This is a genomic window from Alphaproteobacteria bacterium HT1-32, from assembly GCA_009649675.1.
In the GTDB taxonomy this organism is placed as follows: domain Bacteria; phylum Pseudomonadota; class Alphaproteobacteria; order Rhodospirillales; family HT1-32; genus HT1-32.
On sequence record WJPL01000003.1, the window covers coordinates 1 to 115,343 of the forward strand.

Here is a 115,343-nt window from a genome sequence, read left to right on the forward strand (position 1 = left end):
GCTGCATCATCTGGCGACGACGGGTCAGCTGGATGGTGGTCTGAAGATCCGGCCGATGGTGCTGCCCGATGTATTCATCGATCAGGACAAGCCGGATGCGATGTATGATCAGGCGGGGCTGAGCGCGCAGCATATCGCGGCGACGGCAATGCAGGCTCTCGGTCTCGACAGCGCCAGCCTCATTGAGCCGGCACGGGCCTGATATAGCCGTCGGGCCGGAATATGAACATGCTGGCCGTTCTGACAGCTATTCCTCTGCTGGCCTGGTTGTATCTGCTGCTGGCACATGGCCGGTTCTGGCGGGCTGACCAGATACTCCCCCATGAACAGGATGCCCTGAGCAGCTATCCGCCGGTGGCTGTGGTGATCCCGGCGCGTAATGAAGCTGACGGGATTGCCCGGACGATTCAGGGTCTGCTGTCACAGGATTACCCCGGCCAGATCAGTGTATGGCTGGTCGATGATTCTTCTGACGATGGCACGGTTGATATCGCCCGTGACGCAGCACAAGGCGATCAGAGACTGACGGTGATTGAAAACCAGCCGCTGGTGCCGGGATGGGCTGGTAAAATGTGGGCTGTAAATACCGGGCTGAAGGCTGTCCCGGCTGATAATGTTTATGTGCTGCTGACAGATGCCGACATCATTCATGAACCCGGTCTGCTGCGGCGGCTGGTCACTAAATCGGAACATGAAGGCCTTGTTCTGACCTCGCTGATGGTCCGGCTGAATTGCGAGACGGTCTGGGAAAAGCTGCTGATTCCAGCCTTCGTTTTTTTCTTCCAGAAACTGTATCCGTTTCCCCGGGTAAACAACCCGAAGCAACAGATCGCCGCGGCTGCCGGTGGCTGTATGCTGATCCGTAAATCAGCACTGGATGCCGTTGGCGGCGTGACCAGGATTCGGGATGCAATTATCGACGATTGCGCCCTGGCCCGGCTGCTGAAAAAGCAAGGGCAGATCTGGCTGGGGCTGGCTGAACAGACCCGGTCCTTGCGGCAATATACATATCTGCACGAAATATGGGACATGGTGGCCCGTACGGCCTACACACAACTCAACCATTCACCGGTTTTGCTGATCGGCTCGGTGTTCGGCATGATAGTGCTTTATCTGCTGCCGGTCGTGAGCCTTGTTACCGGGCTGTTGATCGGAGATTCCGCCATTGCCTTGTCCGCCGCATTCACAGTTTCGCTGATGACAATCTGCTTTCTGCCGACGGTCCAGCTTTACCGGCTTCCACTGACCTGGGCTTTGACCTTGCCTGTCGCCGGATTGCTTTACGGCTTGATGACATGGACCTCCGGCTATAGGCACTGGCGGGGGCGTGGTGCTGGCTGGAAAGGTCGCACCTACAGCCGGACAGGGGACATAGGGCAACAATCACATGACTGAGATGCAGTCAGACCAGACAATTGCGGAAGAGACGACACGGGCATCCGGATCTTCATTTTTCGTTGCCATGCGTCTGCTGCCGCCAGAAAAGCGGGCAGCGATGTATGCGGTCTATGCTTTCTGTCGCGATGTTGATGATATTGCCGATGAGCCTGGCGAACTGGCAGATAAGAAAGCCGCTCTGACGGCATGGCGGGGATGGATTGAAGACCTCTATCAGGGACGTACCCCCGGCCACCCGGTCGCCCGGGCGCTTCGGCAACCGATTGCAGAATTTGACCTGAAGCAGGCAGACTTTCTTGCCGTGATTGAGGGCATGGAACTGGATGCCCGGCCAGATATCCGGATCGCTGACCGTGATGCCCTGATTGATTATTGCGACAAGGTTGCCTGCGCTGTCGGGCGTCTGTCGGTACGTGTGTTCGGGATGGCAGAGGAAGACGGGCTGGCTCTCGCCCGTGCAGAAGGGCTGGCCCTGCAACTGACCAATATTCTGCGTGATGTGGCGGAAGATGCGGATATTGACCGGATCTATCTTCCGCAGGACATGCTGAGAGAAAGCGGGCTGACCACAACTGACCCGCAGAAGATGCTGCACAGCCCTTCCGTTGAGCCGGTTTGTCGCGAATTGTCTGACCTTGCGGGAGAGCGCTTTGCAGAAGCGCAGACCATTCTTGACCGCTCTGACCGTCGGGCAACACGACCGGCCCGTATCATGCTGGCGGTCTACCGGGAAATTCACCGGCGCCTTGTCCGGCGTGGGTGGCAGCCGGAGGTCATCGGACAACCTGTCGGCCCCGGCAAACTCGGCAAGCTCTGGATTGCCGTGCGAAGCGGATATCTGTGACCCGGCATCTGCATATTGTAGGCGCCGGCGTTGCCGGCCTTGCCGCGGCCTGCCGGGCGCTCGCCCGGGGCGCGTCCGTCAGCCTTTATGAAATGGCTGGTCATGCCGGTGGACGCTGCCGGTCATTTCATGATGATCAGCTGGGTGCCGAAATTGATAACGGCAATCACCTGATTCTCTCCGGCAACCGGTCCATTCAGGCCTTCATGACCGATGCCGGTGCCGATCCCGAAGGATTTTCTACTGCCGCCGCAGCCGGTTTTGATTTCTTTGACCTTCAGGATGGCCGGGAATGGCGCATTGCCATGAATGATGGTTGCCTGCCGACCTGGATATTTGATCCGGATTGCCGTGCGGCCGACACCGGACCAGCTGATTATCTCGCAGCGCTGAAACTGTTGTTCGCGGGAGAACGGACTGTCAGCGAGGTTTTTGGCGGCGGCGCAGCATTCCGGAATTTCTGGGAGCCGTTGTCTGTGGCAATCCTGAACACGGAGCCGGACATTGCATCAGCCGGCCTGCTCTGGCCGGTCCTGCGGGAGACGGTTGGACGGGGCGGGAAGGCCTGTCGCCCGATGATAGCCCGGAAAGGTCTTGGACCGGCGCTTATTGATCCGGCTGTGCGAAAGCTTGAACAGAACGGTGCGACTGTCAGGTTTGGGACACGTCTGCGAAAGCTGGAGGTAGCAGGAAACAGGCTTGGATCCCTGAGTTTTGATCACTCATCTGTTGAATTCGGTCCGGATGATGCCGTGATTCTGGCTGTCTCCGCGGGACATATGGCACGTCTGACGTCAGAGGTGGTGGCACCAGACAGCCATCGTGGCATCACAAACCTGCATTTCCGGATGGCTGAACCACTTGCTGAACCCGGGCAGCCCTGGATGCGGGGGATTGTCGGCGGTATTTCCCAATGGGTCTTCATCCGGGATAATATCCTGTCCGTTACTGTCAGTGTTGCCGAGGTTTACGAATCGGCCGCCGCAGAGAATCTGGCAACCGTGGTTTTTGAGGAACTGAGAAAGGCTCTGGACCTGAAAGCATCGTCATATGAAAGTTTTCGCATCATCCGCGAAAAACGGGCGACTTTCACTCAATCTGCGGAGCAGCTGAAACGCCGGAGTGGGCCAGAAACCGCGTACAGCAACATGTTTCTGGCCGGAGACTGGACGGCAACCGGCCTCCCGGCAACCATTGAAGGGGCCGTTCGGTCCGGACATATTGCAGTTGCGAAGGCAATGGAAAGTCCCTGACAACCTTGACAAAATAGTTACATCGCGTAGATAGCGGGGTCTGCGGCCCGCAGCCGCTTCTTGCGCTTGCGAATACGGTCGGACATAGCCGGAAACCTCATGAACATTATCTCTGACGTAACAGCATCGTCACAGACGCCATCAATTTCAGACCCTTCGCTTGTCGACCAGACAATCAGCGAGGCTCTGGCTGATCTTGAACGTATGCAGGGCGACGATGGTCACTGGGTGTTCGAGCTTGAGGCTGATGTCACGATTCCAGCCGAATATATTTTCCTGAATCACTTCCTCGATACCATTGATGATGAGGTCGAGCAGAAGCTGGCAAACTATATCCGTCGGCAGCAGTCCGTGGTTCATGGTGGCTGGCCGCTTTATCACGATGGCGAGTTCAATATTTCCGCCAGTGTTAAGGGCTACTTTGCCCTGAAGCTTGTTGGCGATGACCCGGATGAGCCGCATATGCAGCGGGCACGTCAGGCGATTCTGGATTATGGCGGGGCAGAGCGGGCGAATGTTTTTACCCGCTTCGCACTGGCGCTGTTCAATCAGGCGCCGTGGCATGCGGTACCGGTTATGCGGCCGGAGGCGATGTTGCTGCCACGCTGGTCGCCGTTCCATATCGAGAAGGTCAGTTACTGGTCACGTACCGTAATGATCCCGATGTTTGTGCTGTATTCATTACGGGCACAGGCGGCGAACCCGCGCGGTGTGAAGATTGACGAGCTGTTTACACGTCCGCCATTCGAAATTAACGATTACAACTCCAATCCAACCGGTTCCGGCTGGGGTGAGTTTTTCCTGAAGCTGGACAAGGTGGTGCGTTTCGCCGAACCCATGTTCCCGAAGTTGCTTGAACGGCGGGGCGTGCAGAAATGCCTGAATTTCGTCAAGGAACGTCTGAATGGCGAAGATGGTCTTGGCGCTATCTTCCCGGCAATGGCCAATACAGTGATGATGTATCACACCCTGGGCTATCCGGCAGACCATCCGGATTTTGTCATTGCCCGGAAGTCCATCGATAACCTCCTGATTCTCAAGGAAGATGAAGGCTATTGCCAGCCCTGTGTGTCTCCGATCTGGGATACGGCACTGGCCGCACATGCGGTTGCTGAGGCATCGGCTGCGACGGACGGATCCGGTGATCCGGATCTGTCCACGGCCCGTTCGGCCTGCGACTGGCTGGTGAAGCGCCAGATCACGGAAGTATTCGGAGATTACGCCTGGAAGAAACCTGACCTGAAACCGGGTGGCTGGGCATTTCAGTATAACAATGATCATTACCCTGATGTGGATGACACAGCTGTTGTTGCCATGGCAATGGACCGGGTCGATCCGGAACGCTATGCCGATGCAATCAGCAAGGCGACGGACTGGATCATCGGCATGCAGTCTGAAAACGGTGGCTGGGGTGCCTTTGATATCGATAACACCCACTATGTCCTGAACAATATTCCATTTGCAGATCACGGTGCCTTGCTTGACCCGCCGACGTCCGACGTAACGGCGCGCTGTATCAGCATGCTGGCCCAGCTTGGCTATGACCGCTCGCATGAGGTCGTCGCACGCGGTGTTGACTATCTGAAAAGTGAGCAGGAGCCGGATGGTTCCTGGTTTGGCCGCTGGGGTACTAATTACATTTATGGCACTTGGTCTGTCCTCTGCGCTATCAATGCAGCCGGCGAAGACATGCAGAGCGATTATGTGCGCAGATCTGTTGCCTGGCTGGAATCGAAGCAGCGGGAAGACGGCGGCTGGGGCGAAGACGGCGCGACCTATTTTGATGAGCAGCGTGGGCTTGCGAAGGCCAGCACGGCATCGCAGACGGCCTGGGCCGTGCTTGGCCTGATGGCTGCCGGCGAAGTTGATTCCCCGGCTGTTGACCGTGGTATTGCCTTTCTGTTGAGAGCCGATCGTGAGGGGACCAACTGGAAAGAAGAGTGGTTTACCGCCGTCGGCTTTCCAAAGATATTTTATCTTCGCTATCACGGTTATCCGAAGTTCTTCCCGCTCTGGGCGCTGGCCCGCTACCGGAATCTGAAAACCGGTAATGCCAAGCTTCCGCTGACCGGAATGTGAGCCCGGATCTTTCCAACTTTGGCTTTGTCTGCGGCATGCAGAGCGAGGTGGCGATTTTGCGCCGCGCGCTCAAAGGCACGGTCGTGGAACAACGGATACTCTGCTTTGGTCCGGGACAGCTGAAAGCCCGTGAAACGGCGGAAGAACTGGTAGCCCGGGGATGCAGCAGCCTCGTTTCATTCGGCCTTGCCGGCGGACTTCAGCCTTCAGTCAAATCCGGGGATCTGGTTGTCGCGACGGAAGTCCGGACCGAAGACAACAAACTGTATGCCTGCGAGTCCGGTTTGTCTGACTGGCTGGCAGGGCAGACTGCCGCAAATCGAAAAGGCCCCGTACTTTCTGTTGCCGCCGCAATTTCCGAACCTGATGCGAAACAGTCAGCCGGGCTGTCCGGTTGTCTTGCCGTTGATATGGAAAGCGCAGCGGTCGCGGAGGTAGCGGAATGCGAAAACCTGCCTTTTGCCTGTATCCGGGCCATTGCGGATGAAAGTGATGACAGCATTCCGTCCATTGCACTGGATGGCCTCGACGAAGAAGGTAATCGTCGTATCATCCCGGTGATAAAAGGTCTTTTGCGTCATCCCCGTCAGTTCGGAGCCATCCTGGCACTTGGCCGGCGTAGTCAGTCCGCGCATGCGAGATTGCTTGGCGCCGGTCTGGCCTTATCATCGGGGTAGAAAATCCGCAGGTAAGGCATATGGACGATGGCCCTGAAACAATTTGAATTTTCCGGCAGTCATTATGATATCGGCGTCGCCCTGGGGCGATTATCGGCTGACAGCATCCGAAACGTCATCCCCGGAATGGAGCGGGTGATTGCCCTGCGGAAGCTCTGGCTTGGCTCTGACCGGCTGAAGCAGATTGAATCAGCAGCCCGCAACGTCTTTCCGGATTACATGCGGGAGATGGAAGGCATCGCTGACGGGGCGGATGTTCCGTTTCAGGATATTCTGATCTGGAACTGCCGGGGCGACCTGCCGACAGAGTCTGAGCCGGCCTCAGAAGGTGCTCTTGGATGTACGACGGTGATGTCCGGCAGGGAAACCGGTGACATCGAGATCGCCCATAACGAAGATGGCCATAAATGGCTGAAGGGGCTTTGTCATCTGGTGACGCTGGTGCCAGAGAATGCACCGCGTGTGACCAGTTTCTATTACCCCGGCCTGATCTCCGGACATAACTTCGGCTTTAATGAGTTCGGACTGGTTCAGACGGTCAACAATATCCGCCCCGGTGATCAGAAAGTTGGCTTGCCCCGACATATCATCAGCCGTGCCTCACTGGCCTGCCGGTCGATGGATGAGGCGCTTACGCTGTTTGCCAGAACCGACCGTGCCAGCGGGTTTCATTACGCCCTGGCGCAACGTGGCGATGACCGGCTGCTGTCGGTTGAGGCACCGGCATCCGGTTGCGTCATTCGTGAAGTGACGGGGCGTTCAGCCCATGCCAATCATCTGGTGTTCAGTGAATTTGATACTCTGCCACAGGACGTGACGCCATCTTCCCGGTTCCGTCAGGAGAAAGCAGAACAGATTTTGTCAGCAAACGGGGCAGGGGATTGCACCGGGCTCGCGATTCTGGGGAATACGGAAAATTCCGATTATCCGATCTGTCTGAAAAGAACGGATACGGAAGAGACAAGCTACACGCTTGCCACGGCCCGGTTCGGCATCGGCAAAACCGCTGTCACATGGGAAGTCTATGACCACCCATGTGACGATGCGGTGCTTTCCGGGAGAATATGATCCCGGTCTGATTCAGGCTGAATTATTCGGCAGCAGCGACCGGCGGTTCCTTGCGGCTGCGACGTGGTGCCGGGGCTTCATGTTCGGTTTCCTTGAGGAAAGACTGAACGGTGTTGTCGAAGACAAACTCGGCCTTGCGGGCATTGTCGAGTTTGATTTCAGGCGCCATCGGACCATCAGTACGCACGCCGTTCAGGGCAACTTTCAGGGCTGCCAGCGGGTTTGAGATGGTGTGGTTGACGGCAGTGGCTTCATAACCGCAATGCACCATGCAATTCGAACATTTTTCGTAATTTCCGGTGCCGTAGGTTTCCCAGTCCGTTTCGTCCATCAGTTCGCGGAAGGAGGAGACATAGCCCTCATTCAGCAGATAGCACGGACGCTGCCAGCCAAAGACGTTACGCGTCGGGTTGCCCCAGGGCGTGCATTCGTAGGACTGGTTGCCAGCAAGGAAATCAAGGAACAGTGAGGACTGCGAGAAACGCCAGCCCTTGCCCTTGCCGAGACGGAACAGGTCACGGAACAGGTTCTTGGTTTTCTCTCGGGTCAGGAAATGTTCCTGGTCCGGGGCGCGTTCATAGGCGTAGCCCGGGGAAATGGTGATGCCTTCAACTCCCAGATCGTCACAAACGAAGCTGAAGAATTTCGCCATTGCATCAATATCAACGCCATCAAACAGGGTGCAGTTGATATTGACCCGGAAACCCCGGTCACGGGCAATCTTGATCGCTTCAAGCGCTTTGTCGAACACGCCTTCCTGATCGACAGCCTTGTCATGATGTTCACGGTCACCATCAAGGTGAATCGAGAAGGTCAGATAGGGCGACGGTTTGAACTGATCGATCTTCTTCTTCAGCAACAGGGCGTTGGTGCAGAGATAGACGAACTTCTTGCGGGCGACGATGCCTTCAACGACTTCGACGATCTCCCGGTGCAGCAACGGCTCGCCACCCGGAATGGAGACAATCGGAGCGCCGCATTCATCAACCGCATCCAGGCATTCCTTGACGCTGAGGCGACGATTGAGGATTTCATCCGGATAATCGATCTTGCCACAGCCAGGGCAGGCGAGGTTACAGCGAAACAGCGGCTCCAGCATGAGCACGAGCGGGTATTTGTTCTGACCGGTGATACGGTTTTTCAGAATGTAGGCGCCTACACGCGCCTGCTGGATCAATGGAACGGCCAATTATCTGCCCTCTTTGTATCGCTCGGTATGTATGGAAATCCGGCGGATGGTGATCAGGATACCGCCGCAGCAGCTGCCGCGTCAGTCAGTTTTTTCGGAAGCTTGAAGACGACGTTTTCCTCAACGCCCGACAGTGTGGTGACCGTGACATCCCGTACGGCTGCCAGATGGTCCAGCAGGTCCTGAACCAGCTTCTCGGGTGCCGATGCGCCCGCGGAAACACCAACTGTCTCAACTCCGTCAAGCCAGCTGTCGTCAAATGACTTTGCGTCATCAATGAGATGGCTCTGAATGCCCATCTCGTTACCGATTTCAGCCAGCCGGTTTGAATTGGAACTGTTTTGCGCACCAATGACCAGGATCAGGTCAACCTGACGGGCCAACTCGCGGACGGCTGTTTGCCGGTTCTGGGTTGCGTAGCAGATATCGCGAACATCCGGACCGATGATATTCGGAAATCGTTTCTGCAGGGCAGTGATGACGGCACGCGTATCATCGACACTGAGCGTCGTCTGGGTGACATAGCCAAGCTGGTCAGGATCCCGGACTGTGATCTTGTCGACATCATCGGGTGTTGAGACCAGCAACACGCCCCCGGGAATCTGGCCGCGTGTGCCTTCAACTTCCGGATGCCCGTCATGACCGATCAGAATGACTTCACGTCCCATATTGGCGTAACGCTGACCTTCCTTGTGGACTTTGGTGACAAGGGGGCAGGTTGCATCAATGACCGGCAGATCACGATTTTCAGCTTCGCTGACAACCATCTGGGGCACGCCATGTGCGCTGAAAACAGTGACCGCACCATCGGGAACTTCATCAAGCTCTTCAACAAAGACAGCGCCCTTGTTGCGGAGAGACTCAACAACGAACTTGTTATGCACGATCTCGTGGCGGACATAGACCGGCGGCCCATAGATTTCGAGAGCTTTCTCAACGATATCAATGGCCCGCTCGACGCCGGCGCAAAAACCGCGCGGCTGGGCCAGAACAACTCTCAGGGGCGACATGTTGGTCATCGAAATTCCTCTGGTTGAAGCCGGAAATTATCTCGCACAGCTAAGAGATGCTTCCCAGACTTCAAGTAGCTTATCGTGATGCGTTCTGAATGTGCCGCTTATACGCGGAGACAGGAAATATTGCAACGCAGCGACGTCGTTTCGAACAACCTGCTGGCAGCGGGGGATGGTTGCTGCCTTTCATTTGCCGTTTTGAGATAGCAATATCGCCCGCAACAGAAATCGATGGAGAGTCCTCATGCTGCGCCGACAGTTTGGCAAAGCGCTGATTACCTTAGGCTTTATGGCTGGTTTGACTACCGGAACAGCATTCGGAGCCGGGCCAGCACCAGCCGAGGCAACGGCAGTGGTCGAAACACTGCATAAGGCATTACTCTCAGCAATGAAGTCAGCGGAGACGACACCTGTCGCTGATCGTGCAGCAAGACTCGGCCCGGTAATATCATCCAGCTTTGCCCTCAACCGGATGTCACAATTTGCTGCCGGGTCGGGTTGGCGAAAAATGACAGATCAGCAGAAGTCTTCCTATCTCAGTGCTTTTACGGACATCACCATTGCGACCTATGCGAATCGTTTTGACGGCTTCTCGGGAGAATCCTTTGCCACGCTTGGCACTGAAGAAGCACTGAACGATTCGCTGCTGGTCAGGACAGAATTGCGGCGCCCGAAAAAAGACCCGGTACGTCTGACTTACGTTATTCTTGGTTCGGAAGATGGCCCGAAAATCGTTGATATCTATCTTGATGGCTCAATCAGCGAACTGGCACGGCAGCGATCAGAGTATCAATCAGTCTTGCGAAGTTCAGGCGCTGATGCCCTGATATCCGGGCTACAGGATCAGGCGGAGCGGATGTTGAAAACGAATGGCTGAGATGATGAGCGCGGCAAGAGAAGATTATGATGCGATTGTTGTCGGCGGCGGACTGGTCGGTGCGGCCATTGCATACGGACTGACCCGCAATCTGACCAGGGTTCTGCTATTGGACGAAGGTGATATCGCTTTCCGGGCGTCGCGGGGCAATTTTGCCCTGGTCTGGGTTCAGAGCAAGGGACTGGGGGCGCCTGCCTATGCCGACTGGACACGGGACAGCGCTGCAAACTGGGCTGCGCTGGCTAAAGACCTGAAATCCCGAACCGGTGTCGATGTGTACCATGATCAGGCTGGTGGCGTGCATATCTGTCTGTCCGAGGAAGAATTTCAGACGCGCGCCGAACAGGTTGAACTATTCCGGACACAGCCCGGAGCAAACCGAAGCTCCATCGAGATGGTAGACCGCGACGAACTGGCCAAGATGTTGCCGGGCATCGGCCCTGACGTGGCTGGTGGTTCTTACTGCCCGGATGATGGTCATTGCAGCTCTCTGTTTCTGTTCCGCGCCCTTCACGAAGCCTTTACGGCGCAGGGTGGCCGATACGTTTCGAATGCCCCGGCGCAACAGATCATCCCGTCTTCTGACGGCTTTCAGGTCTCTACCGGGGGGCGGGTTTTTGCGGCGCCCAAACTAGTTCTGGCCGCAGGTCTCGGGAATGCGGCCCTGGCGGAACAGGTGGGCTTGCGGGCGCCACTGGAGCCCATGCGGGGACAGGTGCTTGTCACTGAACGAGTTGACCCTTTCATGAGCATGCCGACGACATTCGTTCGCCAGACGGCTGAAGGCAGTGTGCTGTTCGGCGATAGTCACGAACATGTCGGGTTTGATACGGGCACGACAGCCCCGGTGCTCGGCGATATTGCCACCCGGGCAATTCGTACTTTCCCGTTTCTGGGAACCACCCGGATCGTCCGGACCTGGGGGGCGTTGCGTGTGATGACGCCGGATGGCCTGCCGCTCTATGAGCAAAGCCGGGAATATCCCGGTGCTTTTGTTGCCAACTGCCATAGTGGCGTAACCCTGGCGGCATCGCATGCCGGTCCGCTGGCCGATGCCATTGTCGCCGGAGCATTGCCGGAACGACTGACAGCATTTTCAAGTGCGAGGTTTGATGTTTGACGCGCGACTGAACAAGGCGAAGGACCGCGTGGCCTTTCGCATAGATGGCAAGGAAATGACCGCGCCGGAAGGTGTGACGGTTGCTGAAGCAATGATGCTGACCGGTGTGGAGCATACCCGCCTCAGCCCGATCGGTAAGACACCGCGCATGCCCTATTGCATGATGGGCGTCTGTTTTGAATGTCTGGTGACGATCAACGGCGTTGCCGGGCGTCAGGGCTGCATGGTGCCGCTGGAAGAGGGAATGGAAATTCAGCGACCCGCCGGCAAAGTGAAGGTGTCCCCATGAGCGGACATAGCTATGATGTTGCTGTCATCGGGGCAGGGCCTGCAGGCCTTGCTGCCGCCTCGGCCGCCTCGGATGCCGGTCTCACTGTCTGCCTGCTTGACGAGCAGCGCAGCCCCGGCGGCCAGATTTATCGGGCGATTGAAAGCAGCGGGCTCAAAACTCCGGCCATTCTGGGGCCGGATTACGCAGATGGCGCGGATATCGTCCGTCGTTTCCGTGCTTCCGGGGCAACCTATCAGGAACAGGCAACGGTCTGGATGGTAGACCGAACAGACGCAGGATTTGATATCGCCTTCAGTCTTCCGGGTGGTCAGAAACAGATATCGGCAAAGCGACTGGTCGTTGCCACCGGAGCAATGGAACGACCGGTCCCGGTTCCGGGATGGACCTTGCCCGGCGTCATGTCGGCCGGGGCCGCACAGATTCTGCTGAAGCAATCAGGGATCACCCCGTCCGGTGAAATCGTGCTGGCGGGCAATGGGCCTCTGTTGTTTCTGCTGGCGTCGCAATATGTGAAGGCCGGTGTGAAGATCACTGCGATTCTTGAGACCACTACTTTGCGGGATCGCATTTATGCGCTTCAGCATTTGCCGAAAGCGCTTCGCGGAAGCGCCTATCTGCGTAAAGGGCTGGCGATGTTGTCAGAGCTGCGGCGGGCCGGTGTTCCGATCCTCTCAGGTGTTGATGGTCTGGCTATTCTGGGCCGTAAATCGGCGGAGCAGGTTCGCTTCACTCATCGCGGGGCAAGCCGCCAGATGGTTGCTGATACGATCGTCCTGCATGAAGGCGTCATTCCCAATACACAGCTCCCAATGGCGCTCGGCTGCCGGATGGTATGGGACAAGTCCCAGCTTTGCTGGCGACCCGAGCTTGCCCGGTTCGGTCTGACATCAGAACCCGGTATCTATATCGCGGGTGATGGCGGTGGCATCAACGGGGCAAAAAGTGCGGCGCTTTCCGGCGAACTTGCCGGACTGGGTGTGGTGCAGGACCTCGATGGGTCAAAGATGTCAGGAAAGACATCGCACGCAGCCGATCTGGAAAAGAAACTTCAAGATGACGGGGCTGTCCGGCCTTTTCTGGAACGGCTTTATCGTCCGCATCTTTCACTTCCGTCCGACGAGGCGATAGTCTGTCGGTGCGAAGAGATAACGGCAGGAGAAATTCGCCGGATTGCGGCAACTGGCTGTCCCGGTCCGAACCAGATGAAAAGTTTCTGCCGGGCCGGAATGGGACCCTGTCAGGGAAGGATGTGCAGCCTGACGGTGACCCGGCTGATGGCAGATGTTCAGCAGACAGACCCGTCAGAAATCGGGCATTACCGCCTTCGCATGCCGATAAAGCCGGTCACCGTCGCCGAGATGGCACAACTGGCTGGCCCAACGGAATAGCGTTGCATGGTCAGGTCGGCTGGCTACAGTGCCGGTTCGTACAGATCAGGAGGAACACCATGTCATTTCGCACGCCCTATCTCATGTTTCTGGCGGATGCGCCTGATCAGCTTGCCGCGAAAACCGCTGCTGGTGTCGCACATTGGCGTCCGGACTGGTGCATTGGCCAGCTCCGTCTTGATGGCTGCAAGGCTGACCTGAAACTTCCGGACATGACGGTCGACGAAGCCGCCGCCGCGGGTGTTGGTACTGTCATCGTCGGCGTTGCGAACCGGGGCGGGCGTTTGTCACCGGCATCAATTGCTCCGCTTAAACGCGCTCTTGAACTGGGCATGGACCTGGCCAGTGGTCTGCATATCAAACTGGCGGATGTGCCGGAACTGAAAGCTGCGGCTGCTGCACATGGCCGGACAATCTCTGATGTTCGCCATCCGAAAGAAGATTTTGATACGGGCAGCGGCGAGGACAGATCCGGCAAACGCCTGCTGGCCGTCGGGACTGACTGCTCTGTCGGCAAGATGTACACGACGCTGGCGATTGAGAAGGAAATGCTGTCGCGTGGAATGAAGGCGACGTTCCGGGCAACCGGTCAGACCGGCATTTTTATTGCCGGATCAGGTGTCTCTGTCGATGCCGTTGTCTCTGACTTTATTTCCGGTGCAGTTGAGAAAATCAGCCCGGCCAATGATGCCGATCACTGGGACATCATCGAAGGACAGGGCAGTCTGTTCCATGCCTCCTTTGCCGGGGTGAGCCTGGGGCTGCTGCATGGAGCGCAGGCCGATGCGTTGATCATGTGTCACGAGCCGACACGCACGCATATGCGGGGTCTGCCGAAATCACCCATTCCCGATATCGCGGATTGTATTGCCCTGAATGAAAGCTGCGCCCGTCTGACCAACCCGGCGGCGAAAGTCGTTGGTTTCGCCATTAACTGCGCGGCTCTGGATGCAGCAGCAACCGACCGCACCCTCAAGGAATTCGAGGACAAGTTCGGAATGCCCGCCGTTGACCCGGTCAAGACCGGCGTCGGTGCCCTGGTTGATATCGTCGCAGGCATCTGATGCAGCTTACCGCAAGGTCTGAAACCTGGCCGCTTGCCCGGACGTTTCGTATTTCGCGGGGGGCGAGAACAGAAGCTGTCGTTGTTGTGGCTGAAGTCAGTGACGGCGTTACCACTGGTCTTGGCGAGTCCGTTCCCTACGCTCGCTATGGCGAGACGGTGGAACGTGTCATCGCTGATATCGAGGCCATGCGTAATGACGTCGAAAATGGACTGACCCGTAAAGCGCTGCAACAGTTTATGCCAGCCGGGGCCGCCCGGAATGCACTGGATTGCGCTCTCTGGGATTTTGAAGCCAAGCGTTCCGGCAAACGGCACTGGGAGCTTGCCGGTTTGCCTGCACCCTCACGCATTGTGACGGTCGAGACCGTCAGCCTTGATGATGTTGACGTCATGCGGCGCGAAGCAGCAAAGATCAGCCACAAGCCCCTGCTCAAGATGAAACTTGCCGATGAAGGTGCGCTGGACCGTATCCGGGCCGTGCATGAGGGGGCACCGAACAGTCGTATCATTGTCGATGCCAATGAAGGCATGGATCTTTCCACCCTGCTTGCCATTGCACCGGAACTGAAAGCCCTGAATGTGGCCATGCTGGAACAGCCCTTCCGGGTTGGCGAAGATGCCGCCCTGAACGATATCAGTTGCGATGTTCCGCTCTGTGCCGATGAAAGCTGCCATACCACGGCAGACCTTGCCGGCCTGAAAGGCCGCTATGACTTCGTCAATATCAAGCTCGACAAAACGGGGGGACTGACCGAAGCACTGCGCCTCCGGGATGCTGCTCTGGCAGAAGGCTTCGGCATCATGGTCGGTTGCATGATGGGCACGTCTCTTGGAATGGCTCCTGCCGTTCTGGTGGCCCAGGGGGCTGAGTTTGTCGATCTCGACGGGCCGCTCTGGATGGCCCGTGATCGCGACCCCGGACTTCATTATGAGGCTGAGTTTGTCAGTCCGCCGGACGCTGCTTTCTGGGGGTAGTCATCGGGACAGGCAGAGAACGCTGTGCCATTCTGGTTCTGGGAGCCAAAGTCCATTCGGATGGCACGCCATCCAGAAGTCTTCATCGCCGGGTGCTTCATGCTGTTGCGTTGTGGCGGCGCAATCCAGATGCTCTCATGGTTATGTGTGGGGCAGGGCAGGAAAATGCTCCCTCTGAAGCAGGCTTGATGGCTTCGGTGGCTGTTGCGAATGGCGTGCCTGCTGCAGGAATCATCCTTGATGATCGCTCAATCAACACATTTGAGAACATTGCTTTCGGAACGGCTTTGATTTCTGAACGGTCGATTGACCAGTTGATGGTTGTCACGGACGGATGGCATATGCCCCGTACGTTGATGTGTTGCCGGGCACTTTGCATATCAGTTGAGCCGCACCCGGTGCCGGTCGGCGACATAACATTCTCCACCATTTTGCATATCTGCCGCGAAATACCGGCGCTGTTAAAGTACCGGTTCTGGCTGCCGGGCAGGGTCCGGTCCTTTAAGTCCGGTTGTACCTGATCTTAGGAGAACAGGATGTGTGTTGACTCAGATAATTATATCAAATAATCATGATATATGGATTCTACGCAAGCGATCGACGCCTTCTCTGCACTCAGCCAGCAAACCCGTCTGGATGTCTTCCGTCTTCTGGTAAAGGCCGGCACAGATGGTCTGCTTTCAGGAGAGATCGGGGAGCGTCTTGAGGTCAGGCAGAACACAATGTCAGCCAATCTCGCCGTTCTTCTTCGGGCCGGGCTGATACGCAATGAACGGCAGGGCCGGACCATCCGGTATTTTGCAAATTTCGAGACGATGAACGGTCTGCTCGCCTTCCTGATGGAAGACTGCTGCGGCGGACGGCCTGATCTTTGCCAGCCGGTCATCGACCAGATTACCAGCACCTGATCTGCTGCCAGTGACGGTTACTCTCTCTGAAAGGAAAGCCCTTAAATCATGACGACGGTTATTCATCACAATCCCGACTGCGGCACCTCCCGCAATGTTCTTGAGATCATCCGTGCCTTTGAAGGAGAGCCGGTTGTCATTGACTATCTGAAAACAGGCTGGACCCGTGAGCAATTACAGGGACTGTTCGCTGCGGCTGGTCTCACCCCACGGACAGCCTTGCGAATATCCAAGTCTCCGGCAGAAGAACTCGGATTGACCGACCCTTCGGTTACAGAAGATGAAATATTGTCGGCCATGCTGGAGCACCCGGTTCTGGTCAATCGTCCGATTGTTTGTACAGGAAAGGGGGTCGCGCTCTGTCGACCGTCAGAGGCGGTTTTCAACCTGCTCGATGTCACATCCGGAGCGACCTACACAAAAGAAGACGGCGACGTGATCACAGCGCCATGAAGGATGAACTCATCAATATCGAACAGGAACATTTCCATAAGCCCGATGCACATCTGCTGGCACCTCACGGGCAGACAGATCATCCGCCACGGGTTCTGATGCTTTTTGGATCGCTTCGGGAGCGGTCTTATTCACGTTTGATGACCGAAGAGGCAGCCCGGGTTCTTCGGGCTCTTGGTGCCGAGGTTCGTATTTTCGATCCGGCAGGATTGCCGCTGGTTGATGAAGTATCAGAAAACCATGAGAAAGTTCAGGAACTGCGTCAGCTTTCATTATGGTCGGAAGCCCATGTCTGGTGTTCACCTGAACGCCACGGGGCGATGACTTCAGTTATGAAAACCCAGATCGACTGGTTACCCCTGGCGCCGATCGGTGGTGTCCGGCCGACGCAGGGGCGGACACTGGCCGTAATGCAGGTCTGTGGCGGGTCGCAAAGCTTCAATACCGTCAACCAGCTTCGCATTCTCGGGCGCTGGATGCGGATGATCACCATTCCGAATCAGTCGTCCGTACCGAAAGCCTTTCTGGAGTTCGAAGATAACGGTCGCATGAAGCCATCTCCTTTTTACAATCGCATGGTCGATGTGATGGAAGAACTCATGAAGTTTACCCTTCTGACCCGTGGCCATGCAGCCTACCTCGTCGACCGTTATTCCGAACGGGTCGAAAGTGCCGAGGAACTGTCGAAGCGGGTAAATCTGAAATCCATATGATTCGTATGGATAAGGCAGAATCTGTACCCTCTTGTGAAATTGCGATATCAACAGGCGCAACTGTTTGCTGTCCGGTCTGTCGGACTGTCGTAAACTGATTCCGGTTGTCGGATCAGATTGATGACATTAATTTGTCCGGTCAAAATATGGCAGATGACAGATTCACCGCCCAAAGCAATGAGAAGAGGACGCAGAAAAGATGGATTTTGATCTCAATGAAGAACAGCGCATGTTTCAGGATGCCGTGCGCGGGTTGGGGGAGCGTCACCTTGCCGACGGGGCACTGAAGCGGGCCCATGCCGGGCCGTTTCCTAAAGATGTCTCCCGGATGCTGGCGGAAAACGGTCTGCTCGGGATCACCATTGCTGAAGCAGATGGCGGGCAGGGCGGCAGCCTCATGGATGCGGTCATTGCCATTGAAACGATGGCACAGATCTGTCCGCGCAGTGCCGATGTCATTCAGGCCGGGAGCTTTGGTGCTATTCGTGTGCTCGCTGAATATGGCTCGGAAGATCAGAAGCAGCGTTACCTAACACGCCTGCTGGCGGGTGAAGCCCTGATCTCTGTTGGTATGACAGAACCGGAAGCGGGATCTGCCGTCACTGATCTGCAGACCACAGCAACACCCGATGGCGACGGATACCGCATCAACGGCACAAAGGTTTTTACCAGTCACGGCACAGAGGCCGATGTCATTCTGGCCTATGTACGCTTTGGTCCCGGCGTCGGCGGGATCGGTTCCGTACTGATTGAACCGGGCATGAAAGGCTTCAGCATGGGTCAGCCGGTCAAGTATCTGGGCGGGGATGACTGGGCGCAGCTCTATTTTGAAGATGTTTATGTCGGCCCGGAAAATGTTCTGCTCGGCCCTGGCGGTTTCAAGAAACAGATTGCCGGTTTTAATGTGGAGCGGATCGGCAATACGGCCCGCTCACTGGCGCTTGGCCGTCTTGCCTTCAATATCGCCCGTGAACATGCCTTGACCCGCAAGCAGTTTGGCCGGGAAATTTGCGAGTTCCAGGGCCTTCAGTGGAAGTTTGCGGATATGCAGATCAAACTTGATGCTGCACAACTGCTGCTTTATCGCGCAGCCACCAATGCCGACAGCGGTATTCCCTCGGCGCAGGAAACCGCCATTGCGAAGGCCTATTGCAATCAGGTCGGTTTCGAAATCTCATCAGAAGCAATGCAGGTGATGGGTGCTGCCGGTTACAGTCAGGACTGTCTGGTTGAATATTGCCTGCGCCGGACGCGGGGCTGGATGATTGCCGGTGGCTCCATCGAAATTCTGAAAAACCGGATTGCGGAAGGCGTTTTTGAGCGCCGCTTCAATCAGCGTCCTCCGAAAGCGGTTTGACCAGATGTCTCTCGCAAAAGCTATCTTCTCACCGGAAACGGTGGGTCTGATCGGGGCGTCCGCAGACCCGGCAAAGAACACCGCCCGCCCGCAGCGTTATATGCGGATGCACGGCTTTCAGGGACAGATCGTTCCGGTCAACCCGAACCGGGATGAAGTGCTGGGAGAGCGCGCTTATCCCAGTCTGGCCGCTTATGGTGCACCTGTTGACCATGCCTTCATTATGGTGCCGGCCCGGTTTGTCCCGTCAGCACTTGAAGACTGCGCGGCAGCCGGTGTTAAGGTCGCTACGATTTATTCTGACGGCTTTGCCGAGGCAGGAGCCGAAGGTCAGGCGCTTCAGGACAAGATCGTCGCCATGGGGCGTGATCTCGGTATCCGGATCATTGGTCCGAATTCAATGGGTATGATCGCAACTGACATTGCTGCCCTGATGACTGTCAACGCGGTCCTTGAGGCGGGTGAACTGGTGCGTGGCCGACTGGGACTGGTGTCGCAGAGCGGAACCATTCTGGGGACGATGATTTCCCGGGGAACCCCCCGTGGTATCGGTTTCTCCAAACTGGTCTCGGTTGGAAACGAATGTGACCTGGGTGTTGGTGAACTGACAGGGTTTCTGGCGGAAGATCCGTCAACTGATGCAATTCTGCTGTTTCTGGAAACACTCAGGGATGCTGACAAACTCGCTGCGGCAGCGCGCCGTGCCTATGATCTCGGCAAGCCAGTGCTGGTCTATAAACTTGGCCGGTCATCTGCCGGACAGCAGGTTGCGCTGTCCCACACCGGGGCGATTGCCGGAACAGATAAGGCCATTGATGCCTTCTTCCGTCATAACGGCATGATCCGGGTTGATAATCTGGAGACATTATTTGAAGCACCGTCGCTGTTTATCGGGCGGCGTCCGCCGACTGTCCGCAAAGCAGCTGTCATGACGACAACCGGCGGTGGAGCAGCAACCGTTGTCGACCGGCTGGGGACGCTGGGTGTTGATCTGGCTGTTCCACCGATGGCTCTGCGGGAACGTATGGCCGGTTATGGAATACGGGTTTCTGATTCACCGCTGATCGATGTGACAATGGCTGGTGCAAATGCTGAGGTTTACGGTGCCGGCCTGGAAGAGCTGATCAGGTCAGACAATTGCGGTATCGCCGTGGGTGTTGTCGGCTCAAGCGGCCAGTTCAAACCGGATATTGCCGTGAAACCAATTGTTGCACAGTCAAAGGCAGACAAACCAATCGCCGCCTTCATCGCACCGCAGGCCGATCGCTCACTCAGTCTGCTCAATGAGGCCGGTGTTGCGGGTTTCCGAACGCCGGAATCCTGTGCCGATGCAGTACGTGCTTTTCTTTCGTGGTGCCCGCCGACAGAAACTGAAACCAGTGATTTTCCGGACATCAGTGATATCAGCCTCCCGGAATCCGGCCCCCTGACCGAGATTGAGGGAAGGGACCTGTTTGAACGTATGGGTATTCCGATGGTTGCCGCGGAACTTGTTCAGCCGGGAGCGTCACCACAGGTTAAGGACTATCCCGTTGCTGCAAAAATTGTCTCGCGTCAGATCGGCCATAAAAGTGATGTTGGCGGGGTTCAACTGGGCCTGAATAATGCGGCCGACCTTACGACCGCGATCAGCGACATGTTTAAAACAGTCGGTGCTGCCGAACCGGAAGCCGTCCTTGACGGTGTACTGGTTTCTCCGATGCGCAAGGGGCTGGCTGAGGCAATTCTCGGTTTCCGGCGTGATCCGCAGGTCGGCCCGATTGTTGTGCTCGGTGCCGGCGGCGTGATGGCGGAGATTTATCGTGACGTGTCGATTCGTCTGGCACCGGTTACAGTCGATGAGGCGCTGAGCATGATCGACGAAGTCCGGGGGCTGGCAGTTGTCCGGGGATTCCGGGGCAAAAAAGGGGATGCTGCGGCGCTGGCAGCGGCTGTCAGTGCTTTTTCAAAACTGGCGATGAAAAAAGCACCGATTCTCGATGAGGCAGAAATAAACCCCCTCCTTATACTGGATGAGGGAGAAGGAGTGCTTGGCCTCGATGCGTTTGCAGTGCGGTAAATGGCTATTTGTTGAGCAAACTTCACACAAAGCTTCAAATAAGTTCCATCAGGCGAAACTTAGGAGACGAAATCTGCCTTAACTGTCGGAAATACCAACTGTAATCGTTGACAGCGTTATGCGCGGTTCGTACCGTCATTTTGCCCCAGTAACCAAAAAAATGAAAAGGGAGGATTGTGGGCACTCTGTTAGATATCAAGAATCTGCAGACGCATTTCTTTACGTCTGCAGGTACCGTGAAAGCCGTTGATGGTGTGTCATACACTGTTGACGAAGGTGAAACTGTTGCTGTTGTCGGTGAGTCCGGCAGTGGCAAGTCCGTCACCGCTTTGTCAATTCTGCAACTCGTCGCCAAGCCGCCGGGAGAAATCGTCGGCGGAGAGATATTCTTTGAGGGCAGGGACCTTCTGAAGCTCAGCGACGCCGAGGTACGCGATATTCGTGGCCAGGAAATCTCCATGATTTTCCAGGAACCGATGACATCGCTGAATCCTGTTTTGTCGATCGGACAGCAGCTTACAGAAACGATGCTGGCCCATCTCGACATAACCGAGGAAGAAGCCAACTCGCGTGCTGTCGCCTATCTCGACAAGGTCGGCATTTCAGAGCCTGAACGGCGCCTGAAACAATATCCTCATCATCTGTCAGGTGGCATGCGTCAGCGTGTCATGATTGCGATGGCTCTCAGTTGCGAGCCAAAGCTGATCATCGCTGATGAGCCGACAACCGCGCTCGACGTGACAATTCAGGCCCAGATTCTGGAACTGATGAAAAACCTCACGCGGGAACTGGGCGTCGCCCAGATCATCATCACTCACAACCTTGGTGTTGTGGCCCGTTATGCGGATCGTGTGAACGTCATGTATGCGGGAAAGGTGATTGAGTCAGGGACAGCCGAGGATATTTATCACAAGCCCCAGCATCCCTATACGCTGGCGCTGCTGAAATCGGTGCCGAGACTGGATCTCGTCCGGGCCGCAAAGCTTGACCCGGTCGACGGACAGCCACCTGATCTGAGCAAACTCGACGGCGGCTGTTCATTCCGTCCGCGGTGCCGGTTTGCCACGGAGGAATGTGGCAAATCCTATCCGGCCCTTGAAAAAGTCAGTGATAGTCAGACGGTTGCCTGTTTCAACAAGGGCAATCTGGTTCCGACCATGAAGGAGGCGTCATGAGCCCCGACGGATCCACGCCTTCAAGTCCCGTTCGCCGGGACGTATCCGGCAATGATGTGCTGGTTGAAGTGAATGAACTCAAGATGTACTTCCCGATTACGGAAGGCATCCTGATTCCCCGCGTTGTTGCCCAGGTCAAAGCGGTCAACAATGTCAGCTTCAAGATTTTACGCGGCGAGACACTTGGTCTCGTCGGAGAATCCGGTTGCGGCAAGACGACGACCGGTCGTTGTATCCTGCAGCTTGAAAAACCGACTGCCGGACAGATCATGTTCGACGGTGTTGATCTGGCAACGCTGGATGCGAAGGCGATGCGACCTTATCGCCAGCGTATTCAGGTTGTTTTTCAGGACCCCTACAGTTCCCTGAATCCACGCATGAAGGTTGGCGATATTATTGCTGAGCCGATGCGGGTACATGGCATCATGTCAGATGCCAATGAAATCAAGGAACGGATTTCCGAGTTGCTGTCGACCTGCGGTCTGAACCCGAACTTTGCGGATCGTTATCCGCATGAAATGAGCGGGGGACAACGCCAGCGTGTTGGTATTGCACGGGCACTGGCACTGAATCCTGAATTCATCATCTGTGACGAGGCGGTCTCGGCTCTGGATGTGTCAATTCAGGCTCAGGTGATCAACCTGCTCGAAGACCTCCGGGACAAGTTCAACCTGACCTATCTGTTCATCTCGCATGACCTCAGCGTTATCCGGCATCTTTGTGACCGGGTTGCGGTGATGTATCTCGGGAATCTGGTCGAACTGGCCCCCTGTGACGAACTGTTCGACAACCCCATGCATCCGTATACGCGGGCATTGCTGAATGCGGTCCCGATTCCGGATCCGACGATCGAGAAATCACGGCCATTCAATCCGGTGGCCGGCGAAATTCCGAGTCCAATCAACCCGCCAAGTGGTTGTGTATTCCATCCGCGCTGTCCCCTCGCTGTCGACAGTTGCAGTAAAGAAATTCCTCCCTTGCGGGAGGTTGTTCCAGGCCATTGGGTGGCCTGCACAGAAGTCTGACACCCTTGGTGTCATTCATGCCGTTCCGGGAGGCGGTCAATAGGACGATATCAGTTCTCCGAAGAGTATCTGAAGCTGATGTCGAAACATTAAAGAAGTAAGGGAGAGACCAAATGAATAGCGTCCTTCTACGCAAGGTTGTTGGTATTGGCATCGGCGCTATCGCCGCTGTCGGTCTGGCAGCTACAGCTTCGGCGCAGACGCCGAAGAAAGGTGGGATTCTTGAATTTGTGGTGCCAGGTGGGATTCCATCCTTTGATGCGCATCGCGAAACGACCTATGCAATGGTGCATCCGACACGTCCGTTTTACAGCCTGTTGATTCGTGTCGATCCGGACAATCCTTCATCACCGGACTTTGTCTGTGACCTGTGTGTTGGCGATGTTCCGGAAGCCAGTGGTGACGGTACCGAGTATGTCTTCAAACTCGTTCAGGGTGTGAAGTTTCACGACGGCACGCCCCTGACCTCTGCGGACGTCAAAGCGTCTTTCGACAAGATTATCTTCCCGCCGGAAGGGACGCCAAGCGCACGTAAGTCACAGTTCAGTCAGGTTGAGTCGATTACGACTCCTGATGAGAACACCATTGTTTTCAAACTGAAATATCCGTCAGGTGCGTTCCTGCCGGCACTCGCGGCCCCCTTCAACTACATCTATTCAAAGAAGGACCTCGATACGCACGGCTATGACTGGCACACCAAAAACATCAACGGTACCGGTGCCTTCAAGTTTGTGGAATATCAGGCTGGTGCATTCGTCCGCGGCGAGCGTTATGCGGACTATCACCACAAAGGCAAACCGTACCTCGATGGTTTCCGTTCAACCATTTCCGCAAAGCTTGCGGTCAGTGTTGCGGCCATCCGTGGTGACCGTGCAGCCATCGAATTCCGCGGCTTCCCGCCGAAGCATCGTGATGACCTGGTAAAGGCACTGGGCGACAAGATCACGGTTCAGGAAAGCGACTGGAACTGTGTGCTGCTGGCAACGCCGAACCAGAAGGTAAAGCCGTTTGATGACCCCCGGGTCCGTCAGGCTCTGACCCTTGCTGTCGACCGTTGGGGCGGCTCCAAATATCTGTCCCGGATTGCTATCGTGAAGACGGTTGGCGGGGTTGCTTTCCCGAACCATCCGCTTTCCGCAACCCAGGAAGAACTGGAGCAGATGCGTGGTTACTGGACGGACCTCGACAAGAGCCGTGCAGAAGCCAAACGCCTGCTGGCAGATGCCGGTCAGTCAAACCTGTCTTTCGTCCTCAACAACCGTGGTGTCGATCAGCCGTACAAGATCGTTGGTACCTGGCTGCTTGATCAGTGGAAGAAAGTCGGCATGAACGTTACCCAGCGGGTACAGCCGACGGCACCGTTCTATGACACCCTGCGCAAGAAAAAAGACTTCGACGTTTCCGTCGAGTTCAACTGCCAGTCTGTCGTGAACCCGCTTGCTGACACCACGAAGTTCCGTGGCGCCTCAAGTGACAACTACGGTCAGTATGAAGATGCCGTGCTGGAAGACCTGTTCGCCAAGATGAACCGGTCCAGCGACAAGGCTGAACAGCGCAAGATCATGCGTGAGTACGAGCGTCGTGCGATCGACGAAATGGCCCATATCGGTGTCACCCTCTGGTGGTACAAGATCAACCCGCACCGTTCCTATGTGAAGGGCTGGAAGATCTCGCCGAGTCACTACCTGAACCAGCACCTCGATAACGTGTGGCTGGATAAATAACGCCGGAAAATAACCTGCTGCCCGTGGTCACAGGCCACGGGCAGCGTCTTCCGACGGACGAGGGAAAATGTACAAGTATATTGTAAAGCGGCTGCTTCTGATGATCCCGACGCTTCTCGGCGCGGCGATCTTTGTCTTCCTGCTGCTGCGTGCAGTGCCAGGTGATGTCTGTGAAACCCGGTTTGCGGGGACGGGGGCATTTGTTGATCAGGAGCAGATCAATATTTGTCGCGCTGATCTCGGGATTGATCAGCCACTGGTTATTCAATTTTTTGATTTTGTCGCCGGCTACGCGACATTCGATCTGGGCGATTCGTTCTGGACCGGGCGACCGGTTGTCGACGAAATCGCACTGCGTTTCGAACTGTCTCTACAGATTGCAGTCATGGCGACCCTTGTTGCCATTGTGATTGCCATACCGCTCGGCACAATCTCTGCCATCCGGCAGAACACCTGGATCGACCTGGTGGTGCGCTTGTTCAGCATCGCCGGCATCGCCATCCCATCCTTCTGGTTGGGTATCATGATCATCCTTGGCCTTCTGATCTTTTCTCAGGAGGTATTCGGGGATCCATGGATGCCACCGATCCGGTTCAAGTCTTTCTTTGAAGATCCCATGCACAATCTCAGCCAGCTGATCTGGCCGGCGGTAGCGACGGGCTACAGATATTCAGCCGTCGCCACGCGTATGACCCGGTCAGCTTTGCTCGAAGTTCTGCGGGAGGATTATGTCCGGACGGCCCGGGCAAAGGGATTGATCGAGAAGGTTATTATCCGCCGCCACGCACTGAAAAATGCGATGCTGCCGGTCGTGACCATTATCGCGATCGAATTTGCATTCCTGATGGGCGGACTGGTTGTGACCGAACAGGTCTTCAATCTGAACGGCCTTGGAAAACTCTTTGTCGATTCAGTCCTGCAGCTTGATTTCAATATGACACAGCAACTTGTGATGCTGGTCGTGCTGATCTTCCTGATGACGAATCTGGTCGTCGACATTCTGTATGCGTGGCTCGATCCGCGCATCCGTTACAGTTAAGGGGAGCCGTATAATGGTTGCCGTAAGTGAAGTACCGGCGAGCGCAAAGCTCGCCGGCGACGCCCGGAAAAAGTCGATTTTCTCATCGACAATCAAGATTTTCCGCAAACAGCCGATTGGTATGCTTGGGGGGATCATTGTCGTCCTGATGGTCTTCATGGGATTGTTTGCCGATATCCTGGCCCCGCATGACCCGACGGAAATTTTCTATCAGTACGATTTCCCGGCACCGTCGAGTGCGGAATTCTGGCTCGGGACAGACATGTTTGGCCGGGATCTGCTGTCCCGGATTATCTACGGCGCACGGACCGCGCTGTTCGTTGGCTTCACCGCCGCGTTCATCGGTGCATTCTCCGGTCTGATCCTGGGCGTCATGAGCGCCTATTTCGGCGGTATTTTCGACCTTCTGCTCCAGCGTGTAATGGATGTCTTCATGGCATTCCCGCTCATCATTCTGGCTCTGGCGGTTGTGTCGATTCTGGGTTCGGGTACACATAATGTGATTATCGCCATCACGATCCCGTTCATCCCTCAATGTGCCCGTGTCGTGCGCTCCAGTGCACTGGCACTCAGGGAAATCCCCTATGTCGATGCGGCAAGGGCCTGCGGGTTCAGTCATACGCGGATTATTGTCCGTCATATGGCTCCGAACGTGATGGCACCGTTCCTCATCATGCTGACCTCCTTTCTGGGGCAGGCAATCCTGCTGGAAGCATCGCTGTCCTATCTGGGGCTTGGTGTGCAGGAGCCGACACCGGCCTGGGGCCTGATGTTGCAGGGTGGCGCTGAAGAATTTGCGGAAAGCGCGCCCTGGGTTGCAATCTGGCCTGGCGTTGCGATCAGTCTCGCTGTCTTTGGCTTCAACCTGTTTGGTGATGCCTTGCGTGACACACTGGACCCGCGGTTGCGCTCTCAGTAAGCAAGCCGGATCAACAAAACAACGGCCGTCTCCTTTGGAGGCGGCCGTTTTGCGTTTCAGAACAAGTCTTTGGGTTGCACCCGACCGGTTATTACAGGCAGACTGCTGCAACTTAACCAACAGCAGGAAAATATGCATGGTTGATCTTGCAAGCCTGCCGGATGCGGAACGTATTCATCTCGAGAAAATTCCTTGTCCGGATCACGAGCCGACACCACTGGTGTCAGGCCCGCCCTTAAACGAACGACGCGTCGCCCTGATTACAACAGCGGCTCTTGTCCGCCGTGAAGACCCGCCCTTTACAGCAAAAGGGGAATATCGCGTTCTTCCGTCATCGACACCGTCCGGCGACATGGTCATGAGCCACTCCTCGGTCAATTTTGACCGGACCGGTTTTCAGCAGGATCTGAATACCGTTCACCCTGTTGACCGGCTGAACGAACTTGCCGAAGACGGGACGATTGGCTCCGTCGCCGACTTTCATTACTCCTTCATGGGCTCAACACCGGTCGACAAGGTTTTTACCGCTGCTCAGGGCATTGTTGATGCGCTGAAAGGTGACAAGGTCAACGCCGTCTGCCTCGCCCCTGTGTGACCAGCCTGTACTCGCGCCGTGAGCGTGATTGCACATGTGCTGGAAGCCGCCGGTATTGCGACGACAAGTATAAGCCTTATCCGCCCGCATTCTGAGAAGATGAATACGCCACGGGCACTCTGGACAACATTTGAACTGGGCCGGCCTTTCGGTTTGCCCAATGATCCTGACTTCCAGCGGGAGGTTCTGCTTGAATCTCTTCGATTGCTGGAGCGTGTTGACGGTCCGGTGCTCGTCGATTTCCCGAAAGATGCTCCCGTTGTCGAAGAAAATGATGAGGAAGCAGGGGACTGGGCCTGTCCGGTATCGTTTGAAGTGCCGGTAATTGACGACCGCAGCGAACTTGTGAAAGCCGTTGAAGTCGAAATCAGGAGTCTCGATCCCTGGTACCGGATGTCCCTTGATAACCGGGGACGCACCACCTTTGGTTTGTCGGGTCTCGAAATTGCAGACTGTATTGCTGTTCTGACAAGCCTAATCGAAACCGGCACTGCGCCAGTGGCAGGGCGGGGGCGAAACGGGGCTGAAACGCTGCGGTTTGCAATTGAAGATATCAAGACATGGTATCAGGAAGCTGCGACAGCCAAGCCCGGCTCTCCGGCTGCGAGAACCCTGATGAACTGGTTCTGGCGAGAGACTGCGGTAGCGCAGTTGATGGAGCAGGTTCGTCTGAAAACGGCAGAAAGCGATGATGCCGCAGTCAGGATGGCAGGTGAACGCCAGCTGGTACCGACGGCAGTTTCACACGCATAGAACGCTCTGCTGATTATCCTGCTCCCCCGGCCCACCAACAGATAGCCGGGGGAGCAGGAGATCATGAATGTGTGCCGTCATACAGCCGGTAAAGAGCGGCATGGTCGAGATCGCCGTCACCAAGATCCATCAGTTTGAGGTAAAGGTCCCGGACAAGTTCTGTGACGGGCAAGTCCCGGCCACAGGATTCAGCAAACTCCAGGGCCTGCCGAAGATCCTTTTCCTGTACTGTGCAGCGACCGCCGGGAACGAAATCACCTTCAGCCATGCGTTTTCCGTGGACGTCAAGAATCCGGCTTTCGGCAAACCCGCCACGAATCGCATCACGAACCCGACCGGGGTCAACCCCGGCTGCTTTCGCAAATCCCATGGCCTCGGATACAGCACCGATCGTCAGCCCGACAATAATCTGGTTTGCCGCCTTGGCGATCTGTCCGGCACCACTGTCGCCCACAAGGGTGATATGTGCTCCCATGGCCTGAAGAACGGGCAGGGCGGAAGCAAAACCATCAGCATCACCACCGGCCATGATGGTTAGCGATCCGGCCTCTGCGCCTTGCTGTCCGCCGGAAACCGGGGCATCCAGCACAATAACACCGTTTGCCGCACCGGATGTGGCAAATCGCCGCGCCGCAGTGACAGTGGTCGTCCCCATATCAATGAGTATTTTACCGCTACTCAGACCGGACAAGGCGCCATCCGGCCCTTCAATAACAGCTTCTGCCGCCGGCGTGTTGGTCACACAGACAATGACGATGTCTGCTGCTTCGGCAACAGCCCGGGGAGAACCGGGGGCTGTCATGCCTTCGGCTGTCAGTTCTTCGACGGCAGCCTGACTGCGATTATGGATGAAAAGCTCTGCTCCTGCCTTGTGCAGGTTACGGGCCATTCCCTTGCCCATCAGCCCGAGACCGATGAAGCCGACCTTGCGTCCCGCCAGGGAAGTATTCTCAGTCATGTGATGAGGCTATCGCATATTTGGCGCTGACGCCTTTTTCAATCGCAGCTGCGGTCAGCCTTTCGACATCAAGCTCGTGGCGCATCATTTCAAGCAGCCGGAGTTCCGACTGATCCACCTTGCGATCTGCTGCGGCAACTTCACAGGACAAGGCATAGGCCGTTTCACGCAAATTCTGGGGCAGGGCTGCCTTGATCAGACCAATCGCCGCATCCAGTCCGTCCTCCTGATCAAGCAGGGACAGGCAATCCTCTGCAACACGCGGCAAACGGGCCTTGTCAAAGTCTTTGAAGACCGGAAGGTACTGCACGACATGACCGATAAGGTTGAATTCAGACGCTCTGATTTTCTCATCTGCAGCCGATGTGATGACCATCGCGTAAATGAGCGCGCCTTGTACGTCGAGCATAGATTATCTCCTTGAATTATTTCACCCAACTCTAGTTTTAGCGAAAGCCTGATGCAAATCATCCGAATGCATGAAAGATAATCAAAAGGGGTGTGACGGTGATTACTTCTGAATCTGTAGTCTTTTTGCTATAGTGGCAAAATCGGGGAAGAGTGAAGAAGATGAATGTCTATTCCGGCTACGAGGCTTAGTCCGTCGATCGACAGCGATAACGCGACTTTTCTGCGCACCGTTCTGGATGCGGCAGATGTTGGTACCGTTATCTTTGACAGTAGCGGTACCATACTGCTCTGGAGCGCAGGACTTGAGCGGCTGACCGGTCGTTCGTCGTCGGCCATGCAGGGCAAACCACTTGCTGCAATACTCAGTGGCAAGGATTCTCCTCTGGTACAGGCGCTGAATGGCATTTTGTCTGATGGTCAGTCCAGGACGCTGCCGTCATCCGCCTTACGCCCCCTGCTTACCAGCGACGGGGTGTCCACACTCCATGGTTTGCTGCGATTAACGGAAGATACCGGGATGGGGCAGGCCTGCATGTTGCAGGTTGTCGATCTGGATGATGCACATCCTTCTGACGGAGACTGGGTGAGCACCATGATGGATGCTGTTCCTGATGGTGTCTGTCTGCTGGATGGTGAAGGACACTGGCTGTTTGCCAACCGGCGCTTTCGTGAATTGTTCAACCTGAGTGAAGAACAGTTATCCGGCCGCGGGATTGAGGAGATCATCAGATCATCCACATCAAACCGAAGTCTGCTCAGTGCCGCCTTTACCTACACGCGGTCTGTCTGGGCTGTGGGCAAGCAGTTTTCCCGCGAAGAGACACTGACACTCGACGCAGAAAATGAGCGTCTTTACCAGTTTGTGCAGATACCGCTGTTTCGCCGGCAGGGCGGCAGGAAAGGGCTGGTGACGATTATCCGGGATCTCACCGATTCCAGGGATACAGCCGCTCGTATAGACTTTCTTGCGCATCATGATGGCCTTACAAGGCTGCCAAACCGTGTTCTGTTCAGAGACCGGCTGAAAAGTGCCATTGCCCTTGCCCGGCGTACCGGAGATCAGATTGGTTTGCTGACGGTTGATCTGGCCAAATTTCGTGAGATCAATGAGACGCTCGGGCATCATGTCGGTGATGAACTGTTGCGCCAGGTTGGTGACAGGCTTTGTGAACGGGTTCGTGAATCCGACACTGTTGCGCGACTGAGTGCGGATGAATTCGGCGTTATTCTGACACAACTAAAGGCCGCTGACGGGGCCGCAACCGCGGCTGAAGGGCTGCTGAACACGATCGAACAGCCCTATATCATTGATGGTCAGGAAATCGTCCTGTCGAGTTGCATTGGCATGTCGATGTTTCCCGAAGATTCTTCCGATCCGGACGAACTTCTGAAACATGCAGATCTGGCGCTTTCCCGCGCAAAATCGGAAGGACCAAACCGGTTCAGCTTCTTTGTTGCTGGCATGAATGAGGAAGTCCAGGTCCGGAAAATGCTGGAAAATGACCTGCGCCGGGCGCTCGCTGACCGCCAGCTGGAGCTTTACTACCAGCCGCAGATCGATCTGAAATCAGGCCGGATCTGCGGGGTTGAATCACTGCTGCGCTGGCGCCACCCGCAACGCGGCATTCTGGCGCCGGGCCTGTTTATTCCGATTGCTGAAAGCAGCGGACTGATTATGCCGATTGGCGACTGGGTGCTGGATGAAGCTGCGATTCAGGCGAAGGCATGGGCCAGTGCGGGCATCTTTGACGGTACGATGGCCGTGAATCTGTCGCCTGCGCAGTTCAATAACAAAGATGTCATGCCGATCATTCTCGGGTCACTGGAGAGGTCGGGTGTCGATCCACGGATGATGCAGATTGAAATCGTTGAAAGCATGGCGATGACTGATATCGAAGCTACGATATCGGTTCTCGAAAAGCTGCGGGAGGTCGGCCTGACCATCTCTATTGATGATTTCGGAACGGGCTATTCCTCATTGAATTATCTGAAGAAAATGCCTGTCGACAAAATGAAGATTGACCGCTCATTCGTTGTCGATATTGGTGTTCATCAGGGTAATGAATCCATCATCAATGCCATTGTCGACCTTGGACACAGCCTCGACATGAAGGTGAATGTCGAAGGTGTCGAGACCGAGAGCCAGCTTGAATTTCTGCGTGCCGCGGGTGTCGATGAAGTGCAGGGATATCTTGTCGGACGGCCCATGCCGTCAGCAGAGATGACCGAACTACTGGCCGTTAACAAACGACGGTCAGACTGACGGACTTTTATTTTTCCGGTTCAGCAAAGAATTCACGAACAGCCGCCACGGTCTCTGCCAGCCCACCTTTGGAAACCTGAACACCTTCCGGAAATGCCCCTAACAGCCGACTGGGCGTCATCGGATCCAGCAGAACAAATATCCCCCGGTCATCCTGTCGTCTTGTCAGTCGCCCGAACGCCTGTTTCATCCGGAACCGGGTGATCATGTCATCGTAGTTTCGTTTTCCGAACAGCTCCCGGCGGGCGCGGTGCAGGATGTCCGGTCGCGGCCAGGGAACCCGGTCAAAGACAAGCAGGCGCAAGGACCGTCCCGGCACATCGACACCATCACGCACCGCATCCGTTCCCAGCAGGCAGGCATCATCATCCTCGCGGAACATGTCGATCAGTGTCGAGACATCAACCCCATCGGTATGCTGTGACAGCAGTGGAATGCCGGCAGATTGCAATGGCGACGCTATTCTCTTCTGAACATCCCTCAGTCGCGATATCGCGGTAAACAGGCCAATGCCACCACCACCAGAGGCCAGAAATAATTCCCGGTAAGCCGCAGCGACCTGATCCATACGGTCCTTGCGGACATCACTGACAATCAGCACCCGGGTATTGCGGACATAATCGAAAGGTGAATCGACCTGAACCCTGATCGGGGATGAGGCCAGCCAGGGCATCCCGGTACGCTGTTCGGCCGCGATCCAGTTACCATCGGCTTCTGCGCCGCCATCCCGCAAACTGGCTGACGTGATGAGAACCCCATGCGATGGCCGCAGAACGGTTGCTGCCAGCGGGGCAGTCGGGTCGATCCAGTGGCGACGCATCCCGACATCACTGTCCTGACCAAAAGCCCGATCAACCGCGAACCAGTCGACAAATTCTGCGGGTGGCAACTCGCCGACAGAATTGCACATGGCAGCCCAGGCGAGAATCTGATCGCGCCGCCGCTGAATACCACGGGAGACCGCTTCAACACGGTTCTTGGAGGCTGTATCCAGATCCGCTGCCTCATCATCTATCAGATCTGCCAGGGCGTTCAGCATCTTCCCCATGGGGCGGGCGAGGCGTGCCAGTGCTTCTGCGGCTTCTCTGGCAACCTCGACCAGGCCGTCGATCGGGCTTCCGGTCTCTGTTTCCAGCCCGTAGGGTGACTGACTGTCCGCCGTCCGTGCATAAACCTGATCCCGGACGCGATTGAGAAAGGTTTCGACAGGTCCGTTGGGCTGTCCGCGCTGCATCCGGTTTCGCCATCCGGGGCCGGGCAATGTCCGTGCTGCCTGCAACATCTCGTCCAGATGTTCCCAGAGATCCGTTTCTCCGGCAGGCAGGTCTTCGATCCGCCGGCGTAACCCCCGGGCCCGTGACCGCCCACGGTCTTCTGACCCCAGCAGCCAGCGACGCAGTTCTGCGGCCTCGCCGCCGGACAGATGGGCCGCAAAGGTGCTGTCTGCTGCATCGAACAGATGATGCCCTTCATCGAAGACATAGCGTGTCGGCATCTGACCATCCGCACCACCACCCATCGATGCCTGAATCATGACCAGAGCATGATTGGCCACCACGATCTCTGCACGGCGGGAACGCCGGACAGAGCGTTCGATAAAACATTTCCCGTAATGAGGACAGGCGGCGTAAACGCATTCTCCACGGCTGTCTGTGAGGTCGAGGGTTCGCCCGCGCCCCAGCAGATCAGCCAGCCATGTGGGGAAATCACTGCCAAAGACAGCACCATCCCGGGTTGCCAGTGTCCACCGTGCCATCAGGCCGAGGGCAACGCCGGAGTCCGGGTTGGCTGGCAATCCCTGAACTGCTTCCTCAAGATTGAGCAGGCAAAGATAGTTCTCCCGACCTTTGCGGATGACAACCTTGCGGGCCTTTTCTGCCGGGTCCGGGAACAGGCGATCCAGTTCCCCGTCGATCTGGCGTTGCAGGTTCTTCGTGTAGGTACTGATCCACACCGCGGCTTCATTCTTTTCTGCCCAGACTGACGCCGGAGCGATATAGCCCAGCGTTTTGCCGACACCGGTTCCGGCTTCAGCCAGAACAACATTCGGGCAATCAACCTGATCGCGTGGCTGAAACGCCGCAGACACCGCAGAGGTATAATCGGCCTGCTGCGGCCGGTCCTCTGCGCCACGCCCGATCAGCTCGGTCAGGCGATTACGTGCTTCTGCTGAGGTTACAGGCTTGCTGCCCGGCTGCCCTTCGGGGGCGTGGTCTGACCAGTCGGGCAGGGCGGTCCAGACACGTAATCCGGCTGCGACATTGGCAGAATGAGGTTCTGCGGCCGTTTCTCCAAGTGCGCGCAAGGCCGTGTGCCCCCAGTTCCAGCCACTGCGGGTCATGGCCCAGGCAATCCTGCGGGCACGTTCTGCCTCGCCACCGGATGCCAGGCTCAGTTCATCCAGACAATGAGCGACAGCCAGCAGCAGGGTTTCGGCTTCGTCTTCGAGCGACTTTGGTAGGGGGTGATCCATGAACCGGGCGAGACCGGCGGCGGTCGGCACCACAAATTTCGCCGGAAAGGCAAAACAGAACAGCTCCAGAATATCAAAACAGGGGAAGGGTTTGCCGCCGAGGCGGGTAATCGTCGAGCGGGCATGACATATCAGCGGAGGCGCTTTTTCAGCCAGCTTCAGCAGTTTAGTGGCAGGCAACCGCTCAAGCTCCCCGTCCGCTGACAACCACAGGCCATCACCATGAGAGGCAATCAGCACCGGGTGGCGGGCTGTGGATGCTGGAACTGGATCGGTTGCAGGGCGACTCATAGGGTCATGGTACTCACTGGAAACAGTTGCGCCATGCGGGATTGCAGCTTCTCGTCAGCTTGACGGTCGGGCGGCCCCGGCCTAGTTTTCGCGCCACTCATTCAATCGGGAAATAATAATGTCCGACGCGATCCGCGATCTCGCCCTGTCTTCCAATGCCTGGCCCTTTCAGGAGGCCCGCGCACTCCTCAAGCGCTATGAAAAGGCACCGCCGGAAAAAGGCTACGCGCTGTTCGAAACCGGTTACGGACCGTCGGGCCTGCCCCATATCGGTACGTTCGGTGAAGTTGCGCGTACATCCTGGGTGCGTTTTGCCTTTGAACAGATGTCCGATATTCCGACCAGGCTGATCGCCTTTTCTGACGATATGGATGGTCTGCGCAAGGTGCCGGACAATATCCCGAATGGTCAGGTGCTGGCGGACAACCTTGGCAAGCCGCTGACCCGGATTCCTGATCCTTTCGGTACACATGAAAGCTTCGGGCATCATAACAATGCCCGTCTGCGGGAATTTCTCGACAGCTTCGGATTTGAATATGAGTTCAAAAGTTCGACCGAAAGCTATCACTCGGGAGAATTCGATGCGACCCTGCTGAAGCTGCTGCAGGAATATGACAAAGTAATGGGGGTTATGCTGCCGACCCTTGGTCCGGACCGCAAGAAAACCTACAGCCCCTTCCTGCCAATCTGTCCGCGCACCGGTGTTGTACTTCAGGTGCCGGTTGTCGATCGGGATGTTGCAGCGGGAACCATCTCTTACAATGATCCGGAAAGCGGCGATCTGGTGACAGTTCCGGTGACCGGGGGACATTGCAAGTTGCAGTGGAAGCCGGACTGGGCGATGCGCTGGGCGGCACTCGGGGTCGATTACGAAATGTCCGGCAAGGATCTGATTGATTCCGCCAAGCATTCCGGCGCGATCTGCCGCATTCTGGGTGGCCGGCCACCGGAAGGTTTCAATTACGAACTATTCCTCGACGAAAATGCTGAGAAAATTTCGAAGACGCGAGGCAATGGCCTGGCTGTTGAAGAATGGCTGCGTTACGCCAATCCGGAATCATTGTCCCTGTACATGTTTAATGCCCCGAAAAAGGCCAAGCGGCTGTTCTTTGACGTTATTCCGAAAAGCGTCGAAGAATATCTGACCCATCTGGAGAAATATCCGGATCAGGAGCCAAAGCTGCAACTTTCCAACCCGGTCTGGCATATCCACCGTGGTAACCCGCCACAGGAACGCCATCATCTCAGCTTCAACATCCTGCTGAATCTGGCCAGTGTCTGTAATACGGAAGACAAAAAGGTTCTCTGGGGATTCATCTCGCGCTATGCGCCTGATGCGACACCGGAGACGGCACCGACCCTCGACAGTCTCGTCGGCTTTGCCATCACCTATTATCAGGATTTCGTACGGCCATCGAAAAAGTATCGCGCCGCCACTCCGGCAGAGATCGAGGCCCTGACAGACCTTGCAGCGGCTTTGCGGAAGCTGCCGGATGATGCAACTGCCGAAGCGATCCAAAGTGAAGTCTATGAGATTGGCAAACGGGATGCGTTCGACGACCTGCGCGCATGGTTCAAATGTCTCTATGAAATCCTGCTTGGTCAGGAGCAGGGCCCCCGTATGGGTTCCTTTATCGCACTCTATGGCCTGTCAGAAACCCTGGCGCTTATTGACCGGGCTGTCGCCGGCGAGGACCTGAACGTCTGACGGCACGGGTATCCGTAATCCGACAATTCCGGGCGGTCAGTCTGCTGGCCGTCCGGAAGCCTGCTGAATAACAGGACTACTCCGGTCCGAGCACTGAGGCTGTGTCCCCATTCAGCCATTTCCGAGCGATTGTTGAGGCTTTTGCCTTGTCAGCGTCAGTCATCTTGATCTCAACAGACTCGATCGCGTCCTTCATCTTCTCACAGACGTCCCGGCCATCCAGCGTCATGAGCGCATAGGCCCGGGCGTAATCGACATCTGTGCCGTACATTCCGGCCGAATGCATCCAGCCACAGATACAGCGTGAGGGGCGATGTCCGTCCAGTGCGGCTTCACGGTAGAGCCGGGCTGCCGTGAGATAATCAGCCCATTCTGCCGGACCAACCGAGAGTAATTCCGCGAGTTCATATTTCGCTATGGTATGCCCGCGATTCGATGCCTCAGAATAGAGGGCGACGATCTCTCGGAAATCATACTCATCTTCAATGAGCGGTACGAGCTGGCGGGCGCGTTCGACCAGTTGCTGTGGCGATGGAGATTGCGCTGTGGCCGGAACCGGACCACTTACCGCCAGCAGAAAGACGACAAGGATCAGACAGCGTATCATCAGATTTACATATGAGGGTCTTTGACGCCGGCAAATCTGAAATACAGTTCGCGGCTTTTGCGGAACATCGGGCCAGCCTGATATTCGCGATCATCAATCCGGATGGCCGGAATGACTTTCGGGTTGTTACCGGTTGCGAACACCTCGTCGGCTTCCAGAACCTCTTGATAACTGCACTGGCGTTCCTGAACCTCGACATCCGCATCGCGCAGCAACTTCATCACCCGCTGCCGGGTAATACCATTCAGGAAAGTACCATTGATGGCCGGTGTATGGACCACCCCGTCTTTGACAAAAAACAGATTGGCGCAGGAGAATTCGGCGAGATTGCCGAGGGGGTCGAGAACCACAGCCATATCGAACCCGCGGGACCGGGCGTCACGCATGCCGCGTGCAACATTGGGATAAAGGCAGGATGCCTTTGCCAGCGTGGGAGCGGAATCGGGCAGGGGACGATGATATCTTGTCAGTGACGCGCTAAAGCCGGTCGGCGGCGGCATCGGGCTTTCATGGATCGCCAGGACGAAAGATGTTGATTCGGGGTCTGCGACAATGAAACCGGTGTCGGCATAAAACATCGGGCAGATATAAAGTTCTGCATCCGACGGGAACATGGCTATTCCCTCCAGCGACAGGCGGATGATTTCCTCGGCAGTGATATCCGGTTCAAGCCCCATCAGTTCTGCGGAACGGATCGCGCGCGCACTGTGCAGATCAAGGTCCGGTGCCTTGCCGTCAAGAGAGCGGGCGCCATCAAACACCATCCCGCCAAGCCAGCCACCATGTGCCTTTGCCCGCATCATTTCCGTAGCACCATCCTGCCAGATGCCATCTCTCCAGACGATGCCTTCGGGGCCCGGTGTTATCATGTCGCGTTCCTTCTGTATTATCGTGCAGTCAGTGTAACGGACCGGGCAGGGCAGGCAATGTAATGCTGATGCGCTTTGACAAGGTCGGCTGCTCGGCTAATTTGCCGCCATGACCGATCAGATCATCTATCACATGTGCCGACAGGAAGAGTGGCAGTCCGCTCAGACAACAGGCCGGTATCCCGGGTCGTCGCAGGATGCGGCTGACGGGTTCATTCATTTTTCGACCGCCACACAGATTGTCGAAAGCGCCGCAAAGCACCGGGCCGGACAGACGGGCCTGCTGTTGCTGACAGTCGATGCGACCAAGCTGGGCGATGCCCTGAAGTGGGAGCCATCACGGGGCGGACAGCTTTTCCCGCATCTCTATGGTGAGTTGCCTGTGGCAGCGGTCAACCGTGCTGACCCGCTGCCGATTGGTGATGACGGACGACATGTCTTTCCGGAAACGATGGGGTCATGAGCATTCAATCCATGATGGTTGCACTGGCCCGGCAGCTACCCGCTGAACCGGCACACCGGCTGACCATTGCCGGCCTGAAGATGGGCTTTGGCGGAAAAGCCGATGAAAAACCTGCGCCGTCACTAAAGCAAAATATATTCGGCCTCGACTTTCCGTCACCCGTCGGACTGGCTGCCGGGTTCGACAAGAATGCGGAAGTACCGGATGCCATGTTGCGTCTGGGCTTTGGTTTTGTCGAAATCGGCAGCGTGACACCCCGCCCACAGACCGGGAACCCGAAGCCACGGCTGTTCCGTCTGACAGAAGACGGTGCGGTCATCAACCGGATGGGATTCAATAACGAAGGGGTGCCAGCCGTTCTGAAACGGCTGAACGCCCGCAACCGCGGTGCCGGTATCCTTGGTGTCAATCTTGGCAAGAACAAGGACAGCGCGGATGCCGCAGCCGATTATGCCATCGGTGCGCGGGAACTCGGCGGACATGCTGATTACATGGTGGTCAATGTTTCCTCACCAAACACGCCGGGGCTGCGGGCCTTGCAAAGCGCCGCTGAACTGAACGCCATTGTCGCGGCTGTTCGTGATGCCCTGCCGAAAACCGGCGGGCCGGCGGTTCTGGTCAAAATTGCACCGGACCTGGAAGATAACGACAAGGCCGATATCGCAGCGGCGGTTCAGGCGGGCGGCATCGACGGACTGATTATCAGCAATACAACCATCACCCGACCGGAGACGCTGCGTGACAGCAACAAGACCCAAACCGGTGGGCTGTCCGGCAAACCACTGACCAGTCTTGCCCTGCAAACCCTGAAAGACATGCGGCGCCTTCTTGGGTCTGCCATTCCGCTGGTCGGGGTTGGCGGCATTTCCAGCGGTCAGGATGCTTATGAACGCATTTGTGCGGGTGCGTCCCTCGTACAGCTTTACACCGCTCTCGTGTATGCGGGACCACCTCTGGTGATGGAAATCAACCGGGTGCTGGCGGAACGTCTGAAAGCGGATGGATTCACGACTATTTCTGACGCTGTCGGATCGAAATCACAGGATTAATCATCATGAACACTGCCCATCCCCGACTGCTTAACGGGCTGTCTGAACTTGCCCCGGATATTGACGGATTCGTCCTCGACCTGTGGGGCGTGATGCATGATGGCGTACAGCCTTATCCGGGTGCCATTGACTGTCTGGAGCAGATCCAGAAAGCCGGTAAACGGGCCGTGTTTCTGTCGAATGCGCCACGTCGGGTGCAGGCCGTCATCGACCACCTGACGCATCTGGGTGTCCCACGGGAGCTTTATCACGACGTGCTGTCCAGCGGGGAAGCGGCCTGGCGGGCAATCCGGGATCAGTCCGATGAGTTTGTTCGCTCACTTGGCCGGGAATGCCTGCATATTGGCCCTGACCGGGACCTGACAATGCTGGAAGGTGGCCTCATCAATCGCCGGACCACTGCCGATGGGGCCAGTTTCGCGATGATTACCGGCGCCCATAGTGCTGACTCCGTTGTTGCCGATTATCAGAGCATTCTGGATGACATGAAGAAACGCGGCCTCCCGGCAATCTGCGCCAATCCGGATCTGGAAGTGATCCGCGGCGGTAAGCGGGAAATCTGTGCCGGGGCCATTGCAGCCCGCTATGAGGAAATGGGAGGTGAGGTCCGGTATTACGGCAAGCCGCACGCCAACGTGCTCGAAGAAGCCGTCGGTATGCTTGGCGTCGACAAGTCCCGCGCCGTCATGGTGGGGGATTCATTCCGGACGGATATTGCGGCGGCCAATGCGGCAGGCGTCGGGGGCGTCTTTGTCGCCCGTGGTATTTATGCCGAACGCCTGATGATTGAACCGGGCAAGCAGCCGAAAGCCGAGGCGGTTGCCCTGATGGCAACCGAGTTCGGCGTAACGGTCGATCATGTTTTGCCGGGTCTTATTTGGCAGGCGGATCGATAACCGAGCGGAACAGCTTGAAGAACAACGGCGCGGCGATAACGACAAACAGCAGCCGCGCCAGATGATGGGTCGAGATAAAGGCTGTCTCGATACCCAGTGACAGACTGATCAGGGACATCTCGGCAAACCCGCCAGGGGCGAAGGCCAGGAACAGGCTGATCATCGGATAACCGATCCAGCCATCCAGTGCCCAGGCCAGGGCAACAGCCATCAGCAGAATCAGAGCTGTCGAGACAATGCCGTGTCCGACAGTTTCCGCCACGGTTTTGCGGGTGACGCCGCTGAATTTGGCACCAACAGAGCAGCCCAGAGCCAACTGAGCCAAAGCAATCAATACACCCGGAGGGGCCGCGTCGGTAAAGCCGAGCACATGCACGACAATCGATGCAACCATTGCGCCAGTCATCTGTGGCGCAGGCATGCGGATCAGGCGGGCGCCGAAGAAACCGACGATGCCTGCAGCCAGCAGAACCAGTGCATCATTGAGCTCCAGCGTACCCCCGATTTGCGTGACCAGCAGATTGGGAGGGACATATCCCTCAAACACACGGAACCAGAGCGGCAGCAGCAGAACGACAATAAAAACACGGGTGGTGTGAATCAGCGCCACACGCGGGACATTCGCCCCGTAGGATTCCGCAATGATGACCATTTCTCCAAAACCGCCGGGAGCAGAGGAGAAAAAGGCCGTCATCGGCCGGAACTTGCCGGTACTTTTCAGATAAGCCATTACCAGCACAGTCGCCAGAGTGGCGAAGATAACCACCGCAAGCAGGGTCGGGGCCCAGTTTGTTGCATGCTCCAGCGTTTCAGGGGTAAAGGTTGCCCCGATCATCAGACCGAGAATGACAACCATGCCGTTACGCAGCGCACTTGGAAAGGCAACGCGCATCCCCATCAGAGCGGCAATCGTGGTAAAAACCATTGATCCGGTCATCCAGCCCAGCGGCATTTTCATGAGTGTAAAAACACCCCCGCCGACGAGTCCGATCAAGACGGTCTGAATCCATGTACGCCACATGGCGCCATCTCGAAGGGAATCAGGTAGCTTCATGGCTGAAATTGCTCCGCAATAATGCGATCCTCTAGATTATGTTCAGGATCAAATAACAGATTCAGGCTTGTCGCACGGTCCTGGGTGATCTCCACCCTCGCGACATTCCGGATTTCGGTAAAATCGGCGACAGCAGAAACAGGCCGCTTTGCCGGATTGAGAATATCGAGTGTGACTTTTGCCGTGTCAGGCAACAACGCACCCCGCCATCGACGGGGCCGGAAGGCGCTGATCGGTGTCAGGGCAAGCAGGGAAGTCCCAAGCGGTATGATCGGACCGTGGGCGGAAAGATTGTAGGCCGTGCTGCCTGCCGGGGTTGCTACAATAAAGCCGTCGCAGATGAGATCCTTTAACTGGACCTTGTCATCAACGGAAATGCGCAGCTGTGCGGCCTGGCGCGTCTGGCGCAGCAGGGAGACCTCGTTGATGGCGCGTGCCGTATTCTCAACTCCGTCAGTATCTCGGGTATGCATCAGCAAAGGGTTGAGGGTAATGGATTCTGATGCCTGCAGCCGTTCCAGCAGATTGTCTTCCCGATAACGGTTCATGAGAAAACCAACGGTACCGCGATTCATGCCATAGATCGGGATGTCGCGGGACAGATAGCGGTGCAGGGTTTCAAGCATCAGCCCGTCGCCGCCAAGTGCCACAATTACATCAGCATCAGCAGGATCAACGTTCTCATACCGGTCCTTCAGCCGGACGAGGGCCTGTTCGGCCCCGGAGCTGCTGGAGGCGACGAACGCGATCTTGTTGAAATCCATGCGGCTTTCCGACACTTGTGGGCGGGCAGTATAACGGTCTGGTCCTGAATGACACCAGTGTCCGTACAAAATAAATCCGGTGACCAGTCAGGCAGGTATCAGACTGTCAGAAATATTCCGGAAATTCACGCGCCAGAGCAGCCCGGATACGGTCACGAACCGGAGTACGGATATCACCAGGCGAGAAGGGCAGGCCGGTCACTGTTTCATACAGGGTAACATAGCGCGAGCTGAATTCGATCAGGGTCGGGCCGGGGATTTCAGGAACCGGTTCCGTGTAGGGATCACAACGCTGGCTGATCCACAGTCGCAGAAATTCCTTATCCAGACTGTCGGGTTCTTCCCCTGCTGCGTGGCGGCTTTCATAGCTTCCGGCCTTCCAGTACCGGCTGGAATCTGGTGTATGCGCCTCGTCGGCCAGAATGAATGCTCCCGTTTCATCGACGCCGAATTCGTATTTTGTATCGACCAGAATCAAACCGTGTTTTGCAGCAACTTCGCGCCCGCGGGCAAACAGTGCCAGACTGATACGCGACAATTCATCCCAGCGTTCGGCGGACATAATACCGGATGAGATAATTTCATCTGCCGTGATCGGAGCATCATGACCTCCGACTTCGGCTTTGGTTGTCGGGGTGATGATGGTCGCCGGAAGCTTGTCATTCTTGCGCAAGCCGTCAGGCACAGAATGACCATATACGGTGCGTTTGCCGGCTTCATACATCTTCCAGACGCTCGTATCCGTCGATCCGGTCAGATAATCGCGCACGACGATTTCAATGGGCAGCATATCAAGCCGTTTGGCAACGGTGACATTCGGGTCGGGAAAGCTGATGACATGGTTCGGACAGATATCTTCAGTCTGCTCAAACCAGAATTTTGCTGTCTGCGTCAGGACCTGACCTTTCAGGGGAACCGAGGCGAGAACCACATCAAACGCCGACTGCCGGTCTGTCGCGATCATGACACGGCGACCATCCGGCAGATCATAGGCATCACGTACCTTGCCGCGATAGTGATTCGGAAGTTCCGGAAAAAATCCGTCATCCAGCCGGTTGGCCAGCAGGGTGTCATTGTCAGTTTCGGTCATTGCAGTCAGCCTGGATAAAAAGGGAAGGGGCTAAACGCCGTAACCTGTTCTAACGGATGGATCAGCCGCCCGTCACGCTCATATGACGTGAAACGGCAGGTGATTTACGTCGCCGGTCGATGACGAAGTCATGTCCCTTCGGCTTCCGGGAAATCGCTTCGTGAATTGCTGCATCCAGAGCCTCGTCGCTCTCACTGGCGCGCAAAGGTTCGCGGAGGTCTGCAGCATCGTCCTGTCCCAGACACATATACAGGGTTCCCGTGCAGGTCAGCCGGACGCGGTTGCAGCTTTCACAGAAATTATGCGTCATCGGGGTAATGAAACCAATCCGCTTGCCGGTTTCTGCGACGGTGTAATATTTCGCCGGGCCGCCCGTCGTATGGTCCGATGCATTCAGCGTCCAGTCCTGTTTCAGGGCGGCGCGTACCATGCTGAGAGGCAGATACTGGTCATTGCGGTCGCCGGTGATCTCGCCCAGTGGCATGGTTTCGATGATGGTCAGGTCGAGGTCGTTCTCGCCACACCAGCCTGTCATGGCTGACAGTTCGTCCTCGTTGACGCCTTTCAGCGCTACCGCATTGATCTTGACCTCAAGTCCGGCATCTTTCGCGGCCCTGACACCGTCCAGAACCTTGTCGAGCTTGCCCCAGCGGGTGATCGCCGCAAACTTTTCCGGATCGAGCGTGTCGATGGAAACATTAACCCGCCGCATGCCGAACCGATAGAGATCTTCGGCATATTTCCCAAGCTGGCTGCCGTTCGTGGTGATGGTCAGTTCTTTCAGCGCACCGCTTTCCAGATGACGGCCCATGCGTTCGATGAGCCACATGATGTTGCGCCGTACCAGCGGTTCACCACCCGTGAGGCGAAGTTTTTCGACACCATTACGAACGAAAGCGCTGTACAGTCGATCAAGTTCCTCAAGCGACAGAACTTCTTTTTTGGGCAGAAACGTCATGTCTTCTGCCATGCAATAGACACAGCGAAAATCGCAGCGGTCAGTGACCGACACGCGCAGATAATTGATTGTACGACCGAAGGGATCGATCATGACGTCTCTCCGCAGCGTTCTTTTTGATTCAGTCGATATTACCGATCACCAGCCAACCGACAAACGCTATCGGCCCGGAACTGTCGGTCATCCTGATTAGATGGCGATGCCCGGCCGGGCGTCAAGTGCCCTAGTTCCGGCTGTAGCGGTCCCGTATGAGTGCTGTCAGTCCCAGAAAAGCCGGATAGGGGTGCATGATGATCCGGACCGGTATTGGTGAAAGGTACTCCCGGAAACGGCCTTTGTCCTCAAACCGGCATCGGAAGTTTGATGCTGCGATAATTCCGGGCATCCGGGGCAGTATACCTCCGGCAAGAAACACACCACCCTGAGCGCCGACGGTCAGGGCAAGGTTGGAGGCAACAGTGCCAAGAAATCCGCAGAACAGTTTGATTGTCTCGGCAGACATGTCGCCGTCACCTGCCAGCACATCCTCGACGATCTCTCTGGCCGACATTGCGCTGTCGGGGACACCGTTTAACTCACACAGGGCTGTGTAGATGTTCTCTATTCCCTGTCCGGACACGACTCTCTCGGCAGAGACATGATCGAATTTCCGGGCCAGCAGATTAAGTACGAGAGCTTCGGATTCTGTCCGGCTGGCCATCGTGACATGTCCGCCCTCTGTCATCAGCGGGGACCATCGCCCATCCGTTGTCGGTATCAGGGCAGAGACGCCCAGCCCGGTTCCCGGTCCCAGAACAGCCAGCGCGCATCCCGGTTGCGGCTTCCGGCAATCCAGAGGGAACAGATCGTCGTTGTCGAGATGAGGAATGGCCATCGCCTGTGCGGTGAAGTCATTCACCAGAAACAAGAACTCAAGGCCAAAACGAACCCGCAGCTGATCAGCGTCTACGGACCAGGGCAGATTGGTCATTTCAGCTTTAGGGCCTTTCACCGGCCCGGCCACACAAATGGCACCGTTTCGAGGTTTCAGCTCTTCCGGGACTGTCGAAAGGAAAATGTCGATGATACTTGCGAGGTCGCGATAATCAGCGCAGCGATAAGTTCGCGCATAGTCGTTGTCAGAGTCCGCGAGCCCGATTGCAAAACGGGCATTCGTGCCGCCAATATCACCAAGCAGACTGGCCATCTAACTGGTTTCCGACCTGAGGTCCCCGAGAAAGCTGTCGCGCCAGTCGGACAGGGTATTCCCTTTAAGAACCTCCATCATGGAGCGCCAGCGTTCAAGCCGCTCTTCCATTGGCATGGTAAGGGCGCGTGCCATGGCTTCTGCCGTTGAGTCGAGATCGAAGGGATTGACGATCAGGGCCGCATCCAGTTCACGGGCGGCGCCGGCAAAACGGGACAGCAGCAGCACACCCGGATCACGCGGGTTCTGGGCGGCAACATATTCCTTTGCAACCAGGTTCATGCCATCCCGCAGGGGAGTAACCAGTCCGACGCGGCATTCGCGGAAGAACCCGGCGAGGGTATCGCGATTGTAGGATTTGTTGAGATAGCGGATTGGCATCCAGTCAAATTCTGAAAACCGGCCGTTAATCCCACCGGCATGGGTTTCAAGCTCAAGGCGTAGTTCCTGATATTCTGGAACTTCCGAACGGGTTGGCGGGGCGATCTGTAACAGGCTGACGGCCCCGCGCTCTGAGGGATAGCGCTCCAGCATCAGGGAAAATGCGTCGAAGCGTTCAACAAGCCCCTTGCTGTAATCGAGCCGGTCGACGCCGATCATCAGGGTCCGGTCACCAACACTTTCGCGCAGACGCTTTACCTGGGCGGAACGTCCGGCCTGTTGCGCTGCATGTGCAAATTCTTCGGTATCGATACCAATGGGATAGACCCGCGCAATCAGCTTGCGGCCGTAAGCTTCAACCTGTCCGTTGGGATGAACGACGCCCCCGGCTTCATGCAGGATATAGTCATGGAAGGAACGCAGGTCGTTGACCGTCTGGAATCCGACAATGTCATAGGCACATAACCCACGTACCAGATTGGCATGGCTGGGCAGCGCCGTCAGAATTTCTGCAGCCGGGAAGGGGGTATGCAGGAAAAAGCCGATACGGCTGGTGATCCCGGCACGGCGCAATTCCTCGGCCAGCGGTATCATGTGATAGTCATGCACCCAGATCAGATCATCCGGCTCAATCATTGGTGCCAGCTTGCTGGCGAACATGGAATTGACGCGGAAGTAACCGGCGTGATTCTGGTTTGTGAAGTTGGTCAGATCGAGCCGGTAATGAAACAGCGGCCAGAGTGCACGATTGGCAAAGCCGTTATAATAATCGTCGAAATCATCCTCACCCAGATCCAGCGTGGCATAGCGAACATTGCCCGCATCTGTGATTTCCGGCGTCATGGCCGTGCGGTCGGCGGTCTTGCCACTCCAGCCGAACCACAGACCGCCATTTTCACGCAGGGCATCGTTCAGGGCGACAGCAAGCCCGCCGGTCTGCGCTTTCTTGTCGGTTGCAACAGCAACGCGATTGGAGACAACAACCAGTCTTTGACTCACAGGGCTTCCTTCCAGCTCCGGCTTAACAGGGTCGCACAGGTAATCATGCCAACCATTGAATAGGTCTGGGGAAAATTACCCCACAACTCGCCGGTGGCCGGATCAATATCCTCACTCAACAGACCGAGATGGTTACAGCTTGCCAGCACGGCATCGTAAAGTTCACGGGCTTCTTCCATCCGGCCAATCGCGCAAAGCGCTTCGATGTACCAGAATGTACATACGTTAAAGGCAGTCTCCGGTTCCCCGAAATCGTCTTTTGAGATGTAGCGGAAGACATGCTGGCCGCGTTTCAGTTCGCGCCCGACCGCCTCAACCGTACCAATGAAACGCGGATCATCTGCCGGGATCAGGCCGATATCAGCCAGTTGCAGCAGGCTGGCATCGACGTTTGATCCGCCGAAAGCATCGGCAAAGCTGTTGATCTCTGCATTCCAGCATTCTGCCATGATGCGATCACGCATGATTTCTGCACGCTGGCGCCAATAGGCACTGCGGTCATCCAGATCAAGGGACAGGGCGATCTTTGCCAGCCGGTCACATCCGGCCCAGCACATGGCCGCCGAATAGGTATGGACCTGGGCTATGGTACGGAATTCCCACAATCCTGCATCAGGCTTGTCATACAGGGACCATGCCTGTTCACCCGCCAGTTCCAGCCGTTCAAACAGGGCAGGGAGGTCGGGGAGAAACAGACGCCTGTCAAAAAATGCCTGGGTGGCAACCAGGATCACCTGACCATAAACGTCATTCTGAATATGCTCGCTGGCCTGATTACCGATCCGGACAGGGCCCATGCCACGATATCCCTGCAGGCCGTCGGTAATCCATTCTTCGAGATTCGGATTGGTGGTGATGCTGTAGACCGGCTGTATATGCCCGCCGCCGGTGCGTGCCACGATGTTGCTGATATAGGTAATGAGACCTTCCATGGTCTTCGTCGCACCGAGGCGATTCAGCGCCTGTACGACAAAATAGGCATCCCGCAACCAGCAGAACCGGTAATCCCAGTTGCGTCCGCTATTCGCATGCTCAGGCACAGAGGTGGTCAGAGCAGCAACCACAGCACCGGTTTCCTCGAATGCACAGAGTTTCAGGGTAACGGCAGCACGAATGACGATGTCCTGATATTCAAACGGAACCGAAAGGGAGCGTGACCAGTTGCGCCAGTACCTCGTCGTCTCATCAAGGAAGCGCCGGCTGGTGTCGGCCAGCGGGTCAGCCAGGCTTTCGTCCGGGCCCAGCAGCAGATCCAGAGGTTCCTGCAGCAGAAAACTGGTTTCGTCGAGAATATAGGCGACCGGCGCATTCGTGGTCAGCCGCATGACATGATCTGTTCCGACATAGCGGATGTGATTGCTGCCACGTGTCGTGACAGGAATACCCCGGCCATAATCGACGTTCGGCCGCAGACGAATGGTGACAAACGGCTCACCGGCCACGGTCCGGATGCGGCGCAGGAAAGTGGTCGGTCGAAAGGTCCGGCCGTGATTCAGAAAGCGCGGAGCCAGATCAGTGATCTCGACAATCGACCCTTTTACGCAATGAAGCCAAGTGGTCAGGATTGCGGTATTGCGATCATAACTTTGTTCCGCATGGCTGAAACCTTCCAGATCAACATCAAAGAAACCACGAGCAGGCTCTTCGCCATCAATCAGCGCCGTAAAGAACGGATCGCTGTCCAGCCGGGGCAGACAGGCCCAGACATAACGACCTTTCCGGTCAATCAATGCACCGACAGCGCAGTTGCCGATGATCCCGAGATTAAGGTCTGGTGTCATCTGTGCCTCATGAAAGTTGATCTAGCCAGGCGATCACATCGTCAACGCCGCCAAGGTGAAATTGTGCTGCCGTCTCACGGCTTTCCGGTGCATCCGACACCCAGACAGACAAACCACCAAGCCTGTTCACGGCCGCGAAGCCATCTTCATCGGTAAGGTCATCGCCGACAAAAACCGGTTGGCGGCCAATGAAGGGAGGTTCCTGCATGAACAGATCGACAGCCTGACCTTTGGTTGCTGCCACAGGCTTGATTTCAATCATCATCTTGCCTTCCTGAAGTTTGTACTCCGGTTCAAGCTTCAGCCTGTGGGCGTAGATAAGGTCTCTGGCCGCAGATTCCAGTTCCGGCGCCATGCGATAATGCAGGGTCACGGTCGGTCCCTTGTCTTCACAAATGATGCCGGGATGGCGAGCCTCAAAGGTCCGGAGATCGTCGGCAAGATCACGAAGTGCGGGTGTCGGCGGGGCAATATCCATCATCACGCCATCGGCACGACGATGTTCAAGGCCATGCATTCCGGCTGCCGGGCCGCAAAGTGGCGCCAGACGATCAACACCACTGAGCGGGCGACCGCTGACCAGTGCCAGGGCACCGCCCAGCAGATCACGCACGTTTTTCAGTACAGGCAGAAGTACCGGCCGGGGTGCGGCTTTATCCGGCGTATCCGCCAGATCGACAAGTGTTCCGTCGACATCCAGAAACAGCGCCCATGACGGCGACACTTGCGGCGGAGCAGGGAGGGAAGCCGGTTTCAAAGATCCACTCAACCGGCGTTCGCTTCCGGATGAAGGTCAAGCTGCATCATCACGACATCAATCCAGCGTTCAAACTTGTAACCGACCTTTTCCAGAACTCCGATATGCCGGAATCCGAAAAATTCGTGAAGCCCGATGGAACCGGCATTGTCGCTGTCACCGATGACAGCGATCATACGATGTCGCCCGGCAAGCCGGGCATGATCAACAAGCCCTTCCATCAGGGCTTTGCCAATGCCCCGGCGGGTCGCATCATGCGCAACATAGACAGCATTCTCGACTGTAAAACGATAGGCTGGTCTCACATGAAAGGGCGTGGTGTAGGCATAACCATGCAGCCCGATATTATCGGCGGCAACCAGCCAGATGTTTCCGGTGCTGGTGACCTTCTGCCATCGTTGCATCATTTCCTGAACCGATGGCGGTGTTTCTTCAAAACTGGCCGTACCGTGCCGAACATGATGTGCATATATTGCCGTGATCTCGGCAAAATCGCTTTCCCGTGCCGGGCGAATTTCAGGCTTTGTCATCATGCGGCAGCGACCGTCATCGATTGTCCGAAACTGGTAAGCTGACTTACCAGGCCGCTCATGACACCCTTCATCAGATTGAAATCCGGATGTTTGGTCAGACGGCGTTCATTCATGTAGAGATCGCGACTTATCTCGATCTGAAGGCTGTGTATGTTGTCCTGTGGCTGGCCATAGGTTCTGGTAATGAAACCACCGGCATAGGGTGTGTTCCGACCAACTGTCAGCCCCGCCTCCGTCAGATAACCCTCAGCCAGATCGGTAATATCTGACCGGCAGGCACTGCCATAACAGTCACCCAGAACCACATCCAGTTTCGGCTTGATATTCCGCAGAGACGGCATGGAATGGCAATCAATCAGCAGGCAAAGCCCAAAACGGGATCGCGTATCTTCTATCAGCCGGGAAAGTGCGCTGTGATAGGGGCGGTAACAGTTTTGCAGCCTGTCTTCTGCATCAGCGAAAGACAGTTTTCTGTCGCCATATATTTCTGAACCACTGGCCACGATACGTGCAACTGTCCCCAGTCCGGCGGATATACGGGGAGAGCGCGTTGTCACATACGGGGGCAGGGGATCTGCGAACATTTCCGGGTCGAGTTCATATTCCTCCCGGTTCACGTCGACATAAGCCCTTGGAAACAGTGCCCTGATGAGCGGTGCGCCATAGTCTGGTGCATTTCCAAACAGGTCATCAACATAGCAATCTTCGGACAGGCGCAAGGCATGTGGATCAAGGCAACTGTCCGCGATGAAGCTTGCGGGATAACAGTTTCCTGAATGCGGCGACGAGAAGACAACCGGTGCAGACTGACAGGCAGGCACCAGAATTTCGAGCGGCCGTTCCGGTTGAATGTCCTGACGCACATGAAAATTCATCCCTCCGATTTAAGGGATGAAAGCAGCCCTGTCGACATCAATGGTGCATTGCGGCATGGATTGCGCCTGCTTCTGTCGCTTAACGCATCGTCATATCGTTCCAGACCGCATCGACCAATCCGGTTTCAGGCCGGGCATTTATTGTCTGGCGTGCTGACGATGGTGTCTCAGCAAACGCATTTCGGTAAGCGCGTGAAAAATGGGATGAATCAGCAAACCCGCATTCTGCGGCAATGTCGGTGATTGGCCGGTTTGTTCTCAACAGCAGCCACTGGCCGTAATTCAGACGAAGTTCCAGAGCAACCTCATGCGGGCTTTTGCCCAATTCCTGCCGGAATATCCGCTCCAACTGCCGTTTTGATATATTGACCCGGCGGGCGATCTCTTCGACTGACAAGGGATCCCCCAGATGTTGTTCCATCAGCAAGATGGCCCGTCTTACACGTTCATTCCGGGTGGCTTTCATCGAAGGTGGCTGGGGCTGTGAACTGTTTGGTGCCCGAGCCCTGTCGATAACCAGAATACGCAGGCTTTTCTGTGCCCAGGCCCGACCGCAATGCCGTTCAATCAGCCAGGCAGCCAGATCAACCGCACCGGCACCGCCAGCACAGGTAATTCTGTTGCCGTCAGTCACAAACAGCTGGTCAGCAATCGGTTCGACATCAGGAAATTCATCCACAAGATCCTGATAGTGATACCAGCTGACACAGCAACGCTTGCCCTTCATCAGTCCGGCCCGGATCAGCAGAAAGACACCTGTGCAAAGACCGATAAGACGGACACTGGCCGATGCGGCACGCTTTAGATATTTCGCCATCTCCGGTGGTGTGTCAGGGCCGGCATGCAGCAGTCCGCCGACAACCACGACATAGTCAAACCGGGCCGGATCGGGAAATGTCTCCCATGGTGTGACATCAACCCCGCAGCTTGACCGGACCGGGGTCAGGTCCGGACCGATAATTGTCCACTGACAATTGATCTGGCGACTGCCATCACCATCATCTGCGGCAAGCCGCAGAGCCTCGACAAAACCGGCAAAAGCCATCAACGTGAAGTTGGGCAGCAGCAGAATGCCGACTGAAAGCCGGGCCTTGATCTGGATGTCCGATGTCTGCATCAGGGTCGTCCGTCAATGGCAATATTATTCCAATCAATGTCGCAAATATACATAGGCTGCGTCGGCGAAAGGATATCTTCTGCGACATAAATCTGCTAATAAAACGACATCCCAACAGCCGGGCCTGTCATGACCAGATTCTCGATTTTCTCCCTCGTTCGCAATGCCATGAACTGGCATCAGGACTGGCCGCGCCAGTGGCGCAGCCCCCAACCAAAGCCCTCCTATGATGTCATCATCATCGGCGGTGGCGGGCATGGGCTGGCAACGGCCTATTACCTCGCAAAACAACATGGCATCCGGAAGGTGGCCGTGCTTGAAAAGGGATGGATTGGCGGCGGCAATACGGGCCGAAACACCACGATCGTTCGTTCCAATTACCTCTGGGACGAAAGCGCCGCGATGTATGAGCATTCCCTGAAACTCTGGGAAGGCCTGTCAAAAGACCTGAATTATAATGTCATGTTCAGTCAGCGTGGTGTCATGAACCTCGCGCACAACCTGCATGATGTCCGCGAAAGCATACGGCGGGTGAATGCCAACCGGCTGAACGGGGTTGATGCGGTCTGGCTGGACGCAGCGGGGGTCAAGGAATTCTGCCCGATCATCAATATCTCGCCGGATGTGCGCTATCCCGTACTGGGTGCGACGCTGCAAAAGCGGGCAGGCGTCGCCCGTCATGATGCGGTTGCCTGGGGCTATGCCCGGGGGGCTGACGCGCAGGGTGTTGATATCATCCAGAACTGTGAAGTGACGGGCTTTGATATCAGCGATGGTACTGTCACCGGCGTCCAGACCACCCGTGGCCGTATTGGTGCCAAAAAAGTCGGGGTGGTTGCCGCCGGCCATTCCTCGGTGCTGGCCAATATGGCCGGTTTCAGACTGCCTCTGGAAAGCCATCCGCTTCAGGCGCTGGTCTCTGAGCCACTGAAGCCGATCATGCCGACCGTGGTGATGTCGAATGCGGTGCATGTTTATGTCAGCCAGTCCGATAAAGGTGAACTGGTCATGGGGGCGGGGATCGACAGCCACAATTCCTACAGTCAGCGGGGATCACTTTCAGTGATCGAAGAACAGCTGGGTGCCTGCATGGAACTGTTCCCCATATTCAGCCGTGTGCGGATGCTGCGGTCCTGGGGCGGTATCGTCGATACCTGTCCGGATGCTTCACCCATAATCTCAAAGACACCGGTTAAGAATATGTTTTTTAACTGTGGATGGGGAACCGGCGGCTTCAAGGCGACACCGGGATCAGGACATGTATTCGCCCATACCATTGCAACGGGAGAGCCACATCCGATCAACGCCCCCTTTGCGCTGGACCGTTTCATCTCGGGCGCACTGATTGCCGAACACGGCGCCGCTGCCGTCGCGCATTAGGAGGACCAGACATGTTTGTTATTCATTGCCCCTGGTGTGGCGACCGGCCGGAAACTGAGTTTCACTATGGCGGGGAAGCCCATATCGCCCGCCCGGAAAAACCGGAAGAGCTGACGGATCAGGAATGGGCGGACTTTCTGTTCATGCGGACAAACCCGAAAGGCTGGCACCGGGAACGCTGGAGCCACAGTTCCGGCTGCCGCCGCTGGTTCAATGTGATGCGCAACACCCATACGAACGAGATTGCCGGCAGCTACAGGATCGGTGAAATGCCGGACCTGCCAGACAGCCCGGGAACCACCGGGGGAGCAAAGGCATGAGCCAGCCCTTCCGGCTTTCCGAAGGTGGTCGTATCGACCGTAGTCGTATTCTGAACTTCACGTTCAACGGCCAGAATTATGAAGGCCACCCCGGCGATACACTGGCATCGGCCCTCTTTGCCAATGGTGTCCGGCTGGTCGGGCGTTCCTTCAAATATCATCGCCCCCGCGGCATCATGACAGCGGGATCAGAAGAACCCAGCGGACTGGTTCAACTGGAGAAGGGAGCTCATACAGAGCCTAACCTGAGAGCCACACAGATTGAACTGTATGACGGGTTGGCTGCCAGCAGCATCAATGCCTGGCCCTCGGTTGATTTTGATATCGGTGAAATTAACTCGCTGCTGTCGCGTATCTTCGTTGCCGGTTTTTATTATAAGACTTTCATGGGACCAGCCGGATTCTGGAACAAGCTGTATGAGCCGATAATCCGCCGTGCAGCCGGTCTTGGCCGCGCACCGGACCAGCCGGATCCGGATATCTACGATCATCAGTATATTCATGCCGATGTCCTGATTGCAGGCGCTGGCCCGGCGGGTCTTGCGGCCGCACTTGCCGCGGCCCGAACCGGTGCCCGTGTCGTGCTGGCTGATGAACAGTCGGAATTTGGCGGCAGCCTGCTGCATTCCGGTGAAACTGTCGATGGCCTGCCGGGCAGTGACTGGGTTGCCCGCGCTCTCGACGAACTGGGCCAGCATGAAGATGTGACATTGCTGCCGAGAACCACCGTTTTTGGCTATTACGACAATAATTACATCGCCATGGTGGAGCGGCGGACGGATCATCTCGGCCCCTTGCGACCGAAAACCGTCTCGCGACACCGGGCCTGGCATGTCCGGGCAAAACGGGTCGTGATTGCAACCGGTGCGCATGAAAGACCGATGGTCTTCGGCGACAATGACCGGCCAGGTGTTTTGCTGGCAGAGGCCGGTCGGGTCTATAGCGGCCGGTATGGCGTGAAAACCGGTGAGCAGGCGGTCCTGTTCACAAACAACGACAACGCCTACCGTTCCGCCGCAGACATGCATCTGAACGGCATGCCCGTCACCAGAATCATCGATATCCGTGCCGAGGCAGGGGAAGACGCGCTGGCTCTGGCGAACCATGCGGGTATCGAAGTTCTGCAGGGCTCGACCATTATCGGCACGGTTGGGCGCAAATCGGTCTCAGGTGTTGATGTGATGATGACGACACCTGATGGCATCGGTATTTCAGGCACGCCCCGGCGGATTGAGTGCGATACTGTGCTGATGTCTGGTGGCTGGACGCCGGCGATACATCTGTTTTCACAATCCGGTGGCAAGCTTCGTTATGATACGGAGCAGACCTGTTTTCTGCCCGAGCACTATGCGCAGGCCTGTCGCGTCGTCGGGTCCGCAAACGGAACACGGATTTCAGCGGATTGTCTGGCAGAAGCCGCTGAAGCCGGTCACGTCTCAGCCCGAGAAGCCGGTTTCCGGGCACGTGCAAGGAAAGCGCCGAAGGGAGAGGCCGTCGACCCAGGCGGTCTGCAACCGTCATGGGTCGCCCCCAGCGACCATCCCACAGGCAAGGGCCCCCGTAAGCATTTCGTCGACTTCCAGAACGATGTAACCGCCGGAGACCTGATGCTTGCTGCCCGTGAAGGCTTTCACTCGGTCGAACATCTGAAACGCTATACCACGACCGGCATGGGGACAGATCAGGGCAAGACATCAAACATCAATGCACTGGCCATTCTGGCGCGTGAAGTCAACAACGACATACCGAAGGTCGGCACAACAACCTTCCGACCGCCTTATACACCGGTATCCTATGGCTCGCTGGCCGGTCGCAATGTCGGGCATCTGTCTGACCCGGTTCGCAAGACCCCCATGCATGACTGGCATGAAGGGCAGGGGGCGGCGTTCGAAATCGTCGGCCAGTGGCTTCGTCCCTGGTATTATCCACGAACCGGGGAGACGATGCAGCAGGCTGTAAACAGGGAGTGTCTGGCCGTCCGCAATAATGTCGGGCTACTGGATGCAACAACCCTCGGCAAGATTGATATTCAGGGGCCGGACGCAGCGGAGTTCCTCAACCGGATCTATACCAATGCCTGGAAGAAACTGGGCATCGGGCGCTGCCGATACGGACTGATGTGCCAGGAAGACGGGATGATCTTCGATGACGGCGTGACAACCCGGCTGGCTGAGAACCATTTCATCATGACAACCACGTCCGGTAATGCTGCACAGGTGCTGGACTGGCTGGAGGAATATCTCCAGACCGAGTGGCCGGACCTGAAGGTCTTTTGCACATCGGTCACGGAACAGTTTGCAACGATCTCCATCGCCGGTCCGAAATCACGCGACGTGCTGCAACAGCTCTCCGGAGATATTGATCTTTCGGCAGAATCCTTTCCCTTCATGTCGATGAAGACCGGAGAAATTGCCGGTGCCCCGGCCCGGATATTCCGGATCAGCTTCACCGGGGAACTGTCCTATGAAATCAATGTCCCGGCATTCTATGGCCGCGCTGTCTGGCAGGCCGTCATGGAGGCTGGAAAAGCCTTCGACATCACGCCCTACGGCACCGAGACAATGCATGTTCTTCGGGCAGAGAAAGGTTTCATCATTGTCGGCCAGGAAACCGATGGCACTGTGATCCCCCAGGATCTGGGGATGGACTGGATCGTCTCGAAGCAGAAACCGGATTTCATTGGCAAGCGTTCCTTCAGCCGCGGGGATACCGCCCGCAGTGACCGCAAACAACTGGTTGGATTGCTGACCGTAACCGATGGCAATGAGGTTCTGCCGGAAGGGGCCCAGATTACCGAAGCTGCAAAGGGCGCCCCCCCGGTGCCGATGCTGGGGCATGTCACCTCCAGCTATTACAGCCCGACGCTGGGGCATAGTATCGCCCTCGCACTGATAAAGGATGGTCGGGCACGGATTGGCGACGAGCTCTATGCACCGCTGGAATCAAGGGCCATCAGGGTCCGGGTGGTCGAGCCGGTGTTTTTTGATCCGAAGGGAGAGCGGGCAAATGGTTGATCTCACACTGCGCCGAAGTGCTCTCTCAGGCTGGGAACAGAAACTGTCTGTTGCGTCAGTTGAAGGTGCCGTTTACCTGCGGGAAATTCCCTTCCTTGGCATGGTCAATCTGCGCGTTGACCTGTCTGCACGCGGTGTCGCCAGAGAAATTGAAGATGCCATAGGCTTTGCGCTCCCAAAACAGCCGAATACCGTGACGGCCCGCCTGACAACCCGTGCCCTCTGGCTTGGACCGGACGAATGGCTGATCGTTGCCCCCGATGGTGAACAGCAGGCCATTATCGGAAAGCTGGCCCTGCAACTGGCGGACCGGCATGCCGCAATCACGGATGTCAGTGCCAACCGGACAACACTGGAACTCCGCGGCCCGAAATCACAGGAAGTCCTGCAGAAGGGATGCCTGCTTGATCTGCACCCGTCAAAGTTCCTGACGGGTCATTGTGCCGGAACGAACCTCGCCCGGAATCAGGTCATTCTGGAAAAAACAGACGATTCTGCCACATGGCGGATTTATCCCCGCTGGTCGTTTGCAAATTACGTGGCGGACTGGCTCATTGACGCGATGATGGAATATCGATCCCCTCTCTGACTTCTTCACGTCGACAGCAAGACTGGACCCCACATGCATATCAGCGTTTTTGACCTGTTCAAGATCGGCATTGGCCCCTCCAGTTCGCATACAGTCGGCCCTATGAATGCAGCAGGGGACTATCTGCTTGAGCTGGAGACACGCGGACTGCTCGATCAGGTGGCTCAGCTTCAGGTAGATCTTTATGGCTCGCTCGCTCTGACAGGTATGGGGCATGCGACAGATATTGCCATCATTCTGGGGCTGGCCGGTGAGCGACCGCATACGGTCGAGTCAGACCGAATCCCCGAGATCGTTCAGGATATAAAGGCAAAGCGGTCTATCGAATTGCTGGGTCAACACCGCATTCCCTTCCTGCATGACCAGCATTTACGCTTCAATATGGATAAATTCCTCGAACAGCATTCCAATGGCATGACCTTCACCGCCTTCAACTCGTCGGGAGAGGTGTTGTTTGGCGATACCTATTTTTCGGTCGGCGGAGGATTTGTCCTCAATATCGAATCCTTTGAGGCTGGAGAAGCGGCACGGGGTGTCAATGTTCAGGTTCCTTACGATTTTGCCACGGCAAAAGAGCTTCTGAAAATGGGACAGGAAAGCGGTCTCAGTATCGCCGAAATGATGCTGGAGAATGAACGTGCGCTCCGGTCTGACGACGAGATCAACCAGAAGCTTGATCGTATCTGGGATACCATGACCGGATCGATCGAACGGGGATGCCGGGAGGAAGGGAATCTTCCGGGAGGGCTGAACGTCAAACGCCGGGCCACAACCATGCAGCGCGACCTGCTGCGGCGTCCGGAAGCCATGATGAAAGATCCCCTGACCATTCTGGACTGGGTTAATCTCTGGGCACTCGCCGTGAATGAAGAAAATGCGGCTGGCGGGCGTGTTGTTACAGCGCCGACAAATGGTGCCGCAGGCGTCATCCCTGCCGTCCTGATGTATTATGACCGTTTCGCGGCCAACTCGACCCCCCAGGGCGTGCGGAACTTTCTCCTCACGGCGGCAGCTATTGGCGCGCTGTATAAAAAGAATGCGTCCATTTCCGCAGCCGAAGTCGGATGTCAGGGGGAAGTCGGCGCCGCCTGTTCCATGGCCGCCGGGGCCCTGACCGCTGTCATGGGCGGCACAAATGAGCAGATTGAAAATGCTGCCGAGATTGGCATGGAACATAATCTCGGGCTGACCTGCGATCCCATCGGCGGACTGGTTCAGGTGCCTTGCATTGAACGCAACACAATGGGGGCGGCGAAGGCTATCAATGCCTCACGACTGGCCTTGCGAGGAGACGGCAAGCATTTCGTTCCTCTGGATGACGTCATCGAAACCATGCGCCAGACGGGTGCGGATATGCAATCCAAGTACAAGGAGACATCTCAGGGTGGTCTCGCCGTCAACGTGGTTGCCTGCTGAATTCCGGAGGATGCCCGGCGAACAGTCGTGAAGTTGACTTACAACTGATCTAGACTGCGCCCCGGCGCGGTAATCTGTCGCGACCCTGCTCATTCATTCCGGAGTGATTATGATGGATGGACTTCTGGCGCTGGCAATCGATCCGGCAGCCTGGATTGCCCTTGCGACTCTCATAGCCATGGAAGTCGTGCTCGGGATCGACAATCTGGTCTTCATTTCAATCCTGACGAACAAGCTTCAGCCGGAATTCCGTGAAAAGGCCCGGCGTATTGGCATTGGCCTCGCCCTTATCATGCGTCTTCTGCTTCTGGGAACCATTGCCTGGATTATTCAGCTGACCGAGCCGGTTTTCGAAATGTTTAGTAATGCGTTCTCCTGGAAGGACATGATCCTGATTGCCGGTGGTCTGTTCCTCGTCTGGAAGGCGACAAAGGAAGTCCATCACAATGTCACTCCCGAAGATGAAGACGACATGTTTACCGGTTCAGCTGTCACCATGGGCTTCACCGCAGCAATCGCACAAATTCTGGTGCTGGATATCGTTTTCTCGATTGATAGCATCATAACTGCCGTTGGTATGACACCCCATCTGCCGATCATGGTGATTGCGGTCATCGCCGCCGTTACGGTGATGCTTTTTGCAGCAACGCCACTCGCAAACTTCATCGAGAAAAACCCGTCCATTGTCATGCTGGCACTTGGATTTCTGATGATGATCGGCATGACCCTGATTGCGGAAGGCTTCGGGGTTCACGTACCCAAGGGGTATGTTTATGCGGCGATGGCTTTCTCTGGTTTCGTTGAAGCACTGAATATATTTTCCCGTAACAAGCGGTTGCGGAAAAAAGCTGCTGAATCAATGGCTCAGCAGTAGCAGGCCAACCTCATGCCGACGGCCGCTCAGCCATCCATTGCAGAGAGTTGTGCGCGTCGGAAGGCCAGTGGCGAACTGCCCGTATGGCGGGTGAAATATCGTGAAAAATAACAGGGATCAGAAAAACCAAGTTCGAACGCGACGGACTGAACCGGCTTGGCGGAAAACACCAGATATCGCTTTGCCTGCTGGATAACCCGACGTGCAATCAGACCGCTGACCGGTACGCCATAAGCCTGACGGGTGAGGCGATTGAGATGGGTTGGTGAAATACCGGTTTCAGCGGCATAGAAGGCAACGGACTGATGCTCGCGATAGTGCCGGTTTATGAGATCATTGAGGCTGAGTAACCGGCCATCAACATCTGTCGGCGGCGATACTTCGTCATCATTGGCCTCATGATACATCCGGTAGATTTGCAGCAGGATCATTCTCAGTTGAAGCTCGAGAAAGAGTGACCGTCCGATCCGCCGCTGTTCATACTCTCCGGCGAACCGCTGCAGGGCGATGTTCAGGTCGTCCAGATTGTTGTCCGCGAAAGATGTCTCGAAGAAATGATGGTGATTGAACCATCGGGCAATACGCTGATGTTCAGGAAACAGTTGTTCAGCACTGTCGGCAACAATTGTCAGTACATGTCCGTCAATATCGGCAGAGAACCTGTAACCGTGGGAAATGCCGGCCGGAACAACCACAATTCCGCCTGAGCCAAAATGCGTTTCACGTCCCTCTATCCAGCTTTCGCACCACCCCTGAGAGACGTGGAGAATTTGCAGGAAACGGGCATGTTTATGGGGTTTGATACGCCATTGATGCTTTTTGCTGCGCGAGGCGATGGTCTCACAATGGATGAAAAACTCTGTCTCATCTGAGCGGTTTTCACCATACAAAGCATAAGTTGGTATGAAATTCATGCCGTGCCAGAACAATGTCGATGGTTGAAAAGTGCAACAAATTGGCTTTCAAGTCCATTGCTATTGAAAGCCTCCGAACGCATCTGTCTTGGATTCAGGGAGAAAGATATGCGTACGCAGGTTGCTATTATTGGCTCCGGACCATCCGGGCTACTGCTCGGGCAATTGCTGACGAAGGCCGGAATTGACAATATCATTCTCGACCGGGTCAGCGAATCTCATATTCTGAGCCGGGTGCGGGCAGGGGTTCTGGAACCCGGATCAGTCACAATGCTGGAACAGGCGGCTGTTGCGGGTCGTCTTCATGGGGAAGGGCTTCCCCATGAAGGCATTGATATTGTCGTCAATGGCGGTCAGCACCGGATTGATCTCAAGCGTCTGACAGGCGGCAAGCATGTCACGGTCTATGGTCAGACAGAAATCACCCTGGATCTGATGAATGCCCGGAAAGCCAGTGGCGCTGCGAGTATTTACGAGGCCGGAAATGTCGTCATCTCAAACTACGCAGCCGACCAGCCCTTTGTGACCTATGACAAGGATGGCACGACACGTCGTATTGATTGCGACTTCATCGCCGGATGCGACGGTTTTCACGGTATCAGTCGGAAGTCGGTGCCCGAGAACGCCATAAAGACCTTTGAGCGTGTCTACCCCTTCGGCTGGCTGGGTATTCTGGCAGAGGTTCCGCCGGTCAACGACGAACTGATCTATGTGAACCACAGCAATGGCTTTGCGCTTTGTTCAATGCGCTCGCATACCCGCAGCCGCTACTACCTGCAATGCTCGCTTGAAGACAAGGTCGAGCAATGGAGTGACCAGCAGTTCTGGGATGAGCTGCGCCGGCGTTTGCCGGAAGCGACGGCCGACAAACTCATCACGGGCCCTTCTTTTGAAAAGTCCATTGCTCCGCTGCGGTCATTTGTTGCAGAGCCCATGCGGTTTGGCCGGTTGTTTCTCTGCGGGGATGCTGCCCATATTGTTCCGCCAACCGGTGCAAAGGGGCTGAACCTGGCGATCAGCGACGTCCATTACCTGTTTAATGGATTGCTGGAATATTACACAGAACAGTCCTCTGCCGGGATCGATGCCTATTCCGGAAAAGCCCTTTCCCGGGTCTGGAAAGCGGTCAGGTTTTCCTGGTGGATGACCCAGATGCTGCATCGTTTTCCTGACGATGGTGAGTTCGCCCAGCGTATCCAGCAGGCAGAACTGGATTATGTGATTCATTCCGAAGCGGCATCCACATCTCTTGCGGAAAATTATGTTGGCTTGCCTTATTGACGCCAGACGCCATATGACGATCAGATAAGGCAAACGACAGCCTGTTATCGGACAGTCAGAAGGGTCTCTGTGCGTATCATGCATTTGCTCCGGTCATGCTCTCCCATCGCCATTCTTGTTGCCGCAACCCTGTCGTCCGGGGCCGCTGCGCAGGCAAAGCCACCGGTCGAACTGACCTATGAAATTTATTTTGGCGGATTCCATATCATGTCCGCCCGGGCAGAACTGTCTTCCGGTGAGACAGACTACAATCTTCAGGTGGAAAGTGTTTCCCGGGGCATCGCCGATTTCTTTGTCAGCTGGAAAGGGCAGGCAAAAAGTAACGGACTGTTTGCGGGAGATAAGGCGGTCCCGGCGATTCACAGAAATGCCGGGATCTGGAAGGGTAAAACCCGAAAAGTTGACATTCGTTACGCCCCGTCCGGCGAAGTTACGTCCTATTCTGTGGAGCCGGAACCGGATCTGGAAAAAGTAAACAGCCTTCCTGAAAATCCGGCGACCGGTACGGTCGACCCGCTTTCGGTCATTGCCCAGATATCAGGTGCCGTCATGCGCGGGGAGGGGTGTAGCAGTCAGTTCGGAGTTTTTGATGGCAGGCGGCGTTATGATCTGACCGTCACGGAAAACGGAACCGAGAGCATCAAGCCCAACAGTTATTCCGTTTATGCCGGTGATGCACTGGCCTGCGGCGTAGAGATGAAACTGCTCGGTGGTGATCGCAAAGAGAAAAGCAAATATGCGGAAACGGCCCGTAATCGCACCGTCTATATCGCCCGCCCCCGGTCAGACGCCCCGCCGGTTCCGGTTCGGGTCAGAATTGATACAGATTACGGAATACTCATGGCCCACCTCACAGGCTACACGCTCAACGGTGAGACTGTAGGCGCCAGGGGCCTCGACGACTAACCTGTCTGACGACCGGGACCGGTTTTCAGAACATCCGGCAGCCATCCGATGACATCAGACGCGGCAGACAGGGCTTCGGTTTCAGTCCTGAAAACCCTGTCAGACCAATACCCAACCGGGAACCACCCTGAAGGGTCTTCCACATCCCGACGGTATTCCTGAAACCCTGTCGACCCGTCTTCGCGGACAAACAGGTCGACGCATAGCTCTCCATGCGGGGCGTTGATTGATTCCGTAACCCGCCCGGGTTTGGGCCTGCTCATTCTTCAAGTGCATGGGTCAGCAGGGCATAGAGCTTACCGGGATCAGAGCCGAAGAAGATCGGACCCAGCAGTTCATCGCGACCGGTTCCCTGAGACAGCTTCGCCAGTTCCTCGAACTCAAGCCGGTAGCGATCAATAGCTTCACGGAAATTCACGTCGGTCTGATACTTCTTCTTGATCGCAGGCAGGCGGTATTTCTCCCGCATGGTGATGATGCGGCGGATAAAGACACTGGTGTCTCCTGCGTAATAACGATCCCAGGTCTTGTCATCCACATCGCGTTCAAACATCCGGGCCAGGTCGACCGCGAGGGCGTTCAGTGTCTCGATGATGAAACTTGCCTGACGCATGGCCGATTGCAGCGATTCAACCCGTCGTTTTTCACCCATGACATCAAGCTGGGTCTGCGCCCCTGATGATGCCTCGATAAGCGCGTTCGCCTGCTCTTCAAAGGCAACAACCATACGCTTGGTCTGATCCGACACCTGTGCCGAAATTCTCTGCAACCGGTCCGCACCCTGTCGTGTGGTGTCCGACCAGTTGGTTGCACTCAGGATTGCCAGATCAGAAGCGTCTTTCAGTGATTTCGTCTGTGCCTCGATCATCGCATGGGTTTCACGACCTGTATTGGAAGACGCCTCATAAATCGCCTTCAGTTTCTCGGCAAACATCCGCAGACGGTCACCCGCCTGCACAATGGCCTCTACCGACTGGTTGGAATCGCCGCGAATTGTTGCCGCCTTGGTAACAAACTCGTCTGCGGCACCCTTGATTTCCTTGCTGGTTGTCGCAGCGCCATCACGCAAAGCCTTGCGTTCATCAGCAATCGCCCGCGAGGCACGGCTGATATCCTCGCCGGCACGCTTTGCAGATTCACCAACATCACTGAGAATTTTGATCAGGTCGTTTCCACCGCCTGTCACATGCTCTGCGGCATAGCTTGTTGCTTCCGCGACATTCTGAATGGAATCGGCAAGTGCTGACACGCGGTCAGTCGTCTCACCTGAAATTTCAGAGAGCTGTTCAATACGTTCATGCACTGATCCGGCAACACCGGACAGGCGGGCATCGGTTTCCTCGGACAGCAGCGACAGCATCTTGCACTGTTCACGGAACGACTGGGACACATCTTCCAGACGGGCCGCCGCCTGTTCCGCATTCCGGCTGACAGCCTGCTCACCAAACCGAAGCAATTCGCTGACCGAGGTCAGCCTGTCCGAGGCATTCTCAGTAACAGTCTCCACGGCTTTCAGCTGGCCGGACAGGCCTTCACCAAGCAGCTTCAGGCTGTCATTGCTGTCTCGCGAAACCGAACCGATCTCCTCGGCTTTCTGCTTCAGGGCTGTAAAGGCCGTCTGAATATCGTTCACGACTTCCTGTGACGCATGACCAAGCAGGGTCTTGCCATCGGTGAACATGCGGGTCGCCAGATCCATACGACCATTCGCGTCCTCTACGGCCCTGTTGAGGGCGCCCGAACTGTCGCGCAGCGTTTCACTGACCCGTTTGATGGAGGCTGTCCCGCCTTCCGAGCGGGCAGAAATTTCGGCTTCCCGATCAGCAAGGGCTTCCGAAACCGACCTCAACCGGTTGATCGCTTCTTCTGCCGCGGCATTCAGGCTGGAAAGCTGGTTCGACATCAGGGCCCCGGTCTCGCGCATCCGGGTAGAAGCCGTATCAGAGGCGTCATCAATAGCTTCTGCCTGAGCCTCAAGACCGTTGCGCGCATCCGCCGCATGGGTCGCAACCTGTTTGGCAATCAGGATCAGCCCCTGAGAGTAGCTGTCGATCATGCCGCCGACTTCCTTGACACGATTGGCCACCCGGTCAGCGGTTTCAGACAGGGTTCGCGTCTGCTGAGTGGTCGCCTTGTCCGCAATATTGGTTTGTGTAACGAGGGTGACCGAGATTTTCTCAAGATCCTGCGCAACAGAGGAAATTGCTTCACGAGCTCCAATTGCCTGCGCCTCAAAGGCGATGGCGGCCTTGGAAATTCGCGTTGTTTCCTCACGAAGCAGGGCAGCCGCAGCTTCCGCACCTTCCTTGGCACCTGCAACAGACCGGTCGAGCACCTCGGACTCACGCCGGAAGGCTGTTCCGACTGTCGTTATGTCAGAATTGAACTTCTGCGCCTTTGCAGAGGCTGCGGCAGACTGGCGTTGCAGGGCGTCGCCGACATCCTCTATCCGGTTCTTGGCCGATGCCGCTCCTTCGCTCAGAACCGCAATCTGTTTCCGGAATCCCATCTCCAGGGCTTCCATCGCTTCGGTCGTACGATTGGCTGCCAGATCGAATTCCTTGGTCTGGGCTTCGACCGATGCCTGTACGCTTTTCGCGCGCAGGGCAACCTGATCGGATTTCTCGCCCAGCATGTCCACCTGTGCTTCAAGAGCGCGGGAAATGTCGCGGGTACGGGATTCAGTCGTTTCCGTCGCACTGGCCAGCAGGCTGGTATGCTGGACCAGTACTTCTGTAACCCGTTCAGCCCGTTCCTCAGCCATATCGGCAGAGGCAGACGCCTGTTCGAACTGGCGCTTCAGGGATTGTTCAATCTCGCGGGCACGGTCAGCGGTTTCTGCTGCCAGTTCCGTGAGGGATGACGCACGGGCAGCCATGTCCGTATCGAGATGCCCGGCACGCTTCGCAAACACTTCAAGGTCAGCAGTCAGCCGCTCAGAAGCTGTCCGCAATTCACCGACTGCCTGTTCTGTCCGTTCCAGAACCTGCCGGTTGGCCTGACCGATATGGTCGACGGTGCTGACCATCAGCTTCTCTGCCTTTTCGGCAGAGGCTGCGGCTTTGTCGGTCGCCCGGACCGCGTCTTCGGCAACGGCTTTCAGGGTGTCGCTGATCGCCAGAGCCCGTTTGCCACCTTCACCGGCTTTCTCCAGATGGGTATCCAGCGACTTCGCAGCTTTTCCGGACCTGACATCAATCTGATCGGTCAGCGTGGCCAGATCCTGCAATTTCGATCCAAGTGCTGCATGCAGGGCACTTGCCTTGTTGACGGCAGAATTGGTTGCATCTTCCAGCATCTCGGCCTGACGCCGGAGTGATTCTTCAATCTCGCGGACGCGGGTTTCCGCGAACTCTTCGGGATAGGTGAGGCGTTGCAGATGATGTTCCAGACGCTCGGTCATCCGCTGCAGTTTACGCCCGCGCTCCAGATAACCGACTGTCAGCCAGATCAGGGCGAGCGGTGTCGAAAAGGCAGCACCCGCAGTCAGCAATTCGACGGTCTGAAAGGCGGGTAGCAGGCTCCAGCCAACTTCCAGTGTGATGTAATAACAGCAGATTCCAACCCAGCTCAGGCTGAGCAACAACCCGGTACGGGTCAGCAGCCGGTTTGGTTTTTCCTTCGGAATATCGTCGATCAGCGGGGTTGTTTTGCGATCATAGATGGGGGTCTTCGTCCGCGGCACCTGCACATCGGTCAGGGGCGAGGGTTGCCGGTTGGTCTTGCCATCCAGCCCAAGTTCGACAGCGAAGTTATCCGTACTGCCGGACCGATCAGCCATGTAGTCTCTCCCGATGATGTCGCTGCGTAATCCCCATTGTCACAGACTAGGGAAAACCGTGTGAGGGTCAAAGCCGTTTCAGCCATGCCCGGTCTGGCAGGACGAAGACGGGGGCGGGGCATTCCTGATATAGTCTCTGAAATGCCCGATATTGACGGAGATGACCGGGTGTAAATCAGCATGTCTTTGCCCGACAGAAAGCCGGTCAGGGTTGCCCGCGTGACCGCCGGAAATCCCGATATCAGTGCCATTATGAACAGCAGCATTCCTGCGGATCGTATCTCCGGCAATCTGAACGTCCGGGCTCCGTCAGACCAGGGGGAAGAAAAACGAGACCCAGAGTTTGTTACCCGGCGGCACCAAAAATCATTAACATTTTGTAAATTATTGAAATCAGTGAGATTGTTATGGGTAGCAGCAGAACAGATGGCTACCCCGGCAGATGAAGTTCACGGACCAGACAGTCGCCTTACTGAAATCCCGATCCACCCGTTTTGAAGTCTGGGGTGATGAGACACCGGGCTTCGGGTTACGTGTTGCCCCGAGCGGACGAAAATCCTGGATATATCTGTACCGCCATGAAGGGCGGGCGCGCAGACTGACGCTGGGTGCCTTTCCGGAACTTTCATCTGCTGCAGCCCAGAACCTTTATGAGATTGCACGAGACGTTCTGACCGCCGGAGGGGATCCGGCAGAATCTGATCTTTCAGCTCTTGCTGCTGCTCCGAAAGCTGAGCAACCGCAAGAACAGCGGCGACTCGGGCGGCCTGCACGGAGACGACCAAAGGCGGTGCGACAGCCGGAAGAGTATGAGGACGGGGAAGAAGACGAGCCGCTTTATTCGACAGACGACGCCATCAGCGAATCCATCGATGAAGACGGTGTCCTTGAATATTTCGAAGATGATGAAGACGAAGATGATGATCCGGACAGCATAAGCCGGGCACATTACGAGAGGCGCTTGCGGGCGATACAGGAAGAGTGGGCAGCCGCCCGCCGTGACATGCGGCTGATCGATCGCCTGATGCCCCCGATGCCGCCACCGGAAGCCCCGGACATTCCACTGTCCGCCATGAAAGCCCAGCACGACAAGGTTTCAAACACCATATCGAAAACCTTCAATATTCTGGGGCTGGCCAGCCTGTTCTTTGTCATTACGCTGGCTGCGCCGGATGTCAGTTTCATGGCCGCAGATGCCAGGGTGCAGATGCCGGTGATGAACTTTGCCATATCCTTTGACGCATTTCTTCTGATCGGACCAATCCTTCTGGTCGCCCTGACCATCTATCTGCATATCTTCATCCGGCATCAGCGACGGTTTTCCGCCATTCCGCAGGAACAGCAACTGCCGACGATTTTCAATATCAGCGACGGCGCGCCAAGCCTGATCACCTGGGTGCTGTTCTACTGGATGCCGCCGGCCATTCTGGCCGTCTTTGCCTATCGTGCGATGCCGCGTCCGCTGATGGGGCCGGTCATGCTGGAACTGACAATCATCATGGCTGCCGGCCTGCTGTTTCTGCAGGGGCGGCGCTGTCATCCGAGCCGCCGGCGCTGGGCGGTTCCCGTCCTGTCAGCCAGTATGACCGGACTGATCATGTTTGGGCTGTATTCCGGCTTTGTTGAAATCCCGTTTCACCGTGATCTCTACCTGTTCCGTGGCGATCTGACCGAAAAGGATCTTCGGGGCTTCGATCTGAAGAATGCCTATCTGAAGGAAGCCAAGCTGGATCGTGCAAACCTTCAGGGAGCGCGGCTGGACGATTCCAATATGTCGCTGACGAGTTTTACCGGGGCTGACCTGCGGGATACCAATCTGCGGGATTCAGATGCCCGTGCGGCAAATTTTGAGAATGCCAATCTGGAGAATTCCGACCTCAGTGGTGCCGACCTTCGTAATGCCACCCTCACAGACACCAATTTCGCCTTCGCAAACCTGTTTGAGACGAAACTGGAAGGAGCTGTTTTCTACCCTGACGGCCTGAAGCAGGCCTGTAACTGGGCACTGGCCGATTACGGTGCCGCGCCGCCGGGTTACCTCGGTCTGCCCGAGGATATAAAAGAACGGGTCGCACAGCTGGATTTCAGTGAAGCCGTTTTTGATGACACCAGATTCTGCCGCGCCAACCTCCGGCGTGCCTCTCTCGACAAGTCGAGTTTTCATCGCGGGCTTGCGGATCAGGCCAATCTGCGTGAACTGAGCGCAAACGGTCTGCTGGCCACCAATGCAAGCTTTGTCGGGTCAGACCTTCGGAACAGCTCTTTCGTTGATGCGCATCTCAGCGCTACAGATTTTTCAGACTCAAACCTTACAGAGGCAACCTTCCGGCGGGCTGATCTGCAGTCCACCCTGTTCAGGAAGGCGAAGATCCGTAACGGGCGGTTTGTCGGTGCTGACCTGACCCGCGCAGATTTCATTGATGCCGATCTGAGTGAAGTCTCGTTCCGTGGTGCCAATCTCGATCAGACCGATTTTACGGATGCCGTGATGATTGAGGCCGACCTGCGGGGATCCCGCGGGCTGACCTGCAACCAGCTGGTTCTGGCGCGGGACTGGGAACTGACACTTCGGGATGAAGTGCTGGCCTGCGGTGCGCAAATACCTTCAGGAACCGATTAACGCCCGGTGTTTCAGCCTCGCCAGGGGGAAGGGGCGTCCGTATCGACAGCAGAGGCTGTTGCTGCCGGAAATTCACCCTTCACCGCAAGCCGAAGCAAGGCTTCAAAGCGGTCTGCAATCAGATCGCGTTTATACCGCCCAGCCACTTCCTCTCGGGGCAGGACAGCGGTAGGCGGGAAGGCCCTGGCCGCAAAATCCGGCAAGACAACAGCATCCCAGACATTCAGGCTCTGGCCACCATGCGGTGCCCGCCCGCAAAAGATGCTGTAAATCGGAATACCTTCCGGATCCGGCTTGCAGAAACGCGCATTGAGTTCCGGTCCCACACGTTCAATCACCATGGCATAGGCACCGGCATCGCGGAGTCGGCGAGCGAGCGAGAACAGGGTCTCACATTCCTCCGCCGTTTTACCGTAGCGCCGGTTCACCGCTTTCTGTGGCGTATATCCGATATGTCCGAGAACCGGAATGCCTTCAGCGTGCAGGGCGGCCACAATCGGTAACAGAGCATCATCATGCACTTCCACCTTCACACTGTCCGCACCATCAGAAAGGAAATTACGGGCAGCCTTCAAAGCGGCCTCAATGCTGTCCAGTGTACCTTCCGGCATATCGGCAATCAGGAAGGGGCGGTTGTCGGTCTTGAATCCAGCATCGCGTTCGCGGGCCACATCCCGGACAAGACCGCGCAGGGTTTCCAGAAACGGTCCGCGTTCATCCGGATCAAGATTGGTGGAGCTGCGGCCAAGATGCGTCATCAGATAGGAGTCAGCGACCATCAGGCTCTCAACCCCCCGAAACCAGCTTTGTCCTTCGACGCTGGCCGAGGCCCGGGCAACAGCTGCTGCCTCATCACCGGTGTAGAGATTTACCTTGATGCCAGTTGAATCCGGATCAAGCCGAAGCTGCGTCATGCGACGCTGAATGTCTGACAGGTTCATAAGCCGGGTGATTAACTGCCCCCGGCAGCCGGCACAAACTGTTTTGCATCTTCTATCGGGTCAGTAATCTCGGCAATCTTCAGAATATCCATAGGGGGATAGAGCCGAAGAGCGGCTGCAACATTCATATTCAGCACCAGCGAAAACCGGCTGAGATATTCGATGGGAATATCTTCCGGCCGCTGACGGTTGACCAGAATGCGCTCGGCCTGATGTCCGGTAAGGCGGCCGATATTGTAATACCGGCTGATCAGGCCCATCAGAACATGCGATGGTTTGTCTTCTTCCTGATCAAGAGACCCTTCAGCGGCACCAAATACCGGCACACCATATTTGAGAGCTTCTCGGGACAGGTGATGACGATGCCGGGACATGAAGGAATCAGGCGGGATATAGATGAAATCGGGCTTCCATGCGCTGACTTCCGCAACCAGGTCAGGCACACTTTCCTTGATGGGTTCGCCTTTGTCGTCCAGCGGGGCTGCAAGGACCAGAATTTCAAAGGCCATGCGTTTGGAAAGATCCTTGAGGGCATCAACTGCCAGACGGGAATTTGATTCCTTGCGGTTATACAGAACTGCCAGCTTATTGAAGGATCGGTATTGCGCCATTGCCTTCAACTGGGCTTCTTCCGGCACCAAATAGAATGATCCCGTAATATTCCGCCGGGAAGTCTGCGCATCCGTCACCAGCCCGGAGCCAATAGGCTGCGATACGTTGGCGAAAACTGCCGGAATGTCCGTGATGTGCTTTTCCGGATCAACCTCAGCTTCCTTACCCAGAATGGCCAGTGAAACACCGGTTCCCCACGTGTAGACAAGATCAGGCTTCAGGGATTTGATTTCAGCGACAAATTCCGGAAATTTCGAACTGTCCCGGTTGGCGTCACGCCGGATCAGGTCAACGCTGATATTTCGTTCCCTGAAATAATCGGCGAATCCGCGGTCCGTATCCGTCTCCCCCCGCCAGGTCACCATATAGATGCGGAAGGGTTTGCCATCGTTATCAATGACCCGCCGTTCCTGTGCTGCCAGGGAATGTGGCATAAAAAGAGAAGCCAGCGTCAACGCAGCGGCAGCAATACCGGTAACCGCCCTGAAAGGGGCCATCATGATTTACTCCCTTTTGAAGATCCGGAAGCAGCAAAGCCCAGAAATACTGCCAGAAACAGAACCCCTGCGCTACTGATCAAAATGCCGGTTCCTGCCATGGCACCGGAATAGCCGAAGGCACCAATCAGGGCCGCAACAATAAACGGTCCGACAACAGACCCCATGCGCTCAATCAGACGGAAAACACTGAGAACCGTGGTCTGCCCGATTTCCGCAACTTCCCGGGCGCAGATTTCCGGCACCATGGCAAGTTGCGGAGAAATCGACATGGCATGTCCAAGTCCCAGCATGATCACGCCCGCCAGGACACTGATCGTGCTCTGCTGATACAGAATACCGATCAGCCCGAGACCGGAGATTGCTGTTCCCAGTCCGACGAACCAGCGATGGGCGCCCAGTTTGTCGGCCAGTTTGGCAAAAACCGGTGTCATCAGGATCGTGACAATACCATAGGCCATCAAAACCCTGCCAATTGTCGACTGATTGTCACCAAGCAGCTTGAGATAAAGCGGGGCCAGATAGAACAGAAAGCCCGTCAGAATGATCTTGCCCGGAATGGCGCCCAGAAGCAGCAATGCCAGAAACCGGGTATTACCAAGCACGGTTATGAAATCGCCAAACCGCAGTCCTCGTTTAGGCGCCCGGTCGGTTCGGGGCGGCTGGGGGTCGATCAGATTCACAACCAGAATTGCGGCCAGAAGGGCGAGGGCGGTAGAGACAAAGAAAGTCAGGCGGAAACCGATACGATCAGCCAGGATACCGCCGATAGCCGCGCCGCAGATACCTGCCGCAAACACTCCGCCCATGAATATTGCCATGCCCTGCGCACGGTTTGACGAGTCCGTGTTATCGGCAATGTACCCCTGACAGGCGATATAGATCGTTGCATAGCCAAAGGCACAGAGGCAGCGCCAGAACAGCAGGTCATAGAGACTGAGCGCAAGCCCGGTTCCGATAAACCCGATGACGGCCGGAACAATACCGATCATGAACACCCGGCGAGGGCCATAACGGTCAGCCCAGGAACCGGCAAAGGGTGTGGCGATTGCCACCATCAGCATGAAGACCGAGATTGGCAAACCGATGACCATTTCAGGTGTGAGACCCGGAATCGGCGCATACAGCTCCTTCACATAAATCGGGAAGAAGGGACGGGAGAGTTCTTCTGCAAAAATGAAAATGAACAGGGGTGTCCGGATATTGATCAGGCTGCTTTCCCGCAACTGGCGGCGAGGCCCTTCCGACGAGAAGAACCTGAACCGTTCCTGAACACCGGCAAGGATATCCTCGACCTCTTTTGAAACCACCCGGTTGCCAATCTTCTGTTGCAGTGAACGGACCTTGTTCAGCAACCCGTCATAGCTCTCGTTGATGCTCCTGATGGTCGCATTGAATGCTTCAAGGAAGCGGCCGATTTCATCATTCGACCGGTGCAGTACGGCAAGGCTGAAATCGCCTTCTCGCAGCCGGTCGGCGACATTATCCATCAGCCTGATCGGCGTTGTGATGCTGATGGCGACAATGATCAGCAGAACCTCGAAAGTAACCAGCAGTGAAATCAGCAGGACGACCAGAATGTCATATAAGATTTCGGAAATGGTCTGCCGGACAAAGGCCCGTTCTACGCCGACATGCAGGACGCCGATTGTCTTGCCATCGAAGGTGATCGGCAGCGCCGTATTCTGATAATCCTCCAGCTCCGCCCATTTCAAATGATTTCCATCGATGACCTGCCGGGCAATACCGGGTAGTTCATCTGGCATACTGGAAGAGGATGAAATGGATTTATAGAGTAATCCGCCTTCGGTACTGGAGATCGCCAGATAGCGGATTTCAGGGTGAGGGGCCCTGGCATCTCCCAGAAACTGCTCCATGCCAACCATCTGCTGAAACGGCACACCAATCGACAGGGCCTTTTCGATGAGATCATTGACGGACTGCCCGACGGTGATCGATTTCTGCTCGATTTCAGGCACCAGTTCGCGTTCGAACGCATCAAGTGCCCGCCAGGATGCGAAGGCGGCAGCGCCTGCCAGAATAATCAGCGTCAGTGCAAACAACCGGATATTGATCCGGCGCGAATAACTGCGGGCAGCACTGCGATCTGCTGGATGGCTCATGACGATAAACCTTCTTTACGACCGATCTCGTCAATTGCTTCCGCAGCCCGGTCAATATCCTGCTTTGCGCCCGCAGCATAATCACGGACCATCAGCATATGCGTTTCGATTTCTGTTCTGCTGCCGCCATCCGGCGGATCAACGCCACCAGACGCGGCGAGCGTCATCGCCGTCTGCATGCGGCGATAGGCCGCACTGACATCGCGCAGAAGTAAAAAGACCGCCAGGAAGGCAAGGGTGCCGAAAATTGCCAGTGCCAGCAACGAGGCTTCCCCCAGTTCGAGCAGCATCGCATCAACCTTCGCGTCAAAATAGCTCCGCGAATAGGTGACAGAGAGACCACCGACATACTTGTCGAGATTATCGACCAGCGGGACACCAACAACGAATTCCGTCTCACCAGCCAGCGACCATGTATCGGTTTCCGCACTGTCGAGGGCGGTCATCCATTCCGCCGGCACCGTCGGTTCTTCTGAACGCGGTGATGAAAACAGGCGGTTGCCGGATTCATCATAGACCTGAATGGTGGCAATGAGCGGATTGATTTCCCGTGCATGGTCCAGAATCGGCTGAAGTGTCTCTATATTTCTGAGCGCCAGCCCCAGGTTCAGACCACCTTCCACCGTGCTTTTCAGGTCAAGCGACACAACCCGCACACGGGAATCGAGCAGTCCCGCCAGCGTTTTCTGAAATTTGAAATAATTCAGGAAGGTAACCAGCAAAAGAACAAAGGCGACGATGCCGACAATTGTCAGACCGATCTTCGCAGTAAGAGAGACTTTCATGAGAACCAGATATGAAATGACACAAACGGAAATACGGAACCTGAACAGCAGTTACCGTGCACTTCGGCATATTGACTCATCAATCCGCACCGCGCCAGCGCAGGCCGAAAATGCTTCTTTTTTCCAGTTATGCGTCAGACGCAATGCTGCGCTGCGAGACAAACTATTGTGCAGAGCAGCAATTCGTCCCATCTTCCGTTCAACAGAGACAGTCACTCAGGAGAGATGAAATGACACAGTACAAGAACATGCTGACGGCGGAAGAACACCACCAGATCATGCTGAAGGCACGCCGGATGCAGTCCCAGACCATCCTCAACGGTCTTGGTTTCGGCATTTCCTGGACCGCTGCCAAGCTGGGCAACCTGCTCGGTCTGCGCACGACGAACCATGAAGTCAGCGACTTCTCCAGCCATCAGATGCGGGATATTGGCATGAAGCGCTCATGGTCCGACATGGTTGACGCACGTCGCGCCAACATCAATGGCGACCTTGCCCTGTCGGCTCAGTAAGTCAGTCGATATCTAACGGAAATACCGGCCGCCTGACCCTGCGATAGGTCAGTTCCTGATAATTGCGGGAAGTCAGGCCGCCGGCATCTACAGTCACCACCTTTCCGGCTATCGGCTCATATGCCGCCCGGAAATGGTGGGCTGACTTCACAAGCAGAACCCGATAGCTGGTCGGTTCAATTCCGAGAAACCGGAAATGCTGCAGGTCATAAACCTGTACCTTGCGGCTGGTAACGACAATATCCACACCGCCAGACCGCAATAATGCCGACGTTCCCAGATTGACGGCAACACCCCGATGCATGGGGCCTTCATGGACCAGGTCGCCATCACAGAGCGCCATCACGGTTCCCGAAACTGATATCGGCCCTCCGAATGCGGGATCAATCCGGCCTCCCAGATCGATTGTAATTTCGGCACCGATACCAGCCTGCTTCATGATGCGGGCCGCCTCAGGATCCACGATCAGTGAGAAGGCGAGACCTTCAGCACCGGCATCCAGAACAGCCTTCAGCAAACGGGTTGCATCTCCATATCCGCCGCCGCCGGGATTGTCCGAAAACTCGGCAATGACCAGAGGATCTGCATCCTCTGGATATTCTTTGATTGCAGTGACGACCTCACTGACAGTTTTAAGGTCAATCGACAATTCGTGCCGTCGGTTCCATATCTCACCCGTCATCGTCTGAACGATTTCGTGTGCTGACGGACGTTCCCCGTCGACGACCACAAGTGCTGACGGACCGGTCTCCAGCGTATCGGCCCAGGGAAAACCGCCATTTACGCTGACCGAGAGAATTCCCGGTTCGGCCTCGAAGTTGCGGGCCATCTGCAGTAACTGCCGCATCGGTCCGCCAGGCGTGCGCCCGTGATCCGCACCATCCATCATCTCGCATTTGCCAAGCAGGATAGAGGGTCTGATTTCTCCATTAAGTGTGCGCTGCAACAAGACAGCGGTTTCCATTCCGACATCATACATATCGACATGAGGGTAGGTCTTGTAGGAGACCAGAATATCCGCGTGGCGCGCCATGTTGACGGTTACATTTGCGTGCAAATCGAGGGTTGCAGCGACGGGGATATGTGGACCGACCCGGTTACGGATCAGTTCAAGCAGATAACCTTCGCCATCTTCATTGACGTCAGAAACCATGGCACCGTGCAACGCCAGCAGGACACCATCAAACGGCCCGTCACTGAATCCGGCCAGCAGCCGTCGCGCGATATGATTGTACGCGTCCGCCGTCACCGGGCCGGACGGCGTTGCCTGTACGGCTATGGTCGGGACCAGTTCCCAGTCATAGCGTTCGGCAACATCAATAAAGGCTGCAATTTCGGTATTTGTGCCCCGAAACGCCGGGAAGATATCATCACCCTCGAAATAGCGACGCGCCCGAAAGGCATCGAGATCAGTCGGAATTCGGGAGAAGGTGTTGGTCTCGTGATTGACCAGTGCGGTCAGGATGCGTTTCTTCATCGCCTCGTTTCCTGCTTCGTGGCTTGCGCGCACCCAGGGCTTCCTCAATGACGTGAAGTTTCTTCAGCAGGTGGCGCCTCAGCAATCGACCCAGCTTGCGACCTTCACCTGCAGCGAGCAAGTCAATCATCTCCAGATGATCATCGATGTTCCTCGACCAGCCGGAAGGGGAGGTGTTCAGCAGATAGCGTGCCCGTAAAATCCGGGCATTCAGCACCCGGTGCTGGTCACGCAGGACCGTGTTATCCGCAATTTCGAGAAGCCGTTCGTGAATACGCTGGTTTAGGCGAAAATAATCCGGCAACTCTCCCTTTTCATAACAGCCGGTCATGGCCGTCGTCAGATTGCGCAATCCCTCAATATCAGCGGCCATTGCATTGCGGGTTGCCAGTTCCCCGGCCAGAGCTTCGAGCGCCCCCATAACCTGAAAGGCATCACGAATTTCATCCGGCCCGAGGTCAGTGACAGTTGCGCCCCGGTTAGGCTGGAGTTCGACCAGTCCTTCATTGGCCAGCACCTTCAGAGCTTCACGGAGGGGTGTACGGGATATCCCGAAATCGGCACAGAGCTGACGTTCCGGCACCTTCTCGCCGGGTGGCAAAACACCTTCAACGATCATATCGCGGATACGGTCCGCCGCCTCGTCATGCAACGACGGTCGCTGTATCGGCGTGGCGGACATCTGCGTCACTGGCGCAGCGCCTGTTCAAGGACACGGGCAACATGAACAGCCTCACGTTCTGTCCCGTCAGCCACCTGATGCCGGCAACTCGTGCCATCAGCCACAATCAGGGTGTCCGCCTCTGCTGCACGGACTTTCGGCAGCAGGTCCAGTTCACCCATCTTCATGGAGACATCGTAATGTTCGGCCTCATAGCCGAAATTACCGGCCATACCGCAGCAGGAAGACTGAATCAGTTCATGTTCCAGTTCCGGGACCATACCGAGTGCTTTCTGAACATCACTCATCGCACCAAAGGCTTTCTGATGGCAGTGACCGTGGAGCAAAGCCTGTTTCGCGGCAATTGGCTGCAGATCAAGGCTGATTTTTCCGGCTTCGGTCTGCTCGACGATGAAGGCTTCGAACAGTTTTGAGGCTTCCGCCAGTCGACCGGTCTCATCACCCGGCAGCATTGAGCGGAATTCATCGCGCAGGGTGAACAGGCAGGATGGCTCCAGACCGACAACCGTCGCCCCCTGTTCAACCAGCGGCAGCAAGGCATCAATGGTGCGCCGGGCCTCGGCCTTCGCTTCATCAACCAGACCGGCAGACAGGAAGGTACGGCCGCAACATAGCGGACGGCCATCACTTTTCGGGGTCACCAGATTGACATCAGCGGCTTTAAGAACCTTCTCCGCTGCCCGTGCGTTCTCCGGCTCAAACCAGGTATTGAAGCAGTCCGAAAACAATACAGCTGTCGGGCCGGATCCTGCTTTCGCCGTCGCGCCCTCATAGGGCCGGGGGCTCCATTGCGGCAGTCGGCGTCGGGCACTGAGGCCCGCAACTTTTTCACTCAGCGCCGCAAGCCCCGGTATCTTGTCCCGGAGGTTAAGCAACCAGCCCACTTTCGCGGCACCCCGTGCATAACGGGGCAGCCAGGCCACAAGCCGGTCGCGGAAGGTAAGGCCGTGACGTGATTTGTAGGCGTGCAGGAACTCGATTTTCATCTTCGCCATATCGACGCCGGTCGGGCATTCCCGCTTGCAACCCTTGCAGCCGACGCATAGCTCCATCGTCGATTTCATGTCGTCCGATGTGAAGGCATCAGGACCAAGCTGACCGGTAATCGCCAGCCGCAGTGAATTAGCCCGTCCGCGCGTGACATGCCGTTCGTCATCCGTGGCCCGGAAAGACGGACACATCACGCCGGGGTTGGATTTCCGGCAGGTACCGTTGTTGTTGCACATCTCCACAGCTGACGAGAATCCACCCCATTCAGCCCAGTCCAGCACAGTGTCCAGGGGCAGGGGGGCATAACCCGGCTTGTAGCGGTGCAGATTACGGTCATCCATCTTTTCCGGACGAACGATCTTCCCCGGATTGAACAGGCCATCAGGGTCAAAGGTATCTTTAACCTCTTCAAAGGCACGGGCAATGCGACTGCCAAACATCGGTTCATGAAACTCGCTGCGAACCAGGCCGTCACCATGTTCTCCGGAATGCGAGCCTTTATATTCACGAACAATGGCAAAAGCCTCTTCCGCTACGGCGCGCATCTTCTTCGCGCCTTCATCGGTTTTCATGTTCAGAATCGGCCGGACGTGAAGGGTGCCGACAGAGGCGTGGGCATACCAGGTGCCCTCGGTGCCATGACGGCGAAACAACTGATTCAGCCGATCCGTATATTCGGCGAGGTCTTCCAGCGGAACGGCGCAATCCTCAATGAACGAGACCGGTTTTCCGTCCCCCTTCATGGACATCACAATATTCAGGCCCGCTGCCCGGACACTCCAGATTTCCTGCTGGAAAGACGGGTCTTCCGCCCGCACCACAGCATTCGGAAAGCCGTGATCTGCCATCAGTTCTTCAAGCTGGTCCAGCTTCGCCAGCTGCTCGTTCCGGTCATCACCGGCAAATTCCACCAGCAGCAGTGAATCCGGCTCGCCCTGAATACAACGGTCCAAAACCGGGCGGAATTCCGCATTCTGCCGCCCCAGTTCGATAATCGTCCGGTCAACCAGTTCAACAGCTGACGGTCCGAGCTTTACAATATGCTGGGTGGTATCCATCGCAGAAAAGAAAGTCGGGAAATGACAGACGCCGAGCGCCTTCTGTGCGGGGATTTCCTGCAGGTCGAGCTCAATTTCCGAGAAAAATCCGAGTGTGCCTTCCGATCCGACCAGCAGATGCGCCATGTTGTGACCGCGCGGGTCAATGCTGTCGATATTGTACCCGCCGACGCGACGCAGCAGCTTCGGAAATTTATCGGCGATCTCCGTCGCTTCACGGGCGTGCAGACGACGCATTTTCATCAGGATATCGAGATAGCGGGAATCCTCAGAAATGCCTTCCAGATTTCCCGGAATGTCGCCAAAGGTGTGACGGGTTCCATCAGCCAGAATCGCATCAATCTCCCGGACATTATGGACCATGTTTCCATAGCGGATCGAGCGTGACCCGCAGGAGTTGTTTCCGGTCATTCCACCGATTGTCGCCCGGTTGGCCGGCGATACATCCACCGGATAAAAAAGGCCATGCGGTTTCAGCCAGGCATTCAGATGGTTCAGCACGATACCCGGCTGAACCCGGACCCGCCGTCGTTCCTTGTCGAAGGAGACAACACCGCGAAGGTATTTGCTGGTATCAATAACCAGTGCTTCCCCGACCGTCTGACCACATTGCGAGGTCCCGGCACCCCGCGGCAGAATGGGAATGCCCTGTTCGCGGCCGATGGTAATCGCCGCTTCAATGTCCGTGACAGAGCGGGGGACAATAACGCCGATCGGTTCAATCTGATAGATGGAAGCGTCGGTGCTGTAGCGACCGCGAGAGAATCCGTCGAACAGAACTTCCGCATTGGTTTCACGGCGCAACCGGTCGGACAGGGCGCTGTCACCCGGTCGGGCGCCACTGGTTCCCGGCTTGATACGTGTCTGAACAGTCATCCTGTCGCTCCTGAAATTTTCCAAAATTTAGCACATAATGCGCATATCGCAAAACATTGTTGCATCAGAAAGCATCCAGATAAGACCAGTATTTATTATATATTTCAGTTGGTTGTTCAGAGTATATCAGATTTTTAAAAAACATTGCCGCAATCATAAATGAATGCATAATGCACTTTAATGATAACGGAGGACCACCATGAACGGACCGCATTTTCTGCAGATACCTGGCCCAACCAATGTGCCGGAACGCATTCTGAGGGCCATGTCCCGCCCGACCATCGATCATCGCGGCCCCGAATTTGGTGAAATTGGCCGTCGCGTCCTGAGTAACGTAAAGACGCTGTTCGGCACCAAAAGCGACGTCATCATTTTCCCCGGGTCCGGCACTGGCGCCTGGGAAGCGGCTCTGGTCAATACGCTGTCGGAGGGTGACAGCGTTCTAATGTTTGAAACCGGCTGGTTCGCAACATTGTGGGACCGCATGGCAACCAAACTGGGAATCAAGACAGAGTTTCTGTCGAGCGACTGGCGTCGCGGTGCCGATGCATCAGCCATCGCTGAACGGCTGAAAGCCGATAAGGGCCACACAATCAAGGCGGTCTGTGTGGTTCATAATGAAACATCAACCGGCTGTGTCAGCCCAATTACCGCCGTCCGCAAGGCGCTCGACGATACGGGGCATCCGGCTCTGTTGCTGGTCGACACCATCTCGTCGCTCTGTTCAATTGAATACAAGCATGATGAATGGGGCGTTGATGTCACGGTTTGCGGGTCGCAGAAGGGCATGATGCTGCCACCGGGAATCAGCTTCAACGCGGTCAGTGCCAAGGCACGTGAAGCCGCAAAAACCGCCGGTCTGAAACGGTCCTACTGGGACTGGGAAGAGATGATCAAGGCAAACGCCACCGGATATTTCCCTCATACCCCGGCGACCAATCTGCTTTATGGTCTCGACGAGGCACTGAAGATGCTGATTGAGGAGGAGGGCATGGAGAATGTCTTCGCCCGTCACAAGAAACTGTCAGAAGCAACCCGCCGTTGTGTGCGTCACTGGGGCCTGGAAATTCAGTGCGCTGATGAAAATCACTATTCTGACAGCCTGACCGCCGTGCGTCTGCCGGATGGCAACAGTGCCGACGCACTCCGGGCCACGATTCTCGACAATTTCAACATGTCCCTCGGTAATGGTCTTGGTCAACTGGCCGACAAGGTCTTCCGGATTGGCCATCTCGGTGAATTCAATGAACTGACACTGATCGGCACGCTGGGCGGTGTCGAAATGGGGCTTTCAATGGCACAGGTGCCGCATACATCCGGCGGTGTCGGGGCAGCTGTGGACTATCTGGCCAGCGTCGCCCGCTGACAAAACAGATAAGGGGCGGTGAAGTGTCGTATTTTGTTCTTCGCCGCCTCTGCCCCCAACATCACTTCACGACGATCAGGAAACAGCAATGCCCGGACCTCTTGACGGCCTGAAGGTTATTGAACTGGCCCACATCATGTCAGGCCCGACCTGCGGGATGATGCTGGCCGACATGGGCGCCGATGTCATCAAGATCGAAAAGGTGCCGGGTGGCGATGATACCCGTCGCATGACGCCCCCGGTCATCGCCGATCAGTCTGCCGCCTTCATGATGATGAACCGTAACAAGCGGGGTATGGCGATTGATCTGAAGACGGAAGGGGGGAAGGAAATCCTGCTCCGCATGGTCCGGGAGTCAGATGTCATTCTGGAAAATTTCCGCCATGACACTCTCGACCGGCTTGGGCTGGGTTACGAGCGTCTGCGAGAGGAAAATCCGGCCCTGATCTATTGTGCGGTCTCAGGTTTTGGCCGAACCGGTCCCTATGCAACACGCGGTGGCTTTGATCTCGTCGCGCAGGGAATGAGCGGTCTGATGAGCATTACAGGCGAGGGGGATGGCCGGCCGCCGGTGAAGGTCGGGGCACCGGTCTCTGACACTACCGCCGGCGTTCTGGCTGCGATGGGCATTCTGGCTGCCTACATCAATCGCCTGAAAACCGGGAAAGGACAGATCGTAGACGCCTCACTGTTTGAGGCCGCGATCATGCATACCTACTGGCAATCAGCCATCTGCCTTGCGACCGGCGACAGCCCGAAACCAATGGGATCGGCGCACCCCCTGAATGGTCCTTATCAGGCATTTCAGACCGCAGATGGCTGGGTCAACATAGGTGGCGCCAATCAGGCGAACTGGGAACGGATTGCCCGGACCACAGGATTGCCGGAACTTATCGATGATTCCCGGTTCAGGACAAATGCCGACCGCATGGCCAATCTCAAAGAACTGGAGGGCCTGCTGACCGCCGAGCTTCGCAAGCATCCCAGTCAATACTGGCTGGAACGGTTCGAACAGGAGGGTGTGCCAGCCGGCCCGGTCATGAGCATCGCCGAAATGCTCGAAGACCCTCATGTAGCAGATCGCGGCATGGTCACAACCGTGGAGCATCCGACAGCTGGCAAGGTGAAGACCCTTGGTTTACCGGTTCATTTCTCAGAAACACCCGGTTCCGTAAACCGGCCAGCCCCCCTGTATGGCGAGCATAACGCGGAAGTTTTGTCCGAATTTGGATTCACTTCCGATGAAATCGCAGAATTCCAGTCATCGGGTGCGGTCAGAGCCGATAAATAAGCAGAATAAGATTAGTCGACAGATTCTTATTCAGACTTCAATTCGCCATGATGCCGCATCAATACCGCGGATAAGATATTTTGAGAGCCTCTATTTCAGAATTTATAAGCAATTTTAGGCATTTTTTGCTCTAAATCCGAACTATGTGACAACCGTCACTTCGATTAGCCCCCCCGCAATCTAACTCATATATCAGGCAGGCACAGATATGTGACCCAGTGTTTTGCAGGTTGCAGACACGCAAACCGATAGGAATAAGAGTATGGCTGACGAATGGAACCCGAAAGACGGCGCGCAGGACCTGGATGACCTGACAGTCCTGCAGCGGACCGATAACGCGAACCTTGATGCTGAAGAGCAGGAAAAACAGGGTTCCGGGGACGATGCTGGCGAAGACATGCAGGGCTTTGGCACACTGCATACCGGCAGTCAGCGTACTCAGGATGAAGTAAACAACGCTATTGGTGCAGGTGCCGGCCAGCAATCTGGCGCTGCGGCTGGCGCAGAAGATTCTGAATCCGACGGAACAGACACAGGACCGTCCGGAAACCGGAATTCTTCTGACGCAAGGACAGGCAGTCAGCAGGGTGTCTCTGGCGATACCGGATATGATGATAATCAGAACAGCAATGCTGAAGGCCAGAACGGCCCAGGAGCAGAAGGCAATCGGGAAGATGCCGGTGCATCTTCCGGTAATGAACAGGGTTTCAGTGGCGCACAGCGCACAGCCGATGAACCTGACGAAGAACAGGCAACCGGGGCAGACCAGTCTACATCGGGGGGAAATCAATCCGGTGGGGGCACCGAAGAAGAATTTTTACAGACAGCGGAAGCACAGGTCGGACCGCAGGCAGGGAATGATGAGTTCAGCCTTGGGGAAGACTCTGTTGCGACATTCTCCGTTCATGAGCTTCTGGCGAACGATGCCGATGGAAACAATGATATTCTGGTCGTCACCGCGGTAGGAGATGCTGCCCACGGGATCGTCAGCTGGGATCCTGAAACTGGTCAGGTCACTTACACTCCTGATGATGATTATAACGGCCCGGATTCCTTCACGTATACCGTTTCTGACGGAAATGGCGGTTTTTCCACTGCAACAGTCAACCTCACCATTGACCCGGAAAATGACGACCCGGTAACTGTCGACGACGTCTTCGCTGGTTCTGAAGATAATGTCATGACCTTCTCTGCGGCAGACTTGTTGTCTAATGACAGCGATGTCGATCTGGACAACCTCTCTGTCGACAGCTTCACACAGCCGGCGAATGGCACACTGACATTCGAAGACGGTGTCTTCACCTTCACGCCGAATGAAAACTGGAATGGCGAGACCTCGTTCGATTACACCATTGTTGACGGGCAGGGCGGAACCGCTACTGGCTCGGTGTCCCTGGACGTTGCCGCCGTCAATGATGGCCCGGTCGCCGTGGATGATGTCTTCGCCGGTTCTGAAGACAATGTCCTGACCTTCTCTGCGGCTGACCTGCTGGAGAACGACAGCGATGTTGATCTGGACAGTCTCTCTGTCGACAGTTTCACACAGCCTGCAAATGGCACACTGACCTTCGAAGACGGTGTCTTCACCTTCACCCCGAATGAAAACTGGAACGGTGAGACCTCGTTCGACTACACCATTGTCGACGGGCAGGGCGGATCAGCCACTGGCTCAACCACTCTGGAAATCGCCGCCGTCAATGACGGTCCGGTCGCCGTGGATGATGTCTTCGCCGGTTCTGAAGATAATGTCCTGACCTTCTCTGCGGCTGACCTGCTGGAGAACGACAGCGATGTTGATCTGGACAGCCTCTCTGTCGACAGTTTTACACAGCCTGCAAATGGCACCCTGACATTCGAAGACGGTGTCTTCACTTTCACGCCGAATGAAAACTGGAACGGTGAGACCTCGTTCGACTACACCATTGTCGACGGGCTGGGCGGATCAGCCACTGGCTCAACCACTCTGGAAATCGCCGCCGTCAATGACGGCCCGGTCGCCGTGGATGATGTCTTCGCCGGTTCTGAAGACAATGTCCTGACCTTCTCTGCGGCTGACCTGCTGGAGAACGACAGCGATGTTGATCTGGACAGCCTCTCTGTCGACAGCTTCACACAGCCTGCAAATGGCACCCTGACATTCGAAGACGGTGTCTTCACTTTCACCCCGAATGAAAACTGGAACGGTGAGACCTCGTTCGACTACACCATTGTCGACGGGCAGGGCGGATCAGCCACCGGCTCAACCACTCTGGAAATCGCCGCCGTCAATGATGGCCCCGAAGCATCTGCAGATTCGGCTGAAACCGGCTATCGCGAAGCTGTTACAATCGATGTCCTCGACAATGACAGTGATCTGGATGGCGACAGCCTTAGCATCAGTGCAGTAAACGGCCTTTCAAATGGCACTGTGCAGGTTGTGGATGGTAAAATCGTCTATACACCGAATGATGAATTCTCCGGTCAGGAAACCTTCAGTTATACGGTGACGGATGGAAATGGCGGATCACAGACCGCGACGGTGACCGTTGATGTTGCAGCCGGTACTGTCTTTTCCGATGAAGGCGACACCGTAAACTTCAACGAGGTTTCTGCGGAAGATTATCAGGACGGGCAGCAATATGCTTCCGGTGACGGCGACGATGTTGTCACGCTGGCGGGTGCTGCCGGCCAGACCGAACATGGATTCGATGGCGGCGAACAGTTTTCGGCAGGGGCCGGAAACGATACCGTTACCGGCGGTGACGGTGCTGACAATATTGATGGTGGTGTCGGCAATGATGTCATCACTGGTGGTGCCGGTGGCGACACGCTGGCTGGCGGTGATGGTGACGACAACCTGACCGGTGGCGCCGATGATGACATTATTCAAGGCGGCGAAGGTTCTGGCGACACAGCCAATTTTTCCGGTAACCGTGCCGATTATACCGTTATTTCCAATGAAGATGGCAGCTACACGATTATCGACAATGTAGCGGGCCGTGATGGTACAGATCAGGTCTGGGGCGTCGAGAATTTCAGCTTTGCTGATGGACCGATTGCAGCAGACGACCTGATTCCGGAGGAAATGTTTACGGAAAACGATGACACCGTGAATCTGGCTGATGCGGACCCCGATTACGGAACAACCGAATCCTATGATGCTCTGGACGGCGACGACACGGTCACCGGCGGCGATCAGAATGATGTTATTTCCGGCGGGGCCGGGAATGATAATCTGGACGGCGGGGCAGGCAACGATACCTTGCGGGGTGACGATAACGGCAACACGCTGGTTGTCCGCCTGGGTGGCGAATCCTACAACGGTGATCCCCATTACCGCATTGTCGTGGATGGTGAGACCCTGGCAGAAGGGGATGTCACCTGGTCACGGGACACGGTTGCAGAAGGCTCCTATCCTGACCTGTCACAGGCAGAATACCGTGACATTACGGTAACTCTGCCGGAAGGAACTGATCCCTCGACCATTCAGATCATGTTCACCAATGATGCCTACCGGCGTGATGTCGGGGACAGAAACCTCATCGTTGACCGCATTGTCTATAACGGTGAAGTAATTGAGGCTGAGACTGCCGGTGATTATCGCGACGGCGGACGTGAGCGTATGCCCTGGGGCGGAACCATGGCGTTCGATGTTTCCGGCAAAGGCAATGCCGCAGAAGCCGGCAACGATACGCTGTCCGGTGGCGCAGGTGACGACACGCTGCTGGGTGGTGGTGGAGATGACGTTCTGAACGGCGGCGCAGGATCTGACACAATCGTCGGCGGCGCAGGGTCTGACACATTTGTGCTGTCCGGCAATTATGAAGATTACACCATCACCGAAAATGAGGACGGCTCGTTTACGGTGACGGATACGGTGGATGGCCGCGACGGCTCCGACACTGTCAGCGGCGTTGAAAATTTCCAGTTTTCAGATGTCACCTACACCAGCGAACAACTGGTTGAACTGGGCGGTCTGCATATCGTCGGCGACAATAATGCCAACGATCTGAACGGAGGCGCCGGCGGTGACACCATCGAAGGTCTGCGCGGTCATGATGAAATTCATGGCGGTGCCGGAGATGACACGATTGATGGCGATGAGAACAACGATACGCTCTATGGTGGCGAAGGTAATGACATCATTGATGGCGGGAACGACAACGACACCCTGTTTGGCGGGGAAGGCGATGACCATCTTCGGGGTGGCCATGGTACGGACACACTGGATGGCGGTGTTGGCAATGATACCTTCTACATGGAAGGTCGCAGCGACTATGACGCCAACGATGTTCTGAATGGCGGCGAAGGAACCGATACGGTCAAGGCCCTGAATGATGGTGATATGACCTTCAGCAATTTCACGGCTGACAATTCAATCGAAGTTGTCGATGGCGGGAACACCGAAAGCCGTATTCTTGGCGACAATAACGACAATATTCTCGATTTTTCCAACACCACACTCACCAATATTGGCGAAATCGACGGCGAGCGCGGCGATGATACCATCACGGGCAGCGCCGGCGATGACAGCATCGATGGTGGTGATAACGACGATATCCTTTTTGGCGGCGCAGGCAGCGACAATCTCTATGGCGGTGCCCATGATGACACGCTCTATGGCGGAGATGGTGACGATACACTGCGCGGCGGTCACGGCACCGACACCCTTTATGGCGGTGACGGTGACGATGTGTTCGTGATGGAAGGACGCAGCGACCGGGATGCCGATGATGTGCTGTATGGTGGCGCCGGAACCGATACGGTTCGGGCCGAAAATGATGGAGATATGACGTTCCGGAATTTCACCGCCGATAATTCGATAGAAGTTGTTGATGGTGGAAACTCTGCCAGCCGTATTCTTGGCGACAACAACGCCAACACTCTCGATTTCTCGAATGCCACCCTGAACAACATTCGCGAAATTGACGGCGGTCGTGGCAGTGACACCATTACCGGCAGCAACGGTGATGACAGCATTGACGGTGGCGATCAGAGCGACACTGTCTATGGCGGTGCCGGCAATGACAGCATTGATGGCGGTGCCCATGACGACACGCTCTATGGCGGTGATGGGAACGATATTATGCGTGGCGGTCACGGCACCGACACTCTGATCGGTGGTGACGGTGACGATACCTTCGTCATGGAAGGTCGTGGTGACCGTGATGCCGATGATGTGCTGGAAGGCGGTGCAGGTACGGATACGGTAATGGCCGGGAACGACGGGGATCTGTATTTCAATGACTTCAGTGCTGATAACTCTATTGAGGTTGTCGATGGCGGAAATTCCGCCAGCCAGATCAAAGGTGACAGCAGCAGCAACACCCTCGATTTCTCAGAAACACAGTTGAATAATATCAGCAGGATCGATGCGGGTCAGGGGGATGACACTGTTATCGGCAGCGCCGGAGATGACTCGATCTATGGCGGGAACCACGACGACCTCCTGATGGGTGGTGCCGGCAACGATACACTGGATGGCGGTGCCCATGACGATACGCTGGATGGCGGTGCCGGTGATGACATTCTTGCCGGCGGGCATGGCAATGACCTGTTCATCTTCCGCCTTGGCGAAGGAAATGATCAGATTTCCGGTGGCGACGGGTGGACCGATACGGTTCGCGTCGAAGGTGCGGACGGTGCACCAGGTGAAGCGGAGTCAGGCTGGACCCTGCATCTTGATGAGGGAGAGATCCTCGAACAGGGTGTTGACGAGGATGGCAAGGAGTATATCCGCCTGACCGAGGATGCGAGCGGTCACTTCGAGACGACAGAAGGCGAAAGTGTCGAGTTCACAGGCGTTGAACGTTTCGAATGGTAACGACTTCTTGAACCGGCTGTAATCTGACGCGGCCCCGCCCGGAAACTCCGGGCGGGGCCGCTCTGTTTCCACGCTGCCATCCTCCCGGCAGGCTTGCCGGCACCCCCTCGGCCAGCAGATAAGTTGCACCCTGTCCGGCAGGCAGGTAGCGTTGATCATTCGTGACCTCGGGAACAGGGGATAGCGCGCCAATGAAGCGCAGTCTTTATCGCTACATCATGGCGTACAGCAAGCGGGAGCAGATCGTGCTCGTGCTGACGGCGCTGATCTCTCATCCCGTGCTTTACATGACGTTCAAGCTGCCGGAGGTCATCATCAATGATGCCATCGGCGCAGGCGAGGGCCCCAGGGAGCTTCCGGTTTTCGGCATTCCCCTGACCCAGCTTCAGTACCTTGTGGTTCTGTGTGTACTGTTTCTGATTCTCGTCTGCATCAATGGCGGGCTGAAATACTTCAACAATGTCTATCGCGGGGCCATGAATGAGCGGCTGCTGCGACGCCTCAGATTTATCCTGTTTCATCGTATCCTGCGTTTTCCCGTATCGCATTTTCGCAAGCTGTCGCAGGGCGAGGTTGTCTCGATGGTGACGGCCGAGACCGAGCCGGTTGGCGGGTTCTTTGGTGATTCGATTGCGTTGCCGGTCTATCAGGGCGGCATTCTGATTACCGCACTTGCCTATATCATGTACGAAAACACGATGATGGGTTTCATCGCCATTTCGACCGTCCCGGTCCAGATGTACATCATTCCGAAAATGCAGAAGGTGGTGAATAACCTCGCACGGGAACGGGTCCGGACTGTGCGGCAGCTCTCGAACCAACTGGGAGAGAGCGTCGGTGGCATCTATGATTTGCATACGCATGATACCTCCGAATATGAGTCCACAAGGATCAGCGCAACACTCGGTGAGATCTACTTCATCCGGCTGCGGATCTATATCTGGAAGTTCCTCATCAAGTTTCTGAACAACTTCCTGGCACAGCTGACTCCTATCGTTTTCTACCTCGTCGGCGGCTATCTGGTCATGACCGGAAGCTATACCGTTGGTGCCCTGATGGCCTCCATTGGTGCACACAAGGAACTGGCAGCCCCCTGGAAAGAGTTGCTTGGCTGGTATCAGCGGCTTGCCGATGCCCAGATCAAGTACGATCAACTGCGCGAGCAGTTTGACACCGAAGGCATGCTCGACGAGGAAATGCTGACGAGTGACCCCGACAAGTCAATCCAGCTGACCGGCAATATCGAGGCGTCCAATCTCAGCCTGACCGATGACGAAGGGGTAAAACTGATCGAGAGCGCCAGCTTCACCCTGGAGCAACCCAGCCGCGTTGTGATTACGGGACCGGGGGGCAGTGGAAAGGGGCAGCTTGCACACGTTCTCGCACGCATTCTTCCGCCAAGCGGCGGCAGCATCAAGATATCAAACCATACCTTGTTCGACCTGCCGGAATCCGTAACCGGTCGCCAGATCGGATATGCCGGCTCTGAGTCTTTCATGTTCAATGCGTCAGTCCGGGAGAACATTCTCTATGGCCTGCAACGCCGGCCAATGCGTGATGCCGATTATGATGATGAACAGGCTGCCGAGTTTCTGCGGCAGAAGACAGAAGCAGAACGGTCCGGAAATCGGAATCACGACATCAATGCAGACTGGATTGATCTTGATGCAGCCGGTGCAACAGACCGGGAAGATCTGAATCGCAAACTTCTGAAAGCACTTGATGTTGTTGAAATGTCGAATGACATCTTTCAGATGGGCCTGCAACGACAGGTTGACCCTAATATCCGGAAGCGACTGACAGCGGGCGTTCTTGAGGCCCGCGAACGCCTGCGCGAAGAACTCGAAGGCCCGATGCTGAAGACCATGGTCGAGCTGTTTGATGGCGACAAATACAACAGGAACGCCTCGCTTGCTGAGAACCTGTTATTCGGCACACCTGTCGGGAGTGAATTTGCACCGGAGAATCTGTCCCGGAACGCCTATCTTCTGGAAATCCTGAAACAGGACAACCTGCTTGATGATCTCACCCAGGTCGGTCTCCAGATTGCCCGGACAATGGTTGAGTTGTTCTCCGACCTGCCTCCCGGGCATGAATTTTTTGAGCGCTACAGCTTTATCAGTGCCGACGACCTGCCCGAGTATCAGTCGGTTATTCGTCGGTCAGAACGTGGCGGTATCGCTGAACTGAAAGATGAAGACCGGGCCAAACTGCTGTCGCTGCCTTTCCAGCTGACCGTTGCCAGGCATCGCCTTGGTGTCGTCGACGAGGAGATGGAAGAGCGGATTCTGAAAGCGCGTTCTGCCTTCCATGAAAACCTTCCCGACGACCTTAAAGGATCCGTCGAGTTCTTTGATGCCAATGCCTACAATGCGGCGGCATCCATTCAGGATAATATTTTGTTTGGTCGCCTGGCCTATGGCCGCAGTGAGGCCAAAGAGCGCATTGGTTCGCTGATTGCCGAAGTCATTGATGAACTGGATCTGCGGGGGCCGGTCATGGAAGTCGGCCTGGACAGCTCCGTTGGCATTTCCGGAGGACGACTTTCCGGTGCACAACGGCAAAAAGTCATCCTCGCCCGTGCACTGGTCAAGCAACCCCATATTCTGATCGTCAACGAATCCCTGACATCACTCGACGGATCAGAACGGCGCAGGGTACTCGCCAACCTGCGGGAGGCCTGCAAGGATCAGACAATCATCTGGTTCGACAATGAGGTTGATCCGGAGGGTGAATTTGACCGCCAGTTCGTCATGAAGAGTGGCCGGCTGGTTGATCAGGGTGAACCCGATATCCGTGCAGAGGATGCCGACCCCTCTGACGACGATGAGGATGCAGCAACGGGTGAGGGGCTGGCAGAGGAAGTTCAGTTGCTGCGCGGGCTTCCGCTGCTGTCCGGTCTTGATCGCTCGACACTGAAACTGATTGCCTTCACGTCGGAGCGTCTGACCTTTGAAGCCGGGGAGGAGATGTTCCATCAGGGTGATGAAGGCGATGCCGCCTATATCGTGATGGATGGCGAGGCCGAAATCTGGATCGACACGGATGACGGCGAAGAGATGCTGCGCCCGGTCAAACCAAACGAACTGATTGGTGAAATCGCACTGCTGGCAGAGGTTCCCCGTTCGGCAACGGTGAAGATCACCCGTCGTCTGACAGCTCTCGAACTGTCAAAATCCCAGCTTATCAATCTGATCGAACAGGATCGTCAGATAGCTGTTGAAATGATGCGTGTTCTGGCATTCAGACTGGATGACACAACCAAACGATTACTGACACGCTAAGGCCATCCGTGATTGTTCTTTTTACAGATTTTGGTGTTACCGGCCCCTATACCGGGCAGATGAGCGCAGTATTGATGCAACAGGCACCAACCGTTCCGGTTGTCAGCCTGATGGCAGACGCCCCCGCCATGAACCCAAAAGCATCATCCTATCTGCTTGCTGCACATGACGGCCCGTTTCCGAAAGGCTCGGTCTTTCTCTGCGTTATCGATCCGGGGGTGGGCAGCGTCCGCACACCGGTCATACTTCTGGCAGATGGATGTTATTATGTCGGACCGAACAATGGTCTGTTCTCACAGGTTGTGCGTCAGGCCAGACAGGCGACTGCCTGGGAAATCACTGCCATTCCGGAAAACGTGTCGGCAACCTTCCATGGCAGGGATATTTTCGCCCCGATTGCGGCACATCTTGCCAATGGCAACAAACCAGAAGGCAATCTGATAGATTCCGCCACACTCGACAGGAAATTCTGGAAAACGGACCCTGCCGAAATCATCTATGTTGATGCATACGGCAACCTGATGACCGGGCAACGCGCGACAGTTTCCCGAAGAACTCGTGACAGTGAATGGAACGGGATAACTATCAAGGCCGCCCGAACATTTTCTGACGTCCATCCGGGTGATGCGATTTATTATGAAAACTCCAATGGACTAATGGAAATCGCTGTCCGGGACGGGTCTGCCGCACAACTCTTCAACGCAGGAATCGGCACTCCTTGTCCAGACTTAACTGAATGACCAAAACAGCCTTTGTATTGCTGTTTCTTGAAACTTTCTGTTTTCCGGTAAAAATACTCGCTAAAAAGGTGATGCTGCTTGAATTCACGCCGTTTCTCTTTGATTATCTTATCGAGTATGGAAGATAACTATAAAATCGCTCTAGTAAGTCCGGGAGCGACAGGAATGGCGGGTATTAGCGTATGAGCTTCAAAGTGAAGTTCTGGGGAGTTCGGGGCAGCATCGCATGTCCGTCGGCAAGTCATGTCATCTATGGCGGCAACACCAGTTGCATCCAGATGGTCTGTGGTGGCCGACATCTGATATTCGACGCCGGTACCGGTATCCGCAATCTGGGAATCGAACTGATCCGTCAGGACGTCAAGTTTGCGACCCTGATGCTGACCCACACACACTGGGATCACATCAACGGATTTCCGTTTTTCGGTCCTGCATTCAATCCAAACTGGAATCTGCCGGTTCTTGCCGGGCATCTGCATGACAAGAATGGCGTCGAGAATGTCATTCGTATCCAGATGGCAAATCCGATGTTTCCGGTACCTCTGGAAGCCATGCAGGCAAAGCTGTCTTTTGAAGATTTCAAAGCCGGCGAAACCTTCACGCTGTACGATGATATCGTCGTCAAGACCGTCAATCTGAATCACCCCAATGATGCGACCGGCTATCGGGTTGAATATGGCGGACACGCTGCCTGTTTCATTACGGATACCGAGCATGTGCCGGGTAAACCGGATGAGAACATCCTCCAGCTTATCGAAGGTGCTGACCTTGTCATCTATGACAGCACCTATACGGAAGAAGAATTCCCGGCAAAGGTTGGCTGGGGACATTCAACCTGGGAAGAGGGGCTGAAGCTCTGCCAGATGGCCAAGGCGAAGAAATTTGCCATCTTCCATCATGATCCGGACCACAACGACAAATTCATGGCGGCTCTGGAGCAGGAAGCCCGCGGTCGCTGGGACGGTGTACTCGTTGCCCGCGACAATATGGAACTGACACTCGGCTGATAGTGTCTGAGCCGGTTTCCTAGCGTGGGAATATCCGGATGGTGATACGCCGGTTTTCTTCCTGATTGACCTGTATCGGGTTTCCCTGAGGATCACGATTAGGCACTTTTGGAATGGTGTCCGCAAAACCGGTTGCCCGCATCCGTTCCGACGCAATTCCAATACCGTTCAGATATCGCACGACGGCAGAGGCCCGCGCCGCTGACAGTTCCCAGTTCGACGGAAACCGTTCCGTGCTGATCGGGCTGTCATCTGTGTGCCCCTGAACATCCAGCCGGAATCTCTGATACCGTTCTTCAGTTAACATGCCGCCGATATCATCCAGAAAAGGCGGGGCTTCTGCTGTTAATTCGGCAGAGCCGGGCTTGAAGAAGGAACGACCGGCAAGATCCATATTGATCGAATCTGAATCGGCAGACACCGAGACCTGATCACTGACACTGTTGTTCTCGGCAACCGCTTTGACTTCCTCCCGGAATTCCCGTGTCGGGCTGGTTTCGCTGGTTTTTGTATTGATCTGCTTCTTGATACCTTCATTGATCTGCTCGAAAGCTTCCAGATCGACCTTCGAGATGGAGGTGGTCAGGACAAAGAAAGCCATAAGCAGAGTGATGGCATCGGCATAGGTCGTCAGCCAGTCTTCATCATTATCATCGCCATTACCGGGGTTCGTGAATCTGTTGTTCCCGGCCATCTCAGGATGCCTCGGTCCGGCTGACCTGCTGATCAATCTGGAAATGGATCGACGGGTCCAGATAGCTGTTCATGCGATCCTGAATGTAGCGGGGGCCCCGGCGGTCAGCCAACATGCTGAGACCTTCGGTTACCAGGAAATTCCGGAAGCGGCCAATTTCCTGGCGCTGCTGTATTTTTAGCGCGGCCGGCAGGAAAATGAGCCGGGAGAAAATCACACCATAAAGCGTGGTGATCAGGGCAATGGCGAGCCCCGGTCCGATGGCCGAGGGGTCCTGCATGTTATCCAGCATGATCACCAGTCCAATCAGGGTTCCGATCATGCCAAAGGCCGGACAGGTTGAAGCCATTGCTTTCAGAATATTTGCAGGCACCGTATTACGCTGGAATGTGGTCTCGACCGTATTCGTCATGTTTTCACGAACTTCCTCGCCCGAATATCCGCTGACGACGAGCTCAACACCGAAGGTCAGGAAAGAATCCTCCTGCCGAAGTTTACCGAGATCCTGTTCCAGTGCGATCAGGCCGTTGCGCTGGACCACATAGCCCCAGCGAATGATCCGGCCAATTTCTGACGTCAGGACATTGCGGGTGATTGCCGGTGCACGCAGGATTTGCCAGATCGCAACCAGCGAAAGCCAGACATATCGCGCTTCATAGGAGATAAACATGGCGGCCAGAGTGCCACCGATAACCAGCAGAAAACTCTGTAAGTTCAGGAAGATAAAAATATTGTCGGTACTGAGCAGAATGGCCACGATGAAAAGGCCAAAGCCGACGAATACGCCAATGATTGTCCCGAACGACATATAGATATTTTCCCCTCGCGAGAGTGGTCCCGACCGATCTCCCCAGACCGCGCAAGTATAGACAACCAACTCTGACGAAAGGGTAAACCCTAAGCTAGCGCTTTCAAAGCCTAGCGTTCACGAAAGGCTTCATGTCGCAGTTTCAGTACCGGCTTGACGAGATAATCGACAACCGACTTCGACCCGGTATGAATATCCACCGTTGCTTCCATCCCCGGCGTGATCGGGAAGTTGCCGGGAATATCACCAAGATAGGTTTTCTCTGTTTTCACGATAACTCTGAAGAAAGGGGTGCCATCCTCTTCCGTAGAAGAATCGGGCGCGACCTGAATAACAACCCCGTCAAGGCCGCCATATCGTGAATAATCATAGGTGCTGATCTTGACCGTCGCTTTCTGCCCGACCTCGACATAGCCACGGTCTACAGGACGCAGTTTAGCCTCAATAACGAGGGAATCACCTGTGGGTACGATCTCCATGATCGGATCTCCCGGACGCACAACACCGCCTATGGTGTTGAAACCGAGATTTTTGACCACCCCGTCAATCGGGCTCCGGATCTCTGTGCGCAGTTCCTGGGAGTCTGCCTGACGCATCAACTCCCGGTTACGTTCCAGTGACGCTTCAACCTTGCCCAGTTCCTCCTCTGCTTCCCGTCCGAATTTCAGGCGGACTTCCTCCAGCCGCTGGCGCGCTTCCGCGAGGGCGGATGTGGCCCGTGGAATAGAGGCCGTCAGGCTGTCCCGTTCGCCCTTCAGTGTTTCATACTCGCGAACGATGCCGAGATGTTCGAATTCCGAGATCAGGTTGTTCTTGCGCAAGCGCTGGGATTGCTCCAGCTGGCGCAGGGCGGACCTCGATGAGGCCTCCTTGCCGGTAAGCGTTGCCTGAATTTCCTCGATTTCAAGTTCCCGCTGTTCAATCTGGCGTTTCAGCACTTCGAGGGTCTGTGCAAGCTCGGCCTGACGGGCAAGGAAGGTCCGGCGTTCAGCAGAAACCATATCCGGCCGCCGGTCAGCCACATCCTGCGGGAAGACCAGGTCACTGCCGCTGGCTTCTGACGTCAGCCGGGCCTTGTTCAGCTCAAGCGCATCAATACGGACCTGAATTTCTTCCTTGTTGGCACCACCCAGAGCCAGATCCAGTTGCACCAGAGGATCACCAATCTTCACAACATCGCCTTCACGAACGAAAATTTCCTCAACAATGCCGCCTTCAAGATGCTGGATGGTCTTGATCTTGCCCTGCGGAACCACCTCTGCTGTCGCCACGGCAACTTCATCGAGCTGCGCCCAGGAAGCCCAGCCGACAAATGCTGCAAGCAATGCCATGATGCTCCAGGCAACCGGCCGGAAGGTTGGCAACGGATGTTCGTGAACAAGGTTATCAAGCGTCGTCATGATTATGTCATTCCGCTGACTGTGCCGCCGGGGCAGGGGGTGTTGCTGGTTTTGCAGGCTCCGACGCTGCAACCGAATTTGCTGTAGTCTGGGCCTTCTGTCGCTTAGAGCCGAACAGCCTCGGCAGCACTTCATGGGAGGGACCCGCCAGCGAGACCTTACCCTTGTCCAGGGCAATCACATTGTGACAGGCTGACAGCAGGATCGGGCTGTGGGTTACAACAAGCACCGTATGATCGCGGGCAAGGTTTGCCAGCGTCAGCTTGAATTCTTCTTCTGTCTGCCGGTCCAGACTGGCACTTGGTTCATCCAGCAACAGAACCGCCGGATTACCGACAAGCGCACGGGCAATCGCCAGTCGCTGCCGCTGACCACCCGATAATTGCGTCCCGGCTTCACCCACCTGCGTCCCGTAACCGTTTGGCAGATCAACGATGAAGTCATGCACCGAGGACAGTTTTGATGCTTCCAGAATGTCTTCGTCAGTCGCCCCCGGTCTGCCATGTGCGATATTCTCGCGAATGGTTCCCTGAAACAGCACGCATTCCTGAGGAACATAGCCAATCCATGTTGCCAGCTCACGACGGGTGAACTGGCTGATATCTGCGCCGTCCAGCAACACACGTCCTTCAGTCGGCTTGTAGAGCCCCTGAAGAATTTTCAGCAATGTGGTCTTGCCACATCCATTCCGACCGACGATCGCCGTCAGACCGCCCGGTTTTATACCCAGACGAATGCCGTCGACGATCGGGTTTTGCCCCTGCGGGTCATAGCTGAAAACAATATTTTCGAGGATCAGTTCGCCTGTCGGACGTTTGTGCGCAATTGGCGCTTCCTGCAGTTCTTCTTCTTCATGAAACAGTTCTCCCAGCCGCTGACCGGCCTGCTTGAACTGGGCAAAGGTCCGCCAGCTGCCAACAAGCTGGTTCAGCGGACCGAGCAGTCGCCCGGCCAGCATGTTTGTTGCGATCAGCGATCCCATTGTGATGTCCTGATTGATGATCGCGAGAGCTCCGACCGTCGTGAGGCCGACGGTCGTCAGCAAGGTCAGGGTCTGCCCCAGATTGACATAACGGTCATTCTTGCTGCCCCGTGACACCGACTGCTCAATGGTCTCTGCCTGACGCTCTTCCCAAAGCGGACGCATGGCATGATCGAGTGCCAGAGCCTTGATTGTTGTTCTGCCGCCAATCATCTCTGCGATCATCGCATCACGGCTCAGCCCGGCCTTTCGTTCTGCCTGATTGGCGTCATTCAGGGCAGCGGCTGAACGCCAGGCCAGAAGGCAGAAAAGCGGGACCGCCACCAGCAGAACCCAGGCAATCGGCCCGGCGATCACCATCACGAGACCAAGGAACATGAAGACAAAGGGCAGATCGGCAAGCAGCACAGCCGGCGCACCGGACAGAGTATTGCGCACCATCTCGACATCACGGAAGAGAGTTTGCCAGAACGCTGTCGGTCGTGATTCCAGCGACCGCATGGGCAGGGCCATGATCTTATTGAACAGCAGCCGGCCGACCTGAACATCCACCCGCAGGGCAATGGTCTGCATGATCCGGGCACGGGTTTGTTTCAGCAGGAAATCAAACAGCAGCACCAGTGCCATGCCCACAGCCAGTCCCTGCAGGGTGCTGAACCCCTGATGAAAGACAACACGGTCATAGACCTGAAGCACGAATACAGGCACTGCCAGTGCCAGAATGGTGACGAAAAAAGAGATCAGCAGGACTTCGCGGAATACACCCCGTACCGGTTTCAAGACCGGCTTCAGCCACGCCAGAGATTTGGTCGATTTTTCAGCCATTTACGCCACGCCTGTCATCCACTACCGGATAGTAGCAGGGCATCGGGTCCGCGTCATCCCGTGGCTTGAGGCTTGTTGGTCATTGTCCGCCGCTCTCGACGAAAATGTTGCTTGCGCCGAACCCGCTGACATTACCATTGAAGTCCGCGACCTTGGTCACGGTAAAGCCGGAACCTGAGCCATCTTCATCATAGTACAAGGCGTCATTACCTGTCGCACTGTCGAAGAAAATGAAGGTCGGTGTGCCGGACGTGCCGTCAAGCCCACCGGGCAGCACACTGGATGAGGCGAAGTTCACAGCACCAAGAATCGTTCCGCCAAGCAACCCGCCGAATGCACTACCGTCAAAGGACAGGGTGTCTTCTGTCGCCGAGAAATCCATGATCGTGTCGCCAAGCTCTGACGTGCCTGTGTAAAGAACCGTATCGTTTCCTGCCCCGAGATAAAGAATATCGCCCCCGGCACCGCCATCGAGCGTATCATTCCCCGCACCACCGAGCAGCGTGTCATTACCCGAGCCACCGAAAAGAGTATCTGCGCCGTCGCCGCCATGCAGGGTGTCATTACCGTTCGCGCCGGCCAGTTCGTCATTTCCGGCACCGCCAAACATCGCATCATTGCCTGATCCGCCAGCCATCACATCACTGGAAGAACCACTGACAATCAGTTCATTCGAGGGGCTGCCAGTCAGTCCGGTGAGAATGTTATAGACTGTCGAAAGCGCCCCAACATCAAGAGATTCAATGGGTTGACCGTTGTAATGATCTTTCAGGATGATGTTGGCCCCGCCATTGACGGTCAGCACCAGATCGTCGCCAATCCGCGATGCACTGTCAAAGGAGGTTGCTGCGCTGAGGACAACCCTGTCAGTGCCGCCGCTTTCTGTAATGCTGTCATTGCCGTCACCGGCTGCATAAAGATAGGTGTCACTGCCCGAACCACCATTCAGGGTATCGTTGCCCGCACCACCATCCAGCGTCGCGCCACCCGTACCGCTGTTCAGCGTATCATTGCCGGCGCCGCCCACGAGAGTATCTGAACTGCTGAGTCCGCCTGACGTGATGAGATCATCACCGCCTCCACCAAGCAGATAATTCGAAGATGAGCCGGTGAGGGTATCGCCATAATCAGAGCCGGTAACCTGCTCGATGCTGCTGAGGCTGTCATTACCCGCACCACCAGTTGCCTGCCCGGTATTCAGATTCACGGTAACACCTGCTGTCGCTGCACTGTAATCAGCCCGGTCCACGCCGCTGCCACCGATCAGCGTATCATTACCGCCAAGCCCGGCCAGAATATCGTTGCCACCGCTGCCATTGATAACATTACTGCCGGAATCACCGGTGAGAGTGTCTCCATAACCAGAGCCCTTGAGATTCTCGAACCCTGATATCGCATCTGTTCCGGCACCTGTAGCCACACCGGTCGTAAGATCGACTGTGACTGAACCGCTGGCATAGGTGTAATCGAGAGAATCATTCCCGTTTCCGCCAATAATGCTGTCATTCCCGATACCGGCAAAGGCCGTATCATTCCCGTCACTCAGGAAAATCAGGTTGTTCCCGCTATTGGCCGTTATCGTGTCATCCGTGGCGGACCCAACGATGAAGTTATCGCCAGAATCACCGGTTGTTCCGGTCAGAATACTATAGACCTTTGACAGAACAGCGTAGCTCAGGCTTTCCAGCGCACCGCCAGCCGCAAAATGATTCTTGATCGTCAGCTGGGCACCACTCTGCACAGAAATGACCAGATCGTTACCAGACCGGTAGGCATCACTGATTGACGACGCAGAATCGAGCAACAGACTATCCGTGCCGCCTGTATCTGTTATTGAATCGGTGCCGTCACCATTTGCATAAACGTAACTGTCATTTCCGGAACCACCTGCCAGCGTATCATTTCCGGCACCACCGGTAAGGGTATCTGCATTGGCACTGCCTGATATGGTGTCGTTGCCGGCACCACCAGTCAGCGTGTTGGTGCCAGAACCTGCGGAGATGACATCATCACCGGCACCGCCATCAATATAATTGTCATCATTACCGGCAAGGCTGCTGCCGGTCAGCGAATCATTGAAGGCAGAACCCGTCAGACGTTCAATGTCAGCAAACGGCGTTGTGATTGCATCAAGACCACCACCTGGCATCTGCATTGACGTATCACCGAGGTCGAAGGTTACCGCGGATGTTGCGTCAGAGAGGTCGAGATGGTCCTGTGATCCTGCACCACCGCTTACAGTGTCATAGCCGCTGCCCACTGTGAAAGTATCGTTACCGGCATCACCTGTCAGAGTGTCATTCCCGGCACCCCCATTGATTTTGTCATCGCCACCGCCACCGGCAATCCGGTTTGCGTTCGCATCTCCGGTCAGAGTATCGCCGTTTCCGGTTCCGGACAGATGTTCAAAGCCTGAAAAACTGTCGGTGCCGGCACCACTGGAAGTTCCCGTCGACAGGTTTGCCACAACCCCGCTGTTGCCACTGAAAATCAGGGTGTCTGAGCCGTCACCACCAAGCAGGCTGTCACTTCCGCTTCCGCCATCAACCGTATCGTCACCGGCGCCTGCATCAATGAAATCATTCCCGGCAAGACCGAAGAGAGTATCACCCCCAGCATTTCCAAGCAGGCTGTTCGCCGCCGAAGAGCCTGTAATGGTGTCACCACCCGAGCCCCCCGTAACATGCTCGATATTCTGCAGATCATCGCTGTCAGTTTCCGCGCTATAGGCGAAGCCGTCATCAAGGTCGACCGTCACGCCGCCGGTTACAGACGAATATTGCACCCAGTCCTGACCGGCGCCGCCATCATAGGTGTCATATCCGGCACCGGTACCGCCGATCAGTGTGTCGTCTCCCAGACCGCCATAGACCGTATCATCACCTGCATCACCGGACAGGGTGTCATCTCCGGCAAGTCCGAAAATCGTGTCACCGCCATCACCGCCAAAAATGGTGTCATCACCCAATCCGCCAACGAGCGTATTCGCGCCACTATCTCCGGAAATTGTTTGTCCGGGGACTATCCCGCTCCCTCCGCTGTCGCCGAAATCAATATCATTCCGGTCGTCTTCGTCGTCATCTGCTCCGGGGAGCGAAGATATGCCCCCGCCAAAACTGGCATCACCAAATCCGCTGCTGCCGCCGGGTTGAAAGACAGACTGAAAAACAGGGCCATCAGATGATGGGGGAGTAACCTCACTGGCCGCAAAACTGTCATCAGGGCCTGCGGCAATCTCAGGCCCGAACCCTTCACCATCAAGTTCACCGCCTTCGTCCGGAACTTCCGGACCCGCGACTTCTTCGCCGCCTTCTTCGGACTGGTTTTCACCTTCATCAGGATTATCACCAGAACCTTCTTCCTCTCCCGGCAGGTCAGGTCCGGCTTCTTCATTCTCTGAACCATTCTCCGGGCCGCCCGGTTGATTGCCTTGTGGTGGCGGGGGCAGGGCGCGAACAGCTTCCGAAAAACGCTGATTGAATTCGCCCACAGTCATGGAAAATGTTCCGGCAGGCGGCACGTTGATGCCCGTCACCTGCGTCGCATCGAACGGCGAATTCAGAACCTGAACACCGGCTGAGTTGAATACCGTGATTTCACCAATCGAGCCATCCGGCTCCGCAGTCAGCACGACGGTCAGCTGTTCACCTTCCGGCAAATCAATCGAACCTGCCGTTCCACGAATGCCAATGGTCGCAACAGGCGTCTTGATGGTCATTGCATCGACACCGGTTTTCGAGATGCTGCCGGATACGAATGAAAAAACACCCTGCACGAGAGAGAAGGTCGAACTGCCTGACTGGGTATCCGGATCATAGATCAGTTCATCCAGCACCATCCGGCCGTTCGCGCCGAGAGAAAACGTCGTCTCATCTATAAAAATGATGCCGATTGCACCGTTGTCACCGGTTTCCAGAACATCACCCTGAAAAACAGAATCGCCACTGACCGCCTCAATTCGGGTGCCATCTGCCCGGACAATGACCACGGACCCTTCCAGCGTTTCTATTTTCCCGATGGGCGTGGCAGTCGCATCCGTCACAGCGGCCTGCGCATACTGCCCAGGGGCCTGCGGGCCAGCCAGACGAGAGATCAGATCACCGTCAAAAGTGGCCCCGGTTTCCGTTATCAGGTCAGCAGGGGGGCTGGCTGAAAAATAGCCGGAGATCAGGGCTTCATCGCCATCTTTATCAACAATCAGAAGATCATCACCCTGACGGGTATAATCAGCACTGGACAGATTCATGCCGCGTGGCAGCAGAAGGCTCTCCGAACTGCCTGCATCAATATGAAGCGGGCCGAGTTTTCCCGGCTCCAGTCCTTCAAAACCTGTCTCGTTGACCCTTCTGGCCATGTCATCATCCCGATAAACTGCGAACACCTGCAGCATGAACATACAAAACAGGGAATAACGAAGCTTTACGCGATTGCCCTGTACCGAAACAAAACTGTCCCAGCATGCAACATACTGACAGAGCCCCCGGTAACATCAGTGACTGCCATCACACCGGCGGCACCTGCATCGACTGCTTTGTCAGCCGCCCGCCGCCGTGTAGTATCCATCAGAGAATCTGTGCGTACTGGGGGCTGGAATGAACGACGTCACAAACTCCGCAACTGATCCGGTTGCGGCGAAGCCGGAGAACACGAAACCAAGATGGTACAAGCGAATCAGCTTTCGCTGGTCTGACTGGTTTGGTGGCGGGCGCGGCGTAGCCCTGTTGTTGCTGGTATTGCTGATCTTCATCCGGGTCTTAGATCCTCAGGTTGTTGAGGTTTTGAGGCTTAAAACCTTCGATCTCTATCAGAATATGAAGCCAAGAGTCGTGCCGCCCCAACGACCCGTGGTCATCATCGATCTGGACGAAAAGAGCCTGTTCGATATCGGGCAGTGGCCCTGGGCGCGGACAACCGTTGCACAACTCATCGATAATTTGCGCGAATATGGCGTACCCGTGGTGGGATTCGATATCGTGTTCGCCGAACCTGACCGGATGAACCCGTCAAATCTGGCGGATACCCTAGCGGCGAATATCGACGCCAGTGGCGCGAAACTGGATCTGGAGCAACTTCAGCCGCTCTACGCACTGCCCTCAAACGACAAAATTCTCGCAGATGCCATCAGCAAGCTGGCCACCGTCGTCGGCCAGGGCGGGATCAATTACAAGGTTGAGGGCAAGGGTAATTATGAAGGCCGCAAGCCGTCCTTCGCCATACGTGGCGGCAAGGCTGATAAGTATCTCTACAAATTCGCAGATCTGACCCGAAATGTGGATGTACTCGACAGCGCAGCAACCGGCCACGGCGTGTTCTCGGTGAACCCTGAAATTGATGGCCTGATCCGTCGTATCCCTCTGGTTCTGAATGTGGATGGCGCACTTTATTCGGCGCTCTCCATGGAATTGCTGAGGGTCGCCACAGGCCAGAAGACCATGCTGCTGAATATTGATGAGCAGGCGGGCGGCATTCAGTCTCTGCAGGTCGGGCGTGCCTTCAATATCCCGACTGATATTCTGGGCCGGATCTTCGTCTATTATTCCCGTTATGACCGGGACAAATATGTTTCCGCGTCGTCTGTTCTCAACAAGACCGCAAAACGGGAAGACCTCGAAGGCAAGATTGCCATCATTGGTACGTCTGCTGTCGGCCTGCTTGATATCAAGGCGACACCGGTTGAACGACAGCTTCCGGGGGTTGAGGTTCATGCCAATGTGATCGAGTCCGTTATCAGCACATATGGCTATAATGTACCACAAATGCTGGAGCGGCCCTTCTACGCACAGGGTATTGAAGCCATCTTCATTATCGTTGTCGGGCTGGCCCTGATCATCCTGGTGCCGCGCATCGGCGCGCGCTGGACACTGATACTGCTGCTGGTTGTCGCAACATCGCTGTTCAGTGGCTCCTGGTATTTCTTCTCTCAGAAACTTCAGCTTTTCGACCCGGTCTATCCGACCCTGACTGCCGTCGTTCTGTATCTTTATCTCACTTACGCCTCCTATGCGCGGGAAGAGGCACAACGGCGACTGGTTCGTGGCCAGTTCAGCCGTTACATGTCGCCAAAGCTGGTTGAAGAACTCGCCAAAAATCCTGACAAACTGCGGCTTGGCGGGGAAATGCGTGATATGACTCTGCTGTTCTGCGACGTCCGCGGTTTCACGACCGTGTCCGAGCAGTTTACGGCAGAAGGTCTGACCCAGCTGATCAACCGCTTTCTGACACCGATGACCGATATCATCGTCGACCGGGAAGGGACCATCGACAAGTATATGGGCGACTGCATCATGGCCTTCTGGAATGCCCCGCTGGATGATCCGGAACATGCCCATAATGCCGCAGACAGCGCGCTGACCATGATGGAGCGGCTTGATTCACTGAATGAGGAACTGCGTCTCTGGGCAGAAGAAGAAGGGCGCAAACATGTGCCGCTGAACGTCGGTATCGGCCTCAACTCCGGTATCGCCTGCGTCGGAAATATGGGCTCGGAACAGCGGTTCGATTATTCTGTTCTCGGTGACACCGTGAATACGGCCGCCCGTCTTGAGGGGCAGTCGAAAACCTATGGCGTTGATATTGTCATCGGTGAGGAAACCAAGAAGGGTGCCGTCGGCTATGCCACCCTGGAACTTGATCTCATTCAGGTTAAAGGGAAAACCGAAGCTGTTCGTATTTTCGGCCTGATGGGCAAACCTGATGTCGCAACCGCTGACTGGTTCCTAAAGCTGAAGGAGAAGCACGAGGCCCTGATTGAGGCCTATCGCGGACAGCGCTGGGATGAAGCCATCGCACTTGGCAAGGAATGCCGCCAGATCCGCGGCGAGCTTCATATCGATGGCTTCTACGACCTGATCGACGAACGGGTGGAGGTCTTCCGGGAAGCTCCGCCACCTGCCGACTGGGATGGCGTCTTTATCGCCACCTCGAAGTAACCCTGTTGCGGATAAAAAAAGACCCGGTAGTGATACCGGGTCTTTTCCGTTGAGGGGGAGGGTACCGTTCAGCGTCTTCGGCTGATGGCACCGGCGATCATCGTCACAACGAACAGAACAATCGCAATGACAAAGAGTATCTGGGCAAAATCGATCGACACTGCCGCAATGCCGCCAAAACCGAACAGGGCAGCGACCAGTGCGATCACCAGAAAAGTAAGTGCCCAACCAAACATGTCATTTCTCCTTAGTCAGTGGCGTCTTCGACAGCCCGCTTGGTGTCGTTGATCGTTTCATTGACGTTGTCCGCAAGGTCATCATCATTGTCACAAGCGGCGAGAAGCGACGTCATCGCAAACAGGGCTGCAAAAACCATGGCTGTATATTTTTTCATGATCTGGCTCCTATGCTGTTGATCATGAGACGTAAACGACCGGCTTTTGATCTGGTTCCCGTTAAACTGAACTATTCTCCAAAACAGTATCAGTCGGCGGTGCAACAGCATCCATTTGCTTCAGGCAGTCATGGATACGTTCACGCAGCTCTCCCTCGGCCAGACGTTTGTCTGCGACATCGATAAACGGCATGAACGCCCATATGCGGAATATCAGCGCTTCGGTATCTCCATCACGCAGGATCACTTTCGGGGAGGGCTGGTCGACAAACTCCCGTACTTCATGAGCGCAGCCAATCAGGGCTTCCCGTAACTCGGACACCGGCCGGTTTGCCGCTGTTCTGATCTCCAGTTCGACCCGACCAAGCTTGTCCTTGAAAGAACGGTTCAGTACGGCCCCTGAAATGATTGATGAGTTCGGTACCAGAACGGAAGCACGCTCAGCGGTTTCAAGTTCTGTAGCCCGAAAGCTGATGCGCCTGACTTTTCCTTCAAAATCTCCGATACGAACCCAGTCTCCGACTTTGATCGGGCGTTCCAGAAGCAGCAAGATCCCGGATACGAAATTTCCGACAATCGCCTGTATCCCGAAACCAAGACCAACGGACAGGGCACCGGCAACAATGGCCAGATTTCCGAGATCAATGCCGAGTGTCATGAGGAAGACCAGCACACCAACGGCAAAGCCGGTATAACCGATCAGTGATTTGATCGCGCTGCGCCCTGAAAGCGGCAGGTCGATGCTGTCGAAAAGACGACGTTCCAGCAGGGTTTGTAAGCCACGACTGATCGCCAGAACCACCAGCAAGGCAATCAGGGCATAGAAGATGCTGATGAAGTGGAGCTCGAATTCACCGAATTCGATTCCCTCCATACGACCATCAAACCAGAGCCATATCTGGCTGGGCTCAACACCCCAGGCCAGGATGATCAGGCCGCCAATGAACAGAAAGGCAAACAGTGTCATCACTGTCGATACCCAGAACTGCAGATGACGTTCTGTCCGTGCCGGCACCCGGTTTCCCAGGCGCAACGCAATCCCCGGACGCAGCCAGCGTCGCACCAGATGACTTGCGGTTGTCTCGAAAGTCGATGTCATGAAGGCGAGGGTCGCAAGCCCCATGACAGACCCGACCAGCCCGATCAGTAACCAGTCAGCAACATCCCGGTAACCGCTGATGTAAAGCACCGGAAAGGCCAGTGTCATGGCAATCCCGGCTATTTCCGACGGACCGATAAGGCGTTTCCAGCCGGTCCGCCTCGACAACCTGCGCTCCCGCAATGTCTTTCGGATACGACCTTCATTGCGGGATTGCTGCATCGAGCGAACCAGCAACAGCAGCAGGGCCGTTACGGCGGCCAGCCCGATGATTCCCCGGGCGATCTCCGTCAGTTCATTGGCCACCGGTGTCGGGTCACCAAGCAATGCCAGAATCATTTGCAGGTTCAGGGTGGTAAAGGTAACCCACATTGCCTGCCTGTCTGGTTCGGTCGTCAGGGAAAGCGCATCAGTTTCATCAACAATCCATCGATATAATGTCCCGATTGTCAGGCCGATGAGGGCTGACAGGGCCACCATCACCGAAGCACCGGCCATGGGATCATATGCACCAGCATTCTGACTGAGATACAGATGCCCGCCAGCGATGAATGCGGTCAGAAACAGCAGGCTCCATATCCGTGGCGCACGCCCGCTCGGGGACGTCACTTTTGCCTGGCGCAAAATACCGGCAAAAAGCCCGCTTACCCCGGCAAGCAGGGCAATCACACGCCACCACCAGGACAATTCCTTCTGATCCGTTCCGTCAGACTTCAAAGCCTGCAGTAACAGGTCCCAGTGTGTAGCGCCGAAAATAACCGGCTCCGGATTCATGAACTCGACAATCCGCCGGTCGACTGTTTCCGTCTGTAACTTCGCCGTCAGCACCTCAATCTCGGCCAGAACCAGCTCTGCCTGTTTCATATCACCTTCAAGCCGGGTCACCCGGTCATTCAGGCGGGTCCGCTGTTCCCGGACATCTGCAGATTCCGTCTCTTTATCTTCAGGAGGAGGGCCGAGCGCATCAAGCTTCAGCATTTCTGCCGACAGGGTAGCCTTGCGTTCCCCGATAAGAGTCCGGGCGAGAGCCTGCAACTTTGTCATTCTTTCGCGCAGGCGCGTGACATCTTCTGCATTGCCCGGCCAGTCGATCTGCCGCTCAACGGCGGCAAGTTCATGAAACAGGCTTCGCGTAGAAACCTCTTCGTCTGCTCTGGAAGGCTGATGCAGGGTAACCAGAACTAGAAAAAACAGGCTGAGAAGGCGCAGCATTACAGGCATGCGCGACGAAGAGTGGCTGGCAGAAACGGCAGTCGACACGGATAAAGTCCATTCACCACAGAAAAAATGCGGGATTGTTGTCAGTGATCCAGCATCAACGTGTGAAGGGAGTGAAAGTTTCTAAAAGCCGGAACTATCAGGGAGCAGAGAAAGGTCTGACAGACGACAAGAACCGATGAACTCAGCCCTCAGTCGTGATTCCGAGGCTCGCCCGGTCAAGCCGTCCCATGGACAGCAGAAGCTGATAGACAGCCGTTCTCATATCATAGGAAGCTGCGACCAGATTGATCTGGGCGTTGAAGATCTCACGGGCAGAGTCGAGCACAACAAGCCCGGTTTCCTTACCAGCCTGTTCAAGCTGCTGGCGGGCCTTGAACACTTCAGTCGCAATATTCACGGCATTCTCAAGCAGCACCAGACGTTCCCGTGACGTTTCCAGTGCCTGCCAGGCAAGACGAACCGACTGCTCAACCTGTCGGTTGACGTTGATTTCGCTGTTCCGGCTGGCGGCATAATCAAAGGCCGACTGCGCAACGGCCGCGCGGGTCGCACCACCGTTGTAAAGCGACCAGTTTGCCTGCACCAGGAAGGAGTAATCACGACGCGTTCCGATTGTCGCGTTGCTGTGACGCTCATAATTGGAATCCAGCACCAGATCAACGGTTGGATAGTAACCGGCACGGGCTGTCTTCCGCTGTGTTGCAGCAAGGTCCGTCACAACAATAGCGCCACCAACGGCCGGGTTTTCGCGCAGGGCAATATTGACCGCCTCGTCAACGGTCTGCGGCAATTGTTCGATTGGGGGACGGGGATCAGACATTGCCGCCGGTTCCGGGAACCGCTGAAACACCTGATTATATCGCGAGAATGAATCCTTGGCAGAACCTTCAAACGCGACACGCCGTTCCTTGGCAACCTGCAGCCGGGATTTAGCCTGAAGCACTTCGACCGCAACACCGGCACCCTGCTGAACACGCTCATCTTCCAGTTCAAGCTGGGTCTGGACGTTGCCCTCATTCTGCAAGGCCAGCTGAATGAGCCGCTGCTGCCGGAGGACATCAATATAGCTGGTAATACCTTCAAAGGAGACAAGCTGCCGCGTCAGGTTCAGGTTATGCTGACTGGCGTCCTTGTTCAGGCGAGCGGACTCCGTTGTATTTGTCGTCGCGAACCCGTTGAAGATGTTCTGGGTAATATTCAGGTTTGCGGTTTCACGCTGCCGTCCGAAAGCGGAATCGCCTTCCTTGACCGCACGACGGGCAGGATTGTCGATATGCTCATATCCGGAATCCCCGGAAACTGAAATCACCGGCAGGAAACCGGCGCGGGCCACATTGATCCCCTCGTCGGCAGAAGCGACCTGATTTTTACCAGCCTTGATCTGCGGATGATTCAGCAACAGAAAACGGAGCGCGTCTTCCAGCGTCTCGGCTTGAGCCGGAGCGGAGGCGAGAAGGGACGTGGCCATCGCCACACCGATCAGTCCTGTTTTCAGTTTATTGCTCACAGAGCCTGCAATCCGCACCCAGATAAGTCCGTAGCCAGAGTGGCTTCGCGTCAGGGTTAATTTACGGGTGCAATCAATACCCGTCAAACTTCCCATCAACAGTATTCGTGGAATTTCCTGAAGATGGGGGAAATTGGTGTGTAACGACATTTTATTGACGGTTTTCCATTGGGGCCAGTAAGAGACTTTATCGCCGACTCGGGTTATCATTCGCTGATCAGAATTGAAGAATCAGTGTGATAATCAAAGACTTTCAAGGTTAATATTTGGAAAACAAACCTCAAAGGAAGTTCTCTCTCAAATGATGACCGATCAAACTGCGCGTTCCCTTGGCTTATATTTGACATTCGTCATCGGTGTAAGTCTTGCCGGATGTTCATCATCAACTGACCCCGGGAACTGGCGTCATCCGACAAAGCCAAACAGTGAGTGGGGAAGCGATTTCAGTGCCTGCAAAAGTTTTGCACGACGGGAAATCAATCGTGATCTGGGCGTCCATGACGGATCAATTGCCCAGGAACGTCGATCTGGCGGACTGATCGGAAGCTTTGAGCGCACAGATGCCCGGCGCCGAGAGGCCGAATTACTTGATTCCTGCATGGCACGATTGGGGTACCGGCAGGCAGCCAGTTAACTTTCTTCAAATTTATTGACGACACCTGACAGCTTTATGCACTTTTCTGATTAAATCAGGAGGAGTAAATCTGTCACAACAATTAAACGCCATGGAGGATCAGGATGGGTCAGCCCGCAGGACGACCGGCACAGGACATTGATGTCGAAGCAATCATTACCGGATTGATGGCACGTGGCCGAAAGGCCATGGCGAGCCTGAAAGACGCAGATCAGGCCCGTGTTGATGAAGCCGTCACGGCTCTCGCATGGTCGATCTACAAGCCGGAAAATGCCCGCGCACTGGCTGAAATGGCCGTTGAGGATACCGGCCTCGGTACGGTTGAGAGCAAGATCATAAAGAACACACGCAAGACATTCGGCGCCCTGCGCGACCTGATGCGGGCCCGCACGGTTGGCATTATCGAGGAAGACAAGGCCCGGGGACTGGTCAAATACGGCAAGCCGGTTGGCGTGGTTGCCGCGATCTGCCCGTCAACCAACCCGGCTGCGACACCGATCAACAAGGCCATGATGGCCGTAAAAGGCGCCAATGCAGTCATCATCGCGCCGTCACCGGCCGGACTGGCCACATCAACCCGAACCGTCGAGCTTGCGCGCATGGAACTTGAGAAAGCCGGTTTTGATCCGGATCTCATTCAGGTTCTGCCCGCACCGGTAAACAAGGCGCTGACCCATGAACTGATGCGCCAGTGCGACCTGATCGTCTGCACCGGCAGCCAGAACAATGTCCGTCAGGCTTATTCCAGTGGCACACCCGCCATCGGGGTTGGGGCAGGGAACGTCCCGGTGATCATCGATTCCGGTATAGATTATGACGATGCGGCCGAGAAAATCTGCGCGTCGAAGACCTTCGACAACTCCACATCCTGTTCATCCGAGAACTCGCTGGTCATCATTGATGACGCGTTCGACGATGCCATTGCCGCCTTACAGCGGGCAGGGGGCTACATGGCCAGTGACGCAGAGCGTCAGAACATTCTCGATACACTCTGGGTCAATGGAAACCTGAACCGTCATGTCATTGCCAAGGATCCGGACATACTCGCCGAAGCTTTCGGCATGCCGGAAGCCGCAAAAAGCTGCAAATTCTTCATGGCGATGGAAGAAGGGGTCGGCGACGACTATCCGCTGTCAGATGAGAAACTCTCACTGGTCCTGACTGTCTACCGCGTGAAGGACTTTGATGCAGCCGTTGCCAAGGTCGATGAAATTCTGGCCTACAAGGGTGCCGGCCATTCCTGTGGCATTCATACCAGCGATCCGGCCAAGCCAAAGCGTCTGGCTGAGGAACTGGATGTTGTGCGGGTACTGGTCAATCAGGCTCATACATTCGGCAATGGCGGCAGCTTTAACAATGGCCTCAACTTCACCCTGAGCATGGGCTGCGGCACCTGGGCCGGGAACTCGATCAGCGAGAACCTGAACTACAGTCACTTCATCAACATAACGCACCTCGTCACGACAGTTGGCGAGGACAAACCGAGCGAAGAAGAAATGTTCGGTGCCTACTGGGGGAGGTACGGTCAATGAATCTGGAAGAACATGCCGCAAAACCGCTGCTGGCTGAATTCGGCATACGCATTCCGCAAAGCCGTCTGGCCAATACACCGGAAGAAGCTGCCCGTATTGCCGCCGAGATCGGCAAGGTTGTGGTCAAGGCACAGGCACCGACCGGCAAACGCGGCAAGGCTGGCGGCGTAAAGCTGGCGGCAACGCCGGACGAAGCACGGGACGCGGCTCAGGCCATTATCGGGATGGAAATTGGCGGCTTTGAAATCGAACAGGTTCTGGTCGAGGAACAGGTTCCCATCGCACGGGAACTCTACGCAGCCATTCTGACCGATACCTCGGCCAAGGCACCGCTGCTGATGTTCTCTACCGAAGGGGGCATGGATATCGAAGAAGTCGCCGAGGCAACACCGGAGAAGGTGGTTCGCCTGAACACCGACATTCGCAAGGGCCTTGATCTGGCAGCGGCAAAAGCTGCACTGGCGACCATGGATCTTGGTGCCGCCGCGGATGATGTCGCTGCGACCCTGGTGAAGCTTTATCAGCTTTATCACGACCGGGATGCGGAAATGGTCGAAATCAACCCGCTGGTCCTGACAACAACCGGTGATGTCATCGCCCTGGATTGCAAATTCTCACTGGAAGATTCCGGTGCCGCCCGCCAGCCGGAAACAGCGGCTCTGGCCACCCCGGAAAAGAAAACCGGGCTGGAGAAGCGCGGTGAAGAACATGGCCTGCGCTATATCGAACTGGATGGCGCGGTCGGCGTGCTGGCCAACGGGGCAGGGCTGACCATGACCACCATGGACGCTATCAGCCATTATGGCGGCAAACCGGCGAACTTTCTGGAGATTGGTGGTGAGGCCTATACCAAGGCGAAGCCGGCACTGGAGATTGTGCTCGCCAACCCGAACGTCAAAAGCCTGATGGTCAATTTCTGCGGCGCCTTCGCGCGCTGCGATGTCATGGCCCAGGGCGTGGTTGAAGCCTGGCTGGAACTGAAGCCGGACCTTCCCGTCTTCTTCTCAATCCACGGCACCGGCGAGGACGAGGCGATTGCACTGGTCCGCGACCGGCTCGGGATTGAACCCTATGATCTGATGGATGACGCGGTCAAAGCCGCGATTGAGGCTGCGAAATGATTATCCGAAGCAAAGACAGAGTCCTGATTCAGGGCATCACCGGCAAACAGGGTACCTTCTGGACAGAGCGCATGCAGGAATGCGGCACAAATGTTGTCGGCGGCGTGAATCCGAAAAAAGCCGGTACAACACATTGTGGCGTTCCGGTCTATGCCTCTGCCGTGGCGGCAGCCAAGGACGGTCCGATTGATGTCTCCGTCATGTTCATTCCGCCGCTGGCGGCTCGCGCTGCGGCCATTGATGCCATTGAGGCCGGGGTAAAGACGCTGGTCATTCTGACCGAGTTCATCCCGGTCCGTGACGTGATGGAAATCGTTGCCATCGCAAAAGACGCCGGCTGCCGGATTGTCGGACCGAACACTGCCGGGCTGGTAACCCCCGGAGAATGTTTCATCGGCATCATGCCGGGCTTCAACAAGAATATCTTCCAGCCCGGACGGATCGGTGTGGTTTCCCGCAGCGGCAGTCTTGGCACCCTGATCTGTCTCAACCTGGTAACGGCAGGTTATGGACAGTCTGCCTTCATCGGCATTGGCGGCGATCCGGTTTCCGGCACGACGTTCCGTGATGCACTGGAAGCTTTCGAGGCTGATGACCGGACGGATGCTATTGTGCTTGTTGGTGAAATTGGCGGCACAAAAGAGGAAGAAGCTGCTGAACTTGCAGCATCAATGAGCAAGCCTATCACCTCCTTCATTGCTGGCGGCGCCTCACCACCAGGCAAGAAAATGGGCCATGCCGGTGCCATCGTCATGGGCGACAAGGGCACTCACGCATCCAAGAAAAAGGCACTGGAAGCGGCGGGTGTGCGTGTCATGTCGATGCCGTCAGAAGTCGGCGTGCATCTGAAGGAAATGCTTGGTTAGAGGCACTGGTTCTTCCGGGAAATCCGGGAGATCAGTCATGATACAGACGCCGTCCTGAATCTGACGATCCGGTTCAGGGCGGCGTTCTGTTATCACCGGAATATCTCTGTCCCGGAAAATCAAAAATCGGTATCGGGATGAAACCGTACGCTTTCACAACAGGCTGATGGTTCTATAGTCGCCGGGTGGATATGTTCATCGGATATGACCCCGTCGCACTGGCTCTGGCAGCCCTTGCTCTGGCCTTCGCCGGCTGGATCAAGGGAATTATCGGCCTGGCACTGCCAATCATCGGTTTGTCACTGCTGGCGATGATCTTTCCGATCCATCTGGCGCTGGCCGTGATGGTGCTGCCCATCGTCATCAGCAATGTCTGGCAGGCATTTCGTACACCAGACTGCCTGTCTCAGGCGCGTCGGTTCTGGCCTGTCATTCTGGCCCTGACCGTGACCATGCTGGCGTCGTCGACACTGGTCTCATCACTGGATGATCATGCGCTTCGTATCATTATCGGTGCCGTGCTGGTAGTCGTCGGTACCGCCAACCTGCTGAGTGACCGGTTTGTCCTGCCACAGCGTTATGAACGGCCAGCCGGAATTATCGCCGGGCTTCTCAGCGGCGTTTTTGGTGGAATTTCAACAATCTGGGGGCCGCCGCTGCTGACCTACCTGATCTCGCTTCGCCTGACCAAGGATGTGTTCATCGGTGCTGTCGGCTTTATCTGGCTGGCCGGAACGCTGCCGTTCCTGATCGCCTTTATCGCCAATGGCGTTCTCAATGGCGGCACCTTTCCCATATCCGCCGTTGCCTGTATTCCGGCACTGGCCGGCATGTGGTTCGGGGAGAAACTTCGTCACAGGCTCGACGAACATTTATACCGCCGCATATTGCTGGTCGCCATTGTGCTGATGGGCATGAACCTCATGCGAACCGGATTGATGAGCTGACAATAGGTAAGCATTTCAAAAGATTTGCCGCACCCTCTTGCATTTTCTTGATATAACTCTCGGACAGAGACTGTTTCACCATCCGTTGAGAAGCGGTGGCGGTGCTCCCAAAGACACGAGGAATCAGATGAGCGTCAGATATCTCCGCACCTTCATCGCCATTGCGGAAAGCGGCACCTTTGCGAGCGCCGCACATGTGGTCGGCATTACCCAGTCCGCAGTCAGCATGCAGATGCGCGCCCTTGAAGACGAACTGCGCTGCGAGCTATTCGACCGCACCAAACGGCCGCCAACCCTGAACGCCTATGGCAAGGCCCTGCTGCCAAAAGCCCGGGAAATTGTCTTTCTTTATGATCAGATGACGGAAGCGGCCTCCAGTCGGGATGCCCTGGCCGGAATGCTCGAACTGGGTGCGGTACCAACAACCCTGACCGGACTGTTACCGCGAACACTGGCGGGTTTGCGCACCCGTCATCCGCGGCTCAAGGTCCGGATTGCCCAGAACATGGCGACAGAACTGATCCATATGGTCGACCGTGGTGAAATCGACGCGGCAATTGTCAGCGAAGCTGCCCAGACACCGCCGGGGCTTCGCGTCCGCCCGTTTGCCAGCGAGCAACTGATGGTCGTGGCACCGCTGGATGCGCCCTACAACACCGACGTCGAACTGCTTGAAAAGCTGCCTTACATACGTTTCAGCCGCCATGCGACTGTCGGCCGGATGATTCAGCGGGAGTTGAGAAACCGGAATATCAAGGTGTCTGAAAGCATGGAACTCGCCTCCATGGAGGCGATTACGCAGATGGTGTATCACGGCCTTGGCGTCAGCGTCTTGCCGGAGCGGTCTGTTGAGGAACCGCGCCCGCTGCCGATCAAGAAAGTGCCCTTTGGTTCGCCTCCGCCAGAGCGTGTCCTGGCCCTGGTCGAGCGCGAGGAGTCACCAAAAACGCCGCTGATAGATGCAGTATTTGTGGAGATAGAAAAACTGGTAGGCGGAAGTCGGAGCCTTGAGCAGCCATAACTTCAGATAATTTGAAGCAACAGCTTCAAGACTATTCGGTTTCAAATACCACTACCGGCGCACTATGTTAGGGCGCAGTAAATGAGCCCGATACAAGATCGGGACGAGAGGCAAGGAACCAGAGATGGGCGAGAACACCGGAAAAACCATGAAGGTGAAGGTCTGGCGCGGCAAGGACAGCGGCGACTGGCAGCATTATGAAGTACCGCATCGGGCCAGCCAGACGATTCTGGATGTTGTGACCTACATTCAGCGTCATCTTGATGACACCCTGTCTTATCGCTTTGCCTGCCGTGTCGGTATGTGCGGCTCCTGCGCCATGACGGTGAACGGCAAGCCGCGCTGGACCTGTCGCACGCATGTCTCCCGCGTGGTCGAGGACGGCGAAGTCAGCATTGCACCGCTCCGCAACATGCCGGTCATCAAGGATCTGGCCTGTGACATGACGGAGTTCTTCGCAAAGTGGCAGCGCGCGGAAGGAAAGTTCAACGGCACGCGCACCCGGCATGAGAAAATGAATCCGGTCGACCCGACCAGCACCGCCCGTCAGGCAGCCTCTGCCGGTATCGAATGCATCAATTGTGCTGTCTGTTATTCGGCCTGCGATGTTGTCTCCTGGAATTCGGAATATCTTGGTCCGGCCGCTCTCAACCGGGCATGGACGCTGCTGAATGACGAGCGTGACGACAGCCAGACAGAACGCCTGAAAGCCGTCGCAACGGATGCCGGCTGTCATTCCTGCCACAGTCAGGGCAGTTGCGCGGTGCATTGTCCTGTTGGCC

At 56.0% G+C, this 115,343-nt stretch carries 91 protein-coding genes (1 of these 91 running past the window's edge); 54 read left to right on the forward strand and 37 right to left on the reverse strand.

Features of this window, described 5'->3' with window-relative positions; translation table 11 throughout:
* Positions 1–228 precede the first annotated feature (228 nt).
* The 6 genes from GH722_15380 (at position 229) to GH722_15405 (ending at position 7,319) form a co-directional block, all read left to right on the forward strand.
* Positions 229–1,395, forward strand: a complete 1,167-nt coding sequence (locus GH722_15380) for a glycosyltransferase (protein MRG73149.1) — start codon at positions 229–231, stop codon at positions 1,393–1,395.
* Entirely contained in the window at positions 1,388–2,242 is an 855-nt protein-coding gene (gene hpnD, locus GH722_15385) for a presqualene diphosphate synthase HpnD (protein MRG73150.1), read from the forward strand. Before GH722_15380 ends, hpnD begins: the two co-directional genes overlap by 8 nt.
* On the forward strand, positions 2,158–3,495 hold the full coding sequence (locus tag GH722_15390; protein MRG73151.1) for an NAD(P)-binding protein: 1,338 nt from the start codon (positions 2,158–2,160) through the stop codon (positions 3,493–3,495). The genes hpnD and GH722_15390 overlap by 85 nt, the downstream gene beginning before the upstream one ends.
* Before the next feature lie 99 nt (positions 3,496–3,594).
* Positions 3,595–5,574 carry a squalene--hopene cyclase gene (gene shc, locus GH722_15395; protein ID MRG73152.1) on the forward strand — a complete coding sequence of 660 codons (1,980 nt, stop codon included), beginning with the start codon at positions 3,595–3,597 and terminating at the stop codon, positions 5,572–5,574.
* Positions 5,571–6,251, forward strand: coding sequence for a hypothetical protein (locus GH722_15400; protein ID MRG73153.1), 681 nt, complete (start codon positions 5,571–5,573; stop codon positions 6,249–6,251). Before shc ends, GH722_15400 begins: the two co-directional genes overlap by 4 nt.
* A gap of 27 nt (positions 6,252–6,278) precedes the next feature.
* Entirely contained in the window at positions 6,279–7,319 is a 1,041-nt protein-coding gene (locus GH722_15405) for a peptidase C45 (protein MRG73154.1), read from the forward strand.
* Between the two features lie 22 nt (positions 7,320–7,341).
* Here the strand turns inward: GH722_15405 and hpnH are convergent, their stop codons facing one another.
* Both hpnH and ispH read right to left on the reverse strand, forming a co-directional pair.
* On the reverse strand, positions 7,342–8,508 hold the full coding sequence (gene hpnH / locus GH722_15410) for an adenosyl-hopene transferase HpnH (protein MRG73155.1): 1,167 nt from the start codon (positions 8,506–8,508) through the stop codon (positions 7,342–7,344).
* Positions 8,509–8,561: 53 nt separating this feature from the next.
* Positions 8,562–9,527 (reverse strand): 4-hydroxy-3-methylbut-2-enyl diphosphate reductase, encoded by a 966-nt coding sequence (gene ispH / locus GH722_15415; GenBank protein MRG73156.1) that lies wholly within the window; start codon positions 9,525–9,527, stop codon positions 8,562–8,564.
* Positions 9,528–9,765: 238 nt separating this feature from the next.
* Between ispH and GH722_15420 the strand changes: the two genes are divergently transcribed.
* From GH722_15420 to GH722_15510, 19 genes are all read left to right on the forward strand, one after another.
* Positions 9,766–10,398: a hypothetical protein gene (locus GH722_15420; protein ID MRG73157.1), complete on the forward strand. Its 633-nt coding sequence runs from the start codon at positions 9,766–9,768 to the stop codon at positions 10,396–10,398.
* Positions 10,391–11,518, forward strand: a complete 1,128-nt coding sequence (locus tag GH722_15425; protein MRG73158.1) for an FAD-dependent oxidoreductase — start codon at positions 10,391–10,393, stop codon at positions 11,516–11,518. The genes GH722_15420 and GH722_15425 overlap by 8 nt, the downstream gene beginning before the upstream one ends.
* Positions 11,511–11,807 carry a (2Fe-2S)-binding protein gene (locus tag GH722_15430; protein ID MRG73159.1) on the forward strand — a complete coding sequence of 99 codons (297 nt, stop codon included), beginning with the start codon at positions 11,511–11,513 and terminating at the stop codon, positions 11,805–11,807. Before GH722_15425 ends, GH722_15430 begins: the two co-directional genes overlap by 8 nt.
* Positions 11,804–13,198, forward strand: coding sequence for an FAD-binding protein (locus GH722_15435; protein ID MRG73160.1), 1,395 nt, complete (start codon positions 11,804–11,806; stop codon positions 13,196–13,198). Before GH722_15430 ends, GH722_15435 begins: the two co-directional genes overlap by 4 nt.
* 59 nt (positions 13,199–13,257) lie before the next feature.
* Positions 13,258–14,262 (forward strand): DUF1611 domain-containing protein, encoded by a 1,005-nt coding sequence (locus tag GH722_15440; protein MRG73161.1) that lies wholly within the window; start codon positions 13,258–13,260, stop codon positions 14,260–14,262.
* A complete protein-coding gene (locus GH722_15445; protein MRG73162.1) occupies positions 14,262–15,239 on the forward strand; it encodes a dipeptide epimerase in 978 nt (325 codons plus the stop codon). The genes GH722_15440 and GH722_15445 overlap by 1 nt, the downstream gene beginning before the upstream one ends.
* Positions 15,230–15,760: a hypothetical protein gene (locus GH722_15450; protein MRG73163.1), complete on the forward strand. Its 531-nt coding sequence runs from the start codon at positions 15,230–15,232 to the stop codon at positions 15,758–15,760. The genes GH722_15445 and GH722_15450 overlap by 10 nt, the downstream gene beginning before the upstream one ends.
* 57 nt (positions 15,761–15,817) lie before the next feature.
* Entirely contained in the window at positions 15,818–16,147 is a 330-nt protein-coding gene (locus GH722_15455; protein ID MRG73164.1) for a metalloregulator ArsR/SmtB family transcription factor, read from the forward strand.
* Positions 16,148–16,195: 48 nt separating this feature from the next.
* Positions 16,196–16,600, forward strand: coding sequence for an arsenate reductase (glutaredoxin) (gene arsC, locus GH722_15460; protein ID MRG73165.1), 405 nt, complete (start codon positions 16,196–16,198; stop codon positions 16,598–16,600).
* Positions 16,597–17,313 carry an arsenical resistance protein ArsH gene (arsH, locus tag GH722_15465; GenBank protein MRG73166.1) on the forward strand — a complete coding sequence of 239 codons (717 nt, stop codon included), beginning with the start codon at positions 16,597–16,599 and terminating at the stop codon, positions 17,311–17,313. Before arsC ends, arsH begins: the two co-directional genes overlap by 4 nt.
* A gap of 199 nt (positions 17,314–17,512) precedes the next feature.
* Positions 17,513–18,670, forward strand: a complete 1,158-nt coding sequence (locus GH722_15470) for an acyl-CoA dehydrogenase (GenBank protein ID MRG73167.1) — start codon at positions 17,513–17,515, stop codon at positions 18,668–18,670.
* Positions 18,671–18,674: 4 nt separating this feature from the next.
* On the forward strand, positions 18,675–20,729 hold the full coding sequence (locus tag GH722_15475) for a CoA-binding protein (protein ID MRG73168.1): 2,055 nt from the start codon (positions 18,675–18,677) through the stop codon (positions 20,727–20,729).
* Between the two features lie 176 nt (positions 20,730–20,905).
* Positions 20,906–21,904, forward strand: a complete 999-nt coding sequence (locus GH722_15480; protein ID MRG73169.1) for an ATP-binding cassette domain-containing protein — start codon at positions 20,906–20,908, stop codon at positions 21,902–21,904.
* The gene (locus GH722_15485; protein MRG73170.1) at positions 21,901–22,929 is read left to right on the forward strand and encodes an ATP-binding cassette domain-containing protein; all 1,029 of its coding nucleotides are present in this window, start codon (positions 21,901–21,903) and stop codon (positions 22,927–22,929) included. Before GH722_15480 ends, GH722_15485 begins: the two co-directional genes overlap by 4 nt.
* Positions 22,930–23,042: 113 nt before the next feature.
* The gene (locus GH722_15490; protein ID MRG73171.1) at positions 23,043–24,653 is read left to right on the forward strand and encodes an ABC transporter substrate-binding protein; all 1,611 of its coding nucleotides are present in this window, start codon (positions 23,043–23,045) and stop codon (positions 24,651–24,653) included.
* Positions 24,654–24,720: 67 nt separating this feature from the next.
* Entirely contained in the window at positions 24,721–25,692 is a 972-nt protein-coding gene (locus GH722_15495; protein MRG73172.1) for an ABC transporter permease subunit, read from the forward strand.
* 13 nt (positions 25,693–25,705) lie between these two features.
* On the forward strand, positions 25,706–26,611 hold the full coding sequence (locus GH722_15500; protein ID MRG73173.1) for an ABC transporter permease subunit: 906 nt from the start codon (positions 25,706–25,708) through the stop codon (positions 26,609–26,611).
* A 136-nt stretch (positions 26,612–26,747) separates the two neighbouring features.
* Positions 26,748–27,206, forward strand: a complete 459-nt coding sequence (locus tag GH722_15505; protein MRG73174.1) for a selenoprotein B glycine/betaine/sarcosine/D-proline reductase — start codon at positions 26,748–26,750, stop codon at positions 27,204–27,206.
* Positions 27,207–27,224: 18 nt separating this feature from the next.
* On the forward strand, positions 27,225–27,959 hold the full coding sequence (locus tag GH722_15510; GenBank protein MRG73175.1) for a hypothetical protein: 735 nt from the start codon (positions 27,225–27,227) through the stop codon (positions 27,957–27,959).
* A 61-nt stretch (positions 27,960–28,020) separates the two neighbouring features.
* On the opposite strand, the gene GH722_15515 is transcribed toward GH722_15510, so the two are convergent.
* Together GH722_15515 and GH722_15520 are read right to left on the reverse strand one after the other, a co-directional pair.
* Positions 28,021–28,917: an NAD-binding protein gene (locus tag GH722_15515; protein ID MRG73176.1), complete on the reverse strand. Its 897-nt coding sequence runs from the start codon at positions 28,915–28,917 to the stop codon at positions 28,021–28,023.
* The gene (locus GH722_15520; protein MRG73177.1) at positions 28,910–29,326 is read right to left on the reverse strand and encodes a hypothetical protein; all 417 of its coding nucleotides are present in this window, start codon (positions 29,324–29,326) and stop codon (positions 28,910–28,912) included. Before GH722_15520 ends, GH722_15515 begins: the two co-directional genes overlap by 8 nt.
* 165 nt (positions 29,327–29,491) lie before the next feature.
* Between GH722_15520 and GH722_15525 the strand changes: the two genes are divergently transcribed.
* Entirely contained in the window at positions 29,492–31,591 is a 2,100-nt protein-coding gene (locus GH722_15525) for an EAL domain-containing protein (protein ID MRG73178.1), read from the forward strand.
* 7 nt (positions 31,592–31,598) lie between these two features.
* Here GH722_15525 and GH722_15530 read toward each other — a convergent pair whose 3' ends face one another.
* Complete coding sequence (locus GH722_15530; GenBank protein ID MRG73179.1) at positions 31,599–34,355, reverse strand: ATP-dependent DNA helicase; 2,757 nt, start codon at positions 34,353–34,355, stop codon at positions 31,599–31,601.
* 118 nt (positions 34,356–34,473) lie between these two features.
* Between GH722_15530 and GH722_15535 the strand changes: the two genes are divergently transcribed.
* Complete coding sequence (locus GH722_15535) at positions 34,474–36,063, forward strand: lysine--tRNA ligase (protein MRG73180.1); 1,590 nt, start codon at positions 34,474–34,476, stop codon at positions 36,061–36,063.
* A 76-nt stretch (positions 36,064–36,139) separates the two neighbouring features.
* Here GH722_15535 and GH722_15540 read toward each other — a convergent pair whose 3' ends face one another.
* Both GH722_15540 and GH722_15545 read right to left on the reverse strand, forming a co-directional pair.
* The gene (locus GH722_15540) at positions 36,140–36,670 is read right to left on the reverse strand and encodes a hypothetical protein (protein MRG73181.1); all 531 of its coding nucleotides are present in this window, start codon (positions 36,668–36,670) and stop codon (positions 36,140–36,142) included.
* 5 nt (positions 36,671–36,675) lie between these two features.
* Positions 36,676–37,539: a branched-chain amino acid aminotransferase gene (locus GH722_15545; protein MRG73182.1), complete on the reverse strand. Its 864-nt coding sequence runs from the start codon at positions 37,537–37,539 to the stop codon at positions 36,676–36,678.
* A 109-nt stretch (positions 37,540–37,648) separates the two neighbouring features.
* Between GH722_15545 and GH722_15550 the strand changes: the two genes are divergently transcribed.
* From GH722_15550 to GH722_15560, 3 genes are read left to right on the forward strand one after another with little or no spacing between them, the layout of a single operon-like run.
* A complete protein-coding gene (locus tag GH722_15550; GenBank protein MRG73183.1) occupies positions 37,649–38,002 on the forward strand; it encodes a DUF952 domain-containing protein in 354 nt (117 codons plus the stop codon).
* The gene (locus tag GH722_15555) at positions 37,999–39,051 is read left to right on the forward strand and encodes a quinone-dependent dihydroorotate dehydrogenase (protein ID MRG73184.1); all 1,053 of its coding nucleotides are present in this window, start codon (positions 37,999–38,001) and stop codon (positions 39,049–39,051) included. Before GH722_15550 ends, GH722_15555 begins: the two co-directional genes overlap by 4 nt.
* Positions 39,052–39,056: 5 nt before the next feature.
* Complete coding sequence (locus tag GH722_15560; protein ID MRG73185.1) at positions 39,057–39,947, forward strand: TIGR01459 family HAD-type hydrolase; 891 nt, start codon at positions 39,057–39,059, stop codon at positions 39,945–39,947.
* On the opposite strand, the gene GH722_15565 is transcribed toward GH722_15560, so the two are convergent.
* The 11 genes from GH722_15565 to GH722_15615 form a co-directional block, all read right to left on the reverse strand.
* Positions 39,925–41,001, reverse strand: coding sequence for a hypothetical protein (locus GH722_15565; GenBank protein MRG73186.1), 1,077 nt, complete (start codon positions 40,999–41,001; stop codon positions 39,925–39,927). The genes GH722_15560 and GH722_15565 overlap by 23 nt on opposite strands.
* Positions 40,998–41,765, reverse strand: coding sequence for an NAD kinase (locus GH722_15570; GenBank protein MRG73187.1), 768 nt, complete (start codon positions 41,763–41,765; stop codon positions 40,998–41,000). Before GH722_15570 ends, GH722_15565 begins: the two co-directional genes overlap by 4 nt.
* 106 nt (positions 41,766–41,871) lie before the next feature.
* Positions 41,872–42,855 carry a phosphoribosylaminoimidazolesuccinocarboxamide synthase gene (locus GH722_15575; protein MRG73188.1) on the reverse strand — a complete coding sequence of 328 codons (984 nt, stop codon included), beginning with the start codon at positions 42,853–42,855 and terminating at the stop codon, positions 41,872–41,874.
* 61 nt (positions 42,856–42,916) lie between these two features.
* Positions 42,917–43,906, reverse strand: coding sequence for a GTP 3',8-cyclase MoaA (moaA, locus tag GH722_15580; protein MRG73189.1), 990 nt, complete (start codon positions 43,904–43,906; stop codon positions 42,917–42,919).
* A 130-nt stretch (positions 43,907–44,036) separates the two neighbouring features.
* Positions 44,037–44,999: a glucokinase gene (glk, locus tag GH722_15585; protein ID MRG73190.1), complete on the reverse strand. Its 963-nt coding sequence runs from the start codon at positions 44,997–44,999 to the stop codon at positions 44,037–44,039.
* Positions 45,000–46,367 (reverse strand): alpha,alpha-trehalose-phosphate synthase (UDP-forming), encoded by a 1,368-nt coding sequence (gene otsA, locus GH722_15590; GenBank protein ID MRG73191.1) that lies wholly within the window; start codon positions 46,365–46,367, stop codon positions 45,000–45,002.
* Positions 46,368–46,375: 8 nt separating this feature from the next.
* Positions 46,376–48,160 (reverse strand): glycoside hydrolase family 15 protein, encoded by a 1,785-nt coding sequence (locus GH722_15595; GenBank protein ID MRG73192.1) that lies wholly within the window; start codon positions 48,158–48,160, stop codon positions 46,376–46,378.
* A gap of 7 nt (positions 48,161–48,167) precedes the next feature.
* Entirely contained in the window at positions 48,168–48,929 is a 762-nt protein-coding gene (gene otsB / locus GH722_15600) for a trehalose-phosphatase (protein MRG73193.1), read from the reverse strand.
* Positions 48,926–49,447: a GNAT family N-acetyltransferase gene (locus GH722_15605; GenBank protein ID MRG73194.1), complete on the reverse strand. Its 522-nt coding sequence runs from the start codon at positions 49,445–49,447 to the stop codon at positions 48,926–48,928. Before GH722_15605 ends, otsB begins: the two co-directional genes overlap by 4 nt.
* The gene (locus GH722_15610) at positions 49,447–50,325 is read right to left on the reverse strand and encodes an N-formylglutamate amidohydrolase (GenBank protein ID MRG73195.1); all 879 of its coding nucleotides are present in this window, start codon (positions 50,323–50,325) and stop codon (positions 49,447–49,449) included. Before GH722_15610 ends, GH722_15605 begins: the two co-directional genes overlap by 1 nt.
* A 79-nt stretch (positions 50,326–50,404) precedes the next feature.
* Positions 50,405–51,442, reverse strand: a complete 1,038-nt coding sequence (locus tag GH722_15615) for a helix-turn-helix domain-containing protein (GenBank protein MRG73196.1) — start codon at positions 51,440–51,442, stop codon at positions 50,405–50,407.
* Positions 51,443–51,571: 129 nt separating this feature from the next.
* On the opposite strand from GH722_15615, the gene GH722_15620 reads away from it, so the two are divergent.
* The 6 genes from GH722_15620 to GH722_15645 all read left to right on the forward strand — a co-directional run bounded on the left by GH722_15620 (position 51,572) and on the right by GH722_15645 (position 59,035).
* Positions 51,572–52,822, forward strand: coding sequence for a sarcosine oxidase subunit beta family protein (locus tag GH722_15620; GenBank protein ID MRG73197.1), 1,251 nt, complete (start codon positions 51,572–51,574; stop codon positions 52,820–52,822).
* An 11-nt stretch (positions 52,823–52,833) separates the two neighbouring features.
* Positions 52,834–53,142, forward strand: coding sequence for a sarcosine oxidase subunit delta family protein (locus GH722_15625; GenBank protein ID MRG73198.1), 309 nt, complete (start codon positions 52,834–52,836; stop codon positions 53,140–53,142).
* Complete coding sequence (locus tag GH722_15630) at positions 53,139–56,156, forward strand: sarcosine oxidase subunit alpha family protein (protein ID MRG73199.1); 3,018 nt, start codon at positions 53,139–53,141, stop codon at positions 56,154–56,156. Before GH722_15625 ends, GH722_15630 begins: the two co-directional genes overlap by 4 nt.
* Positions 56,041–56,745 carry a sarcosine oxidase subunit gamma gene (locus GH722_15635; protein ID MRG73200.1) on the forward strand — a complete coding sequence of 235 codons (705 nt, stop codon included), beginning with the start codon at positions 56,041–56,043 and terminating at the stop codon, positions 56,743–56,745. The genes GH722_15630 and GH722_15635 overlap by 116 nt, the downstream gene beginning before the upstream one ends.
* A 33-nt stretch (positions 56,746–56,778) precedes the next feature.
* Entirely contained in the window at positions 56,779–58,161 is a 1,383-nt protein-coding gene (locus tag GH722_15640; protein ID MRG73201.1) for an L-serine ammonia-lyase, read from the forward strand.
* A gap of 112 nt (positions 58,162–58,273) precedes the next feature.
* Entirely contained in the window at positions 58,274–59,035 is a 762-nt protein-coding gene (locus GH722_15645) for a TerC family protein (GenBank protein MRG73202.1), read from the forward strand.
* A 26-nt stretch (positions 59,036–59,061) separates the two neighbouring features.
* Here the strand turns inward: GH722_15645 and GH722_15650 are convergent, their stop codons facing one another.
* On the reverse strand, positions 59,062–59,949 hold the full coding sequence (locus GH722_15650) for a helix-turn-helix domain-containing protein (GenBank protein ID MRG73203.1): 888 nt from the start codon (positions 59,947–59,949) through the stop codon (positions 59,062–59,064).
* Between the two features lie 108 nt (positions 59,950–60,057).
* On the opposite strand from GH722_15650, the gene pobA reads away from it, so the two are divergent.
* Both pobA and GH722_15660 read left to right on the forward strand, forming a co-directional pair.
* On the forward strand, positions 60,058–61,230 hold the full coding sequence (gene pobA, locus GH722_15655; protein ID MRG73204.1) for a 4-hydroxybenzoate 3-monooxygenase: 1,173 nt from the start codon (positions 60,058–60,060) through the stop codon (positions 61,228–61,230).
* Between the two features lie 69 nt (positions 61,231–61,299).
* The gene (locus GH722_15660; GenBank protein MRG73205.1) at positions 61,300–62,136 is read left to right on the forward strand and encodes a DUF3108 domain-containing protein; all 837 of its coding nucleotides are present in this window, start codon (positions 61,300–61,302) and stop codon (positions 62,134–62,136) included.
* Here the strand turns inward: GH722_15660 and GH722_15665 are convergent.
* Together GH722_15665 and GH722_15670 are read right to left on the reverse strand one after the other, a co-directional pair.
* Positions 62,133–62,399 carry a hypothetical protein gene (locus GH722_15665; protein ID MRG73206.1) on the reverse strand — a complete coding sequence of 89 codons (267 nt, stop codon included), beginning with the start codon at positions 62,397–62,399 and terminating at the stop codon, positions 62,133–62,135. The genes GH722_15660 and GH722_15665 overlap by 4 nt on opposite strands.
* A complete protein-coding gene (locus GH722_15670; protein MRG73207.1) occupies positions 62,396–65,917 on the reverse strand; it encodes a hypothetical protein in 3,522 nt (1,173 codons plus the stop codon). The genes GH722_15665 and GH722_15670 overlap by 4 nt, the downstream gene beginning before the upstream one ends.
* Positions 65,918–66,097: 180 nt before the next feature.
* On the opposite strand from GH722_15670, the gene GH722_15675 reads away from it, so the two are divergent.
* Both GH722_15675 and GH722_15680 read left to right on the forward strand, forming a co-directional pair.
* On the forward strand, positions 66,098–66,415 hold the full coding sequence (locus GH722_15675) for a hypothetical protein (GenBank protein ID MRG73208.1): 318 nt from the start codon (positions 66,098–66,100) through the stop codon (positions 66,413–66,415).
* Positions 66,360–68,537, forward strand: coding sequence for a DUF4102 domain-containing protein (locus GH722_15680; GenBank protein ID MRG73209.1), 2,178 nt, complete (start codon positions 66,360–66,362; stop codon positions 68,535–68,537). The genes GH722_15675 and GH722_15680 overlap by 56 nt, the downstream gene beginning before the upstream one ends.
* Before the next feature lie 11 nt (positions 68,538–68,548).
* On the opposite strand, the gene GH722_15685 is transcribed toward GH722_15680, so the two are convergent.
* The 4 genes from GH722_15685 to GH722_15700 are packed head-to-tail and all read right to left on the reverse strand — an operon-like array spanning position 68,549 to position 73,495.
* Complete coding sequence (locus GH722_15685; protein MRG73210.1) at positions 68,549–69,478, reverse strand: hypothetical protein; 930 nt, start codon at positions 69,476–69,478, stop codon at positions 68,549–68,551.
* Between the two features lie 11 nt (positions 69,479–69,489).
* Complete coding sequence (locus GH722_15690) at positions 69,490–70,590, reverse strand: ABC transporter substrate-binding protein (GenBank protein ID MRG73211.1); 1,101 nt, start codon at positions 70,588–70,590, stop codon at positions 69,490–69,492.
* Positions 70,587–72,710, reverse strand: coding sequence for an MFS transporter (locus tag GH722_15695; protein MRG73212.1), 2,124 nt, complete (start codon positions 72,708–72,710; stop codon positions 70,587–70,589). The genes GH722_15690 and GH722_15695 overlap by 4 nt, the downstream gene beginning before the upstream one ends.
* The gene (locus tag GH722_15700; GenBank protein ID MRG73213.1) at positions 72,707–73,495 is read right to left on the reverse strand and encodes a hypothetical protein; all 789 of its coding nucleotides are present in this window, start codon (positions 73,493–73,495) and stop codon (positions 72,707–72,709) included. The genes GH722_15695 and GH722_15700 overlap by 4 nt, the downstream gene beginning before the upstream one ends.
* Before the next feature lie 230 nt (positions 73,496–73,725).
* Between GH722_15700 and GH722_15705 the strand changes: the two genes are divergently transcribed.
* Positions 73,726–74,007, forward strand: coding sequence for a hypothetical protein (locus GH722_15705; protein ID MRG73214.1), 282 nt, complete (start codon positions 73,726–73,728; stop codon positions 74,005–74,007).
* A 1-nt stretch (position 74,008) separates the two neighbouring features.
* Here the strand turns inward: GH722_15705 and GH722_15710 are convergent, their stop codons facing one another.
* From GH722_15710 to GH722_15720, 3 genes are read right to left on the reverse strand one after another with little or no spacing between them, the layout of a single operon-like run.
* Complete coding sequence (locus GH722_15710) at positions 74,009–75,484, reverse strand: hypothetical protein (protein ID MRG73215.1); 1,476 nt, start codon at positions 75,482–75,484, stop codon at positions 74,009–74,011.
* On the reverse strand, positions 75,417–76,175 hold the full coding sequence (locus GH722_15715; GenBank protein MRG73216.1) for an FCD domain-containing protein: 759 nt from the start codon (positions 76,173–76,175) through the stop codon (positions 75,417–75,419). Before GH722_15715 ends, GH722_15710 begins: the two co-directional genes overlap by 68 nt.
* Positions 76,172–79,090 (reverse strand): FAD-binding protein, encoded by a 2,919-nt coding sequence (locus GH722_15720; protein ID MRG73217.1) that lies wholly within the window; start codon positions 79,088–79,090, stop codon positions 76,172–76,174. Before GH722_15720 ends, GH722_15715 begins: the two co-directional genes overlap by 4 nt.
* A gap of 199 nt (positions 79,091–79,289) precedes the next feature.
* Here GH722_15720 and GH722_15725 point away from each other — a divergent pair, with 199 nt between their 5' ends.
* The 6 genes from GH722_15725 to GH722_15750 all read left to right on the forward strand — a co-directional run bounded on the left by GH722_15725 (position 79,290) and on the right by GH722_15750 (position 92,581).
* Entirely contained in the window at positions 79,290–80,456 is a 1,167-nt protein-coding gene (locus GH722_15725) for an aminotransferase class V-fold PLP-dependent enzyme (GenBank protein ID MRG73218.1), read from the forward strand.
* A gap of 88 nt (positions 80,457–80,544) precedes the next feature.
* A complete protein-coding gene (locus tag GH722_15730) occupies positions 80,545–81,747 on the forward strand; it encodes a CoA transferase (protein MRG73219.1) in 1,203 nt (400 codons plus the stop codon).
* A gap of 262 nt (positions 81,748–82,009) precedes the next feature.
* Positions 82,010–87,550, forward strand: coding sequence for a tandem-95 repeat protein (locus tag GH722_15735; GenBank protein MRG73220.1), 5,541 nt, complete (start codon positions 82,010–82,012; stop codon positions 87,548–87,550).
* Positions 87,551–87,741: 191 nt separating this feature from the next.
* Complete coding sequence (locus GH722_15740) at positions 87,742–90,834, forward strand: ATP-binding cassette domain-containing protein (protein ID MRG73221.1); 3,093 nt, start codon at positions 87,742–87,744, stop codon at positions 90,832–90,834.
* An 8-nt stretch (positions 90,835–90,842) separates the two neighbouring features.
* The gene (locus GH722_15745) at positions 90,843–91,574 is read left to right on the forward strand and encodes a hypothetical protein (protein MRG73222.1); all 732 of its coding nucleotides are present in this window, start codon (positions 90,843–90,845) and stop codon (positions 91,572–91,574) included.
* Positions 91,575–91,756: 182 nt separating this feature from the next.
* Positions 91,757–92,581, forward strand: a complete 825-nt coding sequence (locus tag GH722_15750) for an MBL fold metallo-hydrolase (protein MRG73223.1) — start codon at positions 91,757–91,759, stop codon at positions 92,579–92,581.
* 19 nt (positions 92,582–92,600) lie between these two features.
* Here the strand turns inward: GH722_15750 and GH722_15755 are convergent, their stop codons facing one another.
* From GH722_15755 to GH722_15775, 5 genes are all read right to left on the reverse strand, one after another.
* Positions 92,601–93,275, reverse strand: a complete 675-nt coding sequence (locus tag GH722_15755; GenBank protein ID MRG73224.1) for an OmpA family protein — start codon at positions 93,273–93,275, stop codon at positions 92,601–92,603.
* 1 nt (position 93,276) lies between these two features.
* On the reverse strand, positions 93,277–94,083 hold the full coding sequence (locus GH722_15760; protein MRG73225.1) for a flagellar motor protein MotA: 807 nt from the start codon (positions 94,081–94,083) through the stop codon (positions 93,277–93,279).
* A gap of 110 nt (positions 94,084–94,193) precedes the next feature.
* Entirely contained in the window at positions 94,194–95,618 is a 1,425-nt protein-coding gene (locus tag GH722_15765; protein ID MRG73226.1) for an HlyD family type I secretion periplasmic adaptor subunit, read from the reverse strand.
* Positions 95,491–97,290, reverse strand: coding sequence for an ATP-binding cassette domain-containing protein (locus tag GH722_15770; protein MRG73227.1), 1,800 nt, complete (start codon positions 97,288–97,290; stop codon positions 95,491–95,493). Before GH722_15770 ends, GH722_15765 begins: the two co-directional genes overlap by 128 nt.
* Before the next feature lie 79 nt (positions 97,291–97,369).
* The gene (locus GH722_15775) at positions 97,370–101,686 is read right to left on the reverse strand and encodes a hypothetical protein (GenBank protein ID MRG73228.1); all 4,317 of its coding nucleotides are present in this window, start codon (positions 101,684–101,686) and stop codon (positions 97,370–97,372) included.
* Positions 101,687–101,882: 196 nt separating this feature from the next.
* On the opposite strand from GH722_15775, the gene GH722_15780 reads away from it, so the two are divergent.
* Positions 101,883–104,219 (forward strand): CHASE2 domain-containing protein, encoded by a 2,337-nt coding sequence (locus GH722_15780; protein ID MRG73229.1) that lies wholly within the window; start codon positions 101,883–101,885, stop codon positions 104,217–104,219.
* A gap of 68 nt (positions 104,220–104,287) precedes the next feature.
* Here GH722_15780 and GH722_15785 read toward each other — a convergent pair whose 3' ends face one another.
* The 4 genes from GH722_15785 to GH722_15800 all read right to left on the reverse strand — a co-directional run bounded on the left by GH722_15785 (position 104,288) and on the right by GH722_15800 (position 108,650).
* A complete protein-coding gene (locus tag GH722_15785; protein MRG73230.1) occupies positions 104,288–104,455 on the reverse strand; it encodes a DUF1328 domain-containing protein in 168 nt (55 codons plus the stop codon).
* Positions 104,456–104,466: 11 nt separating this feature from the next.
* Entirely contained in the window at positions 104,467–104,613 is a 147-nt protein-coding gene (locus GH722_15790; GenBank protein MRG73231.1) for a hypothetical protein, read from the reverse strand.
* 61 nt (positions 104,614–104,674) lie between these two features.
* Positions 104,675–106,972, reverse strand: coding sequence for a mechanosensitive ion channel (locus GH722_15795; GenBank protein MRG73232.1), 2,298 nt, complete (start codon positions 106,970–106,972; stop codon positions 104,675–104,677).
* A 142-nt stretch (positions 106,973–107,114) separates the two neighbouring features.
* A complete protein-coding gene (locus GH722_15800; GenBank protein ID MRG73233.1) occupies positions 107,115–108,650 on the reverse strand; it encodes a TolC family outer membrane protein in 1,536 nt (511 codons plus the stop codon).
* A 528-nt stretch (positions 108,651–109,178) separates the two neighbouring features.
* Between GH722_15800 and GH722_15805 the strand changes: the two genes are divergently transcribed.
* The 6 genes from GH722_15805 to GH722_15830 form a co-directional block, all read left to right on the forward strand.
* A complete protein-coding gene (locus GH722_15805; protein ID MRG73234.1) occupies positions 109,179–110,606 on the forward strand; it encodes an aldehyde dehydrogenase family protein in 1,428 nt (475 codons plus the stop codon).
* Positions 110,603–111,727: an ADP-forming succinate--CoA ligase subunit beta gene (gene sucC / locus GH722_15810; GenBank protein ID MRG73235.1), complete on the forward strand. Its 1,125-nt coding sequence runs from the start codon at positions 110,603–110,605 to the stop codon at positions 111,725–111,727. The genes GH722_15805 and sucC overlap by 4 nt, the downstream gene beginning before the upstream one ends.
* Complete coding sequence (gene sucD, locus GH722_15815) at positions 111,724–112,593, forward strand: succinate--CoA ligase subunit alpha (GenBank protein ID MRG73236.1); 870 nt, start codon at positions 111,724–111,726, stop codon at positions 112,591–112,593. The genes sucC and sucD overlap by 4 nt, the downstream gene beginning before the upstream one ends.
* A gap of 185 nt (positions 112,594–112,778) precedes the next feature.
* Positions 112,779–113,540, forward strand: coding sequence for a TSUP family transporter (locus GH722_15820; protein MRG73237.1), 762 nt, complete (start codon positions 112,779–112,781; stop codon positions 113,538–113,540).
* 127 nt (positions 113,541–113,667) lie between these two features.
* Positions 113,668–114,561 carry a LysR family transcriptional regulator gene (locus tag GH722_15825; GenBank protein MRG73238.1) on the forward strand — a complete coding sequence of 298 codons (894 nt, stop codon included), beginning with the start codon at positions 113,668–113,670 and terminating at the stop codon, positions 114,559–114,561.
* A gap of 148 nt (positions 114,562–114,709) precedes the next feature.
* Positions 114,710–115,343, forward strand: the 5' portion of a protein-coding gene (locus tag GH722_15830; protein MRG73239.1) for a succinate dehydrogenase/fumarate reductase iron-sulfur subunit. The gene runs 74 nt beyond the window's last position; the window shows 634 of its 708 coding nt (coding positions 1–634); it begins with the start codon at positions 114,710–114,712; its stop codon lies off the right edge, out of view.

What these genes read in the sequence shown, in the direction of transcription:
- GH722_15380 (MRG73149.1), top strand. Translation starts at nt 229, where the DNA reads ATGCTGGCCGTTCTGACAGCTATTCCTCTGCTGGCCTGGTTGTATCTG.
- hpnD (MRG73150.1), top strand. Translation starts at nt 1,388, where the DNA reads ATGACTGAGATGCAGTCAGACCAGACAATTGCGGAAGAGACGACACGG.
- shc (MRG73152.1), top strand. Translation starts at nt 3,595, where the DNA reads ATGAACATTATCTCTGACGTAACAGCATCGTCACAGACGCCATCAATT.
- GH722_15405 (MRG73154.1), top strand. Translation starts at nt 6,279, where the DNA reads ATGGCCCTGAAACAATTTGAATTTTCCGGCAGTCATTATGATATCGGC.
- ispH (MRG73156.1), bottom strand. Translation starts at nt 9,527, where the DNA reads ATGACCAACATGTCGCCCCTGAGAGTTGTTCTGGCCCAGCCGCGCGGT.
- GH722_15420 (MRG73157.1), top strand. Translation starts at nt 9,766, where the DNA reads ATGCTGCGCCGACAGTTTGGCAAAGCGCTGATTACCTTAGGCTTTATG.
- GH722_15425 (MRG73158.1), top strand. Translation starts at nt 10,391, where the DNA reads ATGGCTGAGATGATGAGCGCGGCAAGAGAAGATTATGATGCGATTGTT.
- GH722_15430 (MRG73159.1), top strand. Translation starts at nt 11,511, where the DNA reads ATGTTTGACGCGCGACTGAACAAGGCGAAGGACCGCGTGGCCTTTCGC.
- GH722_15435 (MRG73160.1), top strand. Translation starts at nt 11,804, where the DNA reads ATGAGCGGACATAGCTATGATGTTGCTGTCATCGGGGCAGGGCCTGCA.
- GH722_15440 (MRG73161.1), top strand. Translation starts at nt 13,258, where the DNA reads ATGTCATTTCGCACGCCCTATCTCATGTTTCTGGCGGATGCGCCTGAT.
- GH722_15445 (MRG73162.1), top strand. Translation starts at nt 14,262, where the DNA reads ATGCAGCTTACCGCAAGGTCTGAAACCTGGCCGCTTGCCCGGACGTTT.
- GH722_15455 (MRG73164.1), top strand. Translation starts at nt 15,818, where the DNA reads ATGGATTCTACGCAAGCGATCGACGCCTTCTCTGCACTCAGCCAGCAA.
- arsC (MRG73165.1), top strand. Translation starts at nt 16,196, where the DNA reads ATGACGACGGTTATTCATCACAATCCCGACTGCGGCACCTCCCGCAAT.
- arsH (MRG73166.1), top strand. Translation starts at nt 16,597, where the DNA reads ATGAAGGATGAACTCATCAATATCGAACAGGAACATTTCCATAAGCCC.
- GH722_15470 (MRG73167.1), top strand. Translation starts at nt 17,513, where the DNA reads ATGGATTTTGATCTCAATGAAGAACAGCGCATGTTTCAGGATGCCGTG.
- GH722_15475 (MRG73168.1), top strand. Translation starts at nt 18,675, where the DNA reads ATGTCTCTCGCAAAAGCTATCTTCTCACCGGAAACGGTGGGTCTGATC.
- GH722_15485 (MRG73170.1), top strand. Translation starts at nt 21,901, where the DNA reads ATGAGCCCCGACGGATCCACGCCTTCAAGTCCCGTTCGCCGGGACGTA.
- GH722_15490 (MRG73171.1), top strand. Translation starts at nt 23,043, where the DNA reads ATGAATAGCGTCCTTCTACGCAAGGTTGTTGGTATTGGCATCGGCGCT.
- GH722_15495 (MRG73172.1), top strand. Translation starts at nt 24,721, where the DNA reads ATGTACAAGTATATTGTAAAGCGGCTGCTTCTGATGATCCCGACGCTT.
- GH722_15500 (MRG73173.1), top strand. Translation starts at nt 25,706, where the DNA reads ATGGTTGCCGTAAGTGAAGTACCGGCGAGCGCAAAGCTCGCCGGCGAC.
- GH722_15505 (MRG73174.1), top strand. Translation starts at nt 26,748, where the DNA reads ATGGTTGATCTTGCAAGCCTGCCGGATGCGGAACGTATTCATCTCGAG.
- GH722_15515 (MRG73176.1), bottom strand. Translation starts at nt 28,917, where the DNA reads ATGACTGAGAATACTTCCCTGGCGGGACGCAAGGTCGGCTTCATCGGT.
- GH722_15520 (MRG73177.1), bottom strand. Translation starts at nt 29,326, where the DNA reads ATGCTCGACGTACAAGGCGCGCTCATTTACGCGATGGTCATCACATCG.
- GH722_15525 (MRG73178.1), top strand. Translation starts at nt 29,492, where the DNA reads ATGTCTATTCCGGCTACGAGGCTTAGTCCGTCGATCGACAGCGATAAC.
- GH722_15530 (MRG73179.1), bottom strand. Translation starts at nt 34,355, where the DNA reads ATGAGTCGCCCTGCAACCGATCCAGTTCCAGCATCCACAGCCCGCCAC.
- GH722_15535 (MRG73180.1), top strand. Translation starts at nt 34,474, where the DNA reads ATGTCCGACGCGATCCGCGATCTCGCCCTGTCTTCCAATGCCTGGCCC.
- GH722_15540 (MRG73181.1), bottom strand. Translation starts at nt 36,670, where the DNA reads ATGATACGCTGTCTGATCCTTGTCGTCTTTCTGCTGGCGGTAAGTGGT.
- GH722_15545 (MRG73182.1), bottom strand. Translation starts at nt 37,539, where the DNA reads ATGATAACACCGGGCCCCGAAGGCATCGTCTGGAGAGATGGCATCTGG.
- GH722_15550 (MRG73183.1), top strand. Translation starts at nt 37,649, where the DNA reads ATGACCGATCAGATCATCTATCACATGTGCCGACAGGAAGAGTGGCAG.
- GH722_15555 (MRG73184.1), top strand. Translation starts at nt 37,999, where the DNA reads ATGAGCATTCAATCCATGATGGTTGCACTGGCCCGGCAGCTACCCGCT.
- GH722_15560 (MRG73185.1), top strand. Translation starts at nt 39,057, where the DNA reads ATGAACACTGCCCATCCCCGACTGCTTAACGGGCTGTCTGAACTTGCC.
- GH722_15565 (MRG73186.1), bottom strand. Translation starts at nt 41,001, where the DNA reads ATGAAGCTACCTGATTCCCTTCGAGATGGCGCCATGTGGCGTACATGG.
- GH722_15570 (MRG73187.1), bottom strand. Translation starts at nt 41,765, where the DNA reads ATGGATTTCAACAAGATCGCGTTCGTCGCCTCCAGCAGCTCCGGGGCC.
- GH722_15575 (MRG73188.1), bottom strand. Translation starts at nt 42,855, where the DNA reads ATGACCGAAACTGACAATGACACCCTGCTGGCCAACCGGCTGGATGAC.
- moaA (MRG73189.1), bottom strand. Translation starts at nt 43,906, where the DNA reads ATGATCGATCCCTTCGGTCGTACAATCAATTATCTGCGCGTGTCGGTC.
- glk (MRG73190.1), bottom strand. Translation starts at nt 44,999, where the DNA reads ATGGCCAGTCTGCTTGGTGATATTGGCGGCACGAATGCCCGTTTTGCA.
- GH722_15595 (MRG73192.1), bottom strand. Translation starts at nt 48,160, where the DNA reads ATGACACCAGACCTTAATCTCGGGATCATCGGCAACTGCGCTGTCGGT.
- GH722_15605 (MRG73194.1), bottom strand. Translation starts at nt 49,447, where the DNA reads ATGACAAAGCCTGAAATTCGCCCGGCACGGGAAAGCGATTTTGCCGAG.
- GH722_15610 (MRG73195.1), bottom strand. Translation starts at nt 50,325, where the DNA reads ATGAATTTTCATGTGCGTCAGGACATTCAACCGGAACGGCCGCTCGAA.
- GH722_15615 (MRG73196.1), bottom strand. Translation starts at nt 51,442, where the DNA reads ATGCAGACATCGGACATCCAGATCAAGGCCCGGCTTTCAGTCGGCATT.
- GH722_15620 (MRG73197.1), top strand. Translation starts at nt 51,572, where the DNA reads ATGACCAGATTCTCGATTTTCTCCCTCGTTCGCAATGCCATGAACTGG.
- GH722_15625 (MRG73198.1), top strand. Translation starts at nt 52,834, where the DNA reads ATGTTTGTTATTCATTGCCCCTGGTGTGGCGACCGGCCGGAAACTGAG.
- GH722_15630 (MRG73199.1), top strand. Translation starts at nt 53,139, where the DNA reads ATGAGCCAGCCCTTCCGGCTTTCCGAAGGTGGTCGTATCGACCGTAGT.
- GH722_15635 (MRG73200.1), top strand. Translation starts at nt 56,041, where the DNA reads ATGGTCGGGCACGGATTGGCGACGAGCTCTATGCACCGCTGGAATCAA.
- GH722_15640 (MRG73201.1), top strand. Translation starts at nt 56,779, where the DNA reads ATGCATATCAGCGTTTTTGACCTGTTCAAGATCGGCATTGGCCCCTCC.
- GH722_15645 (MRG73202.1), top strand. Translation starts at nt 58,274, where the DNA reads ATGGATGGACTTCTGGCGCTGGCAATCGATCCGGCAGCCTGGATTGCC.
- GH722_15650 (MRG73203.1), bottom strand. Translation starts at nt 59,949, where the DNA reads ATGAATTTCATACCAACTTATGCTTTGTATGGTGAAAACCGCTCAGAT.
- pobA (MRG73204.1), top strand. Translation starts at nt 60,058, where the DNA reads ATGCGTACGCAGGTTGCTATTATTGGCTCCGGACCATCCGGGCTACTG.
- GH722_15665 (MRG73206.1), bottom strand. Translation starts at nt 62,399, where the DNA reads ATGAGCAGGCCCAAACCCGGGCGGGTTACGGAATCAATCAACGCCCCG.
- GH722_15670 (MRG73207.1), bottom strand. Translation starts at nt 65,917, where the DNA reads ATGGCTGATCGGTCCGGCAGTACGGATAACTTCGCTGTCGAACTTGGG.
- GH722_15675 (MRG73208.1), top strand. Translation starts at nt 66,098, where the DNA reads ATGTCTTTGCCCGACAGAAAGCCGGTCAGGGTTGCCCGCGTGACCGCC.
- GH722_15680 (MRG73209.1), top strand. Translation starts at nt 66,360, where the DNA reads ATGAAGTTCACGGACCAGACAGTCGCCTTACTGAAATCCCGATCCACC.
- GH722_15685 (MRG73210.1), bottom strand. Translation starts at nt 69,478, where the DNA reads ATGAACCTGTCAGACATTCAGCGTCGCATGACGCAGCTTCGGCTTGAT.
- GH722_15690 (MRG73211.1), bottom strand. Translation starts at nt 70,590, where the DNA reads ATGATGGCCCCTTTCAGGGCGGTTACCGGTATTGCTGCCGCTGCGTTG.
- GH722_15695 (MRG73212.1), bottom strand. Translation starts at nt 72,710, where the DNA reads ATGAGCCATCCAGCAGATCGCAGTGCTGCCCGCAGTTATTCGCGCCGG.
- GH722_15700 (MRG73213.1), bottom strand. Translation starts at nt 73,495, where the DNA reads ATGAAAGTCTCTCTTACTGCGAAGATCGGTCTGACAATTGTCGGCATC.
- GH722_15705 (MRG73214.1), top strand. Translation starts at nt 73,726, where the DNA reads ATGACACAGTACAAGAACATGCTGACGGCGGAAGAACACCACCAGATC.
- GH722_15710 (MRG73215.1), bottom strand. Translation starts at nt 75,484, where the DNA reads ATGAAGAAACGCATCCTGACCGCACTGGTCAATCACGAGACCAACACC.
- GH722_15720 (MRG73217.1), bottom strand. Translation starts at nt 79,090, where the DNA reads ATGACTGTTCAGACACGTATCAAGCCGGGAACCAGTGGCGCCCGACCG.
- GH722_15725 (MRG73218.1), top strand. Translation starts at nt 79,290, where the DNA reads ATGAACGGACCGCATTTTCTGCAGATACCTGGCCCAACCAATGTGCCG.
- GH722_15730 (MRG73219.1), top strand. Translation starts at nt 80,545, where the DNA reads ATGCCCGGACCTCTTGACGGCCTGAAGGTTATTGAACTGGCCCACATC.
- GH722_15735 (MRG73220.1), top strand. Translation starts at nt 82,010, where the DNA reads ATGGCTGACGAATGGAACCCGAAAGACGGCGCGCAGGACCTGGATGAC.
- GH722_15740 (MRG73221.1), top strand. Translation starts at nt 87,742, where the DNA reads ATGAAGCGCAGTCTTTATCGCTACATCATGGCGTACAGCAAGCGGGAG.
- GH722_15750 (MRG73223.1), top strand. Translation starts at nt 91,757, where the DNA reads ATGAGCTTCAAAGTGAAGTTCTGGGGAGTTCGGGGCAGCATCGCATGT.
- GH722_15755 (MRG73224.1), bottom strand. Translation starts at nt 93,275, where the DNA reads ATGGCCGGGAACAACAGATTCACGAACCCCGGTAATGGCGATGATAAT.
- GH722_15760 (MRG73225.1), bottom strand. Translation starts at nt 94,083, where the DNA reads ATGTCGTTCGGGACAATCATTGGCGTATTCGTCGGCTTTGGCCTTTTC.
- GH722_15765 (MRG73226.1), bottom strand. Translation starts at nt 95,618, where the DNA reads ATGAAGTGCTGCCGAGGCTGTTCGGCTCTAAGCGACAGAAGGCCCAGA.
- GH722_15770 (MRG73227.1), bottom strand. Translation starts at nt 97,290, where the DNA reads ATGGCTGAAAAATCGACCAAATCTCTGGCGTGGCTGAAGCCGGTCTTG.
- GH722_15775 (MRG73228.1), bottom strand. Translation starts at nt 101,686, where the DNA reads ATGTTCATGCTGCAGGTGTTCGCAGTTTATCGGGATGATGACATGGCC.
- GH722_15780 (MRG73229.1), top strand. Translation starts at nt 101,883, where the DNA reads ATGAACGACGTCACAAACTCCGCAACTGATCCGGTTGCGGCGAAGCCG.
- GH722_15785 (MRG73230.1), bottom strand. Translation starts at nt 104,455, where the DNA reads ATGTTTGGTTGGGCACTTACTTTTCTGGTGATCGCACTGGTCGCTGCC.
- GH722_15790 (MRG73231.1), bottom strand. Translation starts at nt 104,613, where the DNA reads ATGAAAAAATATACAGCCATGGTTTTTGCAGCCCTGTTTGCGATGACG.
- GH722_15800 (MRG73233.1), bottom strand. Translation starts at nt 108,650, where the DNA reads ATGATAACCCGAGTCGGCGATAAAGTCTCTTACTGGCCCCAATGGAAA.
- GH722_15805 (MRG73234.1), top strand. Translation starts at nt 109,179, where the DNA reads ATGGGTCAGCCCGCAGGACGACCGGCACAGGACATTGATGTCGAAGCA.
- sucC (MRG73235.1), top strand. Translation starts at nt 110,603, where the DNA reads ATGAATCTGGAAGAACATGCCGCAAAACCGCTGCTGGCTGAATTCGGC.
- sucD (MRG73236.1), top strand. Translation starts at nt 111,724, where the DNA reads ATGATTATCCGAAGCAAAGACAGAGTCCTGATTCAGGGCATCACCGGC.
- GH722_15825 (MRG73238.1), top strand. Translation starts at nt 113,668, where the DNA reads ATGAGCGTCAGATATCTCCGCACCTTCATCGCCATTGCGGAAAGCGGC.